This window comes from Nocardia sp. NPDC005745, assembly GCF_040630775.1.
GTDB lineage: Bacteria > Actinomycetota > Actinomycetes > Mycobacteriales > Mycobacteriaceae > Nocardia.
Genome location: NZ_JBEXYF010000016.1, coordinates 57672 through 171455, shown reverse-complemented (window position 1 = coordinate 171455; position 113784 = coordinate 57672). Strand labels below are relative to the sequence as shown.

General features: G+C 68.8%; 103 protein-coding genes and 3 pseudogenes (2 of these 106 running past the window's edge). 39 read left to right on the top strand and 67 right to left on the bottom strand.

Annotated elements, in window-relative coordinates; translation table 11 throughout:
• On the top strand, positions 1-382 hold the 3' portion of the coding sequence (locus ABZ420_RS19075) for a nitroreductase/quinone reductase family protein (protein ID WP_357124200.1). It extends 122 nt beyond the left edge of the window; only the last 382 of its 504 coding nucleotides appear in the window; its start codon lies off the left edge, out of view; it ends in the stop codon at positions 380-382.
• A gap of 9 nt (positions 383-391) precedes the next feature.
• Here the strand turns inward: ABZ420_RS19075 and ABZ420_RS19070 are convergent, their stop codons facing one another.
• Entirely contained in the window at positions 392-1708 is a 1317-nt protein-coding gene (locus ABZ420_RS19070; protein ID WP_357124197.1) for an aspartate aminotransferase family protein, read from the bottom strand.
• Between the two features lie 118 nt (positions 1709-1826).
• Positions 1827-2417: a helix-turn-helix domain-containing protein gene (locus tag ABZ420_RS19065; protein ID WP_357124193.1), complete on the bottom strand. Its 591-nt coding sequence runs from the start codon at positions 2415-2417 to the stop codon at positions 1827-1829.
• Between the two features lie 73 nt (positions 2418-2490).
• Here ABZ420_RS19065 and ABZ420_RS19060 point away from each other — a divergent pair, with 73 nt between their 5' ends.
• Both ABZ420_RS19060 and ABZ420_RS19055 read left to right on the top strand, forming a co-directional pair.
• Positions 2491-3351 carry an SDR family oxidoreductase gene (locus ABZ420_RS19060; protein ID WP_357124190.1) on the top strand — a complete coding sequence of 287 codons (861 nt, stop codon included), beginning with the start codon at positions 2491-2493 and terminating at the stop codon, positions 3349-3351.
• A gap of 129 nt (positions 3352-3480) precedes the next feature.
• Entirely contained in the window at positions 3481-4386 is a 906-nt protein-coding gene (locus ABZ420_RS19055) for an NAD(P)H-binding protein (protein ID WP_357124187.1), read from the top strand.
• A gap of 100 nt (positions 4387-4486) precedes the next feature.
• On the opposite strand, the gene ABZ420_RS19050 is transcribed toward ABZ420_RS19055, so the two are convergent.
• Complete coding sequence (locus ABZ420_RS19050; RefSeq protein ID WP_357124184.1) at positions 4487-5386, bottom strand: serine hydrolase; 900 nt, start codon at positions 5384-5386, stop codon at positions 4487-4489.
• On the bottom strand, positions 5383-6258 hold the full coding sequence (locus ABZ420_RS19045) for a LysR family transcriptional regulator (RefSeq protein WP_357124181.1): 876 nt from the start codon (positions 6256-6258) through the stop codon (positions 5383-5385). Before ABZ420_RS19045 ends, ABZ420_RS19050 begins: the two co-directional genes overlap by 4 nt.
• A gap of 164 nt (positions 6259-6422) precedes the next feature.
• Between ABZ420_RS19045 and bla the strand changes: the two genes are divergently transcribed.
• Entirely contained in the window at positions 6423-7352 is a 930-nt protein-coding gene (gene bla, locus ABZ420_RS19040) for a class A beta-lactamase (RefSeq protein WP_357124178.1), read from the top strand.
• A 191-nt stretch (positions 7353-7543) separates the two neighbouring features.
• On the opposite strand, the gene ABZ420_RS19035 is transcribed toward bla, so the two are convergent.
• Both ABZ420_RS19035 and ABZ420_RS19030 read right to left on the bottom strand, forming a co-directional pair.
• Positions 7544-8383, bottom strand: coding sequence for an LLM class flavin-dependent oxidoreductase (locus ABZ420_RS19035; protein WP_357124175.1), 840 nt, complete (start codon positions 8381-8383; stop codon positions 7544-7546).
• A gap of 131 nt (positions 8384-8514) precedes the next feature.
• The gene (locus ABZ420_RS19030) at positions 8515-9081 is read right to left on the bottom strand and encodes a TetR/AcrR family transcriptional regulator (RefSeq protein ID WP_357124172.1); all 567 of its coding nucleotides are present in this window, start codon (positions 9079-9081) and stop codon (positions 8515-8517) included.
• Positions 9082-9250: 169 nt separating this feature from the next.
• On the opposite strand from ABZ420_RS19030, the gene ABZ420_RS19025 reads away from it, so the two are divergent.
• The gene (locus tag ABZ420_RS19025) at positions 9251-10051 is read left to right on the top strand and encodes an SDR family oxidoreductase (RefSeq protein WP_357124169.1); all 801 of its coding nucleotides are present in this window, start codon (positions 9251-9253) and stop codon (positions 10049-10051) included.
• A 67-nt stretch (positions 10052-10118) separates the two neighbouring features.
• Here the strand turns inward: ABZ420_RS19025 and ABZ420_RS19020 are convergent, their stop codons facing one another.
• Genes ABZ420_RS19020 through ABZ420_RS19010 form a run of 3 tightly spaced genes read right to left on the bottom strand, consistent with a single transcriptional unit; the run spans position 10119 to position 13472 of the window.
• Positions 10119-11165 (bottom strand): TIGR03842 family LLM class F420-dependent oxidoreductase, encoded by a 1047-nt coding sequence (locus ABZ420_RS19020; protein WP_357124166.1) that lies wholly within the window; start codon positions 11163-11165, stop codon positions 10119-10121.
• A gap of 34 nt (positions 11166-11199) precedes the next feature.
• Positions 11200-12621: a dihydropyrimidinase gene (gene hydA / locus ABZ420_RS19015; RefSeq protein WP_357124163.1), complete on the bottom strand. Its 1422-nt coding sequence runs from the start codon at positions 12619-12621 to the stop codon at positions 11200-11202.
• A gap of 14 nt (positions 12622-12635) precedes the next feature.
• Positions 12636-13472, bottom strand: a complete 837-nt coding sequence (locus tag ABZ420_RS19010; protein WP_357124159.1) for a nitrilase-related carbon-nitrogen hydrolase — start codon at positions 13470-13472, stop codon at positions 12636-12638.
• Between the two features lie 205 nt (positions 13473-13677).
• On the opposite strand from ABZ420_RS19010, the gene ABZ420_RS19005 reads away from it, so the two are divergent.
• Positions 13678-14409, top strand: a complete 732-nt coding sequence (locus ABZ420_RS19005) for a peptidylprolyl isomerase (protein WP_357124156.1) — start codon at positions 13678-13680, stop codon at positions 14407-14409.
• A gap of 59 nt (positions 14410-14468) precedes the next feature.
• Here ABZ420_RS19005 and ABZ420_RS19000 read toward each other — a convergent pair whose 3' ends face one another.
• Both ABZ420_RS19000 and ABZ420_RS18995 read right to left on the bottom strand, forming a co-directional pair.
• Positions 14469-15650, bottom strand: a complete 1182-nt coding sequence (locus ABZ420_RS19000) for a cation:proton antiporter (RefSeq protein WP_357124153.1) — start codon at positions 15648-15650, stop codon at positions 14469-14471.
• Between the two features lie 4 nt (positions 15651-15654).
• Complete coding sequence (locus ABZ420_RS18995; protein ID WP_357124150.1) at positions 15655-16137, bottom strand: TrkA C-terminal domain-containing protein; 483 nt, start codon at positions 16135-16137, stop codon at positions 15655-15657.
• Positions 16138-16437: 300 nt separating this feature from the next.
• On the opposite strand from ABZ420_RS18995, the gene ABZ420_RS18990 reads away from it, so the two are divergent.
• Entirely contained in the window at positions 16438-18447 is a 2010-nt protein-coding gene (locus ABZ420_RS18990; RefSeq protein WP_357124277.1) for an acyltransferase family protein, read from the top strand.
• Between the two features lie 7 nt (positions 18448-18454).
• Here the strand turns inward: ABZ420_RS18990 and ABZ420_RS18985 are convergent, their stop codons facing one another.
• From ABZ420_RS18985 to ABZ420_RS18975, 3 genes are read right to left on the bottom strand one after another with little or no spacing between them, the layout of a single operon-like run.
• The gene (locus ABZ420_RS18985) at positions 18455-19969 is read right to left on the bottom strand and encodes a glycosyltransferase family 39 protein (RefSeq protein ID WP_357124147.1); all 1515 of its coding nucleotides are present in this window, start codon (positions 19967-19969) and stop codon (positions 18455-18457) included.
• Positions 19941-20606, bottom strand: coding sequence for a helix-turn-helix domain-containing protein (locus ABZ420_RS18980; protein WP_357124144.1), 666 nt, complete (start codon positions 20604-20606; stop codon positions 19941-19943). Before ABZ420_RS18980 ends, ABZ420_RS18985 begins: the two co-directional genes overlap by 29 nt.
• A 37-nt stretch (positions 20607-20643) precedes the next feature.
• The gene (locus tag ABZ420_RS18975) at positions 20644-21009 is read right to left on the bottom strand and encodes a nuclear transport factor 2 family protein (RefSeq protein ID WP_357124141.1); all 366 of its coding nucleotides are present in this window, start codon (positions 21007-21009) and stop codon (positions 20644-20646) included.
• A gap of 104 nt (positions 21010-21113) precedes the next feature.
• On the opposite strand from ABZ420_RS18975, the gene ABZ420_RS18970 reads away from it, so the two are divergent.
• Positions 21114-22124, top strand: coding sequence for an RNA polymerase subunit sigma-70 (locus tag ABZ420_RS18970; RefSeq protein WP_357124138.1), 1011 nt, complete (start codon positions 21114-21116; stop codon positions 22122-22124).
• Positions 22125-22205: 81 nt separating this feature from the next.
• Here the strand turns inward: ABZ420_RS18970 and arc are convergent, their stop codons facing one another.
• Complete coding sequence (gene arc, locus ABZ420_RS18965; RefSeq protein ID WP_062972891.1) at positions 22206-23966, bottom strand: proteasome ATPase; 1761 nt, start codon at positions 23964-23966, stop codon at positions 22206-22208.
• 178 nt (positions 23967-24144) lie between these two features.
• Here arc and ABZ420_RS18960 point away from each other — a divergent pair, with 178 nt between their 5' ends.
• Positions 24145-24663 carry a hypothetical protein gene (locus tag ABZ420_RS18960; RefSeq protein ID WP_357124135.1) on the top strand — a complete coding sequence of 173 codons (519 nt, stop codon included), beginning with the start codon at positions 24145-24147 and terminating at the stop codon, positions 24661-24663.
• Positions 24664-24701: 38 nt separating this feature from the next.
• On the opposite strand, the gene ABZ420_RS18955 is transcribed toward ABZ420_RS18960, so the two are convergent.
• On the bottom strand, positions 24702-25535 hold the full coding sequence (locus tag ABZ420_RS18955; RefSeq protein WP_357124132.1) for a tRNA (adenine-N1)-methyltransferase: 834 nt from the start codon (positions 25533-25535) through the stop codon (positions 24702-24704).
• 75 nt (positions 25536-25610) lie between these two features.
• Between ABZ420_RS18955 and ABZ420_RS18950 the strand changes: the two genes are divergently transcribed.
• Entirely contained in the window at positions 25611-26522 is a 912-nt protein-coding gene (locus ABZ420_RS18950; protein ID WP_357124129.1) for a RecB family exonuclease, read from the top strand.
• A gap of 4 nt (positions 26523-26526) precedes the next feature.
• On the opposite strand, the gene ABZ420_RS18945 is transcribed toward ABZ420_RS18950, so the two are convergent.
• From ABZ420_RS18945 to metH, 11 genes are all read right to left on the bottom strand, one after another.
• A complete protein-coding gene (locus tag ABZ420_RS18945; RefSeq protein WP_357124125.1) occupies positions 26527-26757 on the bottom strand; it encodes a hypothetical protein in 231 nt (76 codons plus the stop codon).
• A 151-nt stretch (positions 26758-26908) separates the two neighbouring features.
• Positions 26909-28102 (bottom strand): putative sulfate exporter family transporter, encoded by a 1194-nt coding sequence (locus ABZ420_RS18940; RefSeq protein ID WP_357124122.1) that lies wholly within the window; start codon positions 28100-28102, stop codon positions 26909-26911.
• Positions 28102-28236 (bottom strand): hypothetical protein, encoded by a 135-nt coding sequence (locus ABZ420_RS18935; protein WP_267468030.1) that lies wholly within the window; start codon positions 28234-28236, stop codon positions 28102-28104. Before ABZ420_RS18935 ends, ABZ420_RS18940 begins: the two co-directional genes overlap by 1 nt.
• Positions 28237-28349: 113 nt before the next feature.
• Positions 28350-29201: an ATP phosphoribosyltransferase gene (hisG, locus tag ABZ420_RS18930; protein WP_357124119.1), complete on the bottom strand. Its 852-nt coding sequence runs from the start codon at positions 29199-29201 to the stop codon at positions 28350-28352.
• 44 nt (positions 29202-29245) lie between these two features.
• Entirely contained in the window at positions 29246-29509 is a 264-nt protein-coding gene (locus ABZ420_RS18925) for a phosphoribosyl-ATP diphosphatase (protein ID WP_039798430.1), read from the bottom strand.
• A gap of 120 nt (positions 29510-29629) precedes the next feature.
• The gene (locus ABZ420_RS18920) at positions 29630-31444 is read right to left on the bottom strand and encodes a choline/carnitine O-acyltransferase (RefSeq protein WP_357124116.1); all 1815 of its coding nucleotides are present in this window, start codon (positions 31442-31444) and stop codon (positions 29630-29632) included.
• Positions 31441-32277 carry a class I SAM-dependent methyltransferase gene (locus tag ABZ420_RS18915; RefSeq protein ID WP_357124113.1) on the bottom strand — a complete coding sequence of 279 codons (837 nt, stop codon included), beginning with the start codon at positions 32275-32277 and terminating at the stop codon, positions 31441-31443. The genes ABZ420_RS18920 and ABZ420_RS18915 overlap by 4 nt, the downstream gene beginning before the upstream one ends.
• A gap of 44 nt (positions 32278-32321) precedes the next feature.
• Positions 32322-33287 (bottom strand): arpA protein, encoded by a 966-nt coding sequence (locus tag ABZ420_RS18910; protein ID WP_357124108.1) that lies wholly within the window; start codon positions 33285-33287, stop codon positions 32322-32324.
• Between the two features lie 57 nt (positions 33288-33344).
• Positions 33345-34016, bottom strand: a complete 672-nt coding sequence (locus ABZ420_RS18905; protein WP_357124105.1) for an HAD family phosphatase — start codon at positions 34014-34016, stop codon at positions 33345-33347.
• Between the two features lie 302 nt (positions 34017-34318).
• Positions 34319-36130 carry a protein kinase gene (locus tag ABZ420_RS18900; protein WP_357124102.1) on the bottom strand — a complete coding sequence of 604 codons (1812 nt, stop codon included), beginning with the start codon at positions 36128-36130 and terminating at the stop codon, positions 34319-34321.
• 350 nt (positions 36131-36480) lie between these two features.
• A complete protein-coding gene (gene metH, locus ABZ420_RS18895) occupies positions 36481-40077 on the bottom strand; it encodes a methionine synthase (RefSeq protein ID WP_357124100.1) in 3597 nt (1198 codons plus the stop codon).
• Positions 40078-40244: 167 nt separating this feature from the next.
• On the opposite strand from metH, the gene ABZ420_RS18890 reads away from it, so the two are divergent.
• Complete coding sequence (locus ABZ420_RS18890; RefSeq protein ID WP_357124097.1) at positions 40245-41129, top strand: PAC2 family protein; 885 nt, start codon at positions 40245-40247, stop codon at positions 41127-41129.
• Between the two features lie 102 nt (positions 41130-41231).
• Positions 41232-43820 (top strand): AMP-binding protein, encoded by a 2589-nt coding sequence (locus ABZ420_RS18885; protein WP_357124094.1) that lies wholly within the window; start codon positions 41232-41234, stop codon positions 43818-43820.
• On the opposite strand, the gene ABZ420_RS18880 is transcribed toward ABZ420_RS18885, so the two are convergent.
• A complete protein-coding gene (locus ABZ420_RS18880) occupies positions 43722-44027 on the bottom strand; it encodes a hypothetical protein (protein ID WP_357124091.1) in 306 nt (101 codons plus the stop codon). The genes ABZ420_RS18885 and ABZ420_RS18880 overlap by 99 nt on opposite strands.
• A 331-nt stretch (positions 44028-44358) precedes the next feature.
• Here ABZ420_RS18880 and ABZ420_RS18875 point away from each other — a divergent pair, with 331 nt between their 5' ends.
• From ABZ420_RS18875 to ABZ420_RS18860, 4 genes are all read left to right on the top strand, one after another.
• Complete coding sequence (locus ABZ420_RS18875; RefSeq protein ID WP_357124274.1) at positions 44359-45498, top strand: XRE family transcriptional regulator; 1140 nt, start codon at positions 44359-44361, stop codon at positions 45496-45498.
• A gap of 107 nt (positions 45499-45605) precedes the next feature.
• Entirely contained in the window at positions 45606-47318 is a 1713-nt protein-coding gene (locus ABZ420_RS18870) for a TIGR02677 family protein (RefSeq protein WP_357124088.1), read from the top strand.
• Positions 47318-48739 (top strand): TIGR02678 family protein, encoded by a 1422-nt coding sequence (locus tag ABZ420_RS18865; RefSeq protein ID WP_357124085.1) that lies wholly within the window; start codon positions 47318-47320, stop codon positions 48737-48739. Before ABZ420_RS18870 ends, ABZ420_RS18865 begins: the two co-directional genes overlap by 1 nt.
• A 3-nt stretch (positions 48740-48742) precedes the next feature.
• A complete protein-coding gene (locus ABZ420_RS18860) occupies positions 48743-52933 on the top strand; it encodes a TIGR02680 family protein (RefSeq protein WP_357124082.1) in 4191 nt (1396 codons plus the stop codon).
• A 27-nt stretch (positions 52934-52960) separates the two neighbouring features.
• On the opposite strand, the gene ABZ420_RS18855 is transcribed toward ABZ420_RS18860, so the two are convergent.
• Positions 52961-53275, bottom strand: coding sequence for a helix-turn-helix domain-containing protein (locus ABZ420_RS18855; protein WP_357124079.1), 315 nt, complete (start codon positions 53273-53275; stop codon positions 52961-52963).
• 84 nt (positions 53276-53359) lie between these two features.
• Between ABZ420_RS18855 and ABZ420_RS18850 the strand changes: the two genes are divergently transcribed.
• Positions 53360-54130, top strand: coding sequence for a glucose 1-dehydrogenase (locus tag ABZ420_RS18850; RefSeq protein WP_357124076.1), 771 nt, complete (start codon positions 53360-53362; stop codon positions 54128-54130).
• A 91-nt stretch (positions 54131-54221) separates the two neighbouring features.
• Here the strand turns inward: ABZ420_RS18850 and ABZ420_RS18845 are convergent, their stop codons facing one another.
• The 3 genes from ABZ420_RS18845 to ABZ420_RS18835 all read right to left on the bottom strand — a co-directional run bounded on the left by ABZ420_RS18845 (position 54222) and on the right by ABZ420_RS18835 (position 57786).
• On the bottom strand, positions 54222-54716 hold the full coding sequence (locus ABZ420_RS18845; protein WP_357124073.1) for a M15 family metallopeptidase: 495 nt from the start codon (positions 54714-54716) through the stop codon (positions 54222-54224).
• Positions 54717-55506: 790 nt separating this feature from the next.
• Complete coding sequence (locus ABZ420_RS18840) at positions 55507-55971, bottom strand: hypothetical protein (RefSeq protein WP_357124070.1); 465 nt, start codon at positions 55969-55971, stop codon at positions 55507-55509.
• Positions 55972-56109: 138 nt separating this feature from the next.
• On the bottom strand, positions 56110-57786 hold the full coding sequence (locus ABZ420_RS18835) for a fumarate hydratase (RefSeq protein WP_357124068.1): 1677 nt from the start codon (positions 57784-57786) through the stop codon (positions 56110-56112).
• Between the two features lie 276 nt (positions 57787-58062).
• On the opposite strand from ABZ420_RS18835, the gene ABZ420_RS18830 reads away from it, so the two are divergent.
• Positions 58063-58533 (top strand): MarR family winged helix-turn-helix transcriptional regulator, encoded by a 471-nt coding sequence (locus ABZ420_RS18830; protein WP_357124065.1) that lies wholly within the window; start codon positions 58063-58065, stop codon positions 58531-58533.
• Between the two features lie 4 nt (positions 58534-58537).
• Here the strand turns inward: ABZ420_RS18830 and mftD are convergent, their stop codons facing one another.
• Together mftD and mftE are read right to left on the bottom strand one after the other, a co-directional pair.
• Positions 58538-59770 carry a pre-mycofactocin synthase MftD gene (gene mftD / locus ABZ420_RS18825; RefSeq protein WP_357124062.1) on the bottom strand — a complete coding sequence of 411 codons (1233 nt, stop codon included), beginning with the start codon at positions 59768-59770 and terminating at the stop codon, positions 58538-58540.
• Positions 59767-60468, bottom strand: a complete 702-nt coding sequence (gene mftE, locus ABZ420_RS18820) for a mycofactocin biosynthesis peptidyl-dipeptidase MftE (RefSeq protein WP_357124059.1) — start codon at positions 60466-60468, stop codon at positions 59767-59769. The genes mftD and mftE overlap by 4 nt, the downstream gene beginning before the upstream one ends.
• Before the next feature lie 65 nt (positions 60469-60533).
• Here mftE and mftR point away from each other — a divergent pair, with 65 nt between their 5' ends.
• The 6 genes from mftR to ABZ420_RS18790 all read left to right on the top strand — a co-directional run bounded on the left by mftR (position 60534) and on the right by ABZ420_RS18790 (position 65893).
• On the top strand, positions 60534-61130 hold the full coding sequence (gene mftR, locus ABZ420_RS18815) for a mycofactocin system transcriptional regulator (RefSeq protein WP_357124056.1): 597 nt from the start codon (positions 60534-60536) through the stop codon (positions 61128-61130).
• Between the two features lie 139 nt (positions 61131-61269).
• Positions 61270-62175: an STAS domain-containing protein gene (locus ABZ420_RS18810; RefSeq protein ID WP_039798458.1), complete on the top strand. Its 906-nt coding sequence runs from the start codon at positions 61270-61272 to the stop codon at positions 62173-62175.
• A gap of 12 nt (positions 62176-62187) precedes the next feature.
• Positions 62188-62577 (top strand): STAS domain-containing protein, encoded by a 390-nt coding sequence (locus tag ABZ420_RS18805; protein WP_039798459.1) that lies wholly within the window; start codon positions 62188-62190, stop codon positions 62575-62577.
• Positions 62567-62980 carry an ATP-binding protein gene (locus tag ABZ420_RS18800; protein ID WP_063051911.1) on the top strand — a complete coding sequence of 138 codons (414 nt, stop codon included), beginning with the start codon at positions 62567-62569 and terminating at the stop codon, positions 62978-62980. Before ABZ420_RS18805 ends, ABZ420_RS18800 begins: the two co-directional genes overlap by 11 nt.
• Positions 62973-63602, top strand: a complete 630-nt coding sequence (locus ABZ420_RS18795) for a SpoIIE family protein phosphatase (protein WP_357124054.1) — start codon at positions 62973-62975, stop codon at positions 63600-63602. Before ABZ420_RS18800 ends, ABZ420_RS18795 begins: the two co-directional genes overlap by 8 nt.
• Positions 63599-65893, top strand: a complete 2295-nt coding sequence (locus tag ABZ420_RS18790; RefSeq protein WP_357124051.1) for a SpoIIE family protein phosphatase — start codon at positions 63599-63601, stop codon at positions 65891-65893. The genes ABZ420_RS18795 and ABZ420_RS18790 overlap by 4 nt, the downstream gene beginning before the upstream one ends.
• On the opposite strand, the gene ABZ420_RS18785 is transcribed toward ABZ420_RS18790, so the two are convergent.
• Positions 65838-66905, bottom strand: a complete 1068-nt coding sequence (locus ABZ420_RS18785) for a DUF4185 domain-containing protein (RefSeq protein WP_357124048.1) — start codon at positions 66903-66905, stop codon at positions 65838-65840. The genes ABZ420_RS18790 and ABZ420_RS18785 overlap by 56 nt on opposite strands.
• 534 nt (positions 66906-67439) lie before the next feature.
• On the opposite strand from ABZ420_RS18785, the gene ABZ420_RS18780 reads away from it, so the two are divergent.
• Positions 67440-68642 (top strand): AI-2E family transporter, encoded by a 1203-nt coding sequence (locus tag ABZ420_RS18780; RefSeq protein WP_357124045.1) that lies wholly within the window; start codon positions 67440-67442, stop codon positions 68640-68642.
• 14 nt (positions 68643-68656) lie between these two features.
• On the opposite strand, the pseudogene ABZ420_RS18775 reads toward ABZ420_RS18780, so the two are convergent.
• From ABZ420_RS18775 to ABZ420_RS18745, 7 genes and pseudogenes are all read right to left on the bottom strand, one after another.
• Positions 68657-69668: pseudogene (locus ABZ420_RS18775) on the bottom strand (DNA topoisomerase IB).
• A 152-nt stretch (positions 69669-69820) separates the two neighbouring features.
• On the bottom strand, positions 69821-70531 hold the full coding sequence (locus tag ABZ420_RS18770) for a hypothetical protein (RefSeq protein WP_357124042.1): 711 nt from the start codon (positions 70529-70531) through the stop codon (positions 69821-69823).
• Positions 70532-70564: 33 nt separating this feature from the next.
• Complete coding sequence (locus ABZ420_RS18765; RefSeq protein ID WP_357124039.1) at positions 70565-70942, bottom strand: PepSY domain-containing protein; 378 nt, start codon at positions 70940-70942, stop codon at positions 70565-70567.
• 486 nt (positions 70943-71428) lie between these two features.
• Entirely contained in the window at positions 71429-73741 is a 2313-nt protein-coding gene (locus tag ABZ420_RS18760; RefSeq protein ID WP_357124036.1) for an arylsulfatase, read from the bottom strand.
• Between the two features lie 86 nt (positions 73742-73827).
• Positions 73828-74877, bottom strand: a complete 1050-nt coding sequence (locus ABZ420_RS18755) for a TIGR03617 family F420-dependent LLM class oxidoreductase (RefSeq protein ID WP_357124033.1) — start codon at positions 74875-74877, stop codon at positions 73828-73830.
• 218 nt (positions 74878-75095) lie between these two features.
• Positions 75096-75641: a hypothetical protein gene (locus ABZ420_RS18750; protein ID WP_357124030.1), complete on the bottom strand. Its 546-nt coding sequence runs from the start codon at positions 75639-75641 to the stop codon at positions 75096-75098.
• Positions 75642-75761: 120 nt separating this feature from the next.
• Positions 75762-77090 carry an APC family permease gene (locus ABZ420_RS18745; RefSeq protein WP_357124027.1) on the bottom strand — a complete coding sequence of 443 codons (1329 nt, stop codon included), beginning with the start codon at positions 77088-77090 and terminating at the stop codon, positions 75762-75764.
• A 315-nt stretch (positions 77091-77405) separates the two neighbouring features.
• Here ABZ420_RS18745 and ABZ420_RS18740 point away from each other — a divergent pair.
• Positions 77406-78050: pseudogene (locus tag ABZ420_RS18740) on the top strand (PAS and ANTAR domain-containing protein); the annotation flags it as partial.
• A gap of 519 nt (positions 78051-78569) precedes the next feature.
• Here the strand turns inward: ABZ420_RS18740 and ABZ420_RS18735 are convergent.
• The 12 genes from ABZ420_RS18735 to ABZ420_RS18680 form a co-directional block, all read right to left on the bottom strand.
• Positions 78570-79478 carry an oxygenase MpaB family protein gene (locus ABZ420_RS18735; protein ID WP_357124024.1) on the bottom strand — a complete coding sequence of 303 codons (909 nt, stop codon included), beginning with the start codon at positions 79476-79478 and terminating at the stop codon, positions 78570-78572.
• Positions 79479-79754: 276 nt separating this feature from the next.
• Positions 79755-80453 (bottom strand): hypothetical protein, encoded by a 699-nt coding sequence (locus ABZ420_RS18730; RefSeq protein ID WP_357124021.1) that lies wholly within the window; start codon positions 80451-80453, stop codon positions 79755-79757.
• Between the two features lie 9 nt (positions 80454-80462).
• Positions 80463-81641, bottom strand: a complete 1179-nt coding sequence (locus tag ABZ420_RS18725) for an MCE family protein (protein ID WP_357124018.1) — start codon at positions 81639-81641, stop codon at positions 80463-80465.
• On the bottom strand, positions 81638-82759 hold the full coding sequence (locus ABZ420_RS18720) for an MCE family protein (protein WP_357124015.1): 1122 nt from the start codon (positions 82757-82759) through the stop codon (positions 81638-81640). Before ABZ420_RS18720 ends, ABZ420_RS18725 begins: the two co-directional genes overlap by 4 nt.
• Complete coding sequence (locus tag ABZ420_RS18715; RefSeq protein WP_357124012.1) at positions 82756-83856, bottom strand: MCE family protein; 1101 nt, start codon at positions 83854-83856, stop codon at positions 82756-82758. Before ABZ420_RS18715 ends, ABZ420_RS18720 begins: the two co-directional genes overlap by 4 nt.
• The gene (locus tag ABZ420_RS18710; RefSeq protein ID WP_357124009.1) at positions 83856-84869 is read right to left on the bottom strand and encodes an MCE family protein; all 1014 of its coding nucleotides are present in this window, start codon (positions 84867-84869) and stop codon (positions 83856-83858) included. The genes ABZ420_RS18715 and ABZ420_RS18710 overlap by 1 nt, the downstream gene beginning before the upstream one ends.
• Complete coding sequence (locus tag ABZ420_RS18705) at positions 84866-85888, bottom strand: MlaD family protein (protein ID WP_357124006.1); 1023 nt, start codon at positions 85886-85888, stop codon at positions 84866-84868. The genes ABZ420_RS18710 and ABZ420_RS18705 overlap by 4 nt, the downstream gene beginning before the upstream one ends.
• Complete coding sequence (locus ABZ420_RS18700; RefSeq protein ID WP_357124002.1) at positions 85885-87330, bottom strand: MCE family protein; 1446 nt, start codon at positions 87328-87330, stop codon at positions 85885-85887. The genes ABZ420_RS18705 and ABZ420_RS18700 overlap by 4 nt, the downstream gene beginning before the upstream one ends.
• Positions 87331-87338: 8 nt before the next feature.
• The gene (locus tag ABZ420_RS18695; protein ID WP_357123999.1) at positions 87339-88202 is read right to left on the bottom strand and encodes an ABC transporter permease; all 864 of its coding nucleotides are present in this window, start codon (positions 88200-88202) and stop codon (positions 87339-87341) included.
• A gap of 2 nt (positions 88203-88204) precedes the next feature.
• The gene (locus tag ABZ420_RS18690) at positions 88205-89038 is read right to left on the bottom strand and encodes an ABC transporter permease (RefSeq protein WP_040867357.1); all 834 of its coding nucleotides are present in this window, start codon (positions 89036-89038) and stop codon (positions 88205-88207) included.
• A gap of 344 nt (positions 89039-89382) precedes the next feature.
• Positions 89383-89571 carry a hypothetical protein gene (locus tag ABZ420_RS18685; protein ID WP_357123996.1) on the bottom strand — a complete coding sequence of 63 codons (189 nt, stop codon included), beginning with the start codon at positions 89569-89571 and terminating at the stop codon, positions 89383-89385.
• Positions 89571-89795 carry a hypothetical protein gene (locus tag ABZ420_RS18680; RefSeq protein ID WP_040867268.1) on the bottom strand — a complete coding sequence of 75 codons (225 nt, stop codon included), beginning with the start codon at positions 89793-89795 and terminating at the stop codon, positions 89571-89573. Before ABZ420_RS18680 ends, ABZ420_RS18685 begins: the two co-directional genes overlap by 1 nt.
• 572 nt (positions 89796-90367) lie before the next feature.
• Between ABZ420_RS18680 and ABZ420_RS18675 the strand changes: the two genes are divergently transcribed.
• The gene (locus ABZ420_RS18675; protein ID WP_357123993.1) at positions 90368-91546 is read left to right on the top strand and encodes a DUF3089 domain-containing protein; all 1179 of its coding nucleotides are present in this window, start codon (positions 90368-90370) and stop codon (positions 91544-91546) included.
• A gap of 67 nt (positions 91547-91613) precedes the next feature.
• On the opposite strand, the gene ABZ420_RS18670 is transcribed toward ABZ420_RS18675, so the two are convergent.
• Together ABZ420_RS18670 and ABZ420_RS18665 are read right to left on the bottom strand one after the other, a co-directional pair.
• The gene (locus ABZ420_RS18670) at positions 91614-92012 is read right to left on the bottom strand and encodes a RidA family protein (protein ID WP_357124271.1); all 399 of its coding nucleotides are present in this window, start codon (positions 92010-92012) and stop codon (positions 91614-91616) included.
• 21 nt (positions 92013-92033) lie between these two features.
• Positions 92034-92582, bottom strand: a pseudogene (locus ABZ420_RS18665) (DinB family protein); the annotation flags it as partial.
• A 62-nt stretch (positions 92583-92644) separates the two neighbouring features.
• Between ABZ420_RS18665 and ABZ420_RS18660 the strand changes: the two are divergent.
• Positions 92645-93646, top strand: coding sequence for a WYL domain-containing protein (locus tag ABZ420_RS18660; protein WP_357123990.1), 1002 nt, complete (start codon positions 92645-92647; stop codon positions 93644-93646).
• Between the two features lie 146 nt (positions 93647-93792).
• On the opposite strand, the gene ABZ420_RS18655 is transcribed toward ABZ420_RS18660, so the two are convergent.
• Positions 93793-94401 carry a PAS and ANTAR domain-containing protein gene (locus ABZ420_RS18655; protein ID WP_357124268.1) on the bottom strand — a complete coding sequence of 203 codons (609 nt, stop codon included), beginning with the start codon at positions 94399-94401 and terminating at the stop codon, positions 93793-93795.
• Between the two features lie 173 nt (positions 94402-94574).
• Between ABZ420_RS18655 and ABZ420_RS18650 the strand changes: the two genes are divergently transcribed.
• Positions 94575-95219 (top strand): hypothetical protein, encoded by a 645-nt coding sequence (locus ABZ420_RS18650; protein ID WP_357123987.1) that lies wholly within the window; start codon positions 94575-94577, stop codon positions 95217-95219.
• 299 nt (positions 95220-95518) lie between these two features.
• Here ABZ420_RS18650 and ABZ420_RS18645 read toward each other — a convergent pair whose 3' ends face one another.
• Complete coding sequence (locus tag ABZ420_RS18645) at positions 95519-96358, bottom strand: NAD(P)H-binding protein (RefSeq protein WP_357123984.1); 840 nt, start codon at positions 96356-96358, stop codon at positions 95519-95521.
• Between the two features lie 62 nt (positions 96359-96420).
• On the opposite strand from ABZ420_RS18645, the gene ABZ420_RS18640 reads away from it, so the two are divergent.
• Entirely contained in the window at positions 96421-96819 is a 399-nt protein-coding gene (locus tag ABZ420_RS18640; protein ID WP_357123981.1) for a helix-turn-helix domain-containing protein, read from the top strand.
• A 451-nt stretch (positions 96820-97270) separates the two neighbouring features.
• Complete coding sequence (locus ABZ420_RS18635) at positions 97271-97609, top strand: STAS domain-containing protein (protein ID WP_357124265.1); 339 nt, start codon at positions 97271-97273, stop codon at positions 97607-97609.
• Positions 97610-97658: 49 nt separating this feature from the next.
• Here the strand turns inward: ABZ420_RS18635 and ABZ420_RS18630 are convergent, their stop codons facing one another.
• Complete coding sequence (locus tag ABZ420_RS18630; RefSeq protein ID WP_040867281.1) at positions 97659-98696, bottom strand: LLM class F420-dependent oxidoreductase; 1038 nt, start codon at positions 98694-98696, stop codon at positions 97659-97661.
• Between the two features lie 147 nt (positions 98697-98843).
• Between ABZ420_RS18630 and ABZ420_RS18625 the strand changes: the two genes are divergently transcribed.
• Complete coding sequence (locus ABZ420_RS18625) at positions 98844-99503, top strand: cyclodeaminase/cyclohydrolase family protein (protein ID WP_357123978.1); 660 nt, start codon at positions 98844-98846, stop codon at positions 99501-99503.
• Between the two features lie 26 nt (positions 99504-99529).
• On the opposite strand, the gene ABZ420_RS18620 is transcribed toward ABZ420_RS18625, so the two are convergent.
• The gene (locus ABZ420_RS18620; protein WP_357123975.1) at positions 99530-100432 is read right to left on the bottom strand and encodes an NADP-dependent oxidoreductase; all 903 of its coding nucleotides are present in this window, start codon (positions 100430-100432) and stop codon (positions 99530-99532) included.
• 66 nt (positions 100433-100498) lie between these two features.
• Here ABZ420_RS18620 and ABZ420_RS18615 point away from each other — a divergent pair, with 66 nt between their 5' ends.
• From ABZ420_RS18615 to ABZ420_RS18600, 4 genes are all read left to right on the top strand, one after another.
• The gene (locus ABZ420_RS18615) at positions 100499-100933 is read left to right on the top strand and encodes a helix-turn-helix domain-containing protein (RefSeq protein ID WP_357123972.1); all 435 of its coding nucleotides are present in this window, start codon (positions 100499-100501) and stop codon (positions 100931-100933) included.
• A 194-nt stretch (positions 100934-101127) separates the two neighbouring features.
• On the top strand, positions 101128-101877 hold the full coding sequence (locus ABZ420_RS18610) for a L,D-transpeptidase (RefSeq protein WP_357123969.1): 750 nt from the start codon (positions 101128-101130) through the stop codon (positions 101875-101877).
• A gap of 54 nt (positions 101878-101931) precedes the next feature.
• Positions 101932-102579, top strand: coding sequence for a hypothetical protein (locus ABZ420_RS18605; RefSeq protein ID WP_357123966.1), 648 nt, complete (start codon positions 101932-101934; stop codon positions 102577-102579).
• A 161-nt stretch (positions 102580-102740) separates the two neighbouring features.
• Positions 102741-103484, top strand: coding sequence for a hypothetical protein (locus ABZ420_RS18600; RefSeq protein ID WP_357123963.1), 744 nt, complete (start codon positions 102741-102743; stop codon positions 103482-103484).
• A 9-nt stretch (positions 103485-103493) separates the two neighbouring features.
• Here ABZ420_RS18600 and ABZ420_RS18595 read toward each other — a convergent pair whose 3' ends face one another.
• The gene (locus ABZ420_RS18595; protein WP_357123959.1) at positions 103494-104357 is read right to left on the bottom strand and encodes a bifunctional 5,10-methylenetetrahydrofolate dehydrogenase/5,10-methenyltetrahydrofolate cyclohydrolase; all 864 of its coding nucleotides are present in this window, start codon (positions 104355-104357) and stop codon (positions 103494-103496) included.
• 484 nt (positions 104358-104841) lie between these two features.
• Here ABZ420_RS18595 and ABZ420_RS18590 point away from each other — a divergent pair, with 484 nt between their 5' ends.
• On the top strand, positions 104842-105711 hold the full coding sequence (locus ABZ420_RS18590; protein ID WP_357124262.1) for a YdcF family protein: 870 nt from the start codon (positions 104842-104844) through the stop codon (positions 105709-105711).
• 95 nt (positions 105712-105806) lie between these two features.
• Positions 105807-106610, top strand: a complete 804-nt coding sequence (locus ABZ420_RS18585; protein WP_357123957.1) for a putative protein N(5)-glutamine methyltransferase — start codon at positions 105807-105809, stop codon at positions 106608-106610.
• Between the two features lie 75 nt (positions 106611-106685).
• Here ABZ420_RS18585 and ABZ420_RS18580 read toward each other — a convergent pair whose 3' ends face one another.
• Entirely contained in the window at positions 106686-107516 is an 831-nt protein-coding gene (locus ABZ420_RS18580; protein ID WP_357123954.1) for an SDR family NAD(P)-dependent oxidoreductase, read from the bottom strand.
• Between the two features lie 33 nt (positions 107517-107549).
• Positions 107550-109121: a succinic semialdehyde dehydrogenase gene (locus ABZ420_RS18575; RefSeq protein ID WP_357123951.1), complete on the bottom strand. Its 1572-nt coding sequence runs from the start codon at positions 109119-109121 to the stop codon at positions 107550-107552.
• Between the two features lie 149 nt (positions 109122-109270).
• Here ABZ420_RS18575 and ABZ420_RS18570 point away from each other — a divergent pair, with 149 nt between their 5' ends.
• Positions 109271-109954 (top strand): TetR/AcrR family transcriptional regulator, encoded by a 684-nt coding sequence (locus tag ABZ420_RS18570; RefSeq protein WP_357123948.1) that lies wholly within the window; start codon positions 109271-109273, stop codon positions 109952-109954.
• A gap of 13 nt (positions 109955-109967) precedes the next feature.
• On the opposite strand, the gene ABZ420_RS18565 is transcribed toward ABZ420_RS18570, so the two are convergent.
• The 4 genes in view from ABZ420_RS18565 to ABZ420_RS18550 are tightly spaced (at most 41 nt apart) and all read right to left on the bottom strand, a layout consistent with a single transcriptional unit that may run on beyond the window.
• Positions 109968-110891: a short-chain dehydrogenase/reductase gene (locus ABZ420_RS18565; protein ID WP_357123946.1), complete on the bottom strand. Its 924-nt coding sequence runs from the start codon at positions 110889-110891 to the stop codon at positions 109968-109970.
• Positions 110888-112354 carry an NAD(P)/FAD-dependent oxidoreductase gene (locus ABZ420_RS18560; protein ID WP_357123943.1) on the bottom strand — a complete coding sequence of 489 codons (1467 nt, stop codon included), beginning with the start codon at positions 112352-112354 and terminating at the stop codon, positions 110888-110890. The genes ABZ420_RS18565 and ABZ420_RS18560 overlap by 4 nt, the downstream gene beginning before the upstream one ends.
• A gap of 37 nt (positions 112355-112391) precedes the next feature.
• On the bottom strand, positions 112392-113417 hold the full coding sequence (locus tag ABZ420_RS18555; RefSeq protein WP_357124259.1) for a PDR/VanB family oxidoreductase: 1026 nt from the start codon (positions 113415-113417) through the stop codon (positions 112392-112394).
• A 41-nt stretch (positions 113418-113458) separates the two neighbouring features.
• On the bottom strand, positions 113459-113784 hold the 3' portion of the coding sequence (locus tag ABZ420_RS18550) for a metal-dependent hydrolase (protein WP_357123940.1). The gene runs 550 nt beyond the window's last position; 326 of the gene's 876 nt are visible here — the last part of the coding sequence; its start codon lies off the right edge, out of view; its stop codon occupies positions 113459-113461.

Genomic DNA, 113784 nt, shown 5'->3' with positions numbered 1-113784 from the left:
CATATCCGGCGTCGTCGGCAAACGGCTGATGGTCCTGCACGTCGTCGGACGCAAGTCCGGGAAGGTCTACGATGTGCCGCTGGCCTACACCCGGCACGGTGACAACCTGCTGATCGGCACCGCCCTGCGTCCATGGGTGAAGAACCTGCGGGCGGGTGATCCCGTACGGGGTTCCTTCGGCGGCGAACCGCGCACCTTCGTCCCGGTCGTCCACACCGCCGAGGCCGACGTGCTCCGGCTCTACGAGATCGTCGCGCGCGACAACAAGCAGAACGCGAAGTACAACGGCATCGGCTTCACCGCCGACGGTTCGCCCTCCAAGGCCGACATCTACCAGACCTGGCAGCAGGGCGGCGTGGTGGTGGAACTGACGCCGCACTGAGCGGGCGGGTCAGTTCCGGACGTAGCCGTCGGCGACGTCGAGCACTTCGTCGACGATCTCCAAGCCGGTGCGCAGTTCGTCGGCTGTCGTGGTGAGCGGCGGCGCGATCTGGAAACGGTTGCCCGCGTTGAACGGCCACAGCCCGCGCGCCTTGGCCGCGGCGGTGACCGCGAGCATCGGTTCGGCGTCCGCGCCCGTCGCCGCGAACGGGATCAGCGGTTCCCCGCTGCGCTGATCCCGAACCAGCTCGAGCGCCCAGAAGAACCCCAGCCCACGGACCTCACCGACACTCGGATGACGAGCCGCCAACTCACGCAGGCCTTTTCCGAGCACATCGGCGCCCACCGAACGCACGTGATCCAGAATTCCCTCACGCTCGAACACCGCGATCGAAGCGACGCCGGCCGCGCAGGCCAAGGGGTGCCCCGCGTAGGTGAGTCCGCCCGGATACACCACATGGTCGTAGCGCTGCGCGATGCGTTCGGCCATGAGTACGCCCCCGAGCGGGACATAGCCGGAGTTCACCCCTTTGGCGAAGGTGATGATGTCCGGCTCGACATCGAACGCCTGCACCGCGAACCATTCACCCACCCGGCCGAACCCGACCATCACCTCGTCGGCGATGTAGACGATGCCGAACTCGTCGCACAGCGCTCGCACGCCCGCGAGGTAACCGGGCGGCGGGACGAGCACACCGTTGGTGCCCACCACCGTCTCCAGGATCAGCCCGGCGATGTGCTGCGGACCCTCCAGCTCGATCACCTGCCGCAGGTGCGCCAGCGCGGCGGCCGTCTCCTCCTCGGGACCGGCCGTGCCCCAAGGCGATCGGTACGGGTAGGGCCCGAAGAATCGCACCACGTCCACATTGGTCGGCTCCGCGCCCCAACGCCGCGGTTCCCCGGTGAGGCCGATCGCCACCCCCGTGCCACCGTGGTAGGAGCGGTAGGCCGCGAGCATCTTCGTGCGCCCGGTGTAGCTTCGCGCCAGGCGCACCGCGTGTTCGACGGCCTCCGCGCCGCCCGTGGTGAACAGGATCCGGTTCAGCTCGCCCGGAGCCCGCTCGACGATCAGCCGGGCCAGTTCACTGCGCACGTCGTTGGCGACGGTCGGCGAGATGGTCGCCAACCGCTGTGCCTGGGCGACGATCGCGGCGACGATGTCCGGGTGCTGGTGGCCGATGTTCACGTTGACCAGCTGTGAGGAGAAGTCCAGGTAGCGCTTGCCCGTGTCGTCCCAGAAGTAGGAGCCGAACGCCCCGGTGATGGGGGCCGGGTTCAACTCGGCCTGTGCGCTCCAGGGATAGAAGACGTGATCTGACCCGCTCATGGGGCGAATTCCCCCTTCGAACCTGGATAGAACAGCACATTGGCACCATAGCCCTATCGGGGCGCCTGCGAGGCTGGAGGCGCGGCATATGACGAGATCCCTCGTGTCGGGCCCGGTTTCAGGCGGGGCGGCGGATGGCCTGTACGGCGGTGTCGTAGAGGTCGAACAGGTCGACCTGTCCGCCCAGGCGTACCCATTCCTCGTTGGCTGCCTGCAGGCAGATGATCGCTGCGGCCGCGATCGCGCGGGCTTGCAGGGTGCGGCGGTCGGAGTCGGGCAGTCGCGGCTCGATCAGCGGTGCGAACAGGTCTTGCCAGCGGGCTTGCTTCTCGGCGTGTCCGGCGCGTAGGGAATCGTTGCCGAACAGCAGCGTGATGAACTCCAAGCGGCCTTCGGCTGTCATGTCGATCTCCTCGAGCACCTGGAACGCCGCCCGCAGCGCCGCCCAGGCATCCTCGTCGGCCGGGCGCTGCGCGAGGCGCGCGGCGATCAGTTCGCCCTGTTCGGCCAGGCTGCTGAGCGCGAGGTCTTCCTTGTTGCGGAAGTAGTTGAACAGGGTCCGCCGGGAGACGCCCGCCGCGGAGGCGACCTCTTCGAGGGTCGTGTTGTCGTAGCCCTTGGCGGCGAACAGCTCGATAGCGGTCCGGGCGAGCAGCGAGCGGACCACGGAGCGGGTCTGTTCCCGAAGAGGTGTCGGTTTCGGAGCCATGCACCGATGGTACGTCATCTCACATGATGCACCTTATTGCACTCCGTGCAACAAGGTGCGTAGAGTGAATGACATGAGCAAAATCGACTATCACCGTCAGACCGTCATCGTCACCGGCGCCAGCTCCGGCCTCGGCGCCGAATTCGCCCGCCAGTTGGCCCGCCGCGGCGCGAACCTCGTTCTGGTAGCCCGCCGGGCGGACCGGCTCGAGAGCCTGGCCGCCGAACTCACCCACGCCCATGGAGTCACGGTGACCACCGTCGCCCGCGACCTCGGCCTGCCCGACGCCGGCCGCACGCTGCGCGCCGAACTCGAGGCCCGCGGCATCTACGCCACCGGACTGGTCAACAACGCCGGCTTCGGTACCCACAACGCGTTCACCGACGAGGATCCCGACCGCCTGCAAAGCATGATCGCGCTGAACGTCAGCGCGCTGGTCGACCTCAGCCGCGCCTACATCGACCCGCTGACCTCCACCGACACCGGCGTCCTGATCAACGTCGCGAGCCTGCTGGGCTTCCAGCCGACCCCATACCTGAGCGTCTACGGCGCCACCAAGGCCTTCGTCCTCAGCTTCACCGAATCACTGTGGGAAGAGACCCGCGGCACCGGCCTCCGCGTGCTGGCCGTGTGCCCCGGCGCGATGCAGACCGAGTTCTTCGACGTCGCCGGCAGCCAGTCCGCCGACTACGGCACGAAACGGGCAACCCCCGAGCAGGTCGTGACGATTGCCCTCGCCACGCTCGACCGCCGGTCCGCGCCCCCGTCGGTGATCACCAACGGCCGACCGCTCGCCCTCGCCGGCAAACTCCTGCCACGCCGCCCGATGGTCCGGCTCATGGGCTGGATGGCCCGCCGCCAGCCCACGCAGCCCCTGTCGCCCGCGCCAACTTCCTCCCATGAAGGAGGCATCACCGGCGCCCGCAGGCCCTGAGCCACACACAAGTGCGGCCGACCGTTCGTCGAGATCGATCGGCGGATCGGCGGAAATGGTGTTCACCCCTAGCGGCAACATCGAGCACCATGACGCACTACCGCGAATACCTCCGGAAGGAAGCCACGGATGGCTGATCACGACCTCGTTCTCGTCACCGGCGCCGGCGGCGTGGGCCGCCTCGTCACCGAGCGGCTGCGCGCACAGAACGTGCCGGTCCGCGTCCTGATCCGCCGCGAGGACGACCGCGCGGCCGCCGTGCGGGCATTGGGCGCCGAGGCCGTCACCGGGGACCTGACCCGCCCCGAAACGGTGGCGGCCGCGCTCGACGGCGTCCGCCGCGCGTATTTCGGGCTCGGTGTGTCCCCGGACCACCTGCTGGCGGCGACCGTCATGGCCACGGTCGCGAAGGCGCACGGCGAACTCGACGTACTGGTGGACATGTCGCAGATGACGGTGTCGCAGATGACCGCCACCAGCACCGCGGAATCCCACCAGCAACGGCTGCACTGGCTGGCGGAACAGGTGCTGGACTGGTCGGGCCTGCCCGTGGTGCACGTGCGCCCGACGACGTTCCTCGACAATCCGTTGTTCACCACCCTCGCGGCGCGGTCGATCCGCGAGAACGGCACGCTGGCGCTGCCGTTCGGGACCGGACGCACCTCGCCGGTCGCCGCCGACGACGTCGCCCAGGTGGTCGCGGCCATCCTGCGCGCTCCCAGGGAGCACGCAGCGAAGGTGTACGAGCTGACCGGACCGCGGGCACTCGACATGACCGAAGTAGCCCAGGAGTTCTCCAGGGCGCTCGGCCGCACGGTGACCTATCTGGACGTCCCCCTGCAATGGTGGCGCACAGAGGTACTCGCGAACGCGGGCCTGCCACAGCACACCGAGCAGCACATCGCGACCATGGCCCAGCTGCACCGCGCGAACCGTTACGACAGAGCGACCATCGACGTCGAGCGCATCACCGGGAAGCGGCCCCTGACCGTCGAGGAGTTCGTCGCCGTCCGCAAGGACTTCTACCTCGGCTGACTGCCGCAGGAATCCAGGTGGAGAGGGCCTCACCGAAGTCGCGGTCGGGCACGTCGACAGTGTGCCCGAAAGCACTGCCATGGGCGATACGTCTGTCCCGTCACCCTTGTGGTAAGGGAAGGCGGAGTTCGGTGACGGCGATGCGGGCGGTTTCGGCGATGGCGGCGTCGACAACGGGCAGGTGCGGGTCCGCACGGGCCGCCCGGGTGAATATCGCGACCGCGACGGGGTGCTCGCCGGGGAATTCGACGACCGCCACCTCGTTGCGGATGACCCCGATTGTTCCGGTTTTGCCTGCGACCGACACGCTGCGGTAGGGGAATCCGGCGGTGACGCGGTGCGGCCAGACTTGGTGGCGCATGACGGTGCGGACGAATTCGGTCTGCTCGTCGGACAGCACCGCGCCGCTCCACAGTGCGCGCAGGAGACGGGTCATTTCCTCCGGTGTCGTCGCGCTGGTGTACGACGGGTCGTACGCCGACACCGACCATGCGTCGTCGTTCTCGGCGAGCACGGCGAACGCCTCGGCGGTGGTGTGGGTGTCGGTGTCGCGGACGAGGCTGCGGTGCAGGTCGGCCGTGCCGCCCACGATCCGGGTGCGGGTAAGGCCCAGGTCGTCCAGCAGGCCCTCGACCGCACCGAGGCCCGTCGCGCCGAGCAGAACATCGGCCGCGGCGTTGTCGGAGACGGTCATCATCGACGTCGCGAGGTCGCGCAGGCTCATGGTCACAGGGTCGCGCATGACGGCGATGCCGGTGGGTCCCGGCGTGCAGTCGGACGGGAGCACCGTCAGCCGGGAAGCCGGGTCGATGCGCCCGGCGTCGACGAGGCGGCAGAACGCGACGAACAGCGGCAACTTGTACACCGACGCGAGCACCACCCGTTCGTCGCCGCCCACGGAGATCTCGATCGCGGAGCCGTCGCACCGGCGCGCGTGCAGCCACCCGCTGCATCCGGCATCGGCGAACACGGCGCGGATCCGGTCCTCGGCAGTGCTCACCGCAGCCGCTCCCGATAGAGCATCCGGTCGACCGCGTCGGCATGGGCGTCGGCGCCGGGGCGGTGGACGACGCGGACGCGCAGCGCGACCGCCTGCGGCGCGACGCGCAGCCACGTCACGCCGGGCGTGTCCGACGGAGCCACGGCAGTGAGACCGAAACTCGTCCCGGCCGCCACCGCCGCGAACATGGTGCGGTCGTCGGGCGCGGGGACGGTCGGTGCGTCCAACCCGCGCTCACGCAGCAGGTCCACGACGGTGTCGAAGGCGGGCGGATTGGCCGCGCGCGGCGGACAAGCGAAGTGCAACCCCGCGAGCATGGGGAAGGTGGGGCGTTCGGCGGCCGCGCTGCGATGATCCGACGGCACCACGAGCCAGCGCGGCACCTTGACGACCGGACGCACCTCGACCCCGTCGACCAGGGCGGGATGCTCGATGACCGCCACATCGAACATTCCGGCGCGCACATCGGCGACCAGATCGACGCTCGTGCCCACCCTCGTGGACACCGCGGCACCCGGTGCGACCACGGTGCGCAAGGCCCCGACACAGGCCGTGACCACCCGATCGGGCAGCGCCGCGATAGCACCCCAGTGCACGGCGCCGTGGGCGTTCGCGATGCGGTGCGACTCGGCGAGCAGGCGCTCGGCGTCGTCCACGAGCAGCCGAGCGCGCGGGAGCAACTGCGCACCGGCCGAGGTGAGCACGGCTCCTTGCCGGGTGCGGCGAATGAGGTCGACGCCGAGATGCCGTTCGAGCCGTCTGAGTCCCTGCGACAGCGGAGGCTGAGTCATGTCCAGCGCGGCCGCCGCCCTGCCGAAATGTCCTTCATCCGCGACGGAGACGAAGAACCGAAGGTGGCGGATCAGGTCCATGCGGTCATTGAACCAGCGGATTCGCCGACATCGATTCCGCTGTCCCCACGGGAGCTCCGGCCGACGCCGAACCGCGAGCGAACCTGCGACGATATCCAAGTCGACTCGCCCGCGCCGAGGCCGGCTATTGGCGTCGTCGGCGGCGGCGATGATGTGGTGCGGCAGTGACTTTTTCCGACTTCGCTCACCGTGCCCCGCTCGATCGGCGCCGGCTCCTCGCCGCTGTGGCGGTGTCCGCGCTGTCCCTGGCCACCGCCGCGTGCGGGTCCGGCGCCGATGCGCCGGCGGCCCCGAACACCACGCCCGCGGCCGCGAATCCGCAGTTCGCCGAGATGGAGACGACACACTCCGCACGCTTGGGTGTGTACGCGTTAGATATCGGCACCGGCCGCACCGTTGGCCATCGAGACGGGGAGAGATTCCCGATCGCCTCCACCTTCAAAGGTCTCGCGTGTGGGGCCCTCCTGCGCGACCATCCCCTGGCAACGGGTTACTTCGATCAGGTGATCCACTATTCCCGGTCCGAACTCGTCGACAACTCGCCGGTGGCGGAGAAACACGTCGACACCGGCATGACCGTCTCCGAGCTGTGCGATGCCACGATCACCCTGTCCGACAACACCGCGGGCAACCAGCTGCTGAAGCTTCTCGGCGGCCCGGAAGGTTTTACCGCGTTCCTGCGGTCCATCGGCGACACCACCTCCCGCCTGGACCGCTGGGAGCCCGAGTTGAACACCGCCATTCCCGGCGACGAGCGGGACACCACCACAGCCGCCGCCCTCGCCACCGACTACCGCAACCTCGTCCTCGGCGACATTCTCGCCGAACCCGAGCGAGCGCGGTTGAAGTCGTGGCTGGTCGCCGCCAAGACGGGAGACGCACGCATTCGTGCCGCGCTGCCCGCCGACTGGACGGTCGGCGACAAGACCGGTAGCCCCGCTTACGGCGGCGCGCTCGACGTCGCGATCGCTTGGCCGCCCGGACGCGCCCCGCTCGTCATCGCCGTGCTGTCCACGAAGTTCGAGCGGAACGCCGAAGCCGACAACCCTCTCGTCGCCGAGGCCGCCCGCGCCGCGGTCGGTGCGCTCGGGTAGACCGGGCGCCCCTTGCCGCAGGGCGCCGTCACCGGCCGACTGGAATTGCTCCCGTCATGTGACAGCAGATATTCGGGACGCCGGTCCGCCCTGCGGTGATGTCAAGAGCAACGACCGGGCTCGTCTGGACCAACCGAGTCGACACCATTGCCGCCGCACTACGGTGAGCGCCGGCGCAGCAACCTTTCCGCTCAGTTCTCCATTCCCTCCCTGACCGCGGCCAGCGCATGCCAGGCGATTTCGGGGTGTTCGGTCTCGCCCGGGTCGCCGGCGAACGGGTCGAGCACGATGGTGTGCGCGCCGAGTAGGCGAAGCTCGGCGAGGTCGGCGAGGATCTGGTCGATAGATCCTTCGCCGGCGCGGCGGGTCTCGTCCGACAGCGGCTCACGGGTACGCCGGAGCATGATCCGCGGCGCGAAGCCCGGAACCGGTCGGCCTTGCTCGTCGGCGGTCCGCCGGAAACGCTCGACGGCGTCGCGCATCCATGGCATCGACTGACGCAGGGGGTGCCAGGCCGCGCCGTAGCGGATCGCGCGGCGCTGGGCGGCATCGGTGAGGCCGCCGACCCAGATCGGGATGTCGCAGGTACCGTAATCGTCGATGTTCTGCCAGGCGGCGGTGAGGACCTCCAGCAGCTCGTCGGTCTGCTTGCCGCGGCGGCGGAAATCGAGCCCGAGGGCATCGAACTCCTGCTGCGCCCAGCCGACCCCGACGCCTAGCACGAACCTTCCCTTGCTGAGCTGGTGCAGGTTTGCCGCCATCCGGGCGACCAGCAGCGGATGCCGGTACGGTGCGATCAGCACGGTGGTGCCGAGCTTGATCGTGCCGGTCTGGCCGGCCAGCCAGCTCAGCATGGTGAACGGTTCGTAGAACGGCGCCGGGTACTGCTCAGCAACGTCGGGTGTGATGGTGACATGATCCGACGTCAACAGCAGGTCGTAGCCGAGACCTTCGACCGTGCGAGCCCAAGCGAGCAGCCGGTCGGGGGTCGCGCCTGGGCCGAAGTTGGGGACGTTCACACCGATTTGCATGCCTGTCAGGCTATTCAGGCCGATGGCGATTCCGAACAGGACCCTCGCTGTCCATCAGCAGTAAAGACGCAACCCGCGATCTGCCTGACCACCGAGGTTGGCCGGTAGGGATCGTTGCAGTGTCGCGCAGATCAGCTCGCCCCGGTTCTGCCGGAGGCGGCGGTCAGGCTGTGGACGAGCAGGTCGATCACGGCTCGCTTGCCCTCGTCGTCGCGCTGGTGGGTGAGGAGGCCTTCGATGACGAAGGTGCCGATGGCGGTCATGGTGGCGAGGTCGGTCTCGGCGGCGCCGAGCGCGCGGAGGTCGTCGGTGAACAGGGAATCGGCCAGGTGATGGAACCCGGTGTGCCAGGTATCGATGGCAGGGGAGGCCAAGGCGCGGGTGTGCACGGTGTTGACGAGCCCGTGCAGCCGTTCCAACTGGTTGACCACCCACAGCAGTCGCTCGTTCAATGGCAGGCCGTCGATCTCTGTGTAGGAGGTGAGCGCCTCGGCCAGGAGACGGTCCAGGACGGCGATGAGCAGCTCGTCCTTGTCGCGGAAGTACCAGTAGATCGTGTTGACCGTGACGCCGGCGGCCTTGGCGATCTGCCCCATCGACGCCGACTCGTAGCTGTCGTCGATGAACAGGCGCTGCGCGGCGGCGACGATCTCCTCGCGCTTCTCCTCGCGGTCCTGCGGGCGTCGATTCCGGGGCACCCCAGCACCCTATCTTGAATGGCGATCAAGAAGGAGCTAGCTTTCTCGAGTGCCATTCAAGAAAGGTGGGCTGAGGCACGGCCCGCCTTCACACCCGGGCCCCGCGAGCTGCCCGGCCCGCCCGCCTGATCCGCCCCACTTGTCGGCCCCCGCTCGAACGAAGGATCCCATGACCGCATCCACTCACACCGCGCTGATCACCGGCGCGTCCGCCGGCATCGGCGCGACGTTCGCCCGCCACCTAGCCGCCCGCGGCTACCATCTCCTGCTGGTCGCACGCCGCGCCGACCGGCTCCAGGAGCTGGCCGCGGAGCTGACCCAGCAGCACGGCGCGCAGCGCTATGAGGTGTTCGCCGCCGACCTCACCGACCCCGCCGCCCCGGCCGCCATCCTCGGCTACGCCGACGAGCGGGGACTGGACATCGACGTCCTGATCAACAACGCCGGGCTGTCGGGAAAGACCGCCTTCGCCGACACTCCCTGGGACACCCTGGCCGCAGAGATCCAACTGATGGTGACCGCTCAGACCGAACTCGCCCACCTGGTCATCCCCGGCATGAAGAAACGCGGCTGGGGCCGCATCATCAACCTGTCCTCGGTCGCCGCGTTCGCACCACCAGCGGCGAGCTTGCTCTACACCGGGATCAAGTCCTACGTCCTCAACATCTCACAAGCCCTGGACATGGAACTCAAACCGCACGGCATCCACGTGACCGCCCTGTGCCCCGGCTTCACCCACACCGAATTCCACGACGTCATGGGTACCCGAGACCAAGCCAACCACCTGCCCCGCATCATGTGGCAGCAGCCGGAAGCCGTCGTCACCGAAGGCTGGGACGCCGTCATGAAGGGCAAACCCGTGTGCATCCCCGGCATCGTCAACAAGATCTCCGCCGCCGCCATGAAGCCCCTGCCCGTACGTCTGGGCTACCTCGCCGGCAAGACCCTCAACCCCTTCAAGAACAGCTGAACCCTCTCACCTCGCGTTGAGCGACGGCCCGGCCGTGGAGGGGAGTCCGAAGACGTGATCGACCACGCTAGTCGCTCCCTTCGGCGGACTGGGTAGCGGTCACGAGGGGAGCGAGACGCGGCAGCACCGATTCACCGTATGCCTGGAGGGTCGCGGTTTTCGCGTCGTGCTGGAGATAGACGGCGAATTGGTCCACGCCGAGCTCCGCGAGGCCGCGCAACCGGGACAGCTGGTCGTCGGGCGTGCCCAGCAGGCAGAAGCGGTCCATGATGGCGTCGGGTACGAACTCGGCGTGCATGTTGTCCGCGCGTCCGTGCTGGTTGTAGTCGTAGCCTTGCCTGCCTTCGACGTAGTCGGTGAGGGCGGCCGGAATATCGCCCGTCGTCCCGTATCTCGCGACGATCTCCGCCACGTGGTTGCCGACCATCCCGCCGAACCATCGGCACTGTCGGCGCGCGTGCGCCAGCGCCGCGTCCGTCCCGTCGGTGACGTAAGCGGGCGCGGCGACGCAGATCCGCACCGTCGCCGGGTCCCGGCCCGCGCGCTCGGCCGCCGCGCGCACCCGCCCGATGGTCCAGGCGGTGATGTCCGGGTCGGCCAGCTGCAGGATGAAGCCGTCCGCGACCGCGCCGGTCAAGTCGAGAGCACGTGGCCCGTAGCCCGCTACCCATACCTCCAGCCGCGAGTCGGCCGCCCACGGCAGCCGGACCACCGTGTCGTCGATTCGCGCGCTGCGCCCGTTGCCCAGCTCCCGGATCACCTCCACCGCTTGCCGCAGTGTTGCCAGGGTGGCGGGTTTCCCGCCTTGCGTGCGCACCGCCGAGTCACCGCGGCCGATCCCGCACAGTGTGCGGTTGCCGAACATCTCGTTGAGCGTGGCGAAGGTCGACGCGGTCACCGTCCAGTCCCGGGTGGCCGGGTTGGTCACCATCGGACCGACCATCACCTTGCGGGTGGCGGCCAGGATCTGGCTGTAGATGACGTACGGCTCCTGCCAGAGCAGATGCGAGTCGAAGGTCCAGACATGGGAGAAACCGTACGTCTCCGCGAGCCTGGCCAGTTCGATCACTCGCGAGGCCGGGGGCGTGCATTGCAGCACCAGACCGATGTCCATGCGGCACTCTCCGTTTCGAGGATCGAAAGGCGCGTCAGATCAGGTTCTGCGAGAGGTCACGCTTGACGAACCGGCCGTGTCCCGCGCGACCGAGATAGCCGCCGCCGTCCACGACCACCCGGCCCCGGGACAGCACCGTGTCGACGTGACCGTCGATCTCGAATCCCTCGTAGGCCGAGTAATCCATGTTCATGTGGTGGGTCTTGCCGAGACCGATGCTGGTGTGGCCGTCCGGGTCGTAGATGACGATGTCTGCGTCCGCCCCCGGGCTGATCACTCCTTTGCGCGGGTACATGCCGAACATCCGGGCCGGCGCGGTGCAGCAGACCTCGACCCAGCGTTCCAGCGAGATCCGCCCGCTCCGGACGCCCTGGAACATCAGATCCATCCGATGCTCGACGCCGCCGATGCCGTTGGGGATCTTGCTGAAGTCGCCGAGACCCAGTTCCTTCTGGTCCTTCATGCAGAACGGGCAGTGGTCGGTGCCCACGGTCGTGACGTCACCGGTGCGCAGATAGCGCCACAGCTCGTCCTGATGCCCCTCGGCCTTCGATCGCAGCGGTGTCGAGCACACCCACTTCGCGCCCTCGAAACCCGCTGCGCCCAGCTGGTCTTCGAGCGAGAGGTACAGGTACTGCGGGCAGGTCTCGCCGAAGACGTTGCGTCCGGCGTCGCGGGCGGCGGCGATCTGGGCCAGCGCCTGCCGGGCCGACACATGCACCACATACAGCGGCACGCCCGTCAGCTCGGCCAGCATGATCGCGCGGTGGGTGGCCTCCTCCTCCAGCTGCCACGGTCTGGTCGTGCCGTGGAAGTACGGCGCGGTCTGCCCGCGCGCGAGCGCCTGCTCGACCAGCACATCGATGGCGATCCCGTTCTCGGCGTGCATCATCAGCAGCGCACCCAGCTCGGCCGCGGACTGCATGGCGCGCAGTATCTGGCCGTCGGTGGAGTAGAAGACACCCGGGTAGGCCATGAAGAGTTTGAAGCTGGTGACCCCCTCGGCCACCAATTCGCTCATCCCCTTCAAGGACTCGTCGTCGACCTGACCGATGATCTGATGGAAGCCGTAGTCGATCGCGCACTGTCCGGCGGCCTTCGCATGCCAGGCGGCCAGGGTGTCCTGCACCCGCTCCCCCGGCTTCTGCACGACGAAGTCGACGATGGTGGTGGTGCCGCCCCACGCGGCGGCGCGGGTGCCGGTCTCGAAGGTGTCGGAGGCCCGGGTCCCGCCGAAGGGCATCTGCATGTGGGTGTGGCCGTCCACACCGCCGGGGATGACGTATCTGCCGGTCGCGTCGAGCACCCGATCGGCGGAGGCGGCGAGGTCCGCGCCCAGCGCGGCGGAGCCCGGCTGGAGGACGGCGACGATGGTCTCGCCCTCGACCAGCACGTCGAGCGGCTGCGATCCGGTGGCGGAGACGACCGTGCCGCCGTGGATGAAAGTGCGCGCCATGTCGTTCCCCGGTATCAGGGGGCCACCAGCGGCCCGTAGGCGTCGGGGCGGCGGTCGCGGTAAAAGGCCCAGCGATCGCGCACCACCTTGATCAGGTCCATGTCCAGATCGCGGACGACCAGCTCGGGGTCGGTGTCGGAGGCGACGTCACCGACGAACTTGCCTTCCGGGTCGACGAAGTAGCTGGTTCCGTAGAAGTCGTCGTCGCCGTACTCCTCGACGCCGACGCGGTTGATGGCGCCGATGAAATACTCGTTGGCCACCGCTGCCGCCGGTTGTTCCAGTTTCCAGAGGTAGCCGGACAGACCCCGCGAGGTGGCCGACGGGTTGAACACGATCTCCGCCCCGGACAGGGCCAGCGCGCGCCAGCCCTCCGGGAAGTGCCGGTCATAGCAGATGTACACGCCGACTCTGCCGACCGCGGTGTCGAACACCGGCCAGCCCAGGTTGCCCGGGCGGAAGTAGAACTTCTCCCAGAACCCGTGCACGTGCGGCAGGTGGTGTTTGCGGTACTTGCCGAGATAGCTGCCGTCGGCGTCGAGCACCGCGGCCGTGTTGTACAGCAGGCCCGGCTGTTCCTGCTCGTACACCGGCAGGATCATCACCAGGCGCAATTCCTTCGCCAGCGCGGCGAATCGCTCCGTGGTCGGCCCCGGGACGGATTCGGCGTAGTCGTAGAACCCCGTGTCCTGCCGCTGGCAGAAATAAGGCCCGTAGAACAGCTCTTGGAAGCAGATCACCGCGGCCCCCTCCGCGGCGGCCCGGCGCGCGTATTCCTCGTGCGCCTTCAGCATCGACTCTTTGTCGCCGGTCCAGTTCGTTTGGACCAGCGCCGCTCGAACGATTCCCATGCTTTGTTATACGTCACCGGGAACCAATTCTGTTGTCCAACAAGTTGCCGGAAACATTTTGTGGCCGATCTGCGGCCATCGCAGGCGCTGACATCCGACCGCGCAGGCGGAAATCGAGCCGTACTCCCCCACCACTGCCGGGGAGATGGAATGATTCGCGCTGCATCGTCCGGTGCGCAACCCCGAGTGAAGGAGCTTTTCAGCGGTGAGCAGCGAAGTGCAAGCGCGAGAACTCGTCAACGGCCGGCGCGCGGGGCGCCGGAGCCTACCGTGGCGATCGCTGCGGATCCTCGGGGTACTCGCCGTCGGCGTGACGCTGGTGGCGTCCGCGACGGGTGTCGTCTCGGCGACCCCCGCGCCGGCTCGGGAGCAGGGCCCGGCCGGCTGCGGCGCACCGGCCGCCGGTCAGCCGAACGGCAAGCAGTGGCCCGCCGAACCCGGCATGACCATCGATGCCAACGCCGGATACACGGCGACGCTGACCACCAGCTGTGGCACGGTGACCATCGCCCTGGACGCGGCACACGCGCCGCGCACGGTCAACTCGTTCGTGTTCCTGGCCGGTGAGCAGTTCTTCGACCACACGAAGTGCCACCGGATGACCACCGAAGGCATCTACGTCCTGCAGTGCGGCGACCCGACCGCCACCGGCATGGGCGGCCCCGGTTACTTCTTCCCCGACGAGAACCTGGCGGGGGCCACCTACCCGGCCGGTACGGTCGCCATGGCGAACGCCGGGCCCGGCACCAACGGCAGCCAGTTCTTCCTGGTCTACCGCGACGCGCCGCTGCCGCCGAGCTACACCCCGTTCGGACGGGTCACCGCGGGCATGGATGTTCTGTCGTCCATCGCCGCCGCGGGCGTCAAGGACGGCTCGTCCGACGGCGAGCCCGCCGTCGAGGTCGTGCTGAATTCCGTCGCCGCCGGACGGAACTGAATCCCGCCGCGGTGGCGGTGCGCTCCGGCGTCGCCACCGCGGGTTCAGCCCGCCGTCGATCAGGACACGCCGGCACGCCGCCGCAGCACCAGCGCCATGACCGGCTCGACGAACCGGCTGGCGATCGGACCCAGAACCGCCATCAACAGCACGTAGGTGGTGGCCAGGGCGGCGAATTCGGCCGGGACCGCGCCCGCGGCGACGGCGAGTCCCGCGATCACGATGGAGAACTCGCCGTGGGCGACCAGTGCGGTGCCCGCGCGCGCCCGGCCGAGGCGGCCGGCGCCGGCCCGCTTGGCCGCCCACCAGCCGGTGGCGATCTTGCTGCCCGTGGTGACGAGCGCCAGCAAGCAAGCCCAGCCCAGCACCGGCGGGATGCTCGCCGGGTCGGTGCTCAGGCCGAACAGCACGAAGAACAGCGCGGCGAACAGATCGCGCAGGGGTTCCAGCAGTTTGGTCGCGTTGTGCGCGGTCGAGTCCGAGATCGCGATGCCCAGCAGGAAGGCGCCCACCGCCGCGGATACCTGGACCGCGGAGGCCGCGCCCGCCACCAGAAGCGCGGATCCGAGCAGCTTCAACAGGAAGATCTCGCGGTCGGCACTGTCGACGATCGCGGAGACGTAGCGGCCGTAGCGCAGCGCGACGATCAGCACGACGGTGACCGCCGCCAAGGCGATGCCCAACGTCTTCAGTCCGGCGACGAAGCCCACACCGGCCAATACCGCCGTCAGCACCGGCAGGTATCCGGCCATCACCAGATCCTCGAACACCAGGATGGACAGGACCACCGGCGTCTCGCGGTTACCGAGCCTGCCCAGATCGTTGAGCACCTTCGCGACGATGCCCGAGGAGGAGATGTAAGTGACTCCGGCCATGGCGATGGCGCCGGTGAACCCCCAGCCGAGCGCGAACGAGACGAGCACACCCGGGGTCGCGTTGAGCACGAGGTCCACCACACCCGCGGCCCACGATCGGCGCATGCCGGTGACCAGTTCCGGTGCGCTGTATTCCAGTCCGAGCAGCAACAGCAGCAGGACGACGCCGATCTCGCTGGCGAGGTGGATGAAGTCGTCCGCCTGCCGCAACTCGACAAGGCCGCCGGTGCCGAACACCAGCCCGCCGATCAGGTACAGCGGAATGGGCGACATGCCGATGCGCGCGGCGATCCGCCCGAGCAGGCCGAGGCCGAAGAATACCGCGCCCAGCTGGATCAGCGCGAGCGCGGTCTCGTGTGCCACCATGCGCTCAGCCGTCTAACAGGATCTTGGCGGCGGCCTCCAGACCCTCCGCGGTGCCGACGACGACAAGCACGTCCCCCGCGGTGAAGGTGAAGTCCGGTCCCGGGGACGGAATGGGCTGCCCGCTGCGCACCACCGCGACGATGGAGGCCTTGGTCCTGGTACGTATCTGGGTCTCGCCCAGCCTGCGCCCGTCGAAGCGGGACCGGTCCGGGATGGACAGCTGACGGGTGGTCAGCCCGGTGAACTCCCGATGCTCCTCGCGCAGCTGCTCGACCAGTTGCGGCGCACCGAGCAGGCTGGCCAGCACCGCCGCCTCCTTCGCCGTCAGCGGTACCTGTTCGGTCTCGTCGGGGTCGTCCGGCTTGCTCACGATGAGGTCCATCGTGCCGTCGCGATGGACGATCACTCCTATCCGGCGTCGTGTATTGGTCAGCGGAAAATCCTTACGCACACCGATACCCGGCAGGGGTGTCACCTCAACGTTCACGATTCCACCCTAACGACCAGTCGTCGGCGGCCAGCCGATGGGTGACCGAATTGTCCGGATAATGTGCGCGTTTCCGCACCACAGAACGGCGCCGCGAGTTGGATTATGGTTCACCGGCCGTGGTAAGAGAGATGACATGTCCCGTACATCGCCCCGTCGCCGAGCCGCTGCATTCCGTTGCCGCGGCGACCGCGCCGTGCGAGTCCGGTGACGGCCGCCCGAGCGGTGAACCGGCTCCTCCGGCCGGGTGCGGTCACCCCGGCGGGGCAGCACGGGGGCGCCGGCGGATACCGGCACGATCTGGACGGGTTGCGCGGTGTGGCGATAGCGCTGGTCGTGGCGTTCCACATCTGGTTCGGGCGGGTCTCGGGCGGCGTGGACGTGTTCCTGGTGCTGTCCGGCTTCTTCTTCACCGGCTCGCTTTTGCGCGGGGCGGAATCCACCGGCACCGTCCGCGTCCTCCACACCGCGGGCAGGCTCGCCCGTAGATTGCTGCCCGCGCTGGTGACACTTCTGGCAGCCGTGGTCGCGGCGACCGTGCTGCTGCGTCCGTTCACCCAGTGGGGCGAGATGGCGGCGCAGACGCTGGCGTCGCTGCTGTACTACCAGAACTGGTATCTGGCGCTGTCCTGGTCGGACTATCTGGCCGCCGATCCGTCGGTGAGCCCGCTCCAGCACCTGTGGTCGATGGCCGTGCAGATGCAGTTCTACCTGCTCGCGATGCTCGTCGTGGCGTGGGCGGCGGCCCTGTGCCTGCGTTTCGCCCGCCCTGGGGCACTGCGCCCCGTGTTGGCCGTCCTGCTCGCCGCGGGCACGGTGGCCTCGTTCGTCTACGCCGCGCACGGCACCGCGGTGCAGCAGGGCTGGAATTATTACGACAGCTTCGCCCGCGCCTGGGAGTTGTCGGCCGGCGGCCTGCTGGCGATCGTGGCGCCCTGGCTTGCACCGCCGCGCCCGGTGCGGGTCGCGGCGGCCGTCCTCGGTGCGGTCACGGTGCTCGCCTGCGGATGGCTGATCGACGGCGCCGACCGGTTTCCCGGTCCCGCCGCGCTGGTGCCGGTCGGCGCCACGCTGGCGCTGATCCTCGCGGGCGGCGGCCTGACCGCCGCCGAGCAACCGCTGCCCAACCGGCTGCTCGGCGCTGCGGCGGCGGTCCGTCTCGGCGAACTGTCCTACGCGCTGTACCTGTGGCATTGGCCGATCCTGATTTTCGTCCTGGCGCGGACCGGAGCCGCGACCGCCGGACTCGGCGTCGGCTTGGGGGTCATCGGGGCATCGCTGGTGCTCGCCTATCTGACGAACCGGTTCGTCGAGGAGCCGCTGCGGATGCGGTCCGGCCGCTCGGCGCGCGAGACACCCGTCCGCCCCCGCCACACCGGCCGGCTGGTCGCGGCGCTGGGCATCGCGGTGCTCGCGGTGTCGGTCGGCGAGCAGGTGGTGACCAGGGCCAATCCGCCGCGGGCGGTGACGGCGCTGGAACCGGTGCACTATCCCGGCGCGGAGGCGCTGGTCGGCGGTGCGAGCACGCCCGAGGCCCCGATGCGTCCGACCGTGTACGAAGCGCCGGCGGACGCCGCCTACCCGTCTCGCGACGGCTGCATCGCGGACTGGGACACCCGCGATGTCATCACCTGCACCTACGGGGATGCCCACGCGCAGCGGACCCTCGCGGTGGTGGGCAGTTCGCACGCCGAGCACTGGGTACCGGCCCTGGACCTGCTCGCTCGCGAGCACGCCTTCCGGGTCGAGGTCTACCTGAAGATGGGCTGCCCGCTGACGGTGGCGGCGGAACCGATGTACAAGGGCGAAGCGAATCCGGATTGCCGCGACTGGTCGCTGGAGGTGATCGACCGCTTGGCCGTCGAACGCCCGGAGTGGGTCTTCACGACGGCGACCCGGCCGCGAGACGGCGACGGCGACGAGACTCCGGGCGACTACCTGGACGTCTGGGCCCGGCTGGCCGACCGTGGACTCAATGTGCTCGCTATCCGCGACACACCATGGCTGCGCCGCGACGGGGTGCGGTATCGAGCCATCGACTGCCTCGCCCAGCAGGGCGACCGGATCAGCTGCGGCATGCCACGCGCGGCCGCGCTGAATGCCGTCAACCCGGCGCTGGAGTTCGCCGCCTCGTTCCCCAACGTGTTCCCGGTGGATCTGTCCGACGCGCTGTGTGAACGCGACGTCTGCGCGGTCGCCGAGGGCAACATCCTCATCTATCACGACGAGCACCACCTCACCGCCAGCTATTCGCGCTCGCTCGCACCGGAACTCGGCAGGCGCTTGTCGCCGATCCTCGGCTGGTGGTGAAGCGGACTCAGTTCAGCCGCAACATATCCGACCAGGCCCGTGACCAGGGCTCATGCGGTCGCCCGCAGCGCCAGAGGGTGACTGCGCGAGTGACGCCGGGAAATCCCAGCCGGGCGTCGACGTGCCCGATCGCGCTCACCTCCCCGCAGCGTGCCAGCACATCGGCCTCGGTGCCGCCCACCCACAGCACCGTGGTCGCCGTGTCCGGCGGGGCGCCGAAGTATCCGAAACCGCGGTTCGGGCTGTACACGGCGGGCAAGCCGTATGCCGCGCGATCGACATCCAGAGCGCTTGCCTGCCAATAGGAATCGGCGATCACCACCGCCACCGCCCGTTCCTGTTCCGGCAGCGCTTCGTACGCGGATGCCACACCCGTCGCGAGCTCCGACCACCCGAATCGCCCGTACACCGCGATTTCCAGCCCCGCCTCGGCTTGGTCGGCGACCGGTTCGATGTCCGCCTCCGGACGCAGCGGCAGCGAGAACACCAGCAGTGCGGCGGAGATCGCCACCGCCGGGACGGTGAGCAGCACCCGCGAGCGCCGCATATTCTCCGTCCAGCGCACCGCGCCGGCCGCGATCAGCACCCCATAGCAGCCCGCCGCGTAGTACGGACGTCCGTTGGTCGCGATGAAGACGACCACCAGCACCAAGGGCAACAGCCCGAGAAATCGGTACGGCCGCCAGCTCTCCGCCCGCAACAGCGTCCACACGCCGTAGATCAGAAGTATGCCGCCGAGCAAGCCGGCCGAGGCGAGCGCCAGCGGCAGCCAGACAGCCCGGCCGCCGATCGTGGCCTGCTCCGCGGCGACCACACCACCCAGACGCAGCTGCGGCCAGCCGTGCGCCGCCTGCCACGCCAGGCTGGGCGCCGAGGTCAGCGCGACGACCGCGCCGCCGTACCACAGTGCGGGGCGGCGCAGCAGCTCACGCGGCCCACAGACCGCCACCCCGACCGCGAGCGCGATCCAGAAGAACGGGATCAACCACTTGACCTGCATATCCAGTGCGGTGACCAGCCCCGAGGCGAACAGCAGGCCGTCGCGGCGGGTGCGGACCCAGCGGACCACCAGCCAGCTCACCACCACCCAGAGCGCCGTGTCGATCGTGTTGGTGGCCAGCAGAGTGCCCTGCACCAGCAGGAATGGTGAGGTGGCGTAGGCGGTCGCGGTCAGCACCTGCGCCGCGCGGCCGCCGCCGAATTCCCGGGCGATCCGCGCGGACACCAGCACGGCCGCCACGGTGACCAGCACGGCCGGAAGACGCAGCGCCACCAGCGAACCCGGGGCGAGCAGGTCCATCGTCCCGGCGATCGCGGGCAGCAGCGGCCCTTGGTCGGCGTAGCCGGCCGCGAGCCTGCGCCCAGCCGCGACGAAATACAGTTCGTCACCGAAGAATCCGTACCGCCCGATGGAGACCAGCAGCGCCAGCGCGCCGAGCGCCGCCACCGCGCCCGCACCGCCGAGGGCGAACGGCGGTAGCGGGTCGCCGGAATCAGTCGGCTTCTGTCGAACATTCGGCACGTCGGTCACCTTCGCCCGCCTTCCGCGTCGCTGTGTCGAACAACCCACACAGGTGCGCCGAATAGGCGTCCATCGCGAAATCCGGTTCCCGCACGGCGCGCCCGGCCGCGCCGTCGATGGCGTCGCGGATCGACTTGGCCATCAGCAGCGGATCGAATTCGCCGAACTCCCCGGTGCGTTGTCCTTCGGTCATGATCTCGACCAGGGGGGCGATGATGTCACGTTCCCCGTCGGCGGAGGCGAATTTCGGTTTACCGTCCGCGTCCCGCAGATTCGTCACGACGTCCACCAGCGCGGCCACGTAAGTGGTGTTCGCCGCGATGAAGCCCAGGTTCGACTCGAGGTAGGCAAGCAGTCTTGCGCGCGCCCCGGCCGCCGCGCCCACCCGTGGCGCGATGTACTCCGCGGCCGAGACATACAGCTGGATGACCAGCTGCGTCATCAGATCGTCCTTGCCCTCGAAGTGGTAGGAGATGACACCCTTCGAGATTCCCGCGTGCTCCGCGATCCGCGCCAGCGAGGCGCTGGCGTACCCGACGTCGGAGATCACCTCCACCGCCGCGGCGATGATCTGCCGCCGCCGGGCCTCCTCGATGAACGACTTGCGTTGGCCGCTCGTATCAATTTCTGGCCGCATGGCCAAATTTTAGCACGAGCGGCCTACCCCCTCTTGCCTAGCGCGCGGCGGCCCGGACCGCGTCGAACGGCGCACGGTCGAAGATGATCCGGACATAGGTGATCCGCCCATCGATCACCGTGTGCCACTCCGCTCCGGGCGCGTTCGGAACCGGAACGGTCACGGTGTCGTACATCAGCAGCGCGGTGCGGTCATCGCCGAACGACGCGAGCAAGGTCGAGTCGGTGAGGATCCGGCTGAACGGTTCGAGGAAATCGCGGAACGCCGCGGCGCCCGCGATCCGCCCGGCCGGTGCGTCACAGATGATGTCGTCGGCGACGTATGTCATGGCGTTGCCGAAATCGTGTCCGGTCCAGGCGCGATAGAACGCCAGCGAGGTCCGCAGTGCGATGGGTTCCGACATTGTGTCTCCTTCCGGTGAGCATCGGCGCTTCGCCGTGCTGTAGGTAGTGACACCGGAAAGCGGCCCGATGGAACGTCCGACGACGAACTGGCACCATCGACGGCGTGCAGCAGACGACCTTGGAGCGGGCCTGCGCGGGCGACGAGTCGGCGTTTCGGATCCTCACCGATCCGTACCGGCGCGAACTGGAACTGCACTGCTACCGCCTGCTCGGCTCGTTGACCGATGCCGAGGACATGGTGCAAGAGACCTTACTGGCGGCTTGGCGCGGCCTGCCGGGGTTCCAGCAGCGGTCATCGCTGCGCTCGTGGCTGTATCGCATCGCCACCAACCGGTGCCTCAACGCGCTGCGCGACGCCCGGCGCCGAATGCCGCCCGAGCCGGTGCCACCGTTCTCGCCGCCCGAACCCACGCGCCGGGACGAGGTGCGCTGGTTGCAGCCGTACCCCGACAGCAAGCTGGACATCGCCGACCCCGCGCCCGGTCCGGAGGCCCGCTACACGGCCACCGAAGCGGTCGAGCTGGCCTTCGTCATGGGTTTGCAGCGACTCTCGCCGCGCCAAGCCGCGACCCTGGTGCTGCGCGATGTTCTCGGTTTCCCCGTCGCCGAGGTGGCCGACCTCCTCGGCGACACGCCTACCGTGGTCAAGGGACAGCTGCAACGCGCACGGGCGTCGCTCGACCGGCATCGGGGTCGCACAATTCCGCGCCGAGCCGCTCCCGACGAATACGATCTCGCACGCCGCTTCGCCTCGGCATACCTCTCGGGCGACGTCGACGGCGTGATCGCGCTGCTGACCGACGACGCGTGGCTTTCGATGCCTCCCGCGCCGCACGAGTATCAAGGCCCGGCCGCTATCGCGGAATTCCTGTCCGCTTCCTTCGCCTACAGTGGTGAGCGCCGCATCCACCTGGTGCCGACGGGCGCCAACGGCCTGCCCGCGTTCGGCGCATACCTCGACGACGCACTGCGACCGGTCGCGACTCCGGCCGGCCTGATCGTGCTCACCCCCGCGGGCAATCGCATCGGCAGGATCACCCGTTTCCACCTCGACGCTCTCTATCCGCGGTTCGGCCTGCCCGACCGCTTGCCTGCCGGCCCGCCGCCCGCGTGACCGGTGCGATCGAGCTCCGGCACGAACGGCGAAAGGGCCGCGCCTCCGAGGAGACGCGGCCCTTCCTGGTCCGGCGAACCTTTACAGGTACTGACCGGTGTTCGACTCGGTGTCGATGGCGCGGCTGGCGCTGGCGTTCTTGCCGGTGACCAGCGTGCGGATGTAGACGATCCGCTCACCCTTCTTACCCGAGATGCGGGCCCAGTCATCCGGATTCGTGGTGTTGGGCAGGTCCTCGTTCTCGGAGAACTCGTCCACGATCGAATCGTAGAGATGCTGGATGCGCAGGCCGGGGTTGCCGGTGTCGAGCACCGCCTTGATGGCGTACTTCTTGGAGCGGTCCACGATGTTCTGGATCATGGCGCCGGAGTTGAAGTCCTTGAAGTACAGGACCTCTTTGTCACCGTTGGCGTAGGTGACCTCCAGGAAGCGGTTGTCCTCGCTTTCGGCGTACATCCGGTCGACGACCCGTTCGATCATCGCGCGGATGCACAGGTTCTTGTCGCCGCCGAACTCGGCCAAGTCGTCGTCGTGCAGCGGCAGGTGCTCGGTGAGGTACTTCGAGAAGATGTCCTGCGCCGACTCCGCGTCGGGACGCTCGATCTTGATCTTCACGTCCAGGCGGCCCGGCCGCAGGATCGCCGGATCGATCATGTCCTCACGGTTGGAGGCGCCGATCACGATGACGTTCTCCAAGCCCTCGACACCATCGATCTCCGACAGCAGCTGGGGCACCACCGTGGTCTCGACGTCCGAGGAGACGCCCGAGCCGCGGGTGCGGAAGATCGAGTCCATCTCGTCGAAGAACACGATCACCGGCGTGCCCTCGGACGCCTTCTCGCGGGCCCGCTGGAAGATGATCCGGATGTGGCGCTCGGTCTCGCCCACGAACTTGTTCAGCAGCTCGGGACCCTTGATGTTCAGGAAGTAGGACTTGGCTTCCTTGGCATCCTCACCGCGCGCCTCGGCGATCTTCTTGGCCAGCGAGTTGGCCACCGCCTTGGCGATGAGCGTCTTGCCGCAACCGGGGGGACCGTAGAGCAGCACACCCTTCGGCGGACGCAGCGCGTACTCGCGGAAGAGGTCCTTGTGCAGGAAGGGCAGCTCCACCGCGTCGCGGATCTGCTCGATCTGCCTGCCGAGACCACCGATGTCGCCGTAGTCGACGTCGGGCACCTCCTCCAGCACGAGGTCCTCGACCTCGGCCTTGGGAATGCGCTCGAAGGCGAATCCGGCCTTCGTGTCCACCAGGAGCGAGTCGCCCGGCCGCAGCTTGCGAATGGGGGAATCGGGGTCGTCCAGGTCGTCCATCTCGGCGACCTTCGCCAGCGGGCCTGCCAGCCACACCACGCGCTCCTCGTCGGCATGGCCGACGACCAAGGCGCGACGTCCGTCGTCGAGGATCTCCCGGAGGGTGCCGATCTCGCCGACCGCGTCGTAGTGCCCGGCCTCGACGACCGTGAGCGCCTCGTTGAGGCGGACGGTCTGACCGTATTCGAGCGTCGAGGTCTCGATGTTCGGTGAACACGTCAACCGCATCTTGCGACCCGAAGTGAACACGTCGACCGTCTGATCGTCGTACACACCGATCAGAATGCCGTATCCGCTCGGCGGCTGACCCAGCCGATCGACCTCCTCGCGGAGCGCCACCAACTGCTGGCGCGCTTCCTTGAGGGTGTCCATCAGCTTCGTGTTGCGAATGGTCAGCGAATCGATGCGGGCTTCCAATTCCCGTGTGCGATCCGGCGAGTCGGCGAGTTGCCTTCGGAGTGCAGCCGCTTCGGCGCGTACCGCCTCGAGCTCTCTCCAGGCCGCCGAATCCGAATTCTCGATGGGGCTCATGTGCTGCTCCTCCCAGTCCCGGTCTATCAACGCTACCGGGCGCGACCCGTTCTCGCTTTCCGACATGGTTTCGTGGTGATCACATCTGGGCCGCGATCGGCGGCCGGACCACCATGTTAGCCTGCCCTAACCCGACCCTGGCGAGCCTGCTCGCCGCCCGAGCCGAAAGGTTGCCACCATGCTCCTTCCCGCGAGAACCCTGCGTGTTTCCCTTGCCACCGCCGCCGCGGCGCTGGCCATCTCCGGCGCGTTGGCGGCGTGCGGCTCCGACGAGGACTCTTCCACCAGTGCGGCGACCTCCGCCACCATCAGCGCCGCCGCGTCGGGTACCCATGATCACGGTGACCATGCGGCCGGCGCGCCGACCGCCGAGACCTTGCAGGCGATGCTGGTCAGGCTCGCCGATCCGAATGTACCCACCGCGGAGAAGTCCAAGCTGATCGTCAACGGTGACAAGCGCACCGCGAACATCGACCAGATGAACGCCGGCCTGCAGGGCTACACGCTGACCTTCGCCGTCGCCGACCTCACCACCCAGGGCAACACCGCGAACGCGCAGGTGACCATCAGCTCGCCGCACGGCGCCGCTCCGGCCGTCCCGCTGACCTGGGAAAACGTCGACGGCACCTGGAAGCTGTCGGACGCGAGCGGCTGTCTGCTGCTCGGCTTCGCGCAAGCGCCCTGCGTCCCGGCCTGAGTCCGGCGCGCCGATCACCCCGTCGCGCCCTGCCGCGCTCAGCCCTTCGACGGCCTGCGCTGCGGCTTGGGCGTGACGGTGCCCTCGGCGAGCCTGCGGGCGCTGACCAGGAAGGCGGTGTGACCCTGCATGCGATGCTCGGGCCGCACGGCCAGGCCGACCACGTGCCACGGGCGCACCAGCGACTCCCAGGAGCGCGGCTCGGTCCAGCACTCCTGCTCGCGCAGCGCTTCGACCACCTTGGACAGCTGCGTCACGGTGGCCACGTAGACGATCAGCACGCCGCCGGGCACCAGCGCCTTCGACACCGCCGGTAGCGCGTCCCACGGCGCGAGCATGTCCAGCACGGCGCGGTCGACCGGCTCCCCGGTGTAGTCGGCCACGTCGCCGATGGTCAGCGACCAGTTCGCCGGGCGCTCGCCGAAGAACGTCTCCACGTTGCGGACCGCGTGCTCGGCGTGGTCGGCGCGGATCTCGTAGGATACCACCTGCCCCTGCGGCCCGACCGCCCGCAGCAGCGAGCAGGTCAGCGCACCGGACCCCGCGCCTGCCTCGAGCACGCGGGCCCCGGGGAACACGTCGCCCTCGTGCACGATCTGCGCGGCGTCCTTGGGGTAGATCACCGCGGCCCCGCGCGGCATGGACAGCACGTAGTCGATCAGCAGCGGACGCAGCGCGAGGTAGGGCGTGCCGTTGGTGGAGTGCACCACGCTGCCCTCGTCGGCGCCGATCAGGCTGTCGTGCTTGATCCCGCCGCGATGGGTGTGGAACTCCTTGCCCGGCTCCAAGACCACCGTGTACAGGCGCCCCTTGGCATCGGTCAGCTGCACCCGGTCACCGATGGTGAATGGCCCGGTCCGTCTGGCCGTCATGAATCTCCGTTCCGCTGGTTGGAATCCGCGCTGTCCGGCACCGGCGTGTCGGTACCGCGGGATAGCCTGCCAGGTATGTGCTCGCCCGTGTCCACGCCCCCTGCCGACGACGCGCGGACCTCCGAGCCCGACGCGACGGCGAGCCGCGCCCGGCCCGCGCTGTCGCCTTCCCGGGCAATGGATTTCAAACAGTGTCCGCTGAAATACCGTTTCCGGGCAATCGATCGGATACCGGAGCAGCCGTCGGTGCACGCGGTGCGCGGCACGGTGGTCCACGCGGTGCTGGAGGATCTCTACGGGCTGCCCGCGGCCGAGCGGGTTCCCGAGCGCGCCGAGGCCCTGGTCCCCGCGGCGTGGGCGCGGGTGCGCGCCGAGCAGCCGGAGGTCGCGGAGCTGATCGCCGGCGAGCAGCTCGACGTCTTCCTCGGCGAGGTGCGCGCACTGGTGGGCCGTTACTACCGGCTGGAGGATCCGACGCGTTTCGACCCGGAATCGCGCGAGGCGCGGGTGGAGGTCGAACTCGCCGACGGCGCGCTGCTACGCGGCTTCGTCGACCGGATCGACATCGCGCCGAGCGGCGCCCTGCGCGTCGTCGATTACAAGACCGGTCGCGTCCCGGGGCCGACGCACGAGACCAAGGCGCTGTTCCAGCTGAAGTTCTACGCGCTGGTGGTCCTGCGCACCCGCGGCCTGGTGCCAGCCCAGCTACGGCTGATCTACCTGGCCGACGAGCAGATCCTCACCTACGCCCCCGACGAGCAGGAGCTGCTGCGCTTCGAGCGCACGCTCTCCGCGCTGTGGGCGGCCATCTTGGAGGCCGGCCGCACCGGAGACTTCCCGCCGAACACCGGCCGGATGTGCTCGTACTGCGACTACAAGCCGCTGTGCCCGGCGTTCGGCGGCACGCCACCCCCCTACCCCGGCTGGCCGAGCGGCGGCGCGGCCGAGTCCCCGGACGAGACCCTGGCCGACGCCGTCTCGGACTGACCGGCTAGTGGCCCCGCGCGGCCACGAGGAAGTCCAAGGACGTGCCGCGCTCGCCCAGCACGACGACCGCCCCGATCAGGACCGCCACCAGCACCGCGTCGCCGGTGATGATCAGCAGGTTCCGCAGTCGCGTCCACGTGGGGCCCCGTTCGGTGACTCCGCGCGCCGCTGCCGGGGCGGTCGCTCGCCTGCCCGGACTCGTCTCGGTCTTCTCGTCGTCGATGCTTTCCGGCACGCCGGACAGTCTTCCCGATCGGCCGCGGAGTCTCCGAGCCGAACCGCACATTCGGTCGAGGAAACATTCCGGCCGCCCGATCCCGGAGCGCGGGATCGGGCGACATCGAATGCCGGTTCTCGGCCGCACGCTCGTCGGCGGACAGCGAATGTCAGACGGTGAAGTTATGGAACAGCAACAACGAAAGCCCCAGCCCGACAGCGAGATTCACGATAGCCGCCGACCCGAACACCACCACCGGCCGCCACCCCGCTTCCCGCAGGCCGCGCAGCGAGAACTCCAAGCCGATGGAGACGAACGCGAAGATCAGGAACCAGGTGCGCAGATCGTTGACGATCGCGATATGCGCCGCGCCCGACTTCTTGTCCGCCGACTGCAGGTACAGCGTGCCGATGATCGACGCGGCGATGAAGCCGAGCACGAACTTCGGGAACCGCTCCCAGAACTGCCGCGCCGACGGCCGCGCCGCTCCCGGCCTGCGCTCGACGCGCAGCGTGAAGTACGCGGTCAGCGCGATCGCGACGACGCCGATCAGGGCGTTCTGCGTGGTCTTGACGATGGTGGCGATCTGCAGGGCCTTCTCCCCCGCGATCGCGCCGGAGGCCGCGACCGCCGCCGTGGTGTCGATATTGCCGCCGATCCAGGCGCCCGCGACCGCGTCGGACAACCCGAGCACTCCCGCCAGCCAGGGCAGCAGGAAGATCGAGGGCAGCGCGAAGACGATCACCAGCGAGGCCGCGTAGGCGATCTGCTCACGCCGGGCCTGCACCGCGCCCGCCGCGGCGATCGCCGCGCTGACGCCGCAGATCGACACCGCCGAGGACAGCAGCGCACGCAGTTTGTCGTCCAGCCCCAGGCGTCCGCCCAGCCACCAGGTGAAGCCGAACACCGCCGTGATCAGTAGCAGCGCTTGGAGAATCGACGGTCCCGCCGCGGTGACCAAAATCTTCAGATTGATCGACGCGCCGAGCAGCACCACGCCGGTCTTGATGAAGAACTCGGTGCGGAAACCCGCCGAAAGACGGTCGCGCAGAGCCAGTTTGGTCAGCACCACGTTGCCGATCAAGCCGAGTGCGATGGCGTACACCGGGAATTCGATCGACTTGGCGACCCGCTGGAACGGCGTGTCCACCGACCACCGCGGGACGTGCGTCTCGAAGTACCGGGTGAGGGCGCCGAGCACGATCACGACGACGATGCCGGCCGCGATGGCGCCGGCTGTCGGACGGGGGACCGCCTGCAGCGCTTCGGTTTCCGAGGATGGCACCTCGGCGCGTCCCGCCGCCGGCCTGTTCTCGGTCAGGGCGTTCGGTTCGTTCGCCGCTCCGGCGCCGGTCTCGGCCATCACGGCACCAGCCAGTCCGGAATCGCGCCGAGCAGGACCAGCGCGATCAGCACCAGCCCGGCGATGGCCGCCAGCCAATCCTCGTTCCAGGTGAAGGTGCTGCCCGACTGTTCCTCGGGTGGTGACTGTGACACGGGGACTCCTTGCGTTTCCTCATCGAGAGGCCGCACGGTAGCAACACGCGGTCACAGCGCACACCGATTGCGCTCAGCCTGAGCGGATCAGCCGTATCGGACGAACCCGGCGTTCAGAATGCGCGGCAGGAGCGAATGTCGGTGGCCAGGATGGCTTTGGCGCCCAGATCGGCCAGTTGGTCCATCAGCTCGTTGCTCTGTTTGCGCGGAACGAGCGCCCGCACGGCCATCCAGCCGGTATCGGCCAGCGGCGCGACGGTGGGCGACTCCAATCCGGGGGTGATGACGAACGCCTCGTCGAGCAGTTCCTTCGGGCAGTCGTAGTCCAGCATGACGTACTGCTGGGCGAAGACCACGCCCTGGATCCGGGCGACGAGCTGGTTGCGCGCCCGGTCGCTCTGGTCGGCGTCCTTGCGTTCGACCAGCACACCCTCCGAATCGCACAGCGATTCGCCGAAGGCCACCAGATTGTGCTGGCGCAGCGTGCGCCCCGAGCCGACGACATCGGCGATCGCGTCGGCGACGCCGAGCTGGATGGAGATCTCCACCGCGCCGTCGAGGCGGATCACCTCGGCCTCGATGCCCCGGCGGCGCAGATCGCTCAGCACCAGGTTCGGGTAGGAGGTGGCGATCCGCTTGTCGTAGAGGTCCTCGACCTTCCACTCCCGCCCGGCGGGGGCGGCGTAGCGGAAGGTGGAGCGGCCGAACCCGAGGGCGAGTCGTTCCTGCACCGGCGCGCCGGAATCCAGCGCGAGATCACGTCCGGTGATCCCGAGATCGAGTTCTCCGGAGCCGACGTAGATGGCGATGTCCTTGGGCCGCAGGAAGAAGAACTCGACCTGGTTGGCCGGGTCGAGAACGGTCAGATCACGCGAATCGGTGCGCTTGCGGTAGCCCGCTTCCGCGAGGATCGAGACGGCGGATTCGGACAGGGCGCCTTTGTTGGGAACTGCGACGCGCAGCATGGGAGGAGTCCTTTCGGAAGGAGAAACGGGGTGTCGGACGGCCGTCACAGATGTCGGTACACGTCCTCGAGCTTCAGCCCGCGGCCCACCATCAGCACTTGCACCCAATACAGCAGCTGGGAGATCTCCTCGGCGAGCGACTCGTCGCTCTCGTGTTCGGCGGCCAGCCATACCTCACCGGCCTCCTCGAGCACCTTCTTACCCTGGGTATGCACGCCGGCGTCCAGCGCGGCAACGGTTCCGGACCCCTCGGGGCGGTTGACCGCACGATCCTGCAGCTCGGCGAACAGGGATTCGAAGTTCTTCACGATGAGCCATTGTTTCAGACCCGGATGCGGGCCCGTTGCTCCGGCCCACGATGGCCCGGAACGGCGACCGCCCGGCTCCTCCGCCCCGGGCGGGGCGCGGAGGAACCGGGCGGACGGCGCCTAGTTCGCGGCGAGCAACGCCTGCAGATCGGCGACCGCCGTGCGGAGGTGGTCGGCGAAGGCGTGCATCTGGTCGGCGACCGGCTTCGGGGTGGCCAGATAGAGATTCCAGCGGTCCGGCAGCAGCACGTAGGCGATGCCGATGCACCGGGAGCTGGTGGAGCCGAAACCGAAGTAGCGGATGTTGACCGACGGCGCCGAGCTGGTGCTCAGGTAGTCGTCGCGCATGATCGTCCAGCCCGGGCTGTCGTAGAGCGGGATCGGGTCGGTGACGCCCAGCTCCGCGCCGCGACGGCGCTGGATCCACTGCAGCTCCCACAGATGCTGCTCGGGGGCGGCCCCGGTCTGGCACTGCTTGGCCCGTTCCACGTGCGCGGCCGCCGCCGTCCGCGCCGCGGCGAGCCGGGCCTCGGCGCCCGTGTCCGGGTCCTGCATCGCGTCCACGAAGGCGATCATCTCCGGGGTGACCACCCGCATGGCCTCGGTGCGGCCGTTGCGGTACTGCCTGGTCGCGATGGACTCGTAGGTGGCGCCGGTGAGCCCCTTGCTGCGCCGATGGGCCAGCTGGTAGCTCAGTTGCGCGAACGCGTCCGGGGAGATGCCCAGCGCCTTGGCCGCGGCGGTACCGAAATCCGGGAACGACAGCGTCTGGGTGGCGTTCTCCGCGGCGTACCGGGCGAAGGCGGCGCCCGCCGCCGCGATATCGCCGCGCTGCGCCTCGTCCAGCACGAACTCGATCGGCTCCACCGCGGGCAGTCCTTGCGCTTGCGCGCCGGAGCGGGTGGCGTGTTCCTGCACCGGGGTCTCCAGCAGGGCGTCCACGAACGAGAGGATCGTGGTGCCGTCGAGTCCGCAGTGTTCGACGTTGATGCCCGCCTGGCCGTCGTCGAAGACGATGAAGGACACCGATTTGTCGAACCACCGGTTCGCGCTGTCACCGTGCAGCAGCTCGTCGCAGGCGTGCAGTTCGTCGCGCGGGGCGAAGTCCTCGAGGCAGACGGCGAACAGCGCGGTCTCGATGGTGTCCAGCGCCGCGGCGTTCGCCGGTTCGGCCAGCAACCGCTGCCTGCTCTGCGCCCACTCCGCGCGGGCCTTGGTGGTGAGCTGCCCGACGGCGGTGTCGGGGCGCGCCGGGCGGGCGCCGGCCTTCAGCACCGCGCGCAGCCCGTCGGCGAGATCCTCCGGCGAGTACGGCGCTCCGTCCGGTCCGATCACGTCCATCCGGAACGGGCTGCCGTGGAAGAACACCACGATGTGCCGGGCCTGCGAGGGGCCCGGCCATTCCTCGCTGTAGGGGACCCGCACAGTGTCCTGCTCCACACCGGGGATCCTGGTCTCGGAGAACAGGTACTTGTTCTGCCACATGGACAGTTGCTGTCCGCGCTGGGTCACCGGCGGGACGGTCTCCTGGTCCAGCGCCAGCTTGTAGTCCACGGCGGCGGAGATGATGCCCGCCGCGCGGTCCACCTGGGTGGCGGCGGTGGAGGCGGCCAGGGCGGTGTCGTCCCGGAACAGGAAGAAGAAGTTCGCGTTGAGGGCGATCCGGTCCCGCCTGCCCAGGTACCGCGACGGCCAGAACAGGTCCAGCCAGCTGCCGACCCCGGGCGTCGCGTCGTACTCCGCGAGCGCCGCGTGCAGCGTGTGCCCCGGCCCGTCGGGTCGCAGCAGGTCGTCGACCGCCGCCCGGGTGGCGGCGAGTTCGTCGGCGGTCAGCAGCGGCTCGCACCACTGCAGGAACCGCCCACAGCTGTCCTCCAGCGTCGGCAGGGGCACCCGGGGCAGGTGGTCGTCGGCGGCGAAGGTGCGTTCGGTCAATGCGAGTCCTCGGTGTCGGCGTGATGTTTCGGCAGCGGCCTGGACACGTACAGGTTGGCATACAACCATCCCTGGTCTTCCCGGCCGGTCGTGTCGATTCCGTTGGCGGACAGGGTGTTCAGCACCTGCGCCTGCTCGGCCGGTGAGGCGAACCTGCGTTGCTCGTACAACCCCGGCGCCTGCTCGGTCCGGTAGCCGAGCGCGGCGAGTTCCGCCTCGATCGGTGCGAAGTCGAACATGCGCAATACGAAGTGTGCCATCCACGGCCGCCTGCGCGGGTGCGCGGTGGCCACGCGAGTCAAGGTCTTCTCGGTGACGTAGCCGATACAGCCGGTGGAGACGACCAGATCGGCGGTCGCCAGCAGGGCGCGCTGTTCGTCGGTCGGTTCGCCGGACTCCAGGTCGGCGTGCACCACGTCGTGCAGGAGCCCGGCCTCCCGCGCGTAGTCGAGGGCGGGGTGGGAGGCGTCCATGCCGAGGAAGCGCACGTCGTCGGTCGCGGCCCGCGCCGCGACGCGGGCCAGGTCGCGCCGGATCAAACCGGCCCGATCGATGTCGGCCACGGCGTAGTGCTCGGCCAGTTCGCCGATCGTGGTGTCGAAACGCAACAGCGCCGCGTTCACGCCGTAGGAGCAGCCGATGTCGAGCACGGTCGGCACGGCGACCCGCGCGGAGGCGCGGAACTCCCGAATCTGCTGCTGGAAGAACGGTTTCGCCAGTTCCGGAATGCGGTAGTCCAGATCGGACATACGCGCGTAGTACGCGCGCGGATCGGGGCGGTCGTAGATGTCGTCGAAAGACGCTTTCCCGGTGGTGTGTAACGGCACTGGCACTGTCGGTCCTCTCGGGTCGAGCTCGGTCAGTCGAGCCGTTCGGCTCAGTCGAGCAGTCGATCGCCCCGCACGGCAGCGGCCGCGGCAGCTAGGTGGTCGGGAAGCACGCGGCCGAACAACTGCCGGGTACGTTCCACCGTGCCGACCATTCCGGGACGATCGGTGTAGGCGAAAATGGCCGAATGACGCTGGCGCGCACCGCCCACGGGTGAGACGCGGTGCAACGAGAAGCGACCCTGGAACAGCTGCAGGTCGCCCGGGCGCAGTTCGAGCCGCTGGACGAAACGCTCGCCGTTGCCGGTCAGCACGGCGCGGACGTCGTCGAGGTTTTCCGCCTCGGGCGTGCGGATACCGGGGCAGTACTCGAAGACGCCACCGTCCTCGGCGGGCTGGGTCAGCATCGAGACGGTGAATTCGTTCGTGTCGAAATGCCAGGGATGCGACATACCCGGCGCCACGACATTGAGGCACAGTCCGGCGAGCGGATCGGCGAACTCGTGCAAATCGGCCAATCCGAAGCAGTCGGCGACGAACCGCTGGAACAGTTCGTCGATGTAGAGCCGGTGGATCAGCGCGTCGGCGGGGATGCGGTCGCGCGGTACGAAGGCGTTACCCCGCTCCAGCACGATCCGGCCCGGATGATTCTCCGGCAGTTCGGCGTCCAGGGGAATGTTGTAGGCGTTGACCCGCTCGACCTCGTAGTGCGCGTGCGGAGCCATCAGCTCGCCCTGCGTCCGCAGGGTCTCGGCGAGTTCCGGGCGGACGAACCCGCGCAACACGGTGCAGCCGGTGTCGGCCAGTTCGGCACGGGCGCGCCGAACCGTTTCTCGCAGCGCGGGCCCGTCCGGATCCGCCAGGGGATACTGTGCGATATCTACGATCTCGTCGAGTACGCCCAACGCTGCCATGGCGTCATTTTGGTGGACCCGTCGCCGACACGCCCGGGATTCGGCGAGATTGCCGGTGATCACGGTCACACCTACTATCAGCGCGCACTCCCGTTGCGGCACAGTAACTCTCGGTACACATCCGCCCGCAGCGGGGCGGCGGGCGTTCGCCCGAACAGCTCAACGACGTACGCGCAGAGCGTGTTCGAGATCCTCGACGGTCAACCCGATCAGCGAATCCCGGAACACCCGTCCCGGCGCGTGCGGCACCGGGATCTCGCACGGGACCACCATCAGCGCGCAGCCCGCGGCCTGTGCCGCACGGGCGCCGGTGGGCGAGTCCTCCACCGCCACACAGTGTTCCGGATCGAGTCCGAGTAGTTCGGCGGCGCGCAGGTAGACATCCGGCTCCGGCTTGCCGTGCGCCACCTCGTCGCCGCAGACCGAGACGTCGAAGAAGTCGCGCCCCAGGGTGTCGAGACCGAATTCCGTGAGCGACCGCTTGGTATTGGTGACGAGCGCACTGGACAACCCCGCCGCGCGAACCATGGCCAGTGCGTCCTTCGCACCCGGCCGCCACGGGATGGGGCCGGTCATCAATTCTGTCACCCGCCGTTCCAGGAACTCCCCCGCCGCCCGCAGTGAGTCGGGTGTGGGCGCGATGCCGAGGCCGGTGAACATGATCCGCAGAGCGTTCGGGCCCGACGCCCCGATCAGCGCGTGCCGGATCGCGTCGGTCATCTCGCGGCCGTGCTCACGCGCCAGTTCCCGCACCGCGACGTCCCAGAGTTTCTCCGAGTCCAGCAGCGTGCCGTCCATGTCCCAGAGCACTCCGGCCAGTCGCGCTGTCACGTTCGGTCCTTCTCCTAGATCTCGTCCATGTCATCGGCATGCTCGGCGGGCCGTCCGCGACCCACCGCGAAGTGGGCCCACGAACCGTACCGCCGGGCGAAGCCCCGCTCACCCGTGCAGCCGGATGGACCGGGTACTGCCCAGCGTTCGTCCATCGTGCCGCGTGGGCGGAGGCAGCCGCCCGAAGCGCACCGTCGGGCGCGCCTCCGCGCCGAGCCCGAGCAAGGGCCGAGGCGGCGCCCGATCGGTGCGGTTACGCCGAAGTCGCACACAGCGGGCACCGACCGCGGAGAGGAACCGGTCTAGGTGCCCGACGCGGCGATCTGCAGCTTGGCACTGTCCCCGACGACCTCGATCCATCGGTTCTCAGAGGTCGTCGTGCCGTTCTTCAGGGTATAGGTCAGCGCGACCACCGCCCGGTTCGCACCGTTCTGCGTGACCGAGCCCACGCTCACCGAGCGGATGGAGCCCCAGAAGTTCACGTAGGAGTCGTAACCGGTCTTCGACTGGTATGCAGGGGCGAGCTGTGTCCAGGCGCCGGACACGTTGGCGGGCAGCATGCCGTAATAACCCTGGATGAACGAGGCGATCCGGTCGGGCGTGGGCGGCCCGGACGGGGCGGTCGTCGCGGTGGCGGTGGGGCCGGTGGTGGTCTGGGCAGGGCTCGACGTGGTGGGCTGGGGCGTGGTTCCGGGCGGCGGGGTGGTGCTCGGTGCGGGGTTCGTCGTCTGCGCCGGCGGGGTGGCTCCCGGTGCGGGCGGGGGCGGCGGCGCTCCCGCGGATGTGGGCGCGGGCCCGGGCACGGGAGCGGGCACCGGGGAGGAGGACGCCTGAGCCGGGGGTTGGGCGGAAGCTCGAGCCGGGGCCTGTCGCGGCTCCGATCCGGCCGTGTCGGCCGATGACGGCGCGTTCTCGGGCGCCCCGGCGGCCGGAGGCACTGCCGACGACGTCGCCGCGTCGCCACCCTCGCTGTCGACGGTGGTCAGCGTCGCGATGATGGCGACCAGGATCAGCACCCCGACCACCGCGGCGACTTCCACGGCGATCAGCCGACCGCGCTGCCTGCCCCGCAGAACGCCCGGCAACGTCCCCGCCCGCCCGGGCCGCCTCGGTGCCGGCGGCGGCGTGACCGATTGCGGCGGGAACGGACTCGGCCCGGCGAAGGGCACGACAGCGGTGACCTCGTTGTCCACCGGCTGCTCCGGCGATACGGCAGCGGCTTGGCCGGGCAGGACGGTCGTCGCCGTGGCGGGGGCGGGAATCACCTTGGTCACCGGCACGGGCAATTGTGGATCCCGGCCGGCCGCAACGGCTTCGAGGACCGCTTTCGCCTCCCGCATGGTCGGGCGGTCGGCGACGGACGGAGCGAGCAGGTACATCAGCACCGGCCCCAGCGGGCCCGCGGACTCGGGTGGCGGGATCTCCGCCCCCGCGACCGCGTGCAGTAGGGCGAGCGGGTTGTCACCCTCGCCGAAGGGCGGGGTGCCCTGCACCGCCGCGTACAACGTCGAACCGAGGGCGAAGACGTCGGAAGCCGGTTCCGGATCCTCGCCGCGCGCCACCTCCGGCGACAGATAGGCCGGCGTCCCGGCGAGGAAGCCGGTGGCCGTGACCGTCACGTCGCCGACCGCGCGGGATATGCCGAAATCGGTGATCTTGACCGTGCCGTTGTCGGCGACCAGCAGGTTCGCCGGCTTCACGTCCCGGTGCATGATCCCCGCGTCGTGCGCGGCGGCCAGGGCGCTCGCCGCTTGCGCGCCGATCTCGGCGACCTCGATCGGCGGCAGCGTGCGATTGCCCGACAGTTTGGTCGCCAGGCTCGGCGCGTCCATGTACTCCATGACCAACCAGGGCTGGCCGTCCTCCTCGGCCACGTCGAACACGGTGATGGCATTCGGATGGTGCAGCCGGGCGGCGATCCGCCCCTCCCGCATGGCACGTCGCTTGGCCTCCAGCGCCGCCGACCCGGACAGCCCGGGACCGAGCAACACCTGTTTGACCGCGACGGTGCGCTGCAACCGGACATCGGTCGCTCGCCAGACCACACCCATGGCGCCGGTGCCGATCGGATCCGTGAGCCGGTACCGTCCCGCGATCAATCGATCCGCCGTCATGGTGGTGTGCCTCTCCTACTCACGCGCCTAGCCGTTTCGCACTCCGCGCGTAAGCCCGCCGAGAACTCCGAAGGCGTGCGCGCCGAGGTGCTTCGCACCACTGAGCAGGGAAGCGAACGCATCCGCCGACTGCCCCGGATGCAGTTACAACGCCTTCGACAATGGCACATCCACCCGACAGACATCCACCTCCCCGCGCGGGCCTGGGCGATCGCCCAGGTCAACACCGCGCGCCCGCGCGCCGTGACGCGCCGACGCGCACCCGATTCGCGCGAGAACCGACATCCGGCCAGGTAGCAAAGGCCCTTGGCGCGAGAGCATTTCGCTATGGCTCGCGGTGCCCCGAGCGCCTACGCGTTGAAGTACTTCGCCTCCGGATGCAGCAGCACGAACGCGTCGGTGGACTGCTCCGGATGCAGCTGCAGCTCCTCCGACAGCACCACGCCGATACGATCGGCCTCGAGCAGGTCGACCAGCTTGGCGCGGTCCTCCAGGTCGGGGCAGGCGCCGTAGCCGAAGGAGTAACGCGCGCCGCGGTAACCGAGCTTGAAGTACTCCAGCACGTCCGCCGGGTCGGATTCGGCGACCGCGTGGCCGTCGAGCACCAGTTCCTCGCGGATGCGCCGGTGCCAGTACTCGGCGAGCGCCTCGGTGAGCTGGACGCCGATGCCGTGCACCTCCAGGTAGTCGCGGTAGCTGTCGCCCGCGAACAGTTCGTTGGCGAAGTCGGCGATCGGCTGCCCCATGGTGACCAGCTGGAACGGCAGGACGTCGACCTGACCGGTCGTGCGGGCGTAGTCCCGGGAACGGATGAAGTCGGCGATGCACAGGAAACGGTCGCGCTGCTGACGCGGGAAGGTGAACCGGTACCGTTCCGGCGCGTCGGGCTCCGGTTCGGTGAGCACGATGACGTCGTCGCCTTCGGACACCGCGGGGAAGTAGCCGTACACCACCGCGGCGTGCTGCAACACGCCTTCGGTGCTCAACCGGTCCAGCCAGGCGCGCAGGCGCGGCCTGCCCTCGGTTTCCACCAGTTCCTCGTAGCTCGGTCCGTCGCCGCTGCGCTGCCCGCGCAGGCCCCACTGGCCCAGGAACAGCGCCCGCTCGTCCAGCAGACCCGAGTACTCGTGCAGGGCAAGACCTTTCACCAGCCGCGTGCCCCAGAACGGCGGCACCGGCACCGGCAGGTCGGCCGCGACGTCGGAGCGTTCGGGCACCACGACGGGCACCTCGGCCGCCCGGCGCTCCGCCGCGATCCGCTTGGAGCGCTCGTGGCGCGCTTTGCGCTCGGCGGCCCGCTCCCGCTCGGCGACGGCTTCCGGGCTGTCCGGGTCCGCTGCGCCGCCGCGCTTGCGGGTCATGATGTCGTCCATCAGCCGCAGGCCCTCGAACGCGTCGCGCGCGTAGTGCACGTCGCCCTCGTACACCGCGGTGAGATCGTTCTCCACGTACGACCGGGTGAGGGCCGCGCCGCCGAGCAGCACGGGGAACTGCTCGGCCACGCCCCTGGAGTTGAGTTCCTCGAGGTTCTCCTTCATCACCACCGTCGACTTCACCAGCAGGCCGGACATGCCGATGACGTCGGCCTTCTTGTCCACCGCCGCGTCCAGGATGGTGGCGATCGGCTGCTTGATGCCGAGATTGACCACCTCGTAGCCGTTGTTCGACAGGATGATGTCCACCAGGTTCTTGCCGATGTCGTGCACGTCGCCCTTGACGGTGGCCAGCACGATGCGGCCCTTGCCGCTGTCGTCGGTGGCCTCCATGTGCGGCTCCAGGTACGCCACGGCGGCCTTCATCACCTCGGCGGACTGCAACACGAACGGCAGCTGCATCTGACCGGAGCCGAACAGCTCACCGACCGTTTTCATCCCGGCGAGCAGGGTCTCGTTGATGATCCGCAGCGGCGGCACCTCGGTCATGGCCGCGTCGAGGTCGGCGTCCATCCCCGCTCGTTCACCGTCGACGATCCGCCGCTCCAGCCGCTCGAACAGCGGCAGCGCGGCCAGTTCCTCCGCCCGCGACGCCTTCGACGAGGAGGTGGAGACGCCTTCGAACAGCGCCATCAGCTTCTGCAGCGGGTCGTAGTCCTCGGCGCGGCGGTCGTACACCAGATCCAGCGCGGTTTCGCGCTGCTCGTCGGGGATCCGGCTGATCGGGAGGATCTTCGAGGCGTGCACGATCGCGGAGTCCAGACCGGCCTGGACGCATTCGTGCATGAAGACCGAATTGAGCACCTGCCGGGCCGCCGGGTTGAGACCGAAGGAGATGTTGGACAGACCCAAGGTGGTCTGCACCCGGGGATGGCGGCGCTTGAGCTCGCGGATGGCCTCGATGGTCTCCAGCCCGTCGCGGCGCGACTCCTCCTGGCCGGTGCCGAGGGTGAAGGTGAGCGTGTCGATGATGATGTCGCTCTCCGACAGCCCCCAGTTGCCCGTGATGTCGGCGATCAACCGCTCGGCGATCTCCACCTTCTTCGCCGCGGTGCGGGCCTGGCCCTCCTCGTCGATGGTCAGCGCCACCACCGCGGCGCCGTGCTCGGCGACCAGCCGCATGGTCTGCTGGAAACGCGAATCGGGGCCGGCGCCGTCCTCGTAGTTGACCGAGTTGACCGCGCAACGCCCGCCGAGATGTTCCAGCCCGGCCTGCAACACCGGGGCCTCGGTTGAGTCGAGCATGATCGGCAGCGTCGAGGCAGTGGCCAGCCGGGCGGCCAGCTCCCTCATGTCGCGGGTGCCGTCCCGGCCGACGTAGTCGACGCACAGATCGAGCATGTGCGCGCCGTCGCGGGTCTGGTCCTTGGCGATGTCCAGGCACTTCTGCCAGTCCTCGGCCAGCATGGCATCGCGGAAGGCCTTGGAGCCGTTGGCGTTCGTGCGCTCGCCGATCATCAGGACCGAGGCGTCCTGTTCGAACGGCACCGCGGTGTACATGCTGGACACGCTCGGCTCGTGCACCGGCTTGCGCCGCTCGGCGATCGGCGGCAGGGCCTGCTCGACCTCGCGCACCGCGGCGGTGACCTGACGGATGTGCTCGGGCGTTGTCCCGCAGCAGCCGCCGACCAGGGCCAGCCCGAACTCGGTGACGAACCCGCGCAGCGCGACCGCGAGCTCCTCGGGCGTGAGCGGATACTCCGCCCCGTGGGCCCCGAGCACCGGCAGCCCGGCGTTCGGCATCACCGAGACCGGCACCTGCGCGTGCCGGGACAGGTGGCGCAGGTGCTCGCTCATCTCGTCCGGGCCGGTCGCGCAGTTCAGGCCGATCATGTCGATGCCGAGCGGCTCCAGCGCCGTCAGCGCCGCGCCGATCTCGCTGCCCACCAGCATCGTGCCGGTGGTCTCCACCGTGACGTGGGTGATGATCGGGATCCGGCGGCCCAGCTTCGCCATCGCGCGCCTGCTGCCGGTCACCGCCGCCTTCACCTGGAGCAGGTCCTGGCAGGTCTCGATGAGGATGGCGTCGGCGCCGCCGTCCAGCATGCCGAGGGCCGCCTCGGCGTAGGCGTCGCGCAGCGCGGCGAACGGGGCGTGACCGAGCGTGGGCAGCTTGGTGCCCGGCCCCATCGAACCGAGCACGTACCGTGGCGTACCGTCGGCGGACGGACCCATCTCGTCGGCGACCTCGCGGGCCAGCCTGGTTCCGCGTTCGGACAGGTCGCGGATCCGGTCGGCGATGTCGTAGTCGGCGAGGTTGGGCAGATTGCAGCCGAAGGTGTTGGTCTCGACCGCGTCGGCGCCCGCTTCGAAATAGGCGCGGTGGATGTCGCGCAGGACGTCGGGGCGGGTGTCGTTGAGGATCTCGTTACAGCCCTCCAACCCGCGGAAATCGTCCAGGGTCAGATCAGCCGCTTGCAGCATGGTGCCCATCGCACCGTCGCCGATGACGACACGGCGGCGCAGCGTGTCGAGTAGCGTGGTGTCGAACTCGGCGGGGATGGACGCAGACATGCGCTCCAGCGTAGTGGGCAGGGGGGACGTTCCAGCCCACCGCGTCGAGGCTCGGTGGCCTGGACCACACGCCCGGTGCGACGCCGCCGCATCCGCTCGCGGAAACACGCCACCCGGTCCGGCCGTCATACGACACGCCATATCGCCGCACGCCGTAGGCTGACCGAGTGAACGCCAGTGAAACTCCCGATCCGGAACTGCCGACGTTGCGGGATCCGGTACTGGTCGCCGCCTTCGAGGGGTGGAACGACGCCGGTGACGCGGCCAGCGGCGCCGTCGAGCATCTGGAACTGATCTGGGACGCCGAACCGTTGGCCGAACTCGACTCCGAGGACTACTACGACTATCAGGTCAACCGGCCGACCGTGCGTCAGGTGGACGGGGTGACCAGGGAAATCCAGTGGCCGTCGACGATGCTGTCGGTCTGCTCGCCGCCCGGAAGCGACCGCGACGTGGTGCTGCTGCGCGGCATCGAACCGAACATGCGCTGGCGCAGCTTCTGCGGCGACCTGCTGGAGTTCATCGAGCAGCTCGGGGTGCAGACGGTGGTCATTCTCGGCGCGTTGCTGGCGGACACTCCGCATACCAGACCGGTGCCGGTGACCGGCTCGGCCTACAGCAAGGAGGCGGCCGAGCGGTTCAACCTGGAACAGACCCGCTACGAGGGCCCCACCGGGATCACCGGTGTGCTGCAGGACCAGTGCGTGAAGGCGGGCGTCCCGGCGGTGTCGTTCTGGGCCGCCGTCCCGCACTACGTCTCCCAGCCGCCCAATCCGAAGGCGACCATCGCGCTGCTGCATCGGGTGGAGGAGGTGCTCGACATCGAAGTGCCGCTGGGTGAGCTGCCCAAGCAGGCGGAGGACTGGGAGACCGCGGTCAACGAGATGACCGTGGGCGACGAGGAGATCAGCGAGTACGTGCGCTCGCTGGAGGAGCGTGGGGACGCGGCGGCCGACGTGAACGAGGCGATGGCCAAGATCGACGGCGACGCCATCGCGGCGGAATTCGAGAAGTACCTGCGCAGACGCGGTCCGGGCAGCTTCGGACTCTGATCGGCGGCGCGGCGGCGCGTTCCGGGCGGACGACCGTTCACCGGAAGTTCGCCACGGGGCCACCTTCGGGCCGGGGAACGGCCGCCTCCTACACTTTCGCCGGTGACCGTCCATCCGATCGTCGAGCGTCTGCGCACCTTCGACGAGCGGATCGCCGTCCGGCGCCCCGACCGTGCGGACACGGACGGCGCCGTGCCCGAATCCGCGCGGCAGGTCACTTACGCTCGGCTCGCGGCGCTGGTCGAGGGTTACGCGGCCGAGCTGGGCCCGGCCCGCCGCCTCGTCGCGCTGGCCGCGCGCAATGACCTCGCCTCGCTCGTCGCATATCTCGGAGCGCTCAGCGCCGGCTGCGTCGTGTTGCTCACCGAGCAGATCACTGAGGAGTTGCGGGATGCGTACGATCCGGACGTTCTCATCGAAGGAGGCCGCGCGCGCGTGGTGCGGGAGCGCTCGGCGCATCGTCTGCATCCGGATCTCGCCCTGCTGCTGAGCACCTCGGGGTCCACCGGGTCGCCCAAGCTCGTCCGGCTCTCGGCGACGAACCTGCGCGCCAACGCCGCGGCCATCGCCGAGTACCTGGCCATCGGCCCGGAGGACTGCGCGGCCACCACCCTGCCGATGTTCTACTGCTACGGCCTGTCGGTGGTGCACAGTCATCTGTTGCACGGGGCGAGCCTCCTACTCACCGACCGGTCGGTACTGGATACGGAATTCTGGCGCGTGTTCCGGGAGTGCCGCGCAACGTCTTTCGCCGCGGTTCCCTACACCATCGATCTGCTCGACCGCATCGGTTTCGCTCGCATGACCCTGCCGCACCTGCGCTACGTCACCCAGGCCGGCGGCAGGCTGGCGCCGCGGCGAGTGCGCGAATACGCCGAACTCGGCCGGGCGAACGGCTGGGACTTCGTCGTCATGTACGGCCAGACCGAGGCCACCGCCCGCATGGCGTACCTGCCCGCGCATCTGGCGAGCGCGCATCCCGACTGCATCGGGATACCGATCCCCGGCGGCGAATTCACCCTCGAGCCGATCAAGGAAGCCGACGAGGGGGACGAACCGCGCGAACTGGTCTATCACGGCGCCAATGTGATGATGGGCTACGCGAAGTCGGCCGCAGACCTCGCACTCGGTCGCACGCTCGACGCCCTGCGCACCGGCGACCTGGCCCGGCGCACACCGGAGGGCTTGTACCAGGTGGTCGGCAGGCGCAGCCGCTTCGCCAAGATCTTCGGATTGCGCATCGATCTGGAGCGGCTCGAATCCGGGCTGGCGGCGGCCGGTTTCACGGCGTGTTGCGCCGACGACGACACGCACTTGGTCGTCGCGGTGGAGACTCCTCGGTCCGATCCGACCGAAATCGCCGCGCGCCTGTCCGGCCTGCCCGCCGCCGCGATCCGGATCCGCTCGGTCGAGCGAATGCCACGGCTACCGAATGGCAAACCCGACTATCCCGCGATCCGGCGGCTGAACGGATCCGTGCCGCAGGTGCGTGACATCCGCACCCTCTACGCCACCACCCTGGGCATCGACCCCGCGCAGATCCACGCGGACAGCACGTTCGTCGATCTCGGCGGGAATTCGCTGACCTACGTAACCACCGCGGCACGACTGGAGCGAACACTCGGCGGCCTGCCCACCGACTGGCCGAACACCTCCGTAGCGGACTTGGAGCGGATACCGGAGGGCCGCAGCAGGTTCGGACGGGCGCTCGACACCGGAACGCTGCTGCGCGCGATCGGCATCGTGCTGATCGTGAGCGCGCACGCCGGAGTGTTCGTGCGGTGGGGCGCGGCGCACGTGCTGCTCGGTGTGGCCGGATTCAACTTCGCACGGTTCGCCGTGACCGCGGCGCCACCCGCCGCGCGGTTGCGGCACACGCTGCGCGCCGCGGGCTCCATCGCGGCGCCCACGGCGCTCTGGGTCGCGCTGACGCTGCCCTTCAGCGACTACTACGGGTGGCAGAATGTCCTGTTGCTGAACAAGATTCTCGGCCCGCACGACAGCGCCACCGCCGGGCACCTGTGGTTTCTCGAGGTACTCGTGTACTTCATGCCGGCCGCCGCGCTGCTGATCCGGATCCCCGTGGTGGACCGATGGCAACGCGCCGAGCCATTCTGGTTCGCGATGGCGCTGGTCGCGATATGTCTCGTGTTCCGATACCAGGCGTTCGGTCTGTATTCGCCGAAGGACATCCCGTTCTCCCCGCTGGCGGTGTGGCTCTTCGCGCTCGGTTGGGCGGCGGCGAAGGCGACGTCGATGTGGCAGCGGATGACGGTGAGTGCCGTCGTACTGATCGCGGTGCCCGGATATTTCGGCGTTCCCGAGCGGGAGCGACTGATCATGGCGGGCTTGCTCGCACTGGTGTGGTTGTCCGCGGTCCGGGTTCCCGCCGTCGTCGCCGTCTGCGCGGCGGTGCTGGCCGACGGATCGCTGTTCGTCTATCTGCTGCACTGGCAGGTGTACCCGCTGTTCGAACAGCACCGGCTCGCGGGGCTGCTCGCTTCCCTGGCAGCGGGTGTGGTAGCGAGCGGTACGGTTACCTGGCTGCGACGCTGGGGAGCCGTGCGGTATCGGGCAATTCGGTCGCGGCGGTCAGCTCTCCACGGTCCACACCCGCGCCGCCGCCTCCTGGGCCAGTTTGGCGATCAGGATGTCGCGCGGAATCGTCTGACCGGCAAAGTGATCGAGTGAGGGAACCACCACATGATGCGCGTCCGCGCGCTTGAGTTCCGCTGTGAGTTCGGCGAAAGCCGTCCCGTCGCCGCCGGTCGATTCATGGAATGTTGCGGCGAAGCACAGCCCTTCCTCGCGGGCGAGGCTGCTCATCGCGGCCTCGAGCTCCTTGCTTTGGCCATCGGCCAGATCGTCACGCAAGTATCCATAGATCAACGCTTCCACCCGAACCTCCGTTGGATTGGGATCGCTGTTCTCTTATGTGGATCCACCCGTTTTACGGGGTATTTGCGCTTCGTGCAAGAGCAGATGTACTTGCAATTGCTCTTACAGGAGGGGCTGGCTAACTTCTGGCGCCATGACCAGCATGCACAATGCGGCGGCGCGAATGTAGCTGTCAACACACGGACATCTGCCTGCCCTCTTGGGGCCACCAAACGTTAACTGGTGCGATACTACAGACGTGGCCGCTACCGACGATCGACCCGTCTGGGCTGTCCGAATGCGCTCCGAGCGTGACGCGAGGGGGTGGTCGCAAGCCGACGCTGTTCGCGTGATGCGTGGAAAGTCTTCGCACAACCTGCCGACCGACAGTACTCTCCTACGTAATTGGCGCCGTTGGGAATCGGGCGAATCACGCCCCGACGACTTCTACGCGCCCATCATCGCCGCCACCTTCGACACGGTGCCTGCGGCGTTGTTCCCCAAGACCAGACCGAACCGGGACGACGAATTGCTCTCGGCGACGGGCATGGACACGCTCGAGTTCATCGGACGACTGCGCATGTCCGATGTGTCCTCGGTGACGCTGGAGGCCATCCGCATCACCGCGGAACGCCTGTGCTGCGAATACTCCTACGCCGACCCGCACGACCTGCACGCCGAGGGCACGGCGTGGCTGCGCAGGATCACCTCGTTGCTGGACGGTCGCCTGACCCTGGCCCAGCACCGCGAAATCCTCGTTCTCGCCGGATGGGTCGCGCTGCTGGTCGGCTGCGTGGACTACGACCTCGGCAGGCGCACCGCCGCCGAGGCGACCCGCCGCGCCGCCCAATCGCTGGCGCAGGAGGCGGAGAACGTCGAGATCGCCGCGTGGACGGCGGAAATGACCGCGTGGTTCGCGCTGACCCAGGGTAACTACCGCGGCGTCATCGAGACCGTTCAGCCGACGCTGGAAGTAAGCCAGCACCTGCGCGTCGGCGTCCAGCTCGCCGCCCAGCGCGCCAAAGCCTGGGCCAGGCTCGGCAATACGCGCGAGGTGGAGACTGCGCTGGACGAGGGTCGAGCTATCTTGGAGCGACTCGAACATCCGGCGAATCTGGACAACCACTTCGTGATCGATGCGAACAAGTTCGATTTCTACGCGATGGACTGCTGCCGCGTCGCGGGCGAGGATCGGCTCGCCGAAAGCTACGCGCGCGAAGTGATTCGCAACGCGACCCGTCCCGACGGCACGGTGCGCAACCCGATGCGGGTCTCCGAGGCACACCTGACGCTGGCCGTGGTCGCGGTGCGCGACCGCGACCTGGAGCTGGCGGTGGCCGAGGGCATGCGCGCGTTCGCGGGCAGCAGGCGCTCCCTGCCCTCGCTGATGTGGATCGCGGGCGAAGTGGCGCGCGAGATCATCGAGCGTTTTCCCGGCGACCCGCGCACGCGCGCGTATCTGGACCAGATGCGTTCGATGTCCGTCGAATGAGCCGGCCCGCTCCGCGACCGCGGCGAACGGTGCCGAACCGGACGCGGCCACGCCGGACACCGGAACGTCGTGCGGGCGGCGATCAGCCCGCTACTACCCTGTTCCCGGTGACCGACTCCGCTGACAGCTGCGCCGATACCCGCTGGGACGACCGGCTGCGGCTGTTCTCCTTCGCCACCGCCGAGCGGCGCGCCGACTACCTGCGGGTGCTGCGCGCGTTCGACAGTGCGCGCGCGGCGTACGTGGTGCTGCTGCATGCCGACGACGTCGCGGAGTGGATCGGACGCAACGGGAATTCGCTGCGGACGCCCGATCTGGTAGCTACGAACCAACCGGTCGCGATCGCCGGTGGTGCGAAGCACGCCGGGGAATCGCGAAGGTCCGCAGGCACGCACGAAGGTGGCCGGCCGGAACCGGAGACCGACGCGCCGGACCGATTTCCGGAGACCAGCGGCCCGGCGGCGGGCCCACGTCTGACGGCCGCCGAGATCGGTCCGCTGCTCGACCAGCTGCACCAGTGGGGCGTGCTGGAGCGCAGTTACGACGGAACCCGCGCCGCGACGCTGGCCGAATACCGCAACCGGCACTACGTATACCAGTTCTCCCAGGCCGGATTCCAGGCATACCGGGCGGTCGCCGGTGTGCTCAGCGCGCGCCTCGACGAGGCCTCGTTGTCGCGCTTGGTCCTGCCGGAGTTGCTGGCCGATCTGCACACCTTGGCCGAGGCCAACCGGGCGGGCGACGCCGAACGCGTCTACCGCACGCTGCGCCGCCTCGACACCGCGCTGTCCGACCTTGCCGCCCGCGCGGCGCACTTCTATCTGGGGCTCGGCGACCTGGTTCGCACCACCGAGATCACCCCCGAATCGTTTCTCGCGCACAAGGACGCGCTTTTGGCGCACATGCGTGAGTTCAGCCTCGACCTGGCCCGGTTCACCCCGCGGCTGGCGGCCGCGATCGCCGAGATCGAGGAGACCGGCGTCGAGGACCTGATCGTCCGCGCGGCCCGTTGCGACGAACGAGTGCTGTTGGGCATCGAGGAACGCCGGTCGGATTGGCAGGCCAGGTGGGATGGACTGCGGACCTGGTTCGTCGCGTCCGGCGGCGGAGAGCCCGCGGGCACCACGGAGGCCGAGCGGCTGCGCGAGGCCACCATGAGCGCCATCGCCGCGGTGCTGTCGTTGCTGCGCCGGGTCACCGAGACGCGGCGCGGCGGGGTCAGCAGGGAGTCGGCGCTACGGCATCTGGCGGGCTGGTTCACCGCGGCGCCGAGCGCGGACAGCGCCCACGCGCTGTTCGACGCGGTGTTCGGGCTGGGCAAGCCGCGGCACCTGGCGATGGAACACCCCGACGCCGACGTGATCCCGGCGATCCGATCCTGGTGGGACGCACCGCCGTTGGAGATCTCACGCACGCTCGCCGAGACCGGGCGCCCGCCCTCGGCGGGTGCGCCCGCTCGCATCCACCGCAACGACGCCGGTATCCGCCGTCTGCGCGAGGCACAATTGGACGCGCAGCGGGCCCGCGCCGAGGCCGCCCGGTCACTGGCTTCCGGCGACGTGCACGAACGGGTGCTGGACGAACGGGAAACCGAAGTGCTGCTGCGGTTGCTGGACGCCGCGTCGACCGCGTGGGTTCCGGTGCGCGGCCGGGTGGCGGGCACCACCGGTTCCGACAGCGGCGTCACCCTGACGGTGTCCGAGCACGACGGCCCGACCGTCGTGCGCACCACCCGCGGGCTGCTGCGGTTGAACAACCGGGCGCTGAAGATCGAGCAGACGACCGGAGCCCGGTCGCGCCCGCGCGGGGAGCGCCGCTGATGCACGGACGCACCATCGATGCACTCGCGCTGGACAATTATCAACGCGCGGCCCGGGTCATTTTGGCCAACCACCTGGTGACCCGCACCTACCCGGACCGCATCGCGCTGCCGCTGATCCGGCGCTGGGCCACCGAGCTGCGCGAGGACCTCGCCGAATTGTTCGGCTATCGGCTCGAAGTCACCGAGACGACGGCACGCGTCTTCCCGGTACTGGACCGCCTCGACGCGAGCAGGCCCGCACGCACGCCCGCCGAGCGCGTCTTCGACCGCCGTCGCTACGCCTACCTGGCGCTCGCGCTCGCCGCACTGGGGCGGGCCGGGGACCAGATCACGTTGTCGGAGCTGGCCGATCAGGTCGCGGCCTACGCGAGCCGGGTGGACGGCCTGGAGCTGGCCACCGACCGGGCCGCCGACCGCGACGCGTTCGTCGACGCGGTGGGCTGGCTGACCGCGCGCGGCGCGCTCGCCTTGGCCGACGGTGACGCGGGCGGGTGGGCCAGCGATCCGGATGCCGGTGAGGCGCTCTACGACATCGACCGGCCGGTGGTCTTCGCGTTGTTCCGGCCGCCGCGGGCATTGCAGCATCTGCACAGCGTGCGTGGGTTGCTCGGCGAGGAGGCCACGGGCACCACCGTTTCCGCCCCCGGGACGGCCGGCGCCGAGATCGCGCGCCGGGTACGCAGGGCGCTGGTGGAACAGCCGGTGGTGTACGCCGAGGACCTCGCGCCCGAAGAGCGCCCCGCCCTCGCCCAGGAGCGGCTGGTCGCGGAGGTCGAGCTGTTCACCGGGCTGCGCGCCGAACGCCGTGCCGAAGGGGTCGCGCTGATCGACACCTCGGGGCGACTGTCGGACGTCCGTTTTCCGGGGACCGGTACGCTCGCGCAGGTCGCTTTGCTGCTGGCCGGTGAGATCGCCGACCGGGTATTGGATATCGACCACCCGTTGCCGCGACGCCACCCCGTCGCGGAGCCGGATGCGGCGCTGGCCGACCAGCTCGATGAAGCCATCCCCGAATCCACGGTGTTCGCACCGCTGGCCGAGACGCGTGCACCGGCGGCGCCCGCCGACGATCTCGATCCCCCGGATGACTTCCAGGGACAGGAGGACCGGCCCACGCCCGGCTATCCGCTGATCGAGCGGACCTGGCTGCGCGAGACGGTGCGGGCACTGGCCGACCGGTACGGCACGACCTTCGCCGCGCAGTGGCAGGCCGACGTCGGGCGCCTCACCACCGAGGTGGTGGCCCTGCTGGAACGACTACGGCTGGTCCGGATGATCGAGGAGGGACTGCTCGTGCTGCCTGCACTGGCCCGCTACCGTGGCGCGGTCGTGACGGTCCGCAGCAAGCGGGCCGCGGAACTGTTCGTCACCGCGGCCGACACCTACGGGCCCGACGGTACCGGCACGGAAGGGAACTGAGGGATGTCGCTCATTCACGGCGGAGTGCGGTTCACCCCGACCCGCGCCGGGATCGTCAACCTGTGGGACTACCGCGACCAGGAGTTCTGTTTCGCGGACGGCAGATTGGTGCTGCGCGGGCCGAACGGGTCGGGCAAGACCAAAGCGCTGGAGGTGCTGTTCCCGTTCGTGCTGGACGGCCGGATCGAGCCGCGCAGGCTCAATCCGTTCGCCGGCGAGGAACGCACGATGAAGTCGAATCTGCTCTACCGCAAGCAGGACTCGGCCTATTCCTATGTCTGGATGGAATTCGCGCGCGGTCGCTGGGAGGACCCCGAGGCGGTCACCGTCGGCATCGGCATGCGCGCCACTCGTTCCTCGGACAAGGTGACCCGCTGGTATTTCGTCGCCGACGGACGGGTCGGCGTCGATTTCTCCCTGATCGGCCCGGACGACCGGCCGTTCACCCGTAAACAACTCGCCGAGCAGATCGGCACCGACTCGATCGTCGACCGGCCGGTGGACTATCGCAACGCCATCGACGCGCGCATGTTCGGACTCGGCACGCAGCGCTACGACCAGCTGATCAATCTGATCCTCACACTCCGGCGCCCGCAGCTGGCCAAGAACCTGGACCCGCGGGGGCTGTCGCAGGCGCTCACCGACGGCCTGCGCCCGCTCGACGAGCAACTGATCCTGGACGCCGCCCGGTCGTTCAGCGATATGGAGGAGGTCGGGCGCACCCTGGAGGGTTTGGTGCACGCTGACACCGCGACACGGGCGTTTGTCGAGGTGTACCGCAAATACCTTGCCGTTCAAGCGAAGACGGACGTCGACCAGGTCCGTGTGCGGCTGGACGCGGTGACCCACGCCGGTACGGCGCTGTTCGCCGCCACGGCCCTGCGTGAGCGCAGGGACACCGAGCGCGCCGCCGCCGAGGCCCGCGCCGAGGATGCCGACCGCGCCTACGAGCAGGCCCTCGCCGATCGGGAGAACCTCCAGCGCTCCAGCGCCTACGAGGGCAAACAGCAGCTCGACGACCTGGCCGACGCGGTGCGGCGCCTGGAGACCTCGGCGGGTGTGCACGCCGACAAGGCGCTCAAGGCCCGCCAGACCCTGGACCAGCGGGCCGTGGAGGCCGAACGCGCGCGAACCGCGGTGCGCACCGCCGCGGCCGCGCTCGCCCGCGGCGAGGACGACCTGCGCGGCGCCGCGCAGGAGGCGGGGATCGCGTGGGCGCCGCTGCCGGAATCGATCCGGGCCGAGCAGCTCACCGCGGCGGTGCGCGGGCACGCCGAGGAACGCGACGCCGACGTGCGTGCGGTCCGCAAGGCGGTGGGGGCGATGGAGACCGCCGCCGCCGAACGCACCAGGGCCGAACGGCTGTCCGAGCGCGCGAACGAGCTGCGTGACGCGGCCGCGGCGGAGGTCGCGCACGCCGAAGCGAAGGTCGCGTTGACCCGCTCCGAGGCCGCGGCCGCGTTGCGCGCCTGGTGGGACGAGCACAACGAGGTCTACACCCCGGTGCGCGCAGGTCTCTTCGAGGCGCTGAATTCGGCTCTGGCCGAGGCCGGTTCGGATGCGCCGACCATCGGCGAGGTGCTGGCCGAGCGCACCGAGCCGCTGCTCGAGGAGATTCGCGGCCGCCGCCAGGACGCACGCGCCCGCGTGGCCGCCGCGGCGGCGCGCGGCAGTGAGCTGAGCGCCGAACATGAACGGGTGACGGCCCGGCGAGACGACGCGCCACCGGCATTCGCGGGCCGCCGCGGCCGGACCGGCGACCGGCCCGGCGCCCCGCTGTGGCGGCTGGTGCGCTTCGCGGACGGCGTGACGCCCGAGTCCGCGGCGGGCATCGAGGCCGCCCTGCACGCCGCGAATCTGCTGGACGCCTGGGTCTGCCCGGAGGGCGAGTTGCCGCCGGACTACGACTCCGATCAGTTCCTGGTTCCACTGCCCGCGCCGGAGCGCCCGAACGGTCGCACACTGGCCGACGTGCTGGTCATAGAGGATGATTCCGACACCCTGACGGTGCCGCGGCAGGTCGTCGCCGACGTGCTCGCCTCCATCGCCCTGCACGGGGGCGCGGGAGAGCCGAGCGGGCCGGTGACGATCGGAGCGGACGGCGGGTTCCGGCAAGGCGTGCAGATCGGCAGGCACCGCAAGACCGACGCCGAATTCATCGGCGCCACCGCGCGGGCCAGGCGCCGCGAGCTCCGCTCGGCCGAGTTGGCCGCGGCTGTGGCGGCCGCGGACGAGGACCGGCGCGCCGCCGAACAGCAGGAGGCCGCCGCCACAGCCGAACTCGCGCGAATCTCCGCCGCCGCCAAAGCGCTTCCGCGCCCGAGCACGGTGACCACGGCCTTGCGCGCGGTATCCGAAGCCGCAGGCGTGCTGCGATCGCGGGCGGAGGCCGCCGCCCACGCCGAGCGCGATCTCGACCGAGCGGTCGCGGAACTGTCCGCCGCGGACAAGAAGCTGCGCGCCGCCGCCGCCACCCACCGCACGCCGCGCACGGCCCAGGAGATCGACGCCCTCGCCGCCGCCATCCGGCACTTCGAGAACACCGGCACGGGACTGCTGCGGTTGCGCGGCGACCACGAGCGGGAACGGGAGCGCGAACGCGAGGCCGCCGACCGCTTGACCGAGGCCGCCGACCTGGCCGAGGCGTTCACGGAAGAGGCCGAGGCCGCGCGCACCGGCTACCAGGAACAACTGCGCAAGCTGGAGACCCTGCGCGATGCCCTCGGCGCGGGCGCGGCCGATATCGATCGCGACCTGGAACAGGCCCGGCAGCGGATCGACGCGACCAAGTCCGAGCAGAAAGCCGCCCGCAAGGCCGCCAACCAGGCCATCGAGGCGGTCGGCGACGCCGAGGCCGCCTACCGGACCGCGCACGAGTCCCTCGCCACCGCACTCACCGAAGTGCTGGCGGAGGTTCGAGCTCTCGCGCCCTACGCTCGACCGGATCTGCTGAGGTTGCTCGGCGCGGCGCCCGAGGGCCGCTGGCCCAGCAGCGACGCGGCGTGGTCGACGCCCGAGCAACTGCTGTACCGGATCTCGACGGCGGGACCGGAGGCGCCACCGCGCGTCCTGCCCGACGAAGTCCACGCGCTGTTCGACAGCCTCACCGCGGCGACCGCGTCGGTGCGCGCGGGCGAGGCGACGCGCAAGTCCACGCGCACGGCGGTGACCGCGGCGTTGCAGGAATTCGACGCCGCGCTCGCCGGTTCGGGCCGCGATTACCGGCTGCAATGGGACGCCGCCGACGGCCTCACCGTCGTCCAGGTGCACGACGAGCACGGGGTCTCCGCGCTGGCCGACTTCGCCACCCGCATCGACGCCGCGCGCCGCGACCAGGAACTTCTGCTGACCGACGCCGAGCGCCGCATCCTGGAGGATGCGCTGCTGACCGGCCTGGCCCAGCAGATCCACGAACGCACGAGCGACGCACGCGATCTCATCGCCAGGATGGGCGCGGAGATGAAGCAGCGACGGATGTCCTCGGGCAACACCATCGGCGTGCACTGGGTGCTCGCCGACAGCCTGTCCGACGCGGCGCGGGCGATGTGCAAGCTGCTGGACCGGGATGCCTCGGCGCTGACAGCGGAGGACCTGGCGGCGATCCGGGCGCACTTCGCCGCCGAGATCCGGGCCGCGCGGGCCGCGCACCCGGAACGCTCCTACCCCGAGATCCTGGCCGCGACGCTGGATTACCGCACCTGGCGGGTGTTCTCGTTCACCTTGATCTCCGCCGACGGCAGCGAGGACAAACTCACCGTGGCCAGGCACAGCGCGCTCTCGGGCGGGGAGCAGTCGGTGTCGTTGCACCTTCCGCTGTTCGCCGCGGCGCACGTCATGCTCGATTCGGCCGACCCGCAGGCCCCGCGCCTGCTGGCGCTGGACGAGGCGTTCGCGGGCGTCGACGACAACGGCCGCAGTGAATTGCTCGGGTTGAGCGTGCAATTCGACCTCGATCTCTTCATGACCGGCTACGACCTGTGGATCACCTATCCACACGTCCCGGCGTGCGCGCACTACGACTTGGCGCACGCGGCGGCCGAGAACACCGTCAGCGCGACATTGCTGGTGTGGGACAGCGGCGATTTGCTCGCCGAACACGACGGAACCGACCTCACCGCCGCGCTCGGCTCGCCCGATCGCCGCCGGGTACCCACCACGATCGAAGGCGGCCTGGAACTCACGCCGGTGACTTAGCCGTCCGGGATCACCGAGCGGCGGCGATCAGGCCGTTGTTTCGCGGCGGGCCGCGTCGAGCAAGGTGTCCAGCAGGCCGGGAAAGCGGGCGTCCAGATCATCGCGACGCAGGGACAGCAGCAGTTCCCGGCCGGAGGGCCGCTGCCAGATCACTCCGGCATCGCGCAGCACCCGCCAGTGGTGGGTCAGGTTCGACTTGGCGACGTCCGGCAGCACCGAGCCGCAGGTGTGCTCGCCGCCGTCGGCCAGTATCCGCACCACCCGAAGCCGCAGCGGATTACCCAGGGCGGTGAGCACATTCGTCAGCTGGATCTGCGCTCGCTCGGGATGTGCCGCGATCACGCGAACCAGGTTAGCGCGACAGTTGACATACAGTCGAACTGTACGTGAGTATTCGTACAATTAGATGATCTCTGGGAGGTTCTCATGGGCGCCGGCATCGATCGCTTCGACGGCAAGATCGCCTTGATCACCGGTGGATCGAGCGGCATGGGTCTGGCCACCGCACGACGCCTGCTCACCGAAGGCGCGCACGTGGTCATCACCGGCCGCGACAAGGGCCGCCTCGACGCCGCGGCCGCGGAGCTCGGTGGCGCCGACCGCGTTCTCGCGGTGGCCGGTGACGCGGCCGACCTCGGCGATCTCGACACGCTCGTCTCGGCCGTGGCGCAACGGCACGGACGGCTGGACGTCGTCTTCGCGAACGCGGGCATCGCGGCGTTCCAGCCGACCGAGACCATCACCGAAGCCGAGTTCGACCGCGTGGTGGACACCAACTTCAAAGGGGTGTTCTTCACCATCCAGAAGACCCTCCCCCTGGTGGCGGAGCACGGGGCGATCGTCGTCAACGCCTCGTGGGCGCTGCATCGCGGGGTACCGGGCGCGTCCCTCTACTCGGCGACCAAGGCGGCCGTGCACAATTTGGCGCGCAGCCTCGCCGCCGAACTGGCGCCCCGAGGCATCCGGGTGAATTCCGTCAGTCCCGGCTACATCGCGACGCCGTCGTTCCGCGCGAACGTCTCCGCCGAGGCGCAGGCCGCGATCAGTGCCACGGTGGCGGCGGGGCGCGTCGGCACCGCCGAGAACGTGGCCGACGCCGTCGCCTTCCTCGCGTCCGGCGAGGCGTCGTATATCAACGGGCAGGACCTGCTCGTCGACGGAGGCCTGATCACCGCCGCTCCCGACCCGATGGTCTAGCGCGCCCGGCCGGCCGGGTGGCGTCGGCGCGCCCTCGCGGCCGGCGTCATCGGCAATCAGTCCGGCACGGTGGCCGACATGAACCCGCCGGTTACCGCACGCTGGCGTCGGGCAGCATGGGCGGGCACGGCGCGCCGGGCACCGTCTGCAACTCGAAGTGCCAATACTCGTTCTCGAACGTCCGGCACAGCCCCCATCGGTAGCCGTTCACCTCGAGCCACCGCGCGCCCTGTTGCGGACCGACATCGATCGCCTGGCCGGAGACGTGGGTGGACTCCTCCGGCGGCAGCACCCACCGGCGCGCGTCGTCCGGACCGTAGGTCGCCACACCGTCCTCCCACAGCGCCTGCTGCTCGGCGGGCGTCCGGTATCCGGACGTGATGGACAGGGGCACACCCTGCGCGTGCGCCTCGCGTTCGGCGAGGGTGTACGCGAGCGCCAGCGGGGGATCGAGCCCGTCGGTCCCCGCCGCCGACCCGACCGACCCCCGCTGCTCGATGACCGCGGCGGCGTCGGCCTGCGCCTGCCCGGCCTGCGTACCGGTCGCGACCAGCGCGGGTAGCGCCACCGATAGACCGACCAGCATCCGACTCCGACCAGCGATCCCAAACACCATGCGCCGATGCTATCGCCTGCGGTCACCTATGCCGGATATGCCCCGATCGCAGGGACGGCCACGTGCGGCACGGGCGAGGACCGTATCGAGCGCCGCGACCCGAAGGTGGGCCCGCGGCATTTCCCGCGGCGGGCAGGGACGTCTCTTCGCGGCGATCACCGTACGCCTGCGAGTACGCGGCCCGACGCGACGCGCGCACTCCCCCGCGAGTCCGCTCCACAGGATGCGGCCGTCGTGTGGACAACTCTCAGCGAATTCCACAGAAAACTCCACACCTTGGGATAATAGTGATCTGATATGTCCGTTATGCGGCCAATTTCCCTCAGTGAGCAAACATTTCGCCCGGCTTGGAAGGCGCGCTGTCCACAATCTATTCCAGTGCTGTGGATCACATCCGATCCAGCAGAGCTACCACACCCGAAATGCCGGAATCCGTGGGAGTTTCGAGTGATTTGCGCCGTCTCGTGGTCGGCGGGGTCGTCGAGTTCCGGCCGTTGAAAAGAACTTTCGCGAAGCGATGTGTCCCTTTCGGCCCGTATGTCGCGCCTCCCCCGGCGCCGAACTCGACCACACGGCAACGCACTCCGCGCAGTCGCGGGCAGCCCGCGCGCGGCGAACACCACTGCGTCGCAAACACAGTGCGGGCGGCTGTCGACTCCTGTCGTCAGCCGCCCGCGAATAGTGGGTGATCCAGATGTAGGGAATTTCACATTCCATCCCCACTATGTGGAGACCGAGTGCCTCGGACAATCCGGCCGAACTACGCGTACGGCGGACTGTTCAGCGCGCTCGAACGCCACGGCGGCGCACCCATCCGCGCGCGTCCTCGGCGAATCGATTCCGCCGCTTGCTTGTTGCGCGCGATCCGTTCCAGGATCTCGCCGTCGTGCGCCCGGGCGTACGCGAGCGCGAGCCTGATCTTGCCCGTGTTCAGGTTCGACTTCGCACTGAGCACGGCGATCCGGCGTTCCGCAGGGCCGCCCAATTCGCGCAGGCGCGCAACGACTTCCCAGATCTCCGGGCCCGCGGCGAGCGCGGCACGGCGATCGTCGAGCGGACCGCGGAAGACGATCCCGGGGTGTTCGAGTTGGTCGACGCCCTCACGGATCAGCCGGTCGAGCAGTGCGGCACAGCTGGTTCCCTCTCGGGCAGCGCGATCGGCCAACCGGAGGGCGGCCGACTCGGTGATACACAACGCCGTCGGTACTGGTCTGGACGTGCTCATAGCTCTCCTCGACCTGCATCGGTGCCGGAATCAACGGTGTACTTCGCTAAGCGTGCCCGCTGCGGCGATGCCGAGAACCCGGTGATCGGCAGGACATCGGCGTGTCCGCGGCCTGCCGCATCCGGGTCGAGGAAGAAGTCAGACGCGCTCTTTCGAGCGGGTGCGCACGCGCAGCGCGATCGGCTTCTGCGTCTCGGCGAAAAAGTCGTTGCCCTTGTCGTCGACGACGATGAACGCCGGGAAGTCTTCGACCTCGATCTTCCAGACGGCTTCCATGCCCAGTTCGGGGTACTCGAGCACCTCGACCGACTTGATGCAGTCCAGTGCCAGCCGGGCGGCAGGTCCGCCGATCGAACCGAGGTAGAAGCCGCCGTGCTCCTTGCACGCCTTGGTGACCTGCGCGGACCGGTTGCCCTTGGCCAGCATGACGAACGAGCCGCCCGCGGCCTGGAACTGGTCGACGTAGGAGTCCATCCGGCCCGCGGTGGTCGGGCCGAAGGAACCGGACGCGTAGCCCTCCGGCGTCTTGGCCGGGCCCGCGTAGTAGACGGCCATGTCGCGCAGATAGTCCGGCATCCGCTCGCCCGCGTCGAGCCGCTCCTTGATCTTGGCATGCGCGATGTCGCGGGCGACGACCAGCGGACCACTCAGCGAAAGCCGGGTCTTGACCGGATATTTGGACAATTCGGCGCGGATCTCGTCCATCGGCCGGTTCAGGTCGATGCGCACCACGTCGCCGCCCAGGATGGCATCGGTCTGTTCGGGCAGGTATTGCGCGGGCTCGCGCTCGAGCTGTTCCAGGAACACGCCCTCGGCGGTGATCTTGGCCAGCGCCTGCCGGTCCGCCGAGCAGGACACCGCGATGGCGACCGGGCAGCTGGCGCCGTGCCGGGGCAGGCGAACGACGCGCACGTCGTGGCAGAAGTACTTGCCGCCGAACTGCGCGCCGATGCCGAAGGACTGGGTCAGCTTGAAGACCTCCTCCTCCAGTTCCAGATCGCGGAAGGCGTGCGCGGACAGCGACCCCTCGGTGGGCAGGCTGTCCAGGTAGTGCGCGGAGGCGTATTTCGCCGTCTTCAAGGCGAACTCGGCGCTGGTGCCGCCGATCACGACCGCGAGGTGGTACGGCGGGCAGGCCGCGGTGCCCAGCGAGCGGATCTTCTCGTCCAAGAACTCCAGCATCCGCGTGGGGTTCAGGATGGCCTTGGTCTCCTGGTACAGGAACGACTTGTTCGCCGACCCGCCGCCCTTGGCCATGAACAGGAACTTGTAGGAGGGGTTCGCCGGATCGCCCGCGGTGGAGTACAGCTCGACCTGCGCGGGCAGGTTGGAACCGGTGTTCTTCTCCTCCCACATGGTGATCGGCGCAAGCTGCGAGTAACGCAGGTTCAGCTTGGTGTAGGCGTCGAACACGCCCCGGCTGATCCATTCCGCGTCGTCGGCGCCGGTCAGCACGCCCTCGGACTTCTTGCCCATCACGATCGCGGTACCGGTGTCCTGGCACATGGGCAGGATGCCGCCCGCGGAGATGTTGACGTTCTTGAGCAGATCGAGCGCGACGAAGCGGTCGTTGCCGCTCGACTCGGGGTCGTCGATGATCTTGCGCAACTGACCCAGATGCGCCGGGCGCAGGAAGTGACTGATGTCGTGCATCGCGGTCTCGGTGAGCAGCCGCAGCGTCTCCGGTTCCACCTGCAGGAAGGTGCGCCCGTTGTGCTCGAACGTGCTGACGCCTTCGGTGGTGAGCAACCGGTAGGGGGTGTCGTCCGCGCCGATGGGCAGCAGGTCTGAATAACGGAAGTCCGGCGCGGTCACCAGTCGCACTCCTTTGCATGGGCCCGGATGCCATGAACGGCCGGGCTGGTCACGAGCACAGCGAGCCTAGCCACCACCGCGCACCCCACTGCTGGTTAGGCAACCCTATCTCGGACAGTTGCCCTAAAAGGTTGCACGTTCAACCCCGGTGATGCTACCTCTCGTCTGGTGAGAAAGCGCCCGGGCGCCCGAGTCCGGACGCGCGCAGACCGTTCGCGCGCCGCACAGTCGCGACGCGCCACGATCTCGGGACACAGCAGAGTTTGGAGCGCTATCGTGACCGATCCCCATTGGCTCGATGACGTCGAGATGCGCGCCTGGTTGGGTTTCGTGCGCACCCGCGACCTCATCGCCGCGGCGGTCGGGCGGGATTCCACCAAGGAGTCCGACCTCACCTACGTCGAGTACTCGGTACTGGCCTATCTGGCCGAGTCGCCGGACCATCGGCTCACCTTCGCCGACCTCGCGGCCGCACTCGAATGGTCGCAGAGCAGGCTCTCCCACCAGATCACCCGGATGGAGAAGCGGGAGCTGGTCGTGCGCGAGCCGATCCCCGACGACGCCCGCCGCACCGCCGCCAAGCTCACTCCGCGCGGCGCCGAAGTGCTGACCGGCGCGGCGCCCGCGCACGTACAGAGCGTGCGCAGGCACATGATCGACATCCTCGACCGCCGGCAGCTGGCCGCTTTGGCCGATATCTACGACACCTTGCTCGCGCATCACCGCCGATCGGCGGCGGAGAGCTGACCGCTCAGGCGGGTGTGCCCGCCGTCTCCGCGTGATCGGCCGGAGCGCTTGCCGCGGCGGGGGTTTCGGGCAGCCCGAGCGCGCGCTCGAAACCGGCGGGCACCACCACGTCCGAGCGATCCAGCTCGGTGACGCGCGTCTTGCGCAGACCCAGCAGCGCCGAATCGATGCCGCCGCGCAGGATGTCCAGCACGTTCTCCACACCGGCCTGCCCGTTGGCGGCCAGCCCCCACAGGTAGGCGCGCCCGATCAGCACCGCCCGCGCACCCAGCGCAACGGCCTTCACCACGTCGCTGCCCCGCCGGATGCCGCCGTCGAGCAGCACCTCGACCTGCGAGCCCACCGCGTCCGCCAGCACCGGCAACGCGCGGATCGCGGCCGGGGTGCCGTCGAGATTGTTGCCGCCGTGGTTGGACACCGAGATCGCCGCCACACCCGCGTCGACCGCGCGCAGCGCGTCGTCGACCCGCATGACGCCCTTGAGCAGTACCGGACCCGCCCACTGCTCGCAGATCCACCGCACATCGGACCAATCCGGCGCGGGTGTGCCCATCCACTCACCGTAGGCGCCGAAGAAACCCGGCGCCGCGGCGCCACCGATGGCCATATTCGGCGCGGTCAGGTCCGGAATGCTGCCCGACCGCGCATAGGTCGCCAGCCACCGGGGACGCGCCAGGGTCTGCGGCGCGAACTTCAGCATCGTGCGCAGGTCCAGCTTCTCCGGGATGACCGGGCTGCCCCAGTCCCGCCCGTGCGAGAACGACCAGTCCAGCGTCAGGATCAACCCGACCGCCCCGGCCCGCTTCGCGCGGTCCATCCGCTGCAGGATCTCGTCCTTGCCGCCGCACCAGTACAACTGGAAGAACGTGGCCGGATTGGCCGCGATCACCTCTTCGATCGGCTTGCTGGCGAACGAACTCAAGCCCATCGCGATGCCCCGCGCCGCGGCCGCCCTCGCGACGGCGACCTCACCGTCGGGGTGCACCGCCTGCACGCCCGTCGGCGAGATCAGCACCGGCATCGAAATCTGCTGCCCCAGCACCGTCGTCGACTGATCGCGCTCGCCGATCGGCCCGGCCACGTGCGGCGCGAAACCCAGTTCGGCGAAGGCCCGCTGATTGTCCTCGATGGTCTGGCCACGCTCGGAGCCGGCGATCAACGCGCCGTACACCGACTTCGGCAGGCGCTTCTTCGCCCGCCGCTGCGCTTCGGCGACGGTCTCGAACCACGGATTCATGTTCCGGTCCTTTCCGGGGAGTTCTCCGGCCACCAGAGCCGGGTTCGGTCGAGCAGATCGGTGCTCAGGTGCTCGAGCAGGGCCGTGCCCTCGGCGGCGGTCGCGCCCGCCGGGTCGCCGAGCACACCGTTGGCGCTCACCGCGCGCACTCCGCCGGTACGCAGCAGCGGCAGCAGTTCGGTCAGCGGACGGGTGTCCCCCGCCGCCGCGCGGTCTTCGCGCACGCGCTCGGGCTCCAAGGCCAGCTGCAGCGCCGTCTCCGACCGGCCCGCGTGCGGGTCGCCGTCGAAGCGCGGCAGGTATACGCGCACGTCGCGGGACTCCGTGCGCAGCAAATCCTTCGCCCGGCGCAGCGGTTCGATGTTGCCGCCGTGCCAGTTGACCAGCAGGATCCGGTCGAAGGTGTCGGTCGCCGAGCGGCACAGCTCGACGACCAGCAGTTCCAATGCCGCCTGCCCGATCGACAGCGTGCCGGGAAAACCCGCGTGCTCGCCGCTGGCGCCGTACGGGATCGCCGGTCCGACGAGCACGTCGGTCCGCGCCGCGGCCAGCCGCGCGCACAACGCGGCGGCGACGTCGGTGTCGGTGGACAGCGGCAGATGCGGGCCGTGCTGCTCGGTCGCGCCGACCGCGACGGCCAGGATCGCCCCCGCCGAGGCGCGTGCGCCCGCCTCGGGCCACGTGAGATCCGCCAACATGCCGCGACATTATCGTCAGTCACTGACATAATCAAGGGGCCGAGGCGGCCGAGCACAATCAGACGATGCTGGAGAACCGGGCCGCGCGCGGCCGCCCACGCGGCACCACCAAACGCGAACTCGAAGTGATCGCCATGCGGCTGTTCACCGAACAGGGCTTCGACGAGACCACCGTCGAACAGATCGCCGCCGCCGCGGGCATCAGCGGACGCACCTTCTTCCGCTACTTCCCCAGCAAGGCGGAGGTGCTCTGGTGGCAGTTCGACGACGAGGTCGCCTCCTTACGCGCCGCGTTCGCGACGGTGCCCGACGACATTCCGATGATGACCGCCGTGCGCCGAGTCGTGTTGAGCGCCAACCAATATCGCGCCGAGGATGTCCCCGAACTACGCACCCGCATGCAACTGGTAGCCACCATCCCCGCCCTGTCGGCCACCGCGGGAGCGCACTACGACGCCTGGGAGCGCGCCGTCAGCGCCTTCGCCGCGGGCCGCCTGGGCGAACCTGAGGACGGGCTCATCCCGCTCGCCATCGGACGCACCACACTCGCGGCGGCGCGCGCCGCCTTCGACGCTTGGCTCGCCCGCGCGGACGCCGACCTCACGGTGTATTTGGACGAGGCGCTCGCAGCGCTGGAACGCGGGTTCGCTACGGTGCCGTAAGGTCCGCCGCGCTCGAACATCAGGCGAACAACCGGCAGGTTTCGCGGGTGACTCGGGTGGGGTATGACTAGGCTCGGAATCGGCTAGCGCCGAACGCACGAACTTCCCGACTCAACCGTCGAAAGGGGCAGGAGTTTCCATGTCCGAGGTGTCCATGAGCCTTTCGGCGGATTCCCTGACCGCGGGACCGATCGACCAATTGCTGCCGCAGCTCGTCGAGCACCTGCGACAGAACCGCACCGCGCTGCGTGAAGAGTGGGCCCGCCGCATCGCCGACGCCCAACTGCTCACCGCCATGACCCCGGAGGAGATCTTCTCCGAGGCGACCTCGATCTACGACGGCTACGTCGACGTGCTCGAGACCGGTAGCGTGGAAGCGCTGCAGGCCTACGCGCGCGACCTGTCCGAACGCATCATCCCGAGAGGCGTCGAGACCGACGAGGTCATCGGCATCGTGCTGCTGCTGCGCGACGTGCTCGCACGCAGCCTGTTCGAGAAGTACCAGTCGGACTTCGAACTGCTGAACAAGGTGCTCGACGCCTACGAACCGGCCGCCAACCGCATCGCCAACACCGTGACCGTGTCCTTCGTGCAGGAGCGCGAGCGCGTCATCCGTCAGCAGCAGGAAGCCATCCGCGAGCTGTCCACGCCGGTGCTGCAGGTGCGTGAGCAGCTGCTGATCCTTCCCATCATCGGCGTGCTGGACAGCCAGCGGGCCCGCCAGCTCACCGAGCAGCTGCTGCGCGCCATCCGCGCCAACCGGGCGAAAGTGGTCGTCATCGATATCACCGGTGTGCCCCAGATCGACTCCACCGTGGCCAACCACTTGGTACAGACCGTCGACGCGTCCGGCCTGATGGGCGCGAACGTGATCATCACCGGTTTGTCCTCGGAGATCGCGCTCACCCTGGTGACCATCGGTCTGGACCTGTCGAAGATGAACGCGGTCGGCGACCTGCAGGGAGGCATCGAAGAAGCGGAACGGCTGCTGGGCTACGAGGTTTCCCGCGTCACCGAACGGGTTACCGAACGCGACGGCCGCTGATCAGGCGCCCCCATGCCGGTTCCGATTCTCAAACAGGGTACGTACCTCATCGCGTCGGTTCAGTCCGCACTGACCGATGCCGATACCGAGCGCCTGCAGGACGACCTGATGAAACAGGTCAGCAAATATCGGGCGCACGGCATCATCGTCGACGTCACCGCCATCGACGTGATGGATTCGTTCGCCGCGAGATCGTTGCGTACCATCGCGCACATGACGCAGCTGCGCGGCGCCGAAACGGTGATCGTCGGTCTGCAACCCGAAGTCGCGTTCGCCATGGTGCAACTGGGCCTCACCTTCGAGGACATGCACACCGCCCTCGATCTGGAAGAGGGACTCGCCTGGTTGGACCGAAAGATCCCAGCCCGTCGCCAGCGAGACGGTCGTGACAGTGGCCGCTGAGAACGTGGTGATCGCGGTCAGGGTGTCCGGGGACATCGTGACCGCACGTCAAGCCGGACGCGAACTGGCAGCAAAGCTCGGATTCACCCTGACCGACCGCACGATGATCTCCACGGCGATCTCCGAGATCGCCCGCAACATCACCAGTTACGCGGGCAGCGGGGAGATCCGCTTGCTCGTCGACGACCGGGAGGGTCGTCAAGCCCTGGTGGTGCAGGCCGAGGATCAGGGGCCCGGAATCATCGACATCACCCGGGCTCTGGAGGACGGCTACTCCACCGGACGCGGGCTCGGACTCGGCCTTCCCGGGGCCCGGCGGTTGATGGACCGGCTGACCGTGGATTCGGCGCCGGGTCGCGGCACGCTGGTGGAAATGTGGAAGTGGGTACCGAACGGTGCATGACGACGGGTTCGTCGGCCGGATCGAGTGGGCGGTGGCCGGTCGCGCACTGCCCGGTCAACAGGTCTCCGGTGACCGCGGCGTCGTCCTCGACACCGGCGGCGGCACCGTCCTGTTCGCGGTCCTCGACGGACTCGGGCACGGCGCCGCCGCGGCGGACGCGGCCGATCGCGCCACGCGAGTGCTGTCGGAGAACCGCGCCGAACCGTTGGACGTGCTGATGGTGCTGTGCCACCGAGCGATGGCCGACACCCGGGGGGCGGCGATCTCGCTGGCTCTGTTCGACGAGGGTGACAAGGTGCGCTGGCTCGGCGTCGGCAATGTCGAATCGCAGGTGCTGACCGCGGGTCCGGCGGGCCTGCGGGTGCACGCGACCGTCCTGCTGACCGCGGGCATCGTCGGCTATCGCCTTCCGGCGACCCTTCAGCCGCAGACCGTCGCGGTCCGTCCCGGTGACCTGCTGCTGATGTCCACCGACGGCATCGTCACCGAAGCCGCCGACATCGACCTTTCCAAGTCCACCGCCGACATCACCGCCGACATGCTCGCCCGGCACGCCAAGGACACCGACGACGCGCTGGTACTGGCGGCGCGGCACCGCGGTGCGGCAGGGGCCGCCAGATGAGTGCCCTGCTGGCCGAGTTCCTGGACGCCTACGCCGACGCGCTACGGCGGCACATGGATTCGCAAACCCAGGCCGGCCTCGCCGAGGGGTACGAGCTGGGCAGGCGCGCACTGGTCGAAGGCATCAGCCTGCTCGATCTCACCGAGAACCACTTCCGGGTGGTCCAGGATGTTGAGGAACAGCGGCAGAAGGACACTTCCGCCGAGGGGGGCGAATCGGGGGCCCGCCTGCCGGAGACCGCGCTGGAATTCCTCTTGCAGACCCTCGTTCCGCTGGATATCGCCACCCGCGGCTACCTCGACGGCACCCGCCGCTACGAGCAGCAGCGTTCCCGCGCCGACGATCTCGCCGGACGCGACGCGTTCCGTACCGCCTTGGTGGAATCGCTCCAGGACGGGTTCTTCGTCGCCGACGCGCAGGGCACCATCATCGAGGTCAACACCGCTTTCGGCGCCTTGACCGGCTACGGCGCCGCGGGCGTCCCCTACGCGCTGCCGCATCCCTGGTCGAGCCCGGAGGGCCCGCGCTACCCCGACCTCGGTACCGAGGCGCAGCGCTTCGTCATCCCGATCCGCCACCGCGACGGCCGGAATGTGTGGCTCGCGGTGAGCACCAGCGCGCTGATCAAGCCGGAGGATCACGAGCGGATCTTCGTCGGCACGTTGCGCGACATCACCGCCGAACACGACGCGCAGGCGCGCGACCAGGCCGCATCCCGGCTCGCCACCGCCGTCGGCGCGGCCACCAGTGTGGTCGAGGTGCTCGCCGTCGGGCTGGACGAGGTGCGCCGGACGGTGGGCGCGGAGACCGCCGTGGTGGCCGTGTGGCCGAGCCGCAACGCCGTACCGGAGGTGTACGTCTCCGGTGTGGGCGCCGACGGCGCGTCGCACGACGGCGCCGCCTCCCTCGACGACCGGTCGCGCGCACTGCTGGATCGGGCCAGGCGCAGGCCGCCGCGCAGCCTGCTGGCCATTCCGGAAGGGGCGGAGAGTTCCGAGGGCCTCGTCGCGCCGCTCGGCGAGACCGGCGACGCGGCGCTGTGGTTGCGCTTCGCCGCGCCCCGGGCGATCAGCGCCGCGGACTGGACGTTGTTCTCCCTGTTGATCGGCCATCTCAGTCTCGCGGTCCAGCGGGCGCGCAACTTCGACCAGGCCCGCGCCACCTCGCTGACCCTGCAGCGCGCCATGCTCGGCCCGATCGAGCTGCCGCCGCGGTTCTCGGTGCACTACGAGCCCGCTCTGCCGCCGCTGGAGATCGGCGGCGACTGGTACGACGTGGTGCCGCTGCGCGACGGCACCATCGGCGTGGTGGTCGGCGACTGCGTCGGGCGCGGCCTGTCGGCCGCGGTCGTGATGGGCCAATTGCGGACCGCTGCCCGTGCGCTGCTGCTGCGCGGCGCGGGACCGGCGCAGTTGCTCGCCGAACTCGACACCGTCGCCGCGCGCATCCCCGGCGCCATGTGCACCACGGTGTGCGCCGCCGTGCTGGACCCGGTGCGCGGACTGGTCCGCTACAGCAACGCCGGTCACATGCCACCGATCCTCGCCGACGTGGGCACGACCGGACGGATGCTGGAAGGCGGGCGCGCGGTGCCGCTGGCGACGTTCGATACGCCGCGCAGGCCGGAGGCCACCACGGCGCTGACGCCCGGTGCCACCTTGGTGTTGTTCACCGATGGCTTGGTCGAACAGCGCGGCGTGGACATCGACGAGGGATTCGCCAAGATCGCCGCGGTACTCGCCGACACCTCGGGGCGCCTACCCCGTGAGGTGGCCGACGCCGTGCTCTCTCGCCTACGGCCCGCCGCGGGTTACGACGACGACGTCGCCATGGTGGTCTACCGCCAGCCGCCCGCGCCGCTGCGGCTGGACGTGCCCGCGCGCGCGGACGAGCTCGCGGTGCTGCGGCGCACGCTGAAGGGGTGGCTGGCCGCCGCGGCGGTGCCGCACGACCTGGCCGCCGACCTGGTCGCCGCGGCGAACGAGGCGTGCAGCAACAGCATCGAGCACGCCTATCGCAACAACAACGACGCCGGGCGGGTGCGGATGTCGGCCACCTGCGACATCGACACCGTCGTCATCATGGTCACCGACACCGGCAGTTGGAAGCCGCGCGCGGCCGATCCCGGCTATCGTGGCCGCGGCATCGACATGATGCGCGCGCTCACCGAGGAACTCGATATCGATCATTCGGAATCGGGCACGACCGTGCGGATGTCGGTGACGCTGCCGGCGATCACGTTCCCGGTGGCCAATCCGTTGCGCGGGACGAACCGCCGAGTTCCCGGCTGACGGTGCGCGCCGCGAACTGAATGGGAACGGCGGGCCGCACTCCGTATATCCGGAATTGCATGCCCCGGTAGGGGATACCGGATTCCGCCCATTCGCTCACGATCATGCCGAACGCACCGTCGAATCTGCTGTCCGGATGGACATAACATCCGTAGAGCCGCGGCACGATATCCGGGCCGCCCGGCGCCCAGAAGGACCCTTTCACCGGACGATAGGTCAAGGCCGTGCGCCAGTTGTCCGTGATCCTCGCGGCGACCTTGACGAACGCGCCGTAGGCCCCGGCGTCGAACCCGGACATCACCCAATTCCCCTGGATCCGCCGTAATCCGATCTCGCCGAGCTTCGTGCCGTCGGCCAGGATCCCGAAGCGCGGGTCGCCGCCCGGATCCCGGCCCCAGCCCCAGTCCTGCCCGTTCCAGCCCCAGCCCTGCCAGGCCGCCGGGTCGACCAGCGCGGCATGGGTTTCGCGAACTCGCCACAACAGCATGTTCTTGTTCCGCGCGAGCCCACCGGTGGAGATGATGTAGACGTAGCCGTCGCCGCCGCGTTCCCAGGAGATCATGGTGCGTTTGCCGCCGTAGGCGCTGGTCGACCACCGGACACCGGTATCGGTCCAGCTCTTCGCGTTGTCGTCGGAATAACGGATCTCGCACCATCGCTCGTTAGCCAATCCCTGGGTGACCATCACCCACAGATAGATTCGGCCGCCGATCGTTATCGCGTCGCAGGGCAGGACCGTGGAGTATTGCGGATTGTCGTGCACGTAATCCCAGAGTTGCCGGGCGTCCCGCGCCGCCGACCGGAATTCGATCGGCCAGGACATATCGTGCGTATCGCTGCGCAAGAGCATCGGCGAACGCCAATTCGGGCCTCCCACTCTCGGTTCGGTGCCGGAGAAGGTGTCGCCGAGGACGTATCCGATTTCGCCACTCGGCATGCGGAAGGGGATGAAGAGATCCGAGCCGCCGATATCTGCCATCGGGAGCGGATTCAAATTCTTGATCTTGGGCATCGGCGGATCCTGTCGATTCTCGGAGCGTCGCTTTCCAGATCGGCTCGTAGGAATCACCGCGAGGTGTGGACGGGCTATCCCCTCAGTATCGGCCGTCGATGGCTGCGATGTTGCTACTCTGGTGGGTTGAGGCCGAAAGGAAATGGGGAAACCGACTGCGCAGCTTGTGTTTCGGCAGTTCGCCGCCTCATCGCGCCTGGTACCTCCGATGGAAGAGATCCATTTGCCGATCACGGGATCGGCGATGCACGGTGTTCGCCGGCGATGGATTCGCGGGACGTATAGGTGCCCGGCCAGCTTCCGCTTCCGATGAGGCCCTCGGCCGCGAACACGCGATTCGGCGCCCATCGTCGTCCGGAGAACCCCTGGCGGCAGACCGCGAGTACGGCCCGACTCCCCGGGTGATCGCCGAATCCCTGCTCGACCGGCCGATAGCGCGAACCGCCTCGGGATCGGCCGCGTTTGGCCGAGCGTGCAGCGGGTAAGCCGCGCTCTGCATCCCGGACCAGCTCACTCATCGATCGGACGGAAAGCATGTCCGAAAAAGACACTCCGGACGACGGACGTCCGGCACGCGATACCGCCGACGCGGGCCACAGCGGCGACATCGCGCAACCTCACGGCGCCGGCGAAGCCGGTCCGATCGTCGCCGCCGAGGCCGAAGCCGCGCGGGCGCGCAGTGCGGAATTTCCCCTCGGCCGGCCCGGACGCCGGTTCGATCGGCGCTCGCCGTTCATGGTCGGGATGACCGGAGCCGCCGGTGTCGCGCTGACCTACGCCGCCATTCGCACCGTGCTCGCCGCCGGAGCGACGCTGATCCTGATCGTGGTGGCGTTGTTCCTGGCCATCGGAATGGAGCCGCTGGTGTCGCGGCTGGTACGGCCCCGGTTCCCGCGCTGGGCGGCGGTGACCACCGTCTACCTCGTCGGGCTCGGCCTGTTCGCAGGCTTCCTCGCCGCGGCGATACCACCGCTGATCACCCAAGGTGACGCGCTCGCCCACAACGCGCCGCACTACGTCACCCATCTCGCCGACCGCTATCCCCTCATCCGCACCCTCGACGAGCGATTCCACCTACAGCAGCGGTTGCAGCAGACGCTCGAATCGGACTCCTCCGGATTGACCACCGGAGTGCTGGACGCGGGGCGCGCGGTGTTCTCGATCGTCAGCAGCACGATCATCGTCGCCGTGCTCACCGCCTACTTCATGGCGAATTTCACGCAGGTGCGCGCTTCGGTCTACCGGCTGTTCCCGCGCTCCCGCCGTGCCCGCGCGATTCTGATCGGCGACGAGATCTTCGCCAAGGTCGGCGGCTACATCCTGGGCAACCTGGTGATCTCCCTCATCACCGCCGTCCTGACCGGCGTCTGGCTGCTGATCTTCGACGTGCCCTACCCGCTGCTGCTGGCGGTGCTGGTCGCCCTGCTCGACCTGATCCCCGTCGTGGGCTCCACCCTCGCCGGTGTGATCGTCGCGCTCGTCGCGTTGACCGTCTCCCTGCCGGTCGCTGTGGCGACCGTGGTGTTCTTCATCGCGTTGCGCCTGGTCGAGGACTACGTTCTGGTGCCGCGCATCATCGGCCGCGCGGTGCACGTGCCCGCGCTCGTCACCGTGGTGGCGGTGCTGCTCGGGGGCGCGCTGCTGGGCATCATCGGCGCCTTGCTGGCGATTCCCGTCGCCGCGGCCGTGTTGCTGATCATGCGCGAGACCGTCCTGCCCTCGCTCGACGAGCGCTGACCGGGCGCGGGGTCTCACCGCATCCGACTGAGCATGCGAATGACGGCGCTGTCGATGATCGCCCGCTGCGCATCGGCGGAATCGGCGCGGTTGGCGCGCCGCAGTGCCGCGGCGACCGTCGTGCCGTTCTCGAAGGCCGTCACGACCCGTGGATCGACATAGGACGCCTGGGCCACCGCGGGCGTGTTGCCGAGCGCGGCGGCCACCTCGTCCATGACCTCCCGTACCGCGCGTTTGCGCGCCCGGCCGCCGTCCGGGGGGCCGATCGAACCGAACGCGGCCGCGGCCAGCACGGTGGCCTGCCAGGTGCGCAGGTCTTTGACGCTGCATTCGCACGCGGCGAGTTCCCGGAAACGCGCGTTGATGTCGTCGGCGCGCAATTCGCCGTATCGGCCGCCCTCCCGGTACACCAACAGCCCGTCGGAGTCCGACCCGCTGCGCAGCAGGGACCGAACCGCTTTGGCGAGCAACGGGTCCCGGACACTCACTCGTCGCCGGATTCCACCCTTGGCGACGTAATCGAAAAGCATCCGCTCTCCGGATACCCGGACCTGTTCACGCAGTAGCGTCGCGACTCCCCGGGTGCCGTTCTCCTCGGCGTACTCCTCGCCCCCGACCCGGAACACTCCGCGATCCACCAGATCGATGGCCACCGCCTCGACCCGCCGCCGGACCGCGCCACGCAGCGCGAGATCCTCCCCCACCCGTGCGCGGATCTCCGGCAACCGCCCGGCCGGCGCCAAGACCCGGTCGAACTTCTCCTCGTCGCGATCTTTGCGCCATTGGTCGGTCGTGGTAGAGGTACTGGCACCGGCCCGCCGCATCGACACCGACGGCCTGGATGTGCCCGTTCTCGTGCGGGCAGATCCACACCTTCCGCCAGGCCGGCGGGATCACCAGCCCGCGAATGCGCTCCAGTGTCGCGTCGTCGACGGGTTCACCTTGCGCGGTGCGGTAGCCGAACCCGCGTCCGCGCCGTACACGTTCGACTCCGCCGTCATACGGTCGGCTACGGCGCAATCGCATTCAGTCACCGTGGTGCTCGGGGCCGGGTGTAGCGCGTTGTGTGCTCATATCTCATAGCTGCCCTGTCCCGAGCGGCGAAACGCCCGAGGCGCCAGGTCCCGGCAGTTGGACCTGGCGCGGCACGATGTTCGACGGTGCGTCCAGCCGGAGACCTACTCGGCCGGGGGGACGAAGGGCTGGTTGACCGTGGTGAAGTACTGGACGAGGGCGGCGACGGCGACGGGCGCGGTGATGAACAGTTGTCCGGCGAGCGTGCCCAGGGCGCCGACTGCCAGGATGCCACCCAGGCAGCCGACGGCGGCGGCCGGAATGAACGGACCGAACATACCCACGATCGTCGCGGCCGCGACCGTGGCGCCCGCGATGCCACCGAGCACACATCCGACGAGGCCGCCGCCCAGGCCGCCGACGACGGTGCCGATCGCGGCACCCGTCGCGATGGTGTCCTTCAGCCGGGTGAAGGCCGCGACTTCGCGCTCGTACGGCGTCCTCCAGTGTGCCGAGTCCTCGAATGGAAGCGCGACGGGCCGGTACTTCGCGTGCTCGAGGTCGAACAGTGGTGTGAGCGTGGCGGTCCGGCCGCTGATGTCGGCCGCGATCGGGAAGACGAAATCGTCGACACGGAACTCCAGGGGCGTGCCCGCCAGTAGTGTGCCGTCGGTCGCCTCGATCGCGAAGACCCCGTTCTCGGCCTGCAAGGAGCCCGAGTCGATCTGGACGACCACGCCCTCGGCGGAGGTGGTGGCGGTGTAGTTGACGACTTCCGAACCGGCATCCGGAGCCGCGGCGACGGCATGTCCGGCCGAGACGCAGGCAATCGCGACTGCGAGCGTCGATACCGTGGCGATCTTGCGCAAAACCATGTCTGGGGCTCCTCGTCCTCAGCTGTGCTGCCGTCAGTCCTGTTTCACCGTGCCGAGGACGGCCCCGCTGGTCGCGTCGATCGTCACCTCGTGCTCGATGCCGTCGGGCGTGCGGAGTTCGACCTCCCACACCGTCGTTGGCCCCTCGGCGTCGAGTTCGGCGGAGACCACGGTGCTACCGGGCACGGCTTGGAGCGCCTTGTCGACGGCTTGCTGCCTGCCGATCGCGGGAGCCGCGGTGAGTTCCCAGTCGTGATCGGACAGATAGGCGGCGACGCCGTGCCTGCCGGGCGCCTGATCATCGGTGGCGGCGTACAGCGCCACGGGCCCACCGACGAGGACAGCGGCGACAACGGCGCCTGCGAGGAGCCCGCGCCGACCGGACAGTGCCCGGCGAACAGTGGCCTTCATCCTGAAACCTCCTATGCGAGTTGTGATCCGAGATGCGGATCACCTTCACAGGCAACGGCTTAAGGCAGCCTGAAGTCACCTGAAATCCGTTTCAGGAACGGCGAATTGCGGTTTTTCCCGCCATTGCCGGACCGGCGGCGTTAAGGTCGGTTTCGGGTCGGGGTTTCCGGGGGTTTTCGCATTCGTCTCCGTCGGTCAGTCCCGGCGCAGCCCGCGTCGGCCGTGCCCGCTGCTCAGCCGACGCCGAGGCGCGAGGGTGGGTGCGCTCGATCCCCTCCGACTGCACCCACCTTCCCGAATCGCCTTCGCGCGAGGTACCGGGCGGCCGCAGCATCGGGTGCCGCATGGTGTAGCCCCGGGTTCGGGTGGCGTCGTCGAGCCCGAGATGCCGGGCCGGGAGGGCTGGTCGGCCCGCGATACGGGCACATGTTCGGCAAGGCCGACCGAGCGGACCGCCGACCGGCACCCGGATGCACGGTCCGGCACTCACTCGGCGACGAACTCCGCCTCCCGCTCGACGGCTTCGATGGTCCGGCGCGGCACCTGGATCGGCCCCGGGGTGTAGGTGATCGCGCGCAATGCGCCGGTGTAGCGGAAGGTGCCGCAGCGTTCGCGCAGATCCCAGGCCACCGGTCCACGCGCGTCGACGCCGACGGAGATTCCGGTCCACGGCGACATGCCGACCAACTGGACCTGATCGAGCAGCCGTGCGACCTGGACGCCGTCGATCTCGACGGTGAAATCCCACCGCAGCCGTGGTCGTACCGTGGCGCGCACGGTGATCTGCCGCGCCCCGGCGGCGAGGGGTCGCGTGGTGACGCTGTCGTAGCGGCCGTAGCTGTTGAGCCCGAACGTCACCCGGCCGTCCTCGAGGTAGAGCACATAACCGCCCAGCGGATCACCGTGCGCGACGAGAACCCCTTCGTCACCGGACGCGTAGCCGGCGAGTTCCGCGTCGATGACGAAGTCTCGATAGGCGATCAGTCGCTGCGCGCGATACCGTTCCAGGGTCGGCGTGCCCGGCAGCAACCGGACGGGGGCAGAGAAGCTCTCCTCCTCCGGCCGCCGCCGGGCCAGATCCTGGCGCGTGACCAGCGGGAACACCGTGTTCGCCCAGGCGGATTCGTCCCATGCGGCGGCCAGCTCCGCGACCTTCTCCGGGAATCGCCCGGACAGATCGTGCAGTTCCGTCGGATCGGTGCGGACGTCGAACAGCTGCCACTCCGGCTCGTCGATATCGGTTCCCGGCTCGTACAGCGACAGCAGTTTCCACCCGTCCCGGTAGAACCCGCGGTTCCCGACCATCTCCGAGTACTGCTCGGTGTGTCCGGACACCGCCCGTGGGTCACGCAGCGTCGCCACGGCCGACACGCCGTCGAACTGTTTCGCGGGCAGACCGTTGCGCACGCTCGGCCGCCGCAACCCGGCCAGCTCCAGCAATGTCGGCGCGAGATCGGTGACGTAGGTGTACTCGTGCCGGATACCGTTGTCGTCGTCGCCGCGCGGCAGTCCCTTCGGCCAGGAGATCAGGAACGGCACGCGCACACCACCCGCGAAGGTCTGGCCCTTGTAGAAGCGGAACGGCGTATTGGACGCCTGCCCCCATCCGCGCGGGTAGTGGACGCCCAGCTTCGCGGTGCCGATCAGCTCCTCGTCGTGCGGCACGTCGCCGACCCAGTCCGGATCGGTGATGTGGGCGAACTCCGCGAAGTAGGTGCGGGTGCCCTCCGGCCCGCCCTCGGCGGTGCCGCCGTTGTCCGAGGTGAAGACCACGACGGTGTTGTCGAGTTCGCCGAGTTCCTCGAGCGTGCCGACGATGCGCCCGAGGCTCTGATCGATGCTGTCGACCATGCCCGCGTACACCTCCATGTACCGGGCGAATCGCCGCTGCTGCGCGGGAGTCAGCGAATCCCATTCCGCCGCCTCGTATCCCGGTTCGGTATTGCGCGGTTTCTGCTGCGTCCCGGCGGGGAAGAGACCCTGGGCGAGTTGCGCGGCGAACCGGCTCCGGCGCAGTTCGTCCCATCCCTTCGCGTAGCGGCCGCGATATTTGGCCAGATCCGCGGGCTTGGCTTGCAGCGGACCATGCATGGCGACGTGGGCGAAGTACAGGAAGAACGGTTTGGCGGCGTCATGCGCGCGCAGGTCCTTGATGTAGGCGATGGCCTTGTCGGTCAGATCGTCGGTGAGGTAATACCCCTTCGGGTACTCCTCGATATCGACGACCGAGGAGTCCGAGACCAGCTGATTCGGGTAGTAGAAGGAGTTGAGTCCCTCGAGCGAGCCGTAGTACCGGTCGAAGCCGCGCTGCGTCGGCCAGGAATCCCGGTGGGCGGCGGGATTCATCGTGGCGTCGCGCACCAGGTGCCATTTGCCGACCGCGTAGGTGGCGTAGCCGTTGCTGCGCAGGATCTCCGGCAGCGTCAGTACGTCGTCCGCCAGTTCCAGGCGAAGACCCGGGTAGCCGGGGTCGGCGTTGGCGACGAAGCCGAACCCGGCGCGGTGGGCGTTGATGCCGGTGAGCAGCGACGCGCGCGACGGCGAGCACAGCGGGGTGGTGTGGTAGTTGGTCAACCGAAGACCGTTCGCCGCCAACCGGTCCAGCGTCGGCGTCTCGATCTCGGAGCCGAACGGGCCGATATCGCTGTATCCCATGTCATCGATCAGCACCACGACGATGTTCGGAGCGCCCTCGGGGGCGGTGGGCGGATAGCGCCAATCCGGCGTCGAATCGGTAGTGGTGCGACCGACCGAGCCGCCGAAGTCTTCGTAGCCGCGAGCATGGGGTGGAACAGGCATCTGTGCAGTCAAAGCGACCCGGCGCTTGGCTCACCACGCTTTCGCGCACCGTGCGCCGAACGGGTGACCGCGATGGTCCGGTGTTGCTAACTTCGCTCATCGACCCTTACGGGCGCGCGTCGGTCCTCCCGGTCGTGCAAGGCTTCGACCAGATCGGCCACATCCGCCGCGTTCGGCGCGTATCCCGGGAAATAGCAGCACACCTCCTCGATTCCGGCGCCGAAGCGGGTGCGGATCTGCGCGGCGCACTCCTCCGGTGTGCCCGCCACCCCGATCGTGCGCACCATCTCGTCGGTCACCAGCGCCCGCATCTCGGCGAAGCCGCCTGTCTTGGACAGCGCGTTGAGCGTGGAGTGCAATTGTTCCCAGCCCTCGACCTCCAGCACGGGACGATAGGCGGGGGTGGACCCGTAGAACGCGATCAGGGAGCCCACCCCGCCCATCGCGGCGGTCAGTGCCTCCTCCGTGCGTCCGATTGCGACCATCACCTGCGCGATCACCGGGAACCCGTCCGGGGTCCGGCCGGACCGGCGCAGGCCCTCGGCGACGGCGGGCAGGGTGCGCTCGGTGAAGTGACGTTCGCTGTTGAACGGCATCACCAGCAGTCCGTCGGCGACCTCGGCGGCCTTGCGGGTCATCACCGGTCCGAGCGCGCCCATCAGCACCGGCGGAGGCCCGAAGGGGTTCGGTCCGGGATCGAACGTGGGCGGCAGCAAAGTGTGCGTGTAGTACTTGCCGCGGAAGTTCAACGGCGCCCGGCCTTCCCACGCGGCGAAGATGGCCCGTACCGCCGCCACACTCTCCGCGGTACGTTCCGCGGGCGCGCCCCACGTGCTGCCGTAGCGCTTTTCGATATGGGCGCGGATCTGTGAGCCCAACCCCAGCCGGAACCGTCCCTCGCTGTAGACCTGTAGGTCGTAGGCCGCGTGCGCCAGGTGCATCGGGCTGCGCGGCCCGGCGATCGCCACGTTCGTCATCAGTTCCAGCGACGTCGCGCCTGCCGCGACGACGAGGGGGAAGAACACGTCGTGTGGTCCCTCGAAGGTGAACAGGCCGTCTGCCGCGATCTCGGCCAGCTCCCGCGCGTCGGTCGCGACCTGCCGTGGCGCTCCGGTGACCTGTAGATGGACCTTCACTTCGACCTCCGTCGGTCATCGGCGCGCCACGCCTTCCGCGACACGACGACCCCATCGTATGGACAGCACTCCGTGCATGTGTCCAGTCCGACGGGAATCCGCCGCCGGGTGCCACGGACCGGGCTACGGACCGACGGGCGCCGGGGTCCGAGGACCCCCGTGCCGCGGGGCCCTCGCGAGCCCGGTATCCCGCGATGCCACGGCGGGTTCGAACGCGGTCACAGACCGGGGAGCCGGTTCTCGCGCAGCGTGACCACGACCACGATGTCTCCATAGGGAGCCGCGCCCATGGCCAGTCTGTGCGCGAGGCGCGCCAAGCCGACCCGTCTTCCGTATTTGGTGTCCATGCCGGTCCGCACCTGGTCGACCAGTGGTCCGGTCCGCAGCGGTTCGGCCATACCTTGGTGCTGGCGCGACCCCAGAGCCGGCTCGCCGTGCCAGTCCCCCGCCTGCACGATGACCCGGCGGTCGCGTGCCAGGTGCCCGGCCTCGCTCGAATGCGAGGAGATCCGGAAGGCCAGACGTCCGTGGTCGACCGGTAACACCAGGTGCGGCACGGTATTCCAGTGTCCGGATGCCTCCGACCGGGGGTAGGTCACCAGCACTGTGCTCGCATCCCACCAGAGCATTCCCGGCTGCCATTCGCTGGGACGGTCCGGTACGGCGAGAACGCGTTGCGCTGCCGGGAACGGGTTGTCTCGCCGTGGGGTGTATCTGCTGACTCCGCTGCCGAGCAAGGAGCCGACGGGCGCTGGATAGGTCATGCCTGGGAACCTCCGGGATAGGTGCGAGTGGGAATTGCCGATCCGATCTCCGTACTGCGACCGGCGCCCATGGCGCCGTGGCGATGGCGTCCAGGCCCGACGCCTGGCCACCGATTGTGATTATGCTCCGCGCCGGGCCGGGAAGGCCGCACGACCGTTCGGTTCGCTGCGGCGGGCCCGGATCGCGTTCACGGCCGCGAGCAGCACTCCGATACCGATCAGGAGGCCACCCCGCAACCACACCTCGCCGTCGATCCGGGTGAACAGGAACAGACAGGAGGCCAGCCCGAGCCAGGGCACGACGACGGGCACTCGAAAATGCTCCGCTTCGTCGCCCTCGCGCCGCAGGATCAGCACCGACACATTGACCGCGGCGAAAACGACGAGCAGCAACAACACCAGTGTCTCCGCGAGCGAGGCCACCTCCCCGGTCAGCGCGAGCAGCAACGACACCGCCGCCGTGACGCCGACCGCCACCCACGGCGTCCGGCGGCCAGGCAGGATCCGGCCCAGCGCCCGCGGAAGCAGGCCCTCGCGAGCCATGCCGTAGGCCAATCGCGAGGACATGATGCCGGTCAGCAGGGCGCCGTTCGCCACGGCCACCAAAGCGACCACCGCGAACACCTTGTCCGGCACGCCTCCGGCCAGGCGCACCACCTCGAGCAGCGGACCGCTCGAGTTCGCCAGCCGGTCGGTGGGCACCGCGGCACCGGCCACCACCCCGATCAGCAAGTACACGCCACCGGCGGTGAGCAACGCGCCGAAGAGCGCGCGTGGATAGGACCTGCGTGGGTCGGCGACTTCCTCCGCCAGATTCACCGAGGTCTCGAACCCGACGAACGAGTAGAAGGCCAGGACGGCGCCCGCGAGAGTCGCGCCCACAACACCCTGCTCCGCTGTCCCCACCTCGGTGAGCCGGCCCGGATCGGCGTCCCCCCGAATCATCACCCACGCGCCGAGCCCGATGACCAGCACGAGCCCGCCGAGTTCGACCAACGTAGCCGCGACGTTGGCGCCCAGCGACTCTTTGATCCCGGAAACGTTGAGCAGTGCCAACGCGGTGAGGAACACCACCACGACGAGCGCGGTGGGCAGGCTCACCAAGGCGCGCAGGTAATCCGCCGCGAACGCCCTGCTCAGCGCCGCCACCGACACGACACCCGCCGCGAGCATGCAGAACCCGACGAGCGACCCGGCCGCCGGCCCGAGCGCACGGCCCGCGTAATGGGCCGAGCCGCCCGCCTTCGGATACTTGGTCGCCAACTCGGCATACGAACCGGCGGTGAGGCAGGCGAGACCGAGCGCCACCAGCAGCGGCAACCAGATCGCGCCGCCGGACTCCCGTGCGATGGCCCCGACCAGCACGTAGACGCCCGCACCCAGGATGTCACCGAGGATGAAGAAGAACAGCAGGCGCGTGCTGACCGCCCGTCGCAAAGAATCCACCACAGAGCGGCGGATACCCGCGTTACCGGCGCTGAAGCTCCCGGCGACGGCGGCCTGTCGCGATGATCCTCACACCGGCGTCGCCCCGGAGCAGATCGAACAGATCCTCCCGCCGCGACACCGCGACCGCCGTGGTGAGCGCCACCGCACGCGACCCGCCCACGCCGCAATCGAAGCGGCATGGCTCCACGATGATTCCGCGACGAGCATCACGCCGCATACGCGTGATCGCCGCGCGATTGTGGCTCGTGAGGCGGTTCACGCGCTGCTGTGCCGGTCGTGGCGCATACCGATTCCGGACCGGGGAAAACCGGTTCGGTGACGAACAACGCGCCATCGGGACCGGCGCCGACGGTCCCGATCTCGAAGAGAACGGGCAGTTTCCAATTCTGGTTCGCCGACCAACGCTGGACGTGGTCTGACGAGGTCGCGGCCGTGCATGGTTACGCGCCGGGTGAGGTGACGCCGACCACGGAAATGCTCCTGGCACACAAACATCCCGACGATCGAGCCGAGGTCGCCGACACCCTGGCGACGGCGGTGCGAACCGGGCTACCGTTCAGCGGCCGCCACCGCATCATCGATACCGCGGGAATCGTGCACCATGTGCTGGTGGTGGGAGATCAGATGCGTGATTCCACCGGTGCGGTGGTCGGTACGGCGGGGTTCTATATCGATGTCACCGACACCGTCGACGAGGAACGCCAGGAGGTCATCGACGGGACCCTGCCGGAAATGGTGGCCTCTCGTGAAGTGATCGAGCAGGCCAAGGGCGCCTTGATGCTGGTATACGGGATCTCGGCCGAACAGGCGTTCCGCGTGCTGACCTGGCGATCGCAGGAGACGAATACGAAATTGCGCGTGGTGGCCGAGCAGCTGGTTGCCGCGCTGATCGAATTCGGGGGCGCCGGGGTGCAGACACGTACCCGCTTCGACCACGTGCTGCTCACCGTGCATGAACGCTCGATCCAAGACCACCGTCGACATGATCGCGCGGGTCATAACCACCCCGCCCGATTGAAGTGGACCGGGGCGGGTAGATCGAAGCAACACGGAAAGGGGTTTGTCATGGCACGCGAGAAAGACAAGGACGACCAGAACAGCGGCGAGCCCAAAGGAGGCAGGCCGGGCCCGACCGATCAGGACCGCCACGGTGGAATGGCGACCCGGGAGATAGCCCCGGAACTGACCACCGATGAGGCGCAAGAACCGCCGGACTGATTTGTTCGACCTCGGACTGCGGTGCCGAGCAGGCCGTTACGAAAGCGTGTGCGGGCCCGAATTGCCCGAAGCCTGGATGAACCAACAGTCTGTGCAAACCAACCGAGCCCCGCACCGGTCTGCATCGGTTCGGGGCTCGCTCGGGGGTATTCGTGCCTATCCACCGATCGCTCGGTAGCTTGACCACACAAATGTACCGGGTAGCAGGCGATATCGCCAAATCCGAGTCCCGCAGCGGCCGAATGGTTTAGCTGCCCGGCTTCAGATGAGGTTCTTCTGCTTGCGGATGCGCCGTCGCAGGTCGACCATCAGCCCGTGCGATCCGCCGTGGCGGATGAAGCGGGGAATGAAGCGGTTGACGAAGGATACGAACACGAACAAGTTCTCGAAGCGCCGCTGGTCGGCGGCGGTCCATTCCACCCGCAGTTGCTCCCGGAAGATCGGGGCCAGGAATCCGATGGTGAGAAACCGGAGCAGGTTGCGGAAAGGCAGCCGTAGATACCTGTGGATCATGCGCAGCTCGAGCAAGTTCCCGAGGTAGTCCCGGACGTAGTCGTCCAGCACGACCTGCTCGCACGCGGTGTTCCAATATTCGTCGAATTCGGCTCTGGTGGCGGGCCACATGTCCTCCGTCACCTGCAGGGTGGTGCCCAGGGTCGAGGATGAGGCATAGAATGCTTCGGCCTGCTCGTCGTTCATTCTTCCGTGCAACAGCTGATAGGTATCCTCGAAGCCGATGTAAAGACAAGCGGCCACCCACAATTGGAGGTTGCGGTCGAAGGCGTTGTACTTGACCGGCGCTCCCGGCGCCGATTGCACTTGCCGGTGCGCCACATTCACCGCTTCGCGATAGGCCCTACGCTCTTCCTCGGTGCCGAGGATGGCCACCGCGAGATATTGCGTCGTCGTACGCGCGCGTTTCCACGGATGCTTCATCAGCGATCCGGATTCCACTTTGCTCTCGGCCACCCCGTAACCCACACCCGGCCGGGCCATCTGCATGACGACGTTCGCCGCGGCGCCTGCGAAGGACCAGAAGTCCAGAGCGTCGGTGAGCGCGAGGGGCCGCTTGGTGAACGGTCGATGCGTGACGCTGATACCGATCCGGGTGCGATCCTTGGTCAGCGGCACACCGTGGTCGCGATCGGATCGAGGAGCCACTGCGGTCATCGGGATGTCCTTCCATTTGCGTTCACACGTCGCGCGACCAGGCGAATCAGTCGCACCGACGCCAGTCGAACACCGGACCTTACATTTATGTTACTGATTATTCTACCAATACGGTGGCGATGATCAACAGTAAGTACCAGGTTGTAGAGCCACGTATCCGCAGATTTATGAATATATGTGGTTGATGGTTCTTGCTCTCGTCGGATCAGGCAACGGTCCGGCCCCCTCTGCGGTCACATCGCCCAGCCGGGTTCCGGACGAGCCCCGCCCCCGCGGTCAGGGCTGCGGCGGCAAGGCCAACGGCGAGTTGACCTTGTTCACCAACCACCGGTCACCGACCTTCTCCAGGCGCATCACCATCGAGAGCTGTCCCGGGGCGGGCTTGCCCTTGGTGCCGAGACTGGTGATGGTCTGGCCGATGATCACGATCGCTTCCGCGGAGTGCTCGTCACCGGCGCGGATCGCGCACTGCACGTCGCGCGTGGCCGAGGTGACCTGGCCTTGGCCGAGTACCTCACGTAGTTCGGCGCTGGTGGACTCGAACTGTTTCTTCCAGTCACCGGTGGCGCCGTCACCCACAGCGGCGAAGTAGGCGTCGAGGTTCTTCGAGTCGTAGTTGGCCAGGACGGGCGCGTAACGGCAGGCCGCGGCGCGCGCGTCTTCCTGCGCCGCCAGCAGGTCCTTGCTGTTGCCGTTCTGGATGTACCAATAGCAGGCGCAGGCCACCGACACGCCCACGAGGATCGCGGCAGCCGAGCGCAGCGCGATCGGCCCCAGACGCCCGAGTGGCAGACGGCGCAGTCGATTCCAACGGCCGGCGGATGCCGCGGCGCCCGTTTCGGATTCCGTTCCGCCGTCCACCCGCTCAGCGGTCGTGTCCTCGGAGCCGGCTTTCACCGGCTCGACAGCGCGCTCTTCCGATCGGCTCGCGCGCGACTCGGCTTCGGCGGTCGGCTCGGCGTCTTCACTCTTCATCGGAATCTCCTAGTTGCCGGGGACGGGGCGCGACAGCTCGTCGCCGGTGACGCCGGGCGGACGGGTCGACCCGTTGTCCGGGATGTCTGGACGTGGCGCGTTCGCCGAACCGCGTACCTGCAGGGCGGGATCGCTGGTGACGCAGTAGTTGTAGAGCCGGATCCGGGTGTCGGTCATCTTGTCCGTGGGCACGACGGGGATGGTGTCGTACTCGCAGGTGGGGCGCGGCCAGATGTCGACCAGCGTGTAGAAGGCGTTGTCGTGGGCGGGTATGCCCAGCGCCTCCGAGCCGACCCGCAGCGCCGGGAACAGGGCCGAGATGGCCGGTGCGCGCAGCTTGGCGGCCTTGGTGATCGCGACGAAGTTCGTGACCAGGTCGGTGAGGGGGTCCTGGGTGCGGGAGACGAAACCGCCGAGGGTACGGAGCTGGAGCGGCCCTTCGTCCAGGAGGTGACGCACTTCCTGGTCGGCCGCGGTCAGCTGCTCGAACAGCACACCGCCCGTGCGAGTGAGTGTCGCGAGGTCCGGCTGCGCATGCGAGGTCGTCTCCGCGATCACCTCGAGGTTCTCGATCAACTGCCGTGTCTGCGGAAGCAGTTCGGTAAACCCGGCCATCGCACGGCTGATGCCCGACACCATGTTCCGCAACTGGTCGGGACCGCCCGCCAAGGCCTTGTCGAGTTCATCGACGATGATGGTCAGCCGGTCCGGGTTCATGCCGCCGATGAATCCGCTGAGGTTGGTGAGCACCGACTGCACCGTCACCGGGACGGTGGTCTGGGAGCGTTCCACCAACGCCCCGTCGGTGAGGTAGGGACCGGTATCGGAGTCCGGGCGGAAGTCCAGGTACTGCTCGCCCGCCGCCGACAACCGGCCGACGGCGACCGTGCCGCCCACCGGGATCTTCGCCGAGGAGTCGATCTCGGCGACGGCCGCGACGCCGCTGCCCGCGACTTTCACCTCGCGGACCTTTCCCACCCTGGTGCCGCGGAAGGTGACGTCGTTGCCTGCCGACAATCCGCCCGACGACTGGAGTTCCACCGTCACCGAGTAGTTGCTCGGCAGCGGATTGATCCGCAGGACTTCCGCGCCGAGGTAGACCGCGCCGAGAACCAGCACCACGACCAATCCCAGGTTGGCGAGCGCGACGCGGTGCCGTACGAGCCACTGCCACAGAGGAGGATTCATCGTTCTCCCCCTTGCCGCGGCTGTTGCGGAGGACTGGTGACCCGCCCGATCACCTTCTCGATGACCTGCGCCAAACTGCCGATGAAAGCGGGCACGTCGCCGATCTCGGGCAACCTGCTTCCGTTGGGATCGGTCAAGGCGCCGACACTGAGATAGGACACCGTCGCGGCGACAGCCAAGGCGGGGCCGTCCAGGCTCGCCATCAACGACGGGTACAGGGTGTGCAGGCCGTCCAAGGTTCCCCCCAGATCGTCACCCATCTGGGTGAAGCCCGACATCAATCGCTGGATGCTGTCGAAGAGGCTGACGGCTTGGGGGCCGGTGGTTTCGGTGAAATCGCCGAGCGCGGTCATCGTCGTCGACACTTTGTCGAGCAGGTCGACGATGGACTGGTTGTTCTCGGCGAACAGCGCCAACAACGCCGGAAACGTGTCGGCGGCGGCGCCCAGTTCGGCTTTCCGTCCGGCCAATTCCCCGGTCAGCACGTTGAGGCCGGTCAGGGTGTTGTCGATGTCTCCGGTTCGCTGGTTCAGCGCGGCGATGACGGCGGTCATCTCGCTGATCAAGTGCGCCAGCTGTGGGGCGCGACCGGCGAACATCGAATCCATCTCGGAGGTGATCTTCGCGGCCTGGTTGATGCCGCCGCCGTTGATGAGCATCGAGACCGACATCATCAGCTGCTCGACGGACGCGGCAGCCGAGGTGTGCTCCGTGCCGATGATGTCACCGGCGCGCAGATTCGCACCATCCGCTGCCGCCGCGGGCAATGTCATCGCGACGAAGATGTCTCCGAGCGGCGTCGCCTGACGCAGTTCGGCGGTGGTGCCCCGTGGGAGCTCGATATCCTCCCTGATCAGCATTTCCACCTCCGCGATGAAGTTGGTCGTGCTGATCGCCGTGACGACTCCGATGTCGGTCCCACCGATCTTCACGTGCGCGTGATCGGGCAGGTTGAGCGCGTCACGGAATGCCGCGCGAATCGGGTAGCCCGGGGCGCCGATGCCGGGTTTGGGCATCGGCAGACTGGACACCGTCACGGTGCAGCCTGTGGCCGTGCTCACCGTCGCGACCAGCGCTGCCGCCATCGCGGTGCGTCGAAGCCCATTCGTACCGATCATTTCGTGATCCCCAGAAGTGCTGCGGTGAGGCCGAAGTCGGGCCCGAAGTCCTGGATCTTCCCGGTACGGCAGCCGTCGAGGCGCATCTGGATCCGTTCGCAGAACTGCGACACGACTTCGTTGTCGAGCAGGACCTTGTCGGTGAGCGCGTGCAGGCGCAGCGCTTGGTGCTCCCGGCTGACGGAGTTGGACAGGTTCTCGAACAGCAGTGGTCCGATGTCGACGATCTCGGTCAGTCCGCGGGCGTTGGCGCGCATCTGCTCGGTGATCGTCGTGAATCGCTCCAGAGCACCGGCGAGCTGATCGGAGTTCTCGCCCACCAGGCTGCCGGTGTTGGTGACGAACTGGTCCAGCTGTCGCAGTACCGCTTGCAGGCCGGGCGCCTGGTCACCCATCAGCTGCACCAGCTCGGTGAGGCGGCCGCTGAAATCGCGCACGGTCTGGTCGTTCTGGGCGATGATCTGGGTGATCTCGTTGAGTTTGATGATGGTGTTCGAAATCTGGTCCTTGTTGGCGAAGGTCACTTCGAAGGCCGAGGACAGCGCGTCCAATGTCTCGCGCAGTCGGTCGCCGCTGCCGTCCAGGAGCGGGAACAGGACCCGGCTCGCCATGGGGCCGTTCTCGTTGTCACCCTTCAGGGCCGCGCCGAGCTGGTCGAAGTTCTGCAGGATGCGGTCGAGCTCGACCGGTGTCCGAGTCCTGGCCAGCGGGATGTGCGCGCCGTCGGCCAGGATCGGCCCGTCGCCGCCGTAGGCGGGCGCGAGCTCGACATGGCGGTTGGTGATCAGCTGCGGCGACACCAGGGCGGCGATGGCATCGGCCGGGATCTTCGTTCCCTTCTCCAAGCTCATGGTGACCTGGACGTAGCTGCCCTTGGCCGCCACGGTGTCGACCCGGCCGACCGGAACGCCCAGCACCGCGACCTCGTTGCCCGCGTAGAGCCCGGCGACATTCTCGAAGTCGGCGCTGATGCGCACGTGCTCGCCGAGGTACTGCCTGGGCAGCGAGGTCAGGCTGTCCGGTACCAGCCCGCAACTCGCGGTGACCAGCGCGGCCACGATCAGCCCACCGATCTGGGCGAATCGTCGTGTTCTCATCAGTTGCACCCCTGTACGGCTCGAGCGAAACACAGCCAGTTGTCCGGGAAGAACCATGGCGCCCACACGTCGCCGTACGGGCCGTTGCCGACGGCGTTGTTGAACTGCCGCAGGGCGATGGGCATGTTCTCGTAGAGGCGGTCCAGGTTGTCGCGGTTCTTCTCCAGGCCCTCCGACATGGTGTTCAGATCGTGGATCAGTGGCGCGAGCTGTCCGTTGTTCTCCAGACCCATCTGCTGCAGCAATCTCGACAGGGCAGCGACGTTGTCGAGCAATTGCCTCAGCAGATCCTGCCGCTGCCGCACGGCATTGCCGATCGCTTCTCCGCGGGTCAGCAACAGCAGCACGCTGTTCTGGTTGTCGGAAACGAGCTGGGACACCTGGTCCATGCTCTTCAGCAGCGAATCCACCTCGTCCCTGCGATCGGTGACGACCTTGGCGAGCGCACCGATACTGTCGAGCGCCTGCACCGCCAGCTGCGGGGAATCCCCCATCTGCTGGTCGACCAGGTCCAGCGCCTGACGGAGCTTCTGCGGATCGATGCGCTCGATGCGCTCGAACGAGTTCTTGTATTTCGGATCCTGAATCACCTTGCTCAGGTTGTAGGGCACCGAAGTGTTCTCGATCCGGATGCGGTTGCCGGGAAGTCCTTTTCCATCGCCCGGCACCAGGTCCACGTGCAACCGGCCGAGGATCGTCGACATCTTGATCGCCGCGCGCGCATCCGGCCCCAAGCGCAGATCGCGGCGGACCTTCAGATCCACCAGGACCTTGGTGCCCTCGAGGCGAACGGAGTGCACCTGGCCGACCTCGATTCCGGATACGTCGACCGTCGCGCCGGGACGGAGACCGGCAGCCTGGGCGAATTCGACGTGGATGGTCTTGTCTCCCAGCCGGGCCTGAGTCAAGACACTCGATCCGATCAGCAGCGCGGCCACCGTGACCGCCGCGATCAGGCCGAGCCGCAGATATCGATTCCGCAGGAATCCCGGCGCTGGAATGCTTTTGATCATCGGCACACCTCCGAATGCGAGTTCCCGCCCACCTGGGAGAACAGTCCGGGAGGCAACAGCACACCCCACAGGGACACGTCCAGGCTGCACAGGTAGGCGTTTCCGTAGGCGCCGTTGCTGGTGAAGCGGGCGACGCCGTTGAGGACGGCGGGCAGTTCGACCGCGGCCCGGTCCAGCGAGGCGCCGTTGAGCAGCAGCAACGCGACACCCGTTGTGGCGTCGTCCTGCGCCTTCGCCAGGCCGGGCTTGACCTGCATGATCAGCCCGGTCAGTGCGTCGGTCGTGTCGGCTACCCGGTCGACCGAGTGCTTCAGGCTCTCTCCTTGCGAGTAGAGGGCCTCCACCAGCGCCCTTGCCTGCGTGAGCAGGGTCTCGAGCTCGCCGCTGCGATGGGCGAGACCACCGATCACCGAGCTCAGATTGCCCAGGACCTCCCCCAGGATCTTGTCGCGCTGTCCGAAGGTGCCCGCGAGCTGGGATGCTTGCACGATCAGGTTGCCGAGGGACACCTGATTGCCCTGGAGGGCCTGGATCAACGTTTCGGACAGGGAGTTGACCTGGTCCGGTTGCAGCACGCTGAACAGCGGTTCGAATCCGGACAGGAGCGCGGACACGTCGAACGACGGCTCGGTTCGCTCCAAGGGAATCCGTGTCCCCGGCGCGACCACGGTGCCCGCTTCCTTGCCCGGCGCCAGGGCGATATAGCGCTGCCCGATCAGGTTCTGGTAGCGCACCAGCGCCTTGGTCGTGGTGGTGAGATGCTGGCGTTCATCGATCCGGAAATCGACCTGGGCGCGGTAGCCGTCGGTGAAATCGATCTTGTCCACGCGGCCGACCCGCACGCCTGCCATGCGTACGTCGTCGCCGACGCGCAGCCCCAGCACATCGGAGAAGATCGCCGAATAGCGATGGGTGTCGCCCTCGACCGACCGCTGCAAGGTGGACCAGATGGTGAAGGTGAGCGCGACGGCGACCACCGCGAACACACTGAATCCCGCAAGCGCCTTGGCTGATTTCATTTACCCGGCCCTTCGTCGTCGGCGGCTACCGTGACCGATCCGCCGGCCAGCACCGGACTCAGCAGCAGGTACTGCGCCACGGTCGGCCGCGTTCCGACGATCGCCGCGACGGCATCGGATCCGCGCAGCGCGATCGGCTTCGCGGTGGTGCCGGGATCCTGCGTGCCGGGCTCCGCCGGTGCACTCGGCGTCGGCGAGAGACCCGGGATGGACGGCAGACCCGGAATGAAGGGAAGACCGGGAATCGCGGGCAGGCTCGGAAGCACCAGCCCCATGGCACCCAGTGGCGCGGGCGCGGCCGGTACAGGTGCGGGCCCTGCCGCATCGAGCCACTTCGGCATCAATTGCGGCGGATAGTTCTGCTCCGGCGCCACCTCAGGAACGGAGGCTCCGCCGCAGCGGGGACCGTACTGGTCGCCGTAGTGCGGGCAGTCCTTCGCCGTGTACTGCTGGAAAGGCGTGAACGAGACATCCATCTTCCACACCATCTGTCTGGCCGGGCCGAAGTGGAACGTGGTGGCCAGCCGTCGCAGTGCCACGTTGAGGTTCGCGGCGGTGTAGGGAATGGCTTCGGGATCCTTGGCCAGACCACCGAACAGATCGTCCAGGCCGGAGACGAGGAACTTGCCCGCGTCGGGATTACGCGCGAACAGCGCGTTGACCGTTTCGACCGTCGCGTTTCCGGTGGCCAGCAGGTCGATGAGTTTCGCTCGCCGTTCGGCCAGTGTCCGCGCGGTGGTCACCGACTCCGACAGCACCCCGACCAGTTCGGGAGCCGACTGGCTCAACGCGATCGACGCCCGCCCGAGATCCCCGAACAGCGCGTCGACGCCGGGGGTAGCCCTGATCTCGGTCAGCCAGTTGTCCAGGCGCTCTATCGTCGAGCCGGGCACCCGCGCCGCGGGATCCAGGGCCGCCGAGAGGGTGGCCAGCACGCGGCCCAGCTTCTCGGGCTGGATGTTGTCGAGCACGTTGCGCAGCACGTTCAACGTGGTCTGCAACGCCACCGTCTCGCTGCCGGTGTCCTCCGGAATGGTCGCGCCGGCGCGCAGCGTCTTCGGTTCCGGCCCGTTGTCGACCAGTTCGATCGCCGTGACGCCGAACAGATTGTTCGGAATCACCCGGGCGGTCACATTCACCGGAATCGTCTCGGCCACACCGGGCTTCAGATCCACGCTCGCCTGCTGCCGGGCGCCACGGGCCACCACGTCCACCGCGGCCACCCGGCCCACGACCATGCCGCGGAATTTGACGTCCGCCCGGCCCGGCAAGCCGTCGCCGGTACTGGTGAGCACGATGGTCACCGGCACCTTGTCCTCGAAGTAGCCGGTGTAGCGCAGCGCCAGCAGGTACAGCAGAACCGCGACCGTGGTCAGCACCGCCAGCCCGGCGAGGGTCAACTGCTTCGCGCTCGGTCCGCGGCCACTGGGGTCCAGAATCATTGTCGGCCTTACCCCGAGATCCGGAATCCGGGATCGATACCCCAGATGGTCAGTGTCAGGAAGAGATTGGCGAACACCATCACGACGATCACCATTTTGATGGCACGCCCGGCCGCGACCCCGACACCTTCCGGGCCACCGGTGGCGACATAGCCGTAGTAGCACTGGATGAACGTCGACAGCATCACGAACACCACCACTTTGAGCAGGGAGAAGAAGACGTCCGTGCCGATCAGGAACTGGAAGAAGTAGTGATCGTAGGTACCGGCCGCCGTTCCGCCCAGGAACAGCACCGTGATCTTGGTGGCCAGATAGGCGGTCGCGAGACCGATGCTGTACAGCGGGATGATGGTCAGGGTGGAGGCGATCATGCGCGTGCTGATCAGATAGGGAAGCGGGCGGATGGCGATGGACTCCAGCGCATCGATTTCCTCGGAGATCCGCATGGAGCCGAGTTGGGCGGTGAATCTGCATCCCGCTTGAATCGCGAAGGCCAAGGTCGCCAGAATGGGCGCGAGTTCCCTGGTGGTGGCGAAGCCGGAGATCGCGCCGGTGAGCGGCGACATCGTGAGGAGGTTCAGCGCCGTGAACGACTCCATGCCGACGATGATCCCGCCGAACGCGCACAAGATGACGACGACGCCGATCGTGCCGCCGCCCACGATGAGCGAGCCGTTGCCCCAGCCGATATCGGCCGTCAGCCGCGTCACCTCACGGCGGTAGTGCCGCAGGACGAACGGAATGGCGGCGAGCGCCTGGAAGAATGTGATGGCCTGGTGCCCCACGCGCTGATTGGCGTGCACCGGCGCCAGCGCGGCCCGTCCGACGGTGCGCAGCGGTTTCAGCGCCGGGGGTGTGTAGCTGCTCGCCACCCTCACACCACCTTCGCCGGAAACAACGTGTTGTACAGCTGGGTGAGAATGATGTTGGTGGCGAACAGCATCAGCGCGGAACTGACCACCGCCGAGTTCACCGCGTTGGCGACACCGCCCGGGCCACCGTGCGCGTGCAAACCGATGTCACAGGCGATCACCGCGGTCAGCACCCCGAAGATCGCGGCCTTCACCAGGGCGATGATCAGGTCGTCGGCCACCGCGAAGGAGGCGAACGAGCTGATGAACGAACCCGGCGTACCGGATTGGGCGTACACATTGAACATGTAGGCGGTCGCGAAGCCGACGAAGACGACGAACCCGCAGAGCAAGACGCTCACCAGTACCGCCGCGGCGAGCCGGGGCGCGACCAGGCGGCGTACCGGGTCGACCCCCATCACCATCATCGCGTCGATCTCTTCCCGGATGGTGCGCGATCCCAGATCGGCACAGATAGCCGAGCCGACCGCACCGGCGACCATCAATGCCGACACCAATGGCGCGCCTTGGCGGATGATGCCCAATCCCGCGACCGCGCCGATGAATGTCGTGGCGCCCACTTGATTCACCAGGGCGCCGACCTGAATGGAGACCACGACGGCGATCGGAATGGCTACGAACACCGTCGGCGCCGCCGACACCCCGGCCATGAACGCGCACTGCTTGATGAACTCCTGGTAGGGAAATCGTCCCCGGACCAGCGAAACGAACAGTTGGACAATCGCTTCGCGGCCCAGAGTGACCTGACGGCCCAGCGTCTCCAGCGAGCGTTGCGGGTGGCGTCGCCACAATCCCGAAGCGCCGGCAACCAACTTCTCGATTTCGCCCGGTTCCAGTGGCGGTTGCTTGTCGGCAGGCGATCGCAGCGAGGCAGTCACTGGTGGCCGTTCCTTTCGATTTCTCGTCCGCCGCACCAGCGGCCGCCCCTTCGATGGCGCGGAGCGTGTGAAGTGTTACACACCGCCCAGACGTCATACAAGAATAAGTGATTGACTATTTCTTCCACGATCGACTACCGCCGCAGGTCTCCATCGAGCCGACGCTCAGGCGAATGACGCTGGCTTGAACTGCGCATATGCCATGTCAGTAGGCAAGTGCCCACTCCATAGCGAGCCTACATACAACGATAAGTAACCGTACATTCCTCATCGTCCACAGGATGGACCAGGCGAGTGACGTGCTACGCGAGGCCCTCCAACCACCGCTGCAGTAGCACCACCAGTGCGACGAGCACCGCACAGCCGGCCAGGAAGAGGCTGAGCACAGCCACCCACATCCCGGCGCGAAGGACGGGATTCACCTTCATCCGCCCACCGAGGATCTTCACCACGATCACGAGAACGTCGATGAGCCACACCACAGCCATCATCAGGTCATGCACACATTCGAGAAGGTGAGCACCGGCCAGCACACGATGGATCCCAGGAACGACATCACCAGGTCGATGCCGTGCATATCGCGAAGATGGCCGGTGTGGGTGAGCGTCCAGATCACCCCCGCCACCCCGTAGGGAACGCCGATGATGATGAGGGTGCCGAGGAACTCGGAGACCTTCATCTCGTAACCGAGTATCCGGTCGAGTCTCTTGAGCATGCGTCGATGCATCCTTTCGCTTCGATCCGCAGCTATGTTAGTCACAATTCTCATTGGAATGGAAGACTTCCCGGCAATCAGGCGCTGAAGTCCCGAACTGAGCAGGAAATAGGACCCCGACGCCGGTTGGACGCGGCCGTCATGTTGATGCAGATTCTCCCTAGCGCTCGCGCGGGTAAAGCCTCGCGACAGGCGGCCGAAGGGCCTCATCACCGGTGCGGCGCCATCACCGCAGTCGTCGCGGAGATCGACCGTTCGCCGAGTACCACAGCCGATCCGAGAGCCGCCCCGTCGCCGACCCGGCCATGGCCCGATTGGCCGTACAGTCCCTCCCCGGAGCTTCGTCACCGGCTTGCGACCGCCTCGCTCAGCTCATCGAAGACGAGCCCGGAGTCCGAGGCGGCCCATCCGCCCTTCGAGACCGCCGAGGCGGCCGGTGACCGTGCCGAGCGATCGAGGTCCCGTCGCGTCCGATCGCCGCTAGGCTGACGCCGACGAGAGCGCCGAAACACCATTCGCGGTGTCGCGGACCGGCGCTCGTGGTCGGGCGCGGAAGCAATGAGGTGTGCGGGATGCGGAACAGTCGGTGGCAGCGGGCGGTCGCGGCCGTCGTGTGCGGAGTCGGACTTGCGGCGGGGTCGTCGGTGAGCGCGGCGGCGGACACCGTCGATGACGCCGGTGTCGTGTGGTTGTGCAGGCCGGATCGGGTGGACGATCCCTGCGCGGGGAGTGCGGCGACGACGGTGCGCCAGGCGGGCCGACCCGATGTGCGCGAGGACCCGGCGCCTGCCGAGGATCCGGGGGTGGACTGCTTCTATGTGTATCCGACGGTGTCATCGGAGCCGACGCCCAACTCCGATACCGTCGTGACGCCGGAGGTGCGGGCAGTCGCCGAGCAGCAGGCGGCCCGATTCTCCCAGGTCTGTCAGGTATTCGCGCCGGTGTACCGGCAGCGGACCCTGACCGCGTTGGCGACGGAGCGGACCTACACCCCCGAGCAGCGCGCGCAGATGTCGCGGATCGCTTACGAAGACGTCCTGCGGGCATGGCGGCAGTTCCTCGCGGAGCGCGAGAGCGGACGGCCGGTCGTGCTGATCGGGCATTCGCAGGGCGCGCGCATGCTGCGCCAACTGATCCGCGAGGAGATCGAACCGCAGCAGGCGGTACGGGACCGGATCCTGTCGGCGATCCTGCTGGGTGGCAACGTGGTGGTGCCCGAGCACGCTGACGTGGGCGGCGACTTCCGATATCTGCCGCTGTGCCGCAGCGAGGAGCAGACGCGATGCGTGCTCGCCTGGCAGACCTTCGGCGCGACCCCGCCGCCGGACAGCCGATTCGGCCGCAACCCCATGACCCCGGAGCCGCTGCCTCGACCGTACGGCCCCGGCTACGAGATCGCCTGCACCAATCCGGCCTCGTTGAGCCGCAACGAATCCCGCACCGCGGCGACCGTGCTCCGCAGCAATCCGGTGCCCAGCCCGCTCGGCGTCGAAGTGGCGCTTCGCCGCGGGCCGTCGGCCGTCGTCGCGCCGACGCCGTGGCTGGTCCCCGCCGAGAAGTACCGGCTCCAGTGCGTGCACGGCGACGACGCGACGGCGCTGATGGCGACTCCCGAACCGGGCAGCCCCGAGCTGTATCCCGTCCCGGACGCGACCTGGGGTCTACACCTCACCGACGTGGAGATCGCACTCGGTGATCTCGTTCGCATCGTGGCGTCTCAGAGCAGCGCTCATCGCGCCGGGCATCGCTGAACATACGAGCTGCGACCGCCGACGAACCTCGGAAGAGCGCGATAACCTCGTCGACTCGCAGTCCGTCCTATTCGGGGATTGTCGCTATCGCGTCGATTTCGACGAGTGCGCCGGGGCGCGCGTGTCCCGCGGTGGAGACGACCGTGACGGCGGTGCGGTGATCGCCCCACACCGATCGCGACGCCGCGTATCCCACCTGGGCATCGACTCCGTCGACCAGGTAGATGGTGAGTTTGACGACGTGCTCGGGACCGGTGTTCGCGGCGGCGAGCACGGTCAGCACGTTGCGCATCGCCTGGACGGTTTGCGCTTCGATGCCGTCGAGCAGTTCTCCGGTGCTGTCGGTGCCGAGCTGGCCGCCGACGTACAGTGTCCGGGCGGCGGGTGCGATCACGCCCTGCGTGAAGGCCGGGTTCCGGTGCAGTTCCTCGGGGTCGAGATGCGTCGTGGTCACGGGTCTCCTCATGGTGGCGGGGCCGGTGTGGGTGTAGAGGTCGCGCAGCAGGCAGACCTCGGACAGGTGGTGGATCAGCTCGCGGTGGATGTGCAGCACCAGGTCGGCCATGGGCAACTCGGGAAAGGGCTCCTTCGCGCCGATCGGCTCCCGGAGTGCGGCCGGTCCGAGACCGCTCACCCCCGCCAGCCAGGTGTCGACCTGGGCCTCGAGCTGGTCGAGCGCGGTGGCCGCGTCGCCTGCGTACTCCCATGTCTCGTACGACGCCGCCGGCGCGCCGAAGTGGGCCGCGTTGCGCGCGGCGAGCACGCCGACGATGACGTGACCGAGTCGCCAGGCGATGGTGGTGAACGGTGCGGGAACCGGCTCGGGAAGGGCGAAGTCGATCGTGAAATCGCCCGCACCGGCCTGCACGGGCGCCGTCGAAGTGCCGCGCGGGCGCACGTTCCAGGCGTCCGGCACCGGTGACCAGAAATACTCGTCGTCGGTGAGGCCGTGGAGCCGGGGCCGGAGCTGCCGGGTCCAGTGGAACTCCCACTGCTCGCGCAACGTCTTGTTCCAGTCGAGTTCGTCTGCGTCCATGCCGCCACCCTGACATGCCCAGCGGACAGAATCGGTCCGCTATTTCTGGCAGGCTGAGCGACATGGAGGCGGCGAGCGCTGGCGAGCGGGGCACGACCGAGCGGGTGCTGACGCTGCTCGGGTTGCTCCAGCAACGCGAGGTCTGGACCGGGCCCGAACTCGCCGACCGGCTCGGCGTCACAGCGCGCACCATCCGGCGCGATGTCGAGCGCTTGCGCGCGCTCGGCTACCTGGTGCATGCCGACCAAGGCGTCGGCGGCGGTTACCGGCTCGGCCGGGGACAGGACCTCCCGCCGCTGCTTCTCGACGACGAGGAAGCGATCGTCACGGCGGTGTCGCTGCTGGTCGGCGCGGGTGGCGCGGTGGCGGGCGCCGGCGCCGCCGCACTCCGAGCGCTGGCCAAGCTCGACCGGGTCCTGCCCACCCGATTGCGGCACGAGGTGCGTGCGCTCTCCGGTGCGGTGGAGTCCTTCGGCGGAGGCCGCGCCCCGGTCGACCCCGGCGTGCTCATGACCCTGGCCAGAGCCTGTCGCGACGAGGTGGAGGCGGGCTTCGACTACCCCGCCGGGAGCGAGGTGCGACGGCGGCGGGTGGAGCCCTACCGCCTGGTCGCCTCCGACCGCCGCTGGTACCTGCTGGCCTTCGACCTCGATCGCGACGACTGGCGCAGCTTCCGCGTGGACCGGATGACCGATGTGTCCGCACGGACGTGGCGTTTCCGCCCCCGCACGGCGCCCGAGGCGGCGGCCTACGTGCAGGAAGGGGTGGCGAGCCGGGTCTACCCGCATCGCGCCCGCTTCCTGGTGCACGCCTGCGCCGACACGGTGCGCGCGCAGATCCCGGCGTCGGCGGCAGTGGTGCGACCACGCGGCAGCGAGCTCTGTGAAGTGCTCAGCGGCGCCGACGACAGCCTCGACATCGTGCTCGTGCACATGCTGTTGCTCGGGCACGACTTCGAGATCCTCGACCCTCCCGAACTCGGGCAGCGCAGTCGCGCGCTGGCGCAGCGGCTGCTCTCGGCCGGGGCGGCGATCGCACCGCCGCCGGAGGTCGAGGAGTCGTGAACCGGCTCGCGGGATCGCGGCGCCGCGTGCGCTCTATGCTGGTGGCCCGCACGCACTCGGCCGTGCAGCGCCGCATGGCCGCGGGGGTCGGGTTGCAGCCGAGCCACCGCCGATGAATCTTCCCGCCGGAGTCCAGCCGGACGGATTCAGTCGGGTCGTTCGTGGACGGTCAGCAGCAGATGATCGAACCGGGTGCGCTGCTGAACCGGCCCGCCGCCCTGCGCGACGACCGCGGCGACTAGTTTGGCCGCCAGATCGCGCAGTTTGGTGTTGGTTTCCTGGGAGCGCCACTGCAACACCCCGAACGCCTGCTCGGCATTGATGCCGTAGATGAACATCAGGACGCCTTTGGCCTGCTCGATGACCTCCCGTGCGGCCACGACCTCCGGCAGCGTCTCCTTCAGCACTTCCTGCCGGTTCTGGTCCAGCCGACCGGTCAGATCCACGTAGTAGCCGGTGGTTCCCACGGTCGCGCCGGTCGAGTCGTGCAATCGATCCCCCACCACCAGCACGTGATGCACCCGGCCGGCCAGATCGATGATGCGGTGCCTGCTGCAGAACGGCTCACCGGTCCGCACCGCCGTGGCCAGCGTCTCCGCGACCGTGGCGCGGTCGTCCGGATGCTTGTGCGCCAAGAGCAGTTCCGTGGTGGGCTCTACCGTCCCCGGTGCGTACCCGTGCAGCCTCGCGACCTGATCCGACCACTCCCACCGGTGGTCGGCGAACCAGAATCGGAAGCTTCCGATGGTCTCCAGCTCTTGCCGCTCGCCGACGGCGGTCTCCGCCGGGCTGCCGTTGCCAGGATGCGCCGTTTCCGTCACCACTCGATCATTCACTCCCGTGGGCGCCTGCGCGCAGGCACGTCTACCTCGCCCCAGCGTCCAGCACACGAACGGTGTTGCGGGCGGCGAGGGGTTCGTAGTGGTCGGTGAAGAGTTTCACGACGAGTTCGCCGCGGCTTGCGACCGAGGAACCGGCCACCCGCCTGCGCCGCCAATTGGACGCGGTCGATTCACCTCACCAGGGCCGCCGCCTGCTGACCATGGCGATCCGGACCATGGGTCCGATCCTCTGGCCCGTGCTCGCCGAGCACGACCGGACGATGCTGCGCGAGAGATATTTCCGGACCATCAGCAGCCTCAGCTCCCCGATGGTGCCGCATAACGCGCGAATCATTCTGCGCCTGCTGGATTCCGGGCAGTTACGGCTGCGACCGGGTGTCACGAAGCCGGCGGCCCGGCCCGGCGGTGGTTTCACAGTGTTCGACGGCACCGACCGGCCCGCCGACATAGTCTTCAACGCCGTCAACCCACCCGCCTACACCACACCGCAGGAGACCGAACCGCTCCTCGGCGCACTGATCGCCACCGGCGCAGCGGAACTCGCGCCGACCGGCGGTCTGCGCATCGAGCGCGGCACCCGCCGCCTCCTCGTCGGCGACCACCCCGACCCCACCTGGCACGCCCTCGGCAACCTGGCCGCGGACTCGATGTTCATCGCCACCAATCCTCCCGGTCTCGCCGCCGAAGCTGCGATCCTCGCAAACCACCTGACGATTCCCTCCATCAAGTGATCAGCCCCGCCCGAGCCTCGATTGCGGGACCGACCCTGGCGAACCAGCTGTGGGGCAGGGGCGTGTCTACGCCGGGCTCGCGGACTCGAGCGATAGCCGCCCCCTTCGCCGGACGCCGCAACGATGGATCATGGTCCTCGCGACCGTTCTTTCTCTCGCCGATGTCAGCTCGAATCCGCTGCGGCCGTGAGTATCGAGCGGGATGGCTCCGGACGAAAGCGCGGTCACTGCGCGACAGCTACCTAACCGCGTCTGCCTCGACCCGCGCGGCGAGGCGGGACCGGCAGGCGTCGACCGGTTCAGCGGAAATCTGTTGCGTGGTCGCTCGCCCACTGCGCGAAGGTGCGCGCAGGGCGGCCGGTGATTTCCTCGATGATCCTCGACACCGGCGACGGAGCGACTGTTCCGGCCTTCCATCCAGCCAATACGGCGTCGACACCGATCGACGGCATGGTCTCGCTCAATTCCGCGCGCGCCTGTTCGGCGGAGATCTCTTCGACGACGATCTCACGGCCGATGGCCTCACCGATGTGCTGCACCTGCTGCCGCAGCGTCAGCGACTCAGGGCCCCACACGGCGTAGGCGCGGCGGTGATGACCCGGCTCGGTCAGCGCGGTCACCGCGAGCGCTGCCAGGTCATGTTCGTGGATGGGTGTGGTCCGCGCGTCGGCGTACGGCAATCGGACGACGCCTTCGTCGCGGATGGACTTCTGCCACCACCACAGTGCGTTCGTGGCGAACATGCCGGGCCGAATGAAGGTCCATTCCAGGGCGGACTCGACGATGGCGGACTCGACGATGCCGTGCGTCCGGGCAATCGGGTTGTCCGCGGCATTGCTTTGCAGGACGGCACCGGACGACAGGAGTACGACGTGCCGTATCCCGGCGGTCTCGGCTGCCGCCACGAAACCGTCGATCCCGTCGGGCTTGGCGTAGAGGAACACGCGCTCGGCGCCCTCGAGTGCGGCGGGCAGCGTTTCGGGGCGCTCCAGATCGGCCATGACGACCTGCCCGACCGGCGGCAAGCCCGCCGTGCCGGGTTCCCTGCTCGTCAGACGGACCTGCTCGCCCTTCGCGATAAGGTCGGCCGCGACGTGGCGACCGACATTGCCTCTGGCTCCGAAAACGACTGTGACCATGGCGGTACCGTAGCGAGCCAACTTTCTTCCGGTAAGGACATACCTTCAGGTAAGCTCCGGATGTGACGGTACGCCCGCAGGTCCCCAACGCCGCATGGCCGGTGATGAGTGACGCATTCAACAGCGATTGCCCTGCGCGTGAGATCCTCGACCACATCACCAGCCGGTGGGGAATGCTGATCCTGGCCGCCCTCGGCGGCGGTCCACTACGGTTCTCCGAACTGCACGGCTTGATCGGCGGGATCAGCGAGAAGATGTTGTCGCAGACGCTGCGCACGCTCGTCCGCGACGGGCTCGTCGCACGCACTGTGGAGCCCACCACGCCCCCGCGGGTCAGCTACGAGCTCACCGCCCTCGGCCAGGGTCTCACCGAGTCGCTGCGGCAGTTCCTGGACTGGATCCGGCAGCACACCGTCGAGGTGGTCGCCGCCCAGCGCCGCCACGACCGGCAACGCCCGTGATCCCGAGTACGCCCTCCCCTCCTGGGTTCATAGGAACCTCCGGCTGATAGCAGCGGAAAGGTGAGTCCCCACGGGTTCCCGTGGTCGTGGCCCGACACCGGATGGGTGGCAATGTTGCCCGGAATGCATTGCGGTTCATTCATTCTGAATTTCGCCGCCCGAACCGGTGCGGCGTGGCGGTCGGGAGGTCGGGAGGTCGCCGAGTCCGGCCACCTGCACCGACGTTCGTCCATCGATGGCCGAAGCGGTCTCCCGTTTCACCGGTTCGGCTCATCCGCTCGCACACGGCCATCGACGGCCGCTGCGAGGCCGACTCCTGCTCGGGCGGGCCGGTCGGCCATCGAGGTATGGTTAGCTCTATGAACACTCAAAGGTTGCGAATCTGCCGCGATTTGTGTGTTGTGATGTCGTGACCAACACTTCCGGAGACGCGTATCCCCTCGCGGACACGATGACCACCACGGTCGCGGCGCACGACGGCGCGACGGTGCTGACGGTGGCCGGCGAGGTCGATCTGGCGACAGCCCCCGCGCTGGAGAACGCGATCGATGCCATTCTCAGCAGCAAGCCCGCGGCCCTGATCATCGACCTCACCTCGGTCAGCTTCCTCGCCTCGGCGGGCATGGCGACGCTCGTGGCAGCCCACCAGCGCGCGGGCTCGACCACCTCGATCGCGGTGGTCGCGGAGGGCCCGGCGACCAGCAGGCAGCTGAAGATGACCAGCCTGGATCAGGTGTTCGCGCTGCATTCGACGCTGGACGCCGCGCTGGCGGCGCTCCGCCAGAGATGACCCCCGCCGCTGCCGCCGTCGCATCCGTCGACGGCGGCAGCGCCTTGTCTCAGACCAGTTCGCGCAACTGTTCGATCAGCTTGACGCGCTCGGCGGCGGTGGCCGCCATCGGCACCACGTTGAGGACCGTGACGCCCGCCTCCCTAAACGCCGCGACGCGCTCCTTGACATAACCGGCCGGACCGACCAGGGAGATGTCCCGGACCAGCTGGTCCGGCACCGCCTTGGTCGCGGCCTCCTTCTCCCCCGCCAGGTACAGCTCCTGGATGCGATCGGCCTCGGCGCCGTAGCCGTATTTCGTGGCCAAGGTGTGGTAGAAATTCTTGCCCTTGGCGCCCATGCCGCCGATGTAGAGCGCCAGATGCGGCTTCACGAACTCCAGCAGCGGGTCCACGTTGTCCCCGATGGCCAGCGCCGGGCCTGCGTAGACGTCCAGGTCACCGAGGACCGGATCGCGCTTGGCGAGACCGGCGGTGAGCGAGTCCGCCCACACCTCCTTCGCCTTCTCCGGCAGGAAGAAGATCGGCTGCCACCCCTCGGCGATCTCGGCGGCCAGTTCCACGTTCTTCGGGCCGAGCGCGGCCAGCAACACCGGAATGCGCTCGCGCACCGGGTGGTTGATCAGCTTGAGCGGCTTACCGAGGCCGGTGCCCCGGTCGGCGGGCAGCGGGATCTGGTAGTACTTGCCCTGATATTCCAGGCGCTCGCGCCGCCAGACCTTCCGGCAGATCTCCACCAGTTCGCGGGTGCGGCCGATCGGCGCGTCGTAGGGCACGCCGTGGAAGCCCTCGATCACCTGCGGACCCGACGCGCCCAGCCCGAGCACGTAGCGTCCGTCGGAGACGAAGTCCAGGCCCGCCGCGGTCATGGCGGTCAGGCTCGGCGTGCGCGTGTAGAGCTGCAGGATGCCGGAGGCCAGCTGCAGGGTGGTGGTCTTGGCGGCCAGGTAACCGAGCGCGCTCACCGCGTCGAACGAGTACGCCTCGGGCACGAACACGATGTCCAGGCCCGCCCGCTCGAGGTCGGCGACTTCGGCCGCCGCCTCTTTGAAGCCCCCCGAGTAGTTGATGCTCAATCCGATCCGCATAGCACTCAACATAACGGCGGGTACGTCCCTGCCTCGCACCGGCCGGGTCCGATCCCGGCAAGGCGTGGTCACGCCCGAGGCGGCGGCGCCACGGGGTAGCGTCTACACGTAGTCCTTCCTCGCCGTAGAACGAAAGGCAATACGCACGTGTCGCAGCCCAGCTCGTCGTCCACGGAAACTGCGCCGTCCTCCGGCGAGGTCACCCTCGCGCAGTACCTGGGCGATCTGGCCGCCAAGATTCCCGCACCGGGCGGCGGCGCGGTGGCGGCGTTGCACGCCGCGCAAGGCGCCGCGCTCGTCGCGATGGTCGCGCGCTACACCACTCGCGCCAAGGACGTTGAGAACCGGCCGGTGATCGACCGGATCATCGAGGCCGCCGACGCCGCCCGCGAGCGCGCGCTCGCGCTGGCCGCCGCCGACGCCGCCGCGTTCACGGCCGTCGGCGCCGCCTACAAGCTGCCCAAGGACACCCCGGAGGACCTCGCAGCCCGCACCGCGGCGATCAATGCCGCGCTGATCGAGGCCGCCCGCGTGCCCGCCGAGGTCGTCGACGAGGCCGACGAGGTGCTGTCGCTGGCCGCGGAGCTGTTCCCGATCGGGAATCCGAACGTCGTCACCGACATCGGCGCTGCCGCCGACGCCTGCCGCGCCGCCGCGACCACCTCGCAGCTCAACATCGAGATCAACCTGGCATCGCTGCCCGCCGCCGAGGGTGACCGGTTCGCCGCGGTCCTGATCCGGATCGAGGAGCTGACCGCGCGGGCGGACGCCCTGCACGCCGACGTCGTGCACGCGGTCCGCCGATAGCCGCACCATCGCGCAGGGCCGCCCGTTCAGGCGGGCGGATTCCAGGCGACCAGTACGACCTTGCCGCGCACCCGTCCCGATTCGCCGAGTTCGTGCGCCTTCGCGGCGTCCGAGAGCGGCAGCGCCTGGTCGATCGTCGCCCGGAGGTGACCGCGCTCGACCATCGTGGCGATCTCGCGCAGTGATACCGCAGAGGGTTCGACATAGAACCGCTCGTAACGCGGGTCTGCTTCCGCGTCCGAACCCTGGGTGTCGATCAACCTGCCGTCGGGACGCAGCACCGGAAGGGAGCGGGACCCGTACGCACCGCCGACCAGATCGAGCACGAGGTCGACGTCGCGCACCGCGGCGCCGAAATCGACCGCGGTGTAGTCGATCATCTCGTCGGCGCCGAGACCGCGCAGGTACTCGTGGTTGACCGCACGCGCGGTACCGATCACATGCGCTCCGCGATGCCTGGCGATCTGCACCGCCAGATGCCCGACGCCTCCCGCGGCCGCGTGCACCAGCACGCGCTCCCCAGCACCGAGCGCGGCCAGCGCCTGCCAGGCGGTCAGCGCCGCAGTCGGCAGTGCCGCCGCGTGTACCAGATCGATGTTCCTCGGCGCCGCCGCCAGCGTGTGCGCCTGCGCCACTACGTATTCCGCGTTCGCTCCGCCGAACACCATGCCGTACACGGGAGCGCCGATCGCGAACCTGTCCACCCCGGCACCGAGTTCCTCGACGACACCCGCCACATCGAGTCCCAGCGTCAGCGGTGGATCGCCGAGCTTCCCGATCAGTCCGGCGCGCACCTTCCAGTCGGCTGCGTTGACGCTGGTCGCGGCGACCCGTACCAGCACCTCCCCCGGGCCGGGCCGCGGCCGATCCACCTCGACCACCTCGAGGACTTCCGGGCCACCGAACGCGTACTGCGTGATTGCGAGCATGTACCGATTCTGTGGCCACCTGGTACCTTTCGGGAAGAAGGCACCTTCTTGATACCGAGGTTCCCTATGGATACCGCATGTGACCGGCCGGAGACCGGCAGCCTGGTCGAGAGCTACCTGCATCACTGCCCCGCGCGGGAAGTGCTCGCCGTCCTCGCCGACAAGTGGGTGATGCTGGTGCTGAGCGTCCTGCGCTCCCATGCCGGGCCGATCCGCTTCAACGAACTGCGCCGCCGCCTCGACGGCATCACGCAGAAGATGCTCACCCGAACCCTGCGCAACTTGGAGCGGGAGGGCCTCGTGCGCCGGGCGGTCTATCCCACGGTGCCGCCCCGGGTGGAGTATTCGCTCACCGAACTCGGTGCGAGCATCGGGGCGATCAGTCACGCCATGGGCGTCTGGGCCGTCGAACACCAGGACCGAATCGTCGCCGCGCGGGCGGAATTCGACACGCGAGCCGCGGCCGAACCGGAACCGCTGCCACGCGGACTCGCGCGCTGACCGCCTCGTCGGGCCCGGCCGCAAGACTCGAGCGACTCACTGCCGTTTCGACCGCACCCGGCGGGGTACGCGGTCATTGGTGGGCCTATCCCCCCGCACAACCGGACCATGGACCGGTTCTATCTGTGGCCGAGTTGATCATGGGGCCCTAAAATGTTCCTTGCCTACCACACCAGCTCGAAGGGGTGGACGCCATGAGGAGCGCCATTCGGTACCTGTTCCTCGCGACCGTGATCGTGGCACTGGCCGCGTTCGGGTCGGGTGCGGCGGCCGCGACGATGATCGTGCGGCCGACGCCTCCGGTGGCAGCGATCGGACCCTCGAACGGCCAGGTGGTGGGCGTGGCTCATCCCGTGACCATTCGGTTCGCCGCACCTGTCACGGATCGCGCGAAGACAGAACAATCCATCGACATCAGAACGACCCGGCCGTTGCCGGGCACATTCGCGTGGACCGACGATCGCGAAGCCGTGTGGACGCCGAGCGGGTTCCTGCCCGCCGACGCCACCGTCCTCGTCTCGGTCGGTGGCGTACGCACGGAATTCCGTACCAACGCAGGTGTTTTCGGCGAAGCGAACATGTCGGCGCATACCTTCACGGTTACCGTCGGCGGCACCGTCGTCCGCACGATGCCGGCCTCGATGGGCAAGCCGGGGTACGAAACACCGGCCGGCACCTGGCCGGTGCTGGAGAAGTTCCGTTCCGTCGTGTTCGACTCCCGCACCATCGGCATCCCGCTGAGTTCGCCGGAGGGCTACGTCATCAACGGCGAGTTCGCCGAGAGGCTCACGTGGGGAGGCGTTTTCATCCACTCGGCGCCGTGGTCGGTAGACCAGCAGGGTTATGCGAACGTCAGTCACGGCTGTATCAACCTCTCCCGCGACGACGCCGAATGGGTCTATCACACGATCGGCGTCGGCGATCCGGTCGTCACGCACTGGTGAGCGGCGCCCTCCGCCGGGTAGCGTCTTGCGACATACCCGAGGGGAGGGCCATCCTTGCGCGAGTTTCCGATCCCACCACCGCGTGACGCGAAGGAAGCCGAGTTCCAAGACCTCTGGGGGCCATGGGCTCTCGTCACGCCGCGCGATGTGAGCGAGGTCCTCGGCGACATCGACGCCCCGTGGTGGATCGCGGGCGGGTGGGCGATCGACGCATGGACCGGAACGCGGCGCGAGCACAGTGATGTCGACGCGTCGATGTTCCGTGCCGATCTGCCCGCTCTGCGCACCGCGGCACGAGGCCGCTTGCACATCTGGTCTGCCGGCCCGGACGGCATTCGCCCCGTCGATGACCGCTTCCCCGCCTTGCCCGAAAGCGCCGACCAGGTCTGGCTGCGGGCGAACGCACGGTCTCCGTGGCTGATCGACCTCCTGCTGAATCCCGGACAGCGGGGCGCCTGGGTCAACCGGCGCGATCGGACCATGGCCGCACCCCTCGACGAGGTGACCTGGATCGCGGACGATGGCATCCGCTACCTGAATCCCGAGTTCGTGCTGATCTTCAAAGTGAAACAGGCCCGGCCGAAGGACCGCGTCGACCTCGAACGGACCTGGCCGGAGTTGAGCGCCGCCCAGCGCACCGTGGTGCGGACCTACGTGTCCGACCACTACCCCGAACACGAATGGCTGGCTCTGCTGAAGTGACACCCGCCCACCGGCCACCTCGAGGCCGGGTGGGAGACCCGCCGGTATCCTCCGGTGGGCGCCTGGCTCAATTGTGAACGGGGCAGGGCGTTCCCGCGTCGTGGCGATGCGGTTAATCTGACGGGGACCTGATGGAGGGCGGGGCGATGGATCGACCGGAGATGAGCGCGCGACCCGGCTACGACCGGGGAAATCCGTATGGCACCGGGGTGCCCGGGCAGGCGCCGGCCGGCGAGGAGTACCGCGGCGAGTGGGCCACGTGGGTGGATCGGCCGCAGGACCAGGCGCAGCCCGCCGAACCCGTGCACACGCAGGCGCCCGGGCCGGACGAGTACGAAGATCAATTCGCGGGACTGATCGACCGCTCTCCCGCGCCGCGTAAGACGCGCCGGTGGGCGGTACCACTGCTCGGCACGCTCGGCGTTGCCGCGCTCGGCTTCGCGGCCTTCCTACAGTTCGGGACCGGCGGCTCCGACCGGCAGGCCGCCGCACCGGTCTCGTCCGCGCAGGGCACCGCTCCGGCGGCGCCGATCGCACAGTGCCCCGCCGAGCGGGTCGGCAACCGGATTCAGGGCAATGGCGTGGGCGGCTTCGATTCCGGTCCGGCGGTGATCTTCGCCTTCCAGCACGCCTATTACGTGGACCGGTCCGGCGAGCAGGTCCGCGCAACCACCACCGCGGACGCCTCGGTACAGGCCGCCGACGCCATCCAGCGCGGCATCGACAGCATCCCCGCGGGCACCACCCACTGCGTGGCGATCACTCCCGGCGCGTTCGCGGGCCAGTACACCGTGGTGGTCACCGAACATCGCCCCGGGCAGCAGCCGGTCACCTACAACCCGCAGGTCGTCACCACCACCAAGGACGGCAGCCGCACGCTCATCAGCGCCATCGCCCGGGGGTGAGGCGGCTTCTCAGGCGGAGCCGCTCGGCCGGTCGGATTCGGCGGCGGTCACGACGTGGCGCATCAGCAGGGCCGTGGTGACCGGGCCCACGCCGCCTGGAACGGGGCTGAGCCCGGCTGCCTTGCCGCGCACCGACTCGGCGTCGACATCGCCGACGATCTTGCCGTCGGGAGCCTCGTTGGTGCCGACATCGATGACCACCGCACCCTCCCGGACGTGCTCGCCGGCGATCAGGCCGATGCGGCCCGCCGCGGCGACGACGACGTCGGCGGTGGCGGTCACGGCGGCGAGGTCGGCGGTGCGCGAATGGCACACCGTGACGGTCGCGTCTTTCGCCAGCAGCAGCTGCGCCAGCGGCTTCCCGACGACGTTCGAGCGGCCGACGACCGCGACGTGCCGGCCGGTCAGCGGGATCTCGTGGTGTTCGAGCAGTTCGACAACGGCCTCGGAGGTGGCGGGGACGAAACCGTCCAGCCCGGTCGCGAGCAGGCCGAGCGACAGCGGGCTGACGCCGTCGACATCCTTGGACGCGACGATCGCGGAGCTCACGTCGTCGAGCGTGACACCCGCCGGGAGGGGCGTCTGCAGCATGATCGCGTCGGTCGCCGAATCCGCACCGCGCGCGGTGAGTTCGGCGCGGATCTCCTCGGCGCTCGCCTCGGGGCCGAGATCGACCGTGTCGCAGGCTATTCCGAGTCGCTCGGCCGCCTTGCGGAGCGAGTTCACATACCAGGTGCTCGCCGGGTCGTCGTTCGCCACCACCAGGGCGAGGCGCGGGGCGGCGCCGCCGTCGGTGAGCGCGGCGGCGCGGGCCTTGGTGTCGGCGTTGATTGCGGCGGCGAGTTCCTTGCCGGACAGCGAAACGGTATCCACGTTGACACAGCCTAACGGGCGCGGCCGGGCGCGTTCCTCCCCAGCCCACGTCCGGCGATGCAAACTCGGGGCAATCACACGGCGAGCCTGACTCGAGCAGGCCATGCGACCACAGCGAGGCCGAACGGCGCACGCAGCCGGGCGTTAGTCGCCGACCACGGCACGCCGGTGGCAGGTCCGGCGGCACCGCCGCACCGCCGACGACGCCGGCGAACAGCCGCCTCGGCACTTCCCCAGTGCGCGACTGTGATTCAAGTAGTTTCGAACGCCTTCGGATCCGAAAGAGGCCGCCGCGATCCTTCCTCGAAAACGAACCAACGCCCCGGTTTCACCCCCGGCACGCGCACCGGGGCGACATCGCGGGAGCCGGTGCGCGAATTGCCGGTTGGACGAAGAGTTCGCCCGTATGGTATTTCGTGTTTGCCCCAGCTAACTGCTAGCACGTGCCAACCCGTTCCACAGCGGAAAGGTGACGACTGTAGTGATGATCTCGAGGCAGTGGAAACTTCTCGTCGCGGCGTCGTTCGCCGCGTTCTCACTCACCGGCCTGGCCGGTGTCCCCGCGCACGCCGCGCCGGAGACCGACGCCCTGTACAACTCCGCCCAGCGCCACTTCACCAACGGCGACGACGCCGCGGGCCGGGCCGACCTGCGCAATCTGATCGGCGCCGACCCCGCCGACGCCGAAGCGCTCGCCTTGCAGGCGATCTGGTCCGACTACGCCGGTGACCTGCCCGCGTTCGTGGACGCCATGGCACGGCTGCACGTGGTCGATCCGGGCTTGGCACAGGGCACCGACAACGTGCTCGGCGCCGTGCGCGCCGCGGTGGGCACGTTGCCGAACCCGCTGCCCGCGCTGGCGGGGCCGCAAACCGGCATCGTCGTGCTCGGCTACGGCCTGTTGCCGGATGGTGCGTTGCGCCCCGAACTGGTGAACCGGCTCACCGCGGCGTGGTTGCAGTCGATCGCCGCTCCGCTGTCGCCGATCGTCGTCACCGGCGGGAATCCGCAGAACGGCATCACCGAGGCCGAGGCCATGCGCGACTGGCTGGTCTCCCACGGCGTGGCGCCCGCGCGCATCCACGTGGAGAGCCGCGCGGGTTCGACCGTGCAGAACGCGCTGTTCAGCACGAGGCTGCTGCGGGATGTCGGTGCGACGAGCGCGATCGTGGTGACCTCGCCGAACCACATCCGCCGTGCCGTCGCCGATTTCGTCGTCGCGGGCACCCGGGTCGTCGGCGCGACGACCTCGCTCGAACAACTGGTTTCGCAGCTGCCGCCGCCCGGCAAGCCGGGCCAGCGCGGCATCTATCTCGACGCCACGCGTACCTTCCAGCTCAGCACGGCACGCTAGTTGCCGGCCGATCGGGATTCGCGCCGTGCGCGCCGGTCCCGATCGCCGTGGAAATTCGTTGGCGGCGTCCCGCGTGGGCGCGGCAGGATGGCCCGGTGACGTCAGCCGGAAATTCCGATGTGGTCGCCCGGCTCCGGGCGGCGGGCTGCGTGTTCGCCGAGGACGAGGCGCGACTGCTCACGGCCGCCGCCGCGGAGACCGGCGTTGCGCTGGAATCGCTCGTCGCCCGGCGCGTCGCCGGTAGCCCGCTGGAGCACCTGCTCGGCTGGGCGGAGTTCCACGGGCTGCGGGTGGCGGTGTCTCCCGGCGTCTTCGTGCCCCGGCAGCGCACCGCGTTCCTCGTCGACCGCGCGGTCGAGCTGATCCACGCCCGGACGGGTCATCCGGTGGTGGTCGATCTGTGCTGCGGTTCCGGCGCGCTCGGGCTGGCGGCGGCTCGGATCGCCGCCGACGAAGGTCGTCCGGTCACGCTGGCGGCCGCCGACATCGATCCGATCGCGGTCGAGTGCGCCCGCCGGAATCTCACCCCGCTCGGCGCACCGGTCTACGAAGGGGATCTCTTCGAGCCCTTGCCCGGGGAATTGCGCGGTTGTATCGACATCCTGCTCTGCAACACCCCGTACGTGCCCTCGGAGATGATCGCGCGGATGCCGCCGGAGGCCCGCGACCACGAACCACGCACCGCCCTCGACGGCGGCCCGGACGGCTTGGACGTCTTGCGCCGGGTCGCGGCCGAGGCCGCCGATTGGCTGTCTCCGGGCGGGCATCTGCTCGTGGAGTCCAGCGAGGATCAAGCGCCGACCGCGCTCGCCGTGCTGGCGGAGAACGGTCTCGCGGGCCGGGTCGCGGCATCCGAAGAGCACTACGCGACCGTGGTCATCGGCACCCGTCCACGCTGACCGCCGCGGCCACCCGTCGAGGAAGCGCCGTACACCATTCGAGCGGTGCGGCCCAGGAGTTCACCGCGCCGCGCTCTACTTCCCGCGACCGGTGAACTCGTCCATGGAGTGGTAGACGCCGACCGTGTCGAGGAACAGGTCACGCAGCTTGATCGGCAGCAGGCCGGAGATCGCCTTGTTCAGCCGCGAGGTCCACGGCAGCACGACCAGCGGGGCGCCGTTCTTCATCTCCCGCCACGAGGTGTCGACCACCTTGTCCTGGTCCAGGATCGGGGTGAACAGGAAGCCCTTGGCGCCCTCGAACATTCCGGTGTTGATGTAGGTCGGGCAGACCGTGGTGATCTTCACGTGCTCGTGGCCGGCCTGTTCCAGTTCGATGCGCACCGAGTCCGACCAGCCCAGCGCCGCCCACTTGGAGGCGGCGTACACGCTCATGCGCGGGTTGGACACCAGGCCCGCCGAGGAGGCGATGGTCAGCACCCGCGCCTCGGTGGTTCCGGCGACCATGGCGGACAGGAACTCGAGCGTGACGTACATCGGGGCGAGCGAGTTGATCGCCATGGTCTTGTCGATGTCGGCGCGGTTCTGCGTTTCCCAGAAGTAGTTGTTGCCGCGCACGATGCCGGCGTTGTTGACCAGGATGTCGATGCCGCCGACCTGCTCGCGCACGCCGGCCGCCGCCTCGGTGATCGCCTCGGGCGAGGCCACGTCAACCACGAAGTGATGAACGGCGCTGCCGCGGCCGGTCAGCTCGGCGGCGGTGTCCTTCAGCGCGGCCTCGTTGATGTCCCACAGCACCACCGCCGCGGCGCCTTCGCGCACCGCGCGCTCGGCGAACAGCTTGCCCAGGCCCATCGCGGCCCCCGTGACCAGGACCCTCTTGCCCGCCACCGTGTCCAGTTTCATCCGTACCGCTTCCTGATCCGTGAGTCGTGCGAGTTACTTCTGCCGAAGCGCTTTCATGACGCCGAAATACAGCGTCATCGTCTTGGCCCAGAGCGCTTCGGACATGCCGGGCAGCGGAGCGATCGGCACTACCCGCTGCACCGCGATGGTCTGGGTGTCGATGTACTTGAGCAGGCCCTCGGGACCGTGCCTGCGTCCGGTGCCGGAGATGCCGAGTCCGCCGGACGGCGCGTCGGCGCTGCCCCAGGCGGCGATGAAGCCCTCGTTGACGTTCACCGAGCCCGCCTCGATCCGCGCCGCCACCTCCCGGCCGCGGGCGGTGTCCTTGGTCCAGACACTGGCGTTGAGGCCGTAGGCGGTGTCGTTGGCCTGTTCGACGGCTTCCTCGTCACTGCTCACGCGGTAGATCGAGACCACGGGGCCGAAGGTCTCCTCGCGGTGGACCGTCATGCCGGGCCGCACGCCGGCCAGCACGGTGGGCTCGTAGAAATACGGTCCGAGGTCCGGACGCGCGCGACCGCCCGCCAGCACCGTGGCACCCTTGGCCACCGCGTCGTCGACATGCGCGACGACCGTGTCGAGCTGGCGCTGGAAGGTCAGCGATCCCATGTCGCTGTGGTAGTCCAGACCGCCGCCGAGCCGGATGGCCTCGACGTGCCCGACGAATTCGGTGACGAAGCGGTCGTAGACGCTGTCGTGCACGTAGATGCGTTCCATCGACTCGCACAGCTGTCCCGCCGAGGCGAAGCAGGCCCGGATGGCGATCTTGGCGGCGCGTGAGACGTCCGCGTCGGCGAGCACCAGCAGCGGGTTCTTGCCGCCGAGTTCGAGCGAGTAGCCGATCAGGCGCTCACCCGCCTGCCGGGCGATGGTCCGTCCGGTCGCACTGGAGCCGGTGTAGTCGACGTAGTCGGCGCGGGCGATCACCTCGCCGCCGATCACCGATCCGCGGCCGAGCACCGCCTGCCAGAGCCCGCGCGGCAATCCGGCGCGCACGGCGGCATCGATGGCCCACAGCGCGGTGAGCGCGGTCTGGTTGTCCGGACGCGCCACCACCGCGTTGCCCGCGACGAGGGCGGGCAGCGCGTCGGAGGCGGCCAGCGCCAGCGGGTAGTTCCACGGCGAGATGACCGCGACCACGCCCTTGGGCCGATGCCGCACATCGACCTGGGTGAGCACGGGAAGCACCCCGCGCGGTTTGCGCGTGGCCAGCAGCCGGGCGGCCACCGAGGCGTAGTACCTGGCGTTCACGGCCACGTCGCCGACCTCGTCGAAGGCGTGGGCCCGCGCCTTGCCGGTCTCGGTCTGCACGATGTCGAGGATGGCGTCCTGCTCGGCCAGCACGATGTCGTGGAATCGGCGCAGCACCGCGATCCGTTCCCGCACCGGACGTCGCGCCCACTGGCGCTGGGCTTCGCGGGCGGTGGCGAACGCGGTCTCGATGTCGTCGGCGGAGGATTGCGGCAGATCGACGATCTTCGCGCCGGTCGCGGGTGCGAACACTTCGACGGCGGGTGCGCCTCCGGCGACGGCGTGCGCGAGCAACGGCTGCACCAGTGACGGGGACAGCGCGTCGGCGGTGGCCGGTTGGGAGGCGGTCGTCATGGTCGGCCCTCTCGAGGACGGTGGACCGCGCCGCGGACGCGCCCCATTAAATGAACAGTGGTGTTAGATTAATATCTATGTCACACCTCGTGTCAAGCTGTTCGTCGTGGCGCACAGGGATCCCGGGGGCCGCGTTGTGAGGCGGCACTATGCAGGCTGAGCCGACGGCCGCGCGGCGCGGCAGGCCGCCGCAGACTCAGGAGCAGGCCGAGGAGGTCCGCGCCCGGATCGTGCTCGCGACGGCCGAGGTGTTCACCCGCACGGGTTCCCGTGGGCTGAGCGTCGCGCAGATCATCGAGCAGGCGGGCCTGGCCAGGCCGACCTTCTACCGCTACTTCGGCAACGCGAACGAACCGCTCCTCGCGGTGCTCGACAGCTCCAACGAGGGGTTGGTCGGCGGCATCCGCGCGGCGTTGGCGGGCACCGACGAGCCGGTCGAGCTGGGTATTCGGCTGATCGACGCCTACCTGGACTGGGCGCGCGGGCACGGCCCCATGCTGCGGCCGCTGTTCGCCGAGCTGCACGATCCGGGCTCGCCGGTGTCGGCGTACCGCGAGCGCGCGCTCGACGACATCCGCGATCTGGTGCGCGAGACGTTCGCCGAGCTGGGCAGGCCGGTGCCGAGCCCGCTCGACCTGGACGCGGCGCTGCACCTGTGCGAGTACGTGGTCTACCGGATCTCCGCGGGCACCGTGCCCGGCGCCGAACCGGACGCGGACACCGTCGCGGCGGCGCGCCTGACGATGATCCGCGTGCTCCTCACGACGCTCGGCACGCGCGTCGACGTGGAGTACGCGCTGACGCTGCCCGCGATCTTTCCCGCCGCGTCGTAGTCCGGCCCGCGCGTCAGCGCGGTACCGGGGTGACGGGATGATCGACGTCGATGACGCGCTGTTCGACCCGGTGGATCAGGTCGTGTACGCGCGGGTCCCGCGCCAGCCTGCTGTCCAGCACCACGTTGATCACGCCGCGGAACAACGCGTAGGGCTCCCACTGCGGCGGCGCGATGGTGCGCGCCGCGCGCCGGGCGATGCCGTCGGCGATGGATTCCGCCGCGTCGCGCACGGTGATGCGCAGGTTGAGCGGCCACGGCAGCAATGCGCCCAGGTCGGCGCCCAGCTCGTCCTCGTCGAGCGTGCCGTGCGTCATCGCGGTGTCGACGATGCCGAAGTACGCCACGCCCGCCGTCGCGCCCACCGCGGCGAGCTCTACCCGCAGCGCCCGCCCGAACTGCTCTACCGCGGCTTTGCTCACCATGTAGGGCGAACCGGCCATGCCGGGCGCGAACGCCGCGGCGGAGGAGACCACGACGACGTGCCCTTTCGCGGCGACGATGTCCTCCAGCGCGGGATGCACGGTGTTGAACACCCCGGTCACATTGATGCCGATGACCCGATCGAAGTCGCCGGGGTTCATCGTCCGGATCGTGGCGGGCTCCGGCACCACGCCCGCGTTGGCCACCACGACATCGATCCGGCCGAAACGCTCGCGCACCCGGGAGATGGCTTCGCGCATTCCGATTCGATCGGAAACGTCCGCGCGCACGACCAGCGCACGCTCCCCCATCGAGCGCCCGACGGCAGCGGCGGCGGCCTGGTCGATGTCGATCAGCGCCACCGAAGCGCCCGAGGCATAGAGTTTCTCGGCGAGCGCGCGGCCGATTCCGGTGCCCGCACCGGTGATCACCACCACCCGATCGCGCACATCCAGCCGGTGCTCGGCAGGTGGGGACAGCAGCTGACGCAGCAGGTCGACGACCACGACGCTCACCCGGCCTGCAACTGGTAGGACTCCGGATCGAAACGGCTTGTGCGCCGCCGGTATTCGAAGCTCCAGTTCGGGTACAGACCGGCGTTGCCGCCGTCGGCGGTCTGGTAGTAGCTGCGGCATCCGCCGGTCAGCCAGGCGGTGTCGCGACTGCGCTCGGTCACCTCGTCGAGGAAGGCTCGCTGCACCTCCTCGCGCACATCGATCCGCTGGATGTTCCGCGCACGCATGGTGGTCACGGCATCGACGATATAGCGCACCTGCGCCTCGATCATATAGATCGCGGACTGATTGCCCGCCGCCCCGAACGGCCCCAGCGTGCAGAAGAAGTTCGGGAAGCCCGCCATCGCCGCACCGAGGTAGCTGCTCGGACGCTCCCGGTAGCGGTCCCCGATGGAGCGACCGCCGAGCCCGCGGATCCGGTCGAAAACCGCGGGCGGAACGCCGAATCCGGTGCCCCAGATGATCGTGTCCACCGCGTGCTCCGCGCCGTCGGCGGTGACGATCGACCTGGCGCGGATCTCCCGGATGCCCTCGGTGACCACTTCGACGTTCGGCCGGGTCAGGGCCGGATAGTAGGCGTCGGAGAAGATCGCCCGCTTACAACCGATCACGTAATCGGGGGTGAGTTTGCGACGCAGCCGCGGATCGCGCACCTGGCGCAGCAGCTGGAGTCTGCCCAGCGCCTCGTACGGATGCCGGAACCGCTTGTCCACGAAGCCGACCAGACCGAAGCCTTCGATGCCGGTGTAGAAGAGACCGCGGATCGCTTTGCCGAGCGCGGGGACCCGGCGCAGCAGCGCGCGTTCGGCGGGCAGCGTGCGGCGATCCAGGCGCGAGACGATCCACGGCGCCGAACGCTGGAACACCGTCAGCTTGCCCACCAGGGGCTGGATCTCCGGGATGAACTGCACGGCCGACGCGCCCGTGCCGATCACCGCGACGCGCTCGCCGGTGAGACCGTGTTCGTGATCCCAGTGCAGCGAATGGAATTGCGTCCCTTCGAAGGTATCCGCGCCCGGCAGCCGAGGGATCCGCGCCTCGCTGAACGGCCCGACGGCGGAAACCAGCACCGCCGCGGTCAGGTCGCCGCGACCGGTACGCAGCCGCCACAGCGTGGCCGCGTCGTCCCAGCGCGCCTCCAGCAACTCGACGCCGAACCGCATGTGCCGCACCACGTCGTGGCGCGTCGCGACCGACCGGAGGTAGGCGAGGATCTCCCGCTGCGTGCCGTAGGTGCGCGACCAGTTCGGATTGGGCGCGAAGGAGTACGAGTACAGCTGGGAGGGCACGTCACAGGCGCAACCGGGATAGGTGTTCGCCCGCCAGGTGCCACCCAGGTCGTCCGCGCGCTCGAGCAGCACGAAATCATCGATGCCCGCTTCGCGCAGCGCGACCGCCAGACCGATCCCGGCTATCCCGGCCCCGATCACGGCGATCGCCACGTGTTCCGGATGCGCAGCCATGTCTTCCTTCCCCACGCGGGCGCTTGGCCCGCCGAGCTCACAGATCCAGGTGGAGTTCGCCGCCGAGCGCCCGGGAGACGCAGGTCAGCATCGTCTCCGCGCGCTCGGATTCCAGCAGCGACCGGTCCCGGTGGTCCACCGCGCCCGCGAGCACCCGCGTCTTGCAGGTGCCGCAGAATCCCTGCTGACAGGAGTAGGCCACGCCGGGCAGCACACGGCGGATCGCGCTGAGCGCGGACTCGTCGGCCGCGACCTCCACGTCGAACCCGCTGCGACGCAACCTGATCCGGAACGGCTCGCCGTCGCGCACCGGCAGCGGCGAGAAGCGCTCGGTGTGCAGCGAGGCGGTCGGATCGTGCAGTGCGAGCACCGCACGCGCGGCCTCGGCCAGCGGCGGCGGCCCGCACACGTATACCGCGGCGCCGGGCGGCGTCTGCTCGAAGATCATCCGCGCGTCGGGCACGCCGTACTCGTCGTCCGGCCGCACCACCACGTCGCCGCCGGTGTAACGGGCCAGGTCGTACAGGAACGGCATGCGCGAGCGGGACCGGCCCAGGTACATCAGCCGCCAGGGCACTGCGGCGCGTTCGGCCGCGGCGACCATGGGCAGGATCGGCGTGATCCCGATGCCGCCCGCGACGAACAGATAGCACGGCGCCTCGACGAGCGGGAACGCGTTGCGCGGACCGCGCACGCACAGCCGGTCACCGACCCGCAGATCCCGGTGGATCTCCGCGGAACCGCCCTCGCCGTCGGCGATGAGACGCACCGCGATGCGGTAGAACCCGCGGTCGGCGGGATCGTTGGTGAGCGAATACTGCCGCTGCCGGCCGGACGGCAAGAAGACATCCAGATGCGCGCCCGGCGTCCACGCGGGCAGTGGGCCGCCGTCGGGGTGGCGCAGCCACAGGCTCACCACCCCGTCGGCCTCGTGCCCGATCCGGTCGACGACGACTTCGAATTCGTAGCCGGTGCGGCGGACCGGATCGGGACGCGAAAGCAATTGCGCGGCGTCGCTTTCGACGAACAGGCGCTTGTAGGCGTCGGCCGCCGAGCCGATCAGCCGCAGCGCGGCCCCGGGCTGGAACCGCTCCCCTACGGCGGTCACGAGTTCGCCGCCCGCGCCGCGGGTGACTGCGCGAGGTAACGCAGCGCGTTGTCCATCGGGCCGAGCTGCGACGGGTGGAAGCCCGGCCGCAGGTAGCGCGGAATCTCGGTGAAGAACGTCGTGAAGCTGGGCACCACGCCGCGCACCGACGCGCCGGCCAGCTGGAGCGGCCAGAATCGTCCTTTGTGCTGCGACGGGTCCTTGTGGAACAAGTAGCCCCCGGAGACGACGAACAGGACGAGCAATCCCGCGCTCGCGATGAGCGCCTGCCGCGCCTTGCGCGCGTATCCGCCGTCGACGTGCATGTACGCGTCGTAGACGA

Excerpts from the sequence above, each read along its gene's own strand:
- ABZ420_RS18670 (WP_357124271.1), bottom strand. The coding sequence starts at position 92,012 with ATGAGGAGACCCGTGACCACGACGCATCTCGACCCCGAGGAACTGCAC.
- ABZ420_RS18660 (WP_357123990.1), top strand. The coding sequence starts at position 92,645 with ATGGAGGCGGCGAGCGCTGGCGAGCGGGGCACGACCGAGCGGGTGCTG.
- mftR (WP_357124056.1), top strand. The coding sequence starts at position 60,534 with ATGCTGGAGAACCGGGCCGCGCGCGGCCGCCCACGCGGCACCACCAAA.
- ABZ420_RS18900 (WP_357124102.1), bottom strand. The coding sequence starts at position 36,130 with ATGACGGCGGATCGATTGATCGCGGGACGGTACCGGCTCACGGATCCG.
- ABZ420_RS18730 (WP_357124021.1), bottom strand. The coding sequence starts at position 80,453 with ATGAAGAGTGAAGACGCCGAGCCGACCGCCGAAGCCGAGTCGCGCGCG.
- ABZ420_RS18765 (WP_357124039.1), bottom strand. The coding sequence starts at position 70,942 with ATGAAGGCCACTGTTCGCCGGGCACTGTCCGGTCGGCGCGGGCTCCTC.
- ABZ420_RS18615 (WP_357123972.1), top strand. The coding sequence starts at position 100,499 with ATGGATACCGCATGTGACCGGCCGGAGACCGGCAGCCTGGTCGAGAGC.
- ABZ420_RS19035 (WP_357124175.1), bottom strand. The coding sequence starts at position 8,383 with ATGCAAATCGGTGTGAACGTCCCCAACTTCGGCCCAGGCGCGACCCCC.
- ABZ420_RS18860 (WP_357124082.1), top strand. The coding sequence starts at position 48,743 with ATGTCGCTCATTCACGGCGGAGTGCGGTTCACCCCGACCCGCGCCGGG.
- ABZ420_RS18725 (WP_357124018.1), bottom strand. The coding sequence starts at position 81,641 with ATGAATCCTCCTCTGTGGCAGTGGCTCGTACGGCACCGCGTCGCGCTC.
- ABZ420_RS18975 (WP_357124141.1), bottom strand. The coding sequence starts at position 21,009 with ATGTCGGAACCCATCGCACTGCGGACCTCGCTGGCGTTCTATCGCGCC.
- ABZ420_RS18810 (WP_039798458.1), top strand. The coding sequence starts at position 61,270 with ATGTCCGAGGTGTCCATGAGCCTTTCGGCGGATTCCCTGACCGCGGGA.
- ABZ420_RS18980 (WP_357124144.1), bottom strand. The coding sequence starts at position 20,606 with ATGCGGCCAGAAATTGATACGAGCGGCCAACGCAAGTCGTTCATCGAG.
- ABZ420_RS18940 (WP_357124122.1), bottom strand. The coding sequence starts at position 28,102 with ATGGCCGAGACCGGCGCCGGAGCGGCGAACGAACCGAACGCCCTGACC.
- ABZ420_RS18950 (WP_357124129.1), top strand. The coding sequence starts at position 25,611 with ATGTGCTCGCCCGTGTCCACGCCCCCTGCCGACGACGCGCGGACCTCC.
- ABZ420_RS18680 (WP_040867268.1), bottom strand. The coding sequence starts at position 89,795 with ATGCTCAAGAGACTCGACCGGATACTCGGTTACGAGATGAAGGTCTCC.
- ABZ420_RS18785 (WP_357124048.1), bottom strand. The coding sequence starts at position 66,905 with ATGCCCAAGATCAAGAATTTGAATCCGCTCCCGATGGCAGATATCGGC.
- ABZ420_RS19060 (WP_357124190.1), top strand. The coding sequence starts at position 2,491 with ATGAGCAAAATCGACTATCACCGTCAGACCGTCATCGTCACCGGCGCC.
- ABZ420_RS18705 (WP_357124006.1), bottom strand. The coding sequence starts at position 85,888 with ATGAAATCAGCCAAGGCGCTTGCGGGATTCAGTGTGTTCGCGGTGGTC.
- ABZ420_RS19000 (WP_357124153.1), bottom strand. The coding sequence starts at position 15,650 with ATGGTGGCACACGAGACCGCGCTCGCGCTGATCCAGCTGGGCGCGGTA.
- ABZ420_RS18720 (WP_357124015.1), bottom strand. The coding sequence starts at position 82,759 with ATGATCGGTACGAATGGGCTTCGACGCACCGCGATGGCGGCAGCGCTG.
- ABZ420_RS18735 (WP_357124024.1), bottom strand. The coding sequence starts at position 79,478 with ATGACCGCAGTGGCTCCTCGATCCGATCGCGACCACGGTGTGCCGCTG.
- ABZ420_RS18700 (WP_357124002.1), bottom strand. The coding sequence starts at position 87,330 with ATGATTCTGGACCCCAGTGGCCGCGGACCGAGCGCGAAGCAGTTGACC.
- ABZ420_RS18675 (WP_357123993.1), top strand. The coding sequence starts at position 90,368 with ATGCGGAACAGTCGGTGGCAGCGGGCGGTCGCGGCCGTCGTGTGCGGA.
- mftE (WP_357124059.1), bottom strand. The coding sequence starts at position 60,468 with ATGTTGGCGGATCTCACGTGGCCCGAGGCGGGCGCACGCGCCTCGGCG.
- ABZ420_RS18570 (WP_357123948.1), top strand. The coding sequence starts at position 109,271 with ATGCAGGCTGAGCCGACGGCCGCGCGGCGCGGCAGGCCGCCGCAGACT.
- ABZ420_RS18580 (WP_357123954.1), bottom strand. The coding sequence starts at position 107,516 with ATGAAACTGGACACGGTGGCGGGCAAGAGGGTCCTGGTCACGGGGGCC.
- ABZ420_RS19045 (WP_357124181.1), bottom strand. The coding sequence starts at position 6,258 with ATGGACCTGATCCGCCACCTTCGGTTCTTCGTCTCCGTCGCGGATGAA.
- mftD (WP_357124062.1), bottom strand. The coding sequence starts at position 59,770 with ATGAATCCGTGGTTCGAGACCGTCGCCGAAGCGCAGCGGCGGGCGAAG.
- ABZ420_RS18770 (WP_357124042.1), bottom strand. The coding sequence starts at position 70,531 with ATGGTTTTGCGCAAGATCGCCACGGTATCGACGCTCGCAGTCGCGATT.
- metH (WP_357124100.1), bottom strand. The coding sequence starts at position 40,077 with ATGTCTGCGTCCATCCCCGCCGAGTTCGACACCACGCTACTCGACACG.
- ABZ420_RS18790 (WP_357124051.1), top strand. The coding sequence starts at position 63,599 with ATGAGTGCCCTGCTGGCCGAGTTCCTGGACGCCTACGCCGACGCGCTA.
- ABZ420_RS18955 (WP_357124132.1), bottom strand. The coding sequence starts at position 25,535 with ATGACGGCCAGACGGACCGGGCCATTCACCATCGGTGACCGGGTGCAG.
- ABZ420_RS18560 (WP_357123943.1), bottom strand. The coding sequence starts at position 112,354 with ATGGCTGCGCATCCGGAACACGTGGCGATCGCCGTGATCGGGGCCGGG.
- hydA (WP_357124163.1), bottom strand. The coding sequence starts at position 12,621 with ATGGCGCGCACTTTCATCCACGGCGGCACGGTCGTCTCCGCCACCGGA.
- ABZ420_RS18590 (WP_357124262.1), top strand. The coding sequence starts at position 104,842 with ATGATCTCGAGGCAGTGGAAACTTCTCGTCGCGGCGTCGTTCGCCGCG.
- ABZ420_RS18780 (WP_357124045.1), top strand. The coding sequence starts at position 67,440 with ATGTCCGAAAAAGACACTCCGGACGACGGACGTCCGGCACGCGATACC.
- ABZ420_RS18630 (WP_040867281.1), bottom strand. The coding sequence starts at position 98,696 with ATGCGGATCGGATTGAGCATCAACTACTCGGGGGGCTTCAAAGAGGCG.
- ABZ420_RS18805 (WP_039798459.1), top strand. The coding sequence starts at position 62,188 with ATGCCGGTTCCGATTCTCAAACAGGGTACGTACCTCATCGCGTCGGTT.
- ABZ420_RS18685 (WP_357123996.1), bottom strand. The coding sequence starts at position 89,571 with ATGATGGCTGTGGTGTGGCTCATCGACGTTCTCGTGATCGTGGTGAAG.
- ABZ420_RS18845 (WP_357124073.1), bottom strand. The coding sequence starts at position 54,716 with ATGCTGGTCGGTCTATCGGTGGCGCTACCCGCGCTGGTCGCGACCGGT.
- ABZ420_RS18645 (WP_357123984.1), bottom strand. The coding sequence starts at position 96,358 with ATGGTCACAGTCGTTTTCGGAGCCAGAGGCAATGTCGGTCGCCACGTC.
- hisG (WP_357124119.1), bottom strand. The coding sequence starts at position 29,201 with ATGCTGCGCGTCGCAGTTCCCAACAAAGGCGCCCTGTCCGAATCCGCC.
- ABZ420_RS18600 (WP_357123963.1), top strand. The coding sequence starts at position 102,741 with ATGAGCGCGCGACCCGGCTACGACCGGGGAAATCCGTATGGCACCGGG.
- ABZ420_RS18865 (WP_357124085.1), top strand. The coding sequence starts at position 47,318 with ATGCACGGACGCACCATCGATGCACTCGCGCTGGACAATTATCAACGC.
- ABZ420_RS19055 (WP_357124187.1), top strand. The coding sequence starts at position 3,481 with ATGGCTGATCACGACCTCGTTCTCGTCACCGGCGCCGGCGGCGTGGGC.
- ABZ420_RS19070 (WP_357124197.1), bottom strand. The coding sequence starts at position 1,708 with ATGAGCGGGTCAGATCACGTCTTCTATCCCTGGAGCGCACAGGCCGAG.
- ABZ420_RS18610 (WP_357123969.1), top strand. The coding sequence starts at position 101,128 with ATGAGGAGCGCCATTCGGTACCTGTTCCTCGCGACCGTGATCGTGGCA.
- ABZ420_RS18875 (WP_357124274.1), top strand. The coding sequence starts at position 44,359 with ATGCGTGGAAAGTCTTCGCACAACCTGCCGACCGACAGTACTCTCCTA.
- ABZ420_RS18750 (WP_357124030.1), bottom strand. The coding sequence starts at position 75,641 with ATGACCTATCCAGCGCCCGTCGGCTCCTTGCTCGGCAGCGGAGTCAGC.
- ABZ420_RS18715 (WP_357124012.1), bottom strand. The coding sequence starts at position 83,856 with ATGAGAACACGACGATTCGCCCAGATCGGTGGGCTGATCGTGGCCGCG.
- ABZ420_RS18850 (WP_357124076.1), top strand. The coding sequence starts at position 53,360 with ATGGGCGCCGGCATCGATCGCTTCGACGGCAAGATCGCCTTGATCACC.
- ABZ420_RS18575 (WP_357123951.1), bottom strand. The coding sequence starts at position 109,121 with ATGACGACCGCCTCCCAACCGGCCACCGCCGACGCGCTGTCCCCGTCA.
- ABZ420_RS18840 (WP_357124070.1), bottom strand. The coding sequence starts at position 55,971 with ATGAGCACGTCCAGACCAGTACCGACGGCGTTGTGTATCACCGAGTCG.
- ABZ420_RS18960 (WP_357124135.1), top strand. The coding sequence starts at position 24,145 with ATGCTCCTTCCCGCGAGAACCCTGCGTGTTTCCCTTGCCACCGCCGCC.
- ABZ420_RS19065 (WP_357124193.1), bottom strand. The coding sequence starts at position 2,417 with ATGGCTCCGAAACCGACACCTCTTCGGGAACAGACCCGCTCCGTGGTC.
- ABZ420_RS19025 (WP_357124169.1), top strand. The coding sequence starts at position 9,251 with ATGACCGCATCCACTCACACCGCGCTGATCACCGGCGCGTCCGCCGGC.
- arc (WP_062972891.1), bottom strand. The coding sequence starts at position 23,966 with ATGAGCCCCATCGAGAATTCGGATTCGGCGGCCTGGAGAGAGCTCGAG.
- ABZ420_RS18710 (WP_357124009.1), bottom strand. The coding sequence starts at position 84,869 with ATGATCAAAAGCATTCCAGCGCCGGGATTCCTGCGGAATCGATATCTG.
- ABZ420_RS18620 (WP_357123975.1), bottom strand. The coding sequence starts at position 100,432 with ATGCTCGCAATCACGCAGTACGCGTTCGGTGGCCCGGAAGTCCTCGAG.
- ABZ420_RS19020 (WP_357124166.1), bottom strand. The coding sequence starts at position 11,165 with ATGGACATCGGTCTGGTGCTGCAATGCACGCCCCCGGCCTCGCGAGTG.
- ABZ420_RS19010 (WP_357124159.1), bottom strand. The coding sequence starts at position 13,472 with ATGGGAATCGTTCGAGCGGCGCTGGTCCAAACGAACTGGACCGGCGAC.
- ABZ420_RS18760 (WP_357124036.1), bottom strand. The coding sequence starts at position 73,741 with ATGCCTGTTCCACCCCATGCTCGCGGCTACGAAGACTTCGGCGGCTCG.
- ABZ420_RS18635 (WP_357124265.1), top strand. The coding sequence starts at position 97,271 with ATGACCACCACGGTCGCGGCGCACGACGGCGCGACGGTGCTGACGGTG.